Consider the following 115343-nt stretch of genomic DNA (forward strand, 5'->3'; position numbering starts at 1 on the left):
CGTCGGCGACAGGACCGCGACCGACCACTCGCGCGCCATGCTCTCGTCCGGGCGCAGCAGCACCGGGGTGACGCCGTGCGGCAGGTCCGGGCGGCCCGAGTCGACCATGCCGACCACCGTGACCGCGGCCGTCCGCGCGATCCGCGCGTACACCTCGCGCTCCCGTTCGAAGTACGGCAGCCGCTGGAAGAGCGCGAACACCACGGTGTCCGCGCCGGTGCCTTCGGCCAGCGCCGCCCGCTCCACCGCGTGGGACGCCGTCACCAGCGCACGTTTGGACAGCACGCCGGCGCGGGCCGAGGACACGTCGGGCATCGGAGATCGCTCTCGCCGGGGGAAGGGAGACAACCACCGTAGAAGAACCCGCCGTGAGCGGCTAGCTACACAATGGAGTGAACGTCGGCGTGCACATCAGCCGGCCTCGGCAGCGTACGAACGCAGGATCTCCGTGGTCGCGCCGAGAAAACCCGCGACGCTTTCGGCGTGGTCCGGCTCGAGGCCGTCGGTCAGCGCGGTGATCGCGTCGACGAGCGGCGCCAGCGCGGCCCGGACCTCGGCGCGGGCCGGGTCGGTGACGGTGAGCGTGATCCGGCGCCGGTCGCTCGGGTGCGGGCCGCGGCGGACGTGCCCGGCGGCTTCGAGACGGTCGACGAGCACGGTGGCCGACGCCGAGCGGATGTTGAGCGCGTGCGCGAGGTCGACGGTGCCCATCGGCCCGCCGCCGGCCAGGTGCTGCAGGGCCTGCACGTCGGTCGGGCCGAGCGCGAGCCGCCGGGCTAGGGCCTGCTGCACGTCGTGCGCGAGCGCCAGGAGTTCGCGCAGGGCCAGGTTCACCCGCAGCGCGACGGAACTGTCTTCCACCGGGCCATCCTAGGGGTCGCTAGACAAACTAGCGAATGTTGCTAGATTGTCTAGCGACCCCGAAGAAAGGCACGACCGTGGACATCCGTGCGATGAACGCCGAAATGGCGGCGAAGCTGGTCGACGCTCCCGCCGAGACGCCGCCCGAAGGCGGCTACGCGCTGCGTGTGGTCGAGACGCGCGGCCGCAGCACCGGCACACCGCGGCAGACTCCCCTGGCCGTGGTCGCCCGCTCGGACCGCCACTACCTCGTCTCCCCCGTCCGCGACCGCGACTGGGTCGCCAACCTCGTCGCCACGCCGGACTGCGCGCTGCTCTCGGCGGCCGGACGCCAGGAGTGCCGGGCCGACGAGATCGGCGGCGCGGAGGCGGCCGAGGTCGTCGCGACGTACCTGGCGGCGATGGCGGTGCCGTGGGCGATCAAGGCCTTCCCCGTCCCGCAGGACGCGAGCCCCGCCCAGATCCGCGAGCACCTGCCGGACATGGCGGTCTTCCGCTTGTCGGACAAGGACGAGCGATGAGTGTGGCCGTCGCCGGCGGCGGTCCCGGCGGGCTGGTGCTCGGCTACCTGCTCGCCCGGGCCGGTGTCGAAGTCACCGTCCTCGAGTCCCACGGCGACTTCGACCGCGACTTCCGCGGCGACTCGCTGCACCCGTACACCCTCGAGCTGCTCGACCGCCTGGGCCTGGCCGACGACCTCCTCGAACTCGACCACTTCAAGGCGCGCTCGTTCCGGTTCCACACCCCGGCCGGGACGTACAGCTGCGCCGACTACGACCGCCTCCCGACGCCGTTCGGCTACGTCGCGCTGATGCCTCAGGTGCGGTTCCTCGACTTCCTCGCCGAACGCGCGAGCGCGCTGCCGGCGTTCACCCTGCGGACGAGCGCCAAGGTCACCGGCCTCCTCGAAGACGCCGAGGGGACCGTCACCGGCGTCCGGTACCGGGGCGGCGAGCTGACGGCGTCCCTCGTCGTCGGCGCCGACGGCCGGTTCTCGACGATGCGCCGGCTGGCCGGGCTGCCGGCGAAGTCCCTGGGCGCCACCACCGACCTGCTCTGGTTCCGGCTGCCGCGCTCGCCCGCCGACCCGGGCGACGCCGACCTCGACCTGTACTTCGGGCGTGACGCCTACGTCGGCGTCCTCGGCGGCGTCCACGACTGGCAGGTCGGCTACAGCATCGAGAAGGGCTCCTACCCCGCGCTGCGCGACGGCGGCGTCGAACCGATCCGCGCGTTCCTGCGCGAGCGCGTGCCGTGGCTCGCCGACCGCGCGCACCTGCTCACCGACTTCAGTCAGACGACGCTGCTGTCGGTGGACATCTCCCGCGTCGAACGCTGGCACCGGCCGGGCCTGCTGCTGCTCGGCGACGCCGCGCACGTCATCTCCCCGGTCGGCGGCAACGGGATCCTGATGGCGATCCAGGACGCCGTCGCCGCGGCGAACCGGCTGGCCCCGGCGCTGCGCCGCGGCGAAACACCGGATCTCGCCGCCGTCCAGGCCGACCGGATCCGGGCGATCGAACACGTCCAGGCCGACCAGGTCCGCGTCGAACGCCGGTCCGCCGCGGCCCGGGCCCGCGGCCGGAGCGCGGCACCGCCGGGGTTCCTGCGGGCCCTGTTCGCGATCCCGGCCCTGCGGACCCGCGGCGCGCGGAACAACGCCTACGGCCCGTTCCCGCCGGAACTCGACGAGGCCGCGGTGCTCGGTCAGCGGCTCCCGTCGTAGGACGCCGGGCCGACCCGGTCACCCGCACCCGCCGGCGCGATTGACCGGGGCACCGGCGGGGAACCCGGGGCATATGACGCCCATCGAACCCGCGGCCCCGGTGCCGAAACCCGGACCGGCCCCCGTGCAGGGCATCGGCATGCTGATCGGCCTGCTGTTCCTCGTGCTCGGCGCGTGCGAGCTGATCCCGGGGGTCACCGCCGACAACCAGCTGTTCGGCGTGTTCGCCGTGTCCGGCGTGTGGACGCTCGTCCACCTGCTCACCGGCGCCGCCGCCGTGTTCTGCACCCGCTCCCCCGCCTTCGCGAGCCGGTTCCTGCTCGCCGGCGGGATCTGTTACGTCGTCCTGGGGATCGCCGGTCTGCTCCCGCTGCCCGACGCCGTCACCGACGTCCTGCCGATGAACGGCGCCGGCGTCTGCCTCGCGCTGGGGCTCGGCACGGCTATGGTCATCCTCGGAGCGGGCTGGCTCCGGAACGCACCGCCGCGCGAGCGGTGAGGAACTCCGGGGCCGGGAAGCGCACCAGCACCGCGGCGAGCAGCAGCGCGAGTCCGAAAAGGACGTAGCCGTTCCCGGTCAGCTGCTGGAAGATCGTCCAGTGGCGCTCGACCTGCTCCCCGCGGGGCCACCACCACTGCGGGCCCGCGACGAACAGGACCGCGCCCGCCCCGGCGAACACCGCGAGGCCGCGACGCCGGGTGCGGCGCGCCAGCTCCGCCCAGCCGAGCAGCACGACCACGGCCCACACCCAGTGGTGCGTCCACGAGATCGGCGAGACGAGCAGGCCGCCGACGGCGTTGACGCCGAGCGCGATCGTGCGCTCTCCCGCGGCCAGCGCGCGTCGCACTCCCAGCGCCGTCAGCACGAGCACGACCACCACCAGTGCCGGCCACCACGCCGCCCGCGCGTCGGCGGGCGCGCCGAGCCGGGCCAGCAGGCCCAGCAGCGACTGGTTGCCGGCGTAGGTCGGCTCGCCGACGCGGCCGGTGTCCCAGAGCGCGCCCGTCCAGTACCGGACCGAGTCCGCCCCGGCGAGCAGGAACCCGAGCGCCGTCGCCGCCAGGAAGGTCAGGACGCCGACCACGGCGGCGCGGCGGTCGCGGCGCAGCAGGAAGTACAGCAGGAACACCGCCGGGGTCAGCTTCACCGCGGCGGCGATGCCGATCAGCAGGCCACGCGGCCACTTCGGGGTGTCCACGAGGACGTCCAGCACGACGAGCGCGAGCAGCAGCAGGTCGATCTGGCCCGCGTACACCGTGCGCAGAACCGGTTCGAGCACCTCGGCGAGCAGCAGCACGGCGGTGATCCGGCGCCAGCCGCGCAGGCCCGGCGGCAGCACGCCGAGCGCGCCCAGCACAGTCGAGAGGACCACGGCCAGCAGGCCGAGGGTGAGCAGCGTCAGCAGGAGGCAGGCCAGCCAGTACGGCAGGAGCGTGAGCGGCGTCAGCACGATCGCCGCGAACGGCGGGTAGGTGAAGAGCAGGAACTGGCCGTCCTGGGTCCGGGGCAGCGTGCCGTAGAGCGCGTCCCCGTGCAGCAGCGCCGCCGAGCCCAGCCGGTAGACGTCCAGGTCGACGCGGTACGCGGGGAACCGCAGCCGGCCGCCGGTGACCGAGACGAGCAGCGGCACCAGCAGGAGCAGCTGCGCCCCCAGCAGCACGTACTTGTTGCCCAGCCTGCGCCGTAAGCCCCGCACCCGCTCCCCCTCCGGTGTCTCCCCGCATTCTGTCGGTTCCCCGCGGCTGCGCCATCCGGGTATCCCCCGGATGCACCCCGGGGAAAACCGGTTGCCGGGAGTGAGCGGACCGGCGAACCTGGTCCGATGGGGACACCGGGCGGCTTCGCCTACCAGGCCGACGAACGCGGCACCGTGACGATCACCCACCACGGCCGTCCCGCCGGGACGCTGCGAGGGGGTGCCGCCGCGCGCTTCCTCGCGGCCGTCGAGAAGGACGACCCGCAGCTGGTGATGGCGAAAGCGACGGGCAACTACAAACACGGCAACGAGCGCCAGGCCCGCGACCACGCGCGCAACCGGGGTCGTTGAGGGCTCACGAGGAGTTCCGCCCCGTTCGGCGTAACCCCACCGGACGGATGGGCTAACATCGGCCACCGTGCCGAAGACCTCGCCAAAGATTCACGCCGACCCGAACGTCGGCTTCGCGTGGCTGAGGATGATCGGCGCGATCACCGTGATCGTCGATCACAGCATGCCGCTGCTGCACCCGGACCGGCTGACGATCTTCCCCGCGTCCTGGCACATGTCGCCGGGCTACATCGCGCTGATGGGGTTCTTCGCGATGAGCGGCTACCAGATCCAGGACAGCTGGGCGCGCGACCCGTCGTGGTGGCGCTTCTCCGCGCGGCGGCTGCTGCGGATCATGCCGCCGCTGGTCGTGGTGCTGCTGGTGACCGTGTTCGTCATCGGCCCGCTGGTGACGACCTGGCCGGCGCACGACTACTGGACGCACATCCAGACCTGGCGCTACCTGGTCGGCACGACCGTGCTGTTCTACATGCAGCACGAACTGCCCGGGGTGTTCAGCGGCAACCCGTACCCGTTCTCCGTGAACGGCGCGCTCTGGACGCTGCCGATGGAACTGCTCGGGTACGCGCTGGTCCTCGTCGTGGGCATCATCATCCTGATCGGGATGCCGCGCTGGTTCCTGTTCCTCGTCCTCGGCGGCATGGTCTACACGGACACGGTGCTGCACGCGACGTTCGAGCAGCACGGCCTGGGCGGCTCGCTGCTGGTCGTGCCGATCGGGTCGACGGTGTCGTTCCTGGTCCCGTTCGTGATCGGCGTGATCCTGCACAGCTACCGGGAGAAGATCCCGTTCCGGCCGTTGTACGCGTGGATCCTGTTCGCCGCCTACCTGGGCCTGAGCCAGACGCCGGCGAGCCGGTACGCGCTCGCGCTCAGCGCCGCCTACGGCGCGATCACCCTGGCGAAGCACTGGCCGAAGCGCCTCGAAGCGGCCGGGCCGTGGGTCTACGGCAGCTACGGCACCTACATCTGGGGCTTCCCGATCCAGCAGCTGTTCATCCTCGCCGGGGTGCGTCAGGTGTGGCTGCTGATCCTTTTGGCCGTGCCCAGCGCCTACGTCGTCGGGCAGCTGTCCTGGAGCTACATCGAAAAACCGACGCAGCGGCTGCGGCGGCACCTGCGCGCGCCCGCGCCCAAGCGGCCCGCGGTCGCGCCCCCGGTACCCGCGCGGGCTCGCCAGCTCCATTGATACCCGGCATGCTGGCGATGTGGCCTACGACGTGCAGAAGATCCGCGAGCACTTCCCCGCGCTGACCGAAGGCGCCGCCCACTTCGACGGACCGGGCGGCTCCCAGACCCCCGACGTCGTCGGCGAGGCGGTGGCCGGGACGCTGTGTTCCGCGATCGCCAACCGCGGTTTTGTCACCCCCGCCGAACGACGCGCTTCCGAAGTCGTCGCCCAGGCCCGCCAGGCCGTGGCCGATCTGCTCGCCGCGTCCCCGGACGGCGTCGTCTTCGGCCGGAGCATGACGCAGCTGACCTACGACTTCGCCCGCACCCTGGCCAAGGACTGGGGCCCCGGCGACGAAGTCGTCGTCACCCGGCTCGACCACGACGCGAACATCCGCCCCTGGGTGCAGGCCGCCGAAGCGGTCGGCGCGACCGTGCGCTGGGCGGACTTCGACCCCGCGACCGGGGTACTCGCGACGGACGCCGTCGCCGGGCTGCTGTCGGAGCGGACCCGGCTCGTCGCCGTCACCGCCGCGTCCAACCTGCTCGGCACCCGGCCGGACGTGCCCGCGATCGCCGCGGCCGTGCACGACGCCGGCGCGCTGCTCTACCTCGACGGCGTCCACCTGACCCCGCACGCGGTCGTCGACGTCGCCGCCCTCGGCGCGGACTTCTACGCCTGCTCGCCGTACAAGTTCCTCGGCCCGCACCTGGGCGTGGTCGCCGCCGCGCCGGCGTTGCTGGAGACACTGCACCCGGACAAGCTGCTGCCCTCGAGCGACGCCGTGCCGGAGCGCTTCGAGCTGGGCACCCTGCCGTACGAGCTGCTGGCCGGGACGACGGCGGCCATCGACTTCCTCTCGAACCTCGTCGAGGGCCCCGGCCTCCGCCCCGAACGGCTCGCCCGGTCACTGAAGGCGTTGGAGGAGCACGAAAACGCGCTGCTCACGCGGCTCGAAACGGGACTGGCCGCACTCCCCGGCGTCACCCGGTACGGCGCACCGGACCGGCAGCGCACGCCGACAGTGCTGTTCACCGTCGACGGCGTGGCACCGGCGGAGGTCTACAGCTTCCTGGCCACCCAGGGGGTCAACGCGCCCGCCGGCACCTTCTACGCCATCGAGACCGCCCGCCACCTCGGGATCGCTGACGCCGGGGCGGTGCGGGCCGGGATCGCGCCGTATACCAGCGAAACCGACGTCGACCGCCTCGTGGCAGGAGTAGCCGCGGTCGCCGTCGGCTGAGTAGTCTGCCGCGGCTTGTCGTGAGTGTTCAGGGCGGTTAGAACCGCCCTGAACACTCACGACCGTTACGGCGCCGGGGCGTAACCACACGGCCGGGCCGTGAAGGTGCCGCGGCCCTGCGTCCGGCTGCGCAGCCGGTTCGCGTAGCCGAACAGCTCCGCGAGCGGCACAGTGGCCGTGACCACCGCGGTGCCGGACCGCACGGCCGACCCGGCCACCCGGCCCCGGCGCGCGGCGAGGTCGCCGAGCACCCCGCCGACGACGTCGTCCGGCACCGTCACGACAACTTCGGCGACCGGCTCCAGCAGCCGCATTGCGCTGGCGCGCAACGCTTCCCGCAGCCCGAACCGGCCCGCCGCGCGGAACGCCATCTCCGACGAGTCCTTCACGTGCGTGGCGCCGTCGACCAGCGTGACACGCACACCCGTCACCGGGTGCCCGCCCAGCGGGCCCTCGGCCAGGGCGTCACGGCAGCCGGCTTCGACCGCGCGGACGTACTCGCGCGGCACCCGCCCGCCGATGATCGCCGACGCGAACTCGAACCCCTCGTCAAGGGGCTCGACGTCCAGCACGACGTGGGCGAACTGCCCGGCACCGCCGTCCTGCTTGACGTGCCGGTAGACCAGCCCCGACACACCGCGCACGACGGTCTCGCGGTAGGCGACCTCCGGCCGCCCGACCACGACTTCGAGGCGGCGCGTCAGCCGCAGCTTCTCCACCGCGACCTCCAGGTGCAGCTCGCCCAGCCCGGACAGCAGCGTCTGCCCGGTCTCCGGGTCGGTCCGCACGACCAGCGACGGGTCCTCCTCGGCCAGCCGCGCCAACGCCGAGGCCAGCCGCTCGCCGTCGGCCGACCGGCGCGGCTCGACGGCCACCGAGACCACCGGGTCCGCCGTCACCGGCGGTTCCAGCAGCACCGGGTCGCCGGGCACGCACAGTGTGGCACCGACGCGGGCCGCCTTCGGCCCGGCCAGCGCGACGATGTCGCCGGCCACTGCCGTGTCCACTTCGGAAAACCGGTCGGCCTGGACGCGCAGGATGCGCGCGATGCGTTCCGTACGCCCGGTTCCGGCGTCCAGCACCTGGTCCCCCTTCCGCAGCGTTCCCGAGTACACCCGCGCCGACGTCAGCCGGCCGGTGGTCGTCGCGACGACCTTGAACACCAGCGCGGCCAGCGGCGCCGCCGGGTCGGCGGGCCGGTCTTCGCGCACCGGCGTGACGTCCGCCGGCGACGGCAGGTAGGCCACGACGGCGTCGAGCAGCGGCTCGATCCCGCGGTCGCGGTAGGCCGAGCCGCACAGCACCACGAGACCGTCGCCGGTGCGGGTCAGGTCGCGCAGGGCCTTCTCGAGGGTCGCCGCCGAGACGGTCCCGGCGGCGCAGAACTCGTCCAGTGCCAACGGGTGCAGCTCGGCGACGGCCTCCTCCAGCCGGCGACGTCGTCGTTGAACCTCCTCTCTCAGTGCGTCGGGTACCGAGTGCGGGCGCAGCAGATCGACGACGCCGGTGAAGCCGTCCTCCCGTCCGATCGGCAGCTGTACGACCAGCGGCGCCGGGTGCAGGCGACGCCGGATCGACTCGACGGCCGCGTCGAGGTCGGCGCCCGCGCGGTCGAGCTTGTTGACGAACGCGATGCGCGGCACGCCGTGCCGATCCGCTTGGCGCCACACGGTTTCGCTCTGCGGTTCGACGCCTGCGACGGCGTCGAACACGGCGACGGCGCCGTCGAGCACCCGCAGCGAGCGCTCGACCTCGTCGGTGAAGTCGACGTGGCCGGGCGTGTCGATGAGGGTGAGGCGGTGGCCGGCCCACTCGCAGCTCACGGCCGCGGCGAAGATGGTGATGCCGCGGTCGCGTTCCTGCGGGTCGAAGTCGGTGACGGTGGTGCCGTCGTGGACCTCGCCCGTCCGGTGGATGACACCGGTGCGGTGCAGGATCCGTTCGGTGACGGTGGTCTTGCCGGCGTCGACGTGGGCGAGGATGCCGAGGTTGCGGACGTTGTCGAGGTTCGAGGTGCGCACGGTGCGGTCCTAAGCGGTGTGATCCGGTTCAGGGCAGCGCGATTCCGCGTGACTGTCCACAAAGGTGTGTCACGGGTCCGGTGTCAGCCGCGCGGCCGACACCGCGGGCCCGAAGACACCAGGATCACCTCGAAGCGCGAACGGGAGACGGCGATGCGCGGACGCATGGCGGGCTCCTCTCGTTCGGCGCGGTGTGCGGTTCCGGGGGAGCGTAGCGACGACTCCGCCGGGCACCAACCGGTTTTCCGGCCGGGAACGCCGAACGGCCACCCCGGACGGTTGCCGGGGTGGCCTTTCGGAGGGTCAGCTCGGGATCAGCTGGGGTCCTGGTCGAGCTGCGTCGCCTTCACCGCGTTGGCGACCTGGGTGCAGTCGTCGTCGGTGATGCCCGCGGTGCCCGCCTTGGCCAGCGCGGCGCAGGAGGAGTTGAGGGCTTCGCCGACGTCCTTGAAGGTCGCGCTCGGGGTCAGCGTGTTCTCGACGCCCCACCAGACCTGGACCGACTTGTCGAGGCCGAGGCCGCGCACGGTCTGGTTGTTGAACGTGTCGCCGTCGGTGATCAGGTAGTCGGCCTTGTTGACGACGCCGTCGTTGATGTGCTCGTCCGGGTTGTTCGTCTCCCAGCCGGGGCCGTTGACCATGTCGGGCTGCGGGGACAGCGACGAGCGCGGGTCCTTCATGTTCCGGATCGCGCCGAGCGACGAGCCCGCGCCGAGCAGCCAGCGGTTGCCGCCGGTGTCGTTGGGGTCGTTCGAGGTGATGCCGATGAACTTCCCGAAGACGTCCGAGAGGCCTTCGTTGATCGAGTCGGCCTGGCCGCCGCTCAGCCCGGAGGTGTGCTGGGTGACGCCGTGGGTCAGTTCGTGGCCGGTGATGTCGTCGGTGGTGACGCCCTCGCCGAAGGCCATCTGCTCGCCGTCCCAGAAGGCGTTGGCGAACGGGCATTCGCCGTCGACGCAGATCCGGACGGTGCCGCGCAACGCGGTCCCGGTGCCGTCGCCGTAGTCGGCGCCGATCAGCTTCGTCAGGTCGACGTTGATGTACTTCGAGTAGAAGTCCGAGGCCTGGCCGAAGAAGTCGTAGACGTGGTTGACGTCCTCGACGCTCGACTCCGCGGCGCCTTCCTTGCGGGCGACGTCGAACGCGGTGCCGCAGCGGACCGAGTCGGTGGTGCCGCTGACGACCTTGCGGTCGGCGTCGCAGACGTCGCGGTTCGCCTCGCGGACCTCGGACCACGAGGTCAGGACCTGCGGTGTGCCGGCCTTGACGACCTCGGTCCACTTGTCCTGGAACTTCTGGCCGTGCACGGTGACCTGGTAGGTCGGCACGGCGACGCTGTCGCCCTTCGCCCCGCCGAGCGTGGGGTCGAACCAGTAGGCGCGCGGCGCGTCGGCCTTCAGCGCGGTCTTGGCGAGCCCGGTGCGCTTCGCGACGTCGGTGATGGCCGCGTCGGCGGCACCCGCGTCGCTCGCCGAGAACGCGCCCGACGTCTTCTTCGTGGTCCGGCCGTGCGTGGCGAGCACCGCGCCCGCCTTGTCGCGGATCTGGACGGTCTGCCCGCCGAAGACCGGCACGCCGCCGATCTCCTGCTGCGACCGCAGCACGCTGCCGAACGGCATCGCCTGGGCGTTCATCGCGCGCATCGACGGCTGCGCGATGGTCGCGGACGCCGGCGAGCCGGTCACGACCAGCGATACCGCGACGAGGGCAGCGCTCGCTGTCGCTGTCCCAACGATGACCCGTTTGCGTGACACCCGGTACACCTCCGTGGAAGGTCTTGATCACCTGACGTGAAGTCCGTGCAGGTTCACATGCCCCGAAGGGTGAGCACACCGGCTGAAAGTAGGTAACTGACCATCTTCAGACGGGTAACGGTTGCTAAATCACCGACATTTCGGACGACCCCGGCAGGCACCACGTGTGACTGGAGCGGCAACTCGCGTGATCAGGAGGTCGGCACGCGTGATTGAGGGGTCGACACGACGAAGCCCGGGCAGACGCGCCGTGTCGACTCCCCAATCACGCGAGTTGACCCCTCAATCACGTGAGTTGGCCTCTGGATCACGCGGGTCGGCCGGCGGGGCTCAGGAAGTCGGCGGCGGGGCGACCACTCGGAGCTGGAGCATCGCCGCGAAGCGGGCCTCCGGGTCCGTCATGTCGAAGCCGCCGACCTCGGCCAGCCGGCGGAGGCGGTACCGGAACGTGTTGGGGTGGACGTGGACCGCAGCCGACGCGGCGATGACGTCGCCGAAGGCGTCGAGCCAGGCCCGGAGCGTCTCGACGAGGTGGGCGTGGTGCTGCTCGTCGTAGTCGAGGAGGCGGGCGACCGGGCCGGTCGGGCGATCGCCGCGGGCGGCGACCAGGTCCTGCAGCTCCAGCAGCAACGCCTCGACGTGCACGTCCGCCAGCAGCGCGGCCCGGCGGCCCGCACCACTGCCCGTGCGCAGCACCCGCAACGCGCGGTCGGCGCTGTCACGAGCCTCCGGTAGCTCGGCCGCGCTGCGGGCCACCGGGCCGATGCCGACGACCGCGCGGACGCGGTCGCCCACCCGGTCCAGGAAGTCCCGCGCGATCCGCATCGCGCGCTGTTCGCCGTCGGCGTCGCGGCTCACCGGGACCAGGCCGTAGGCCGTGTCGCCGACGAGGGCGGCCGCGCAGCGCGGGTGGACGGCGCTCAGGTGCATGGCCAGGCCGTCGCTGAGACGTTGCCGTTCGGTGGCGAGGCCGGCGTCGGCGGCCTCGCCGCTGTCGAGCACGGCCAGGGCGAGCACGACGACCGGCTGGTCGGCCAGGCCGAGCCGGCTCAGCGCCTCGCGGGCGGCGGCCCCGCCTTCCAACGCCGTGCTGAGCAGGTCCGCGCGGAGCCGTCGTTCGACGTCGGCGCCCGCCCGGACGCGCAGCATGTGCAGCGCCACCAGGCGGGCGGCGTCGCAGAGGGCCTGGGTGCGGTCGGCCGTCAGCGGCTCGGACACCGCGGCCCAGATCGAGCCGAGGATCTCGTCGCCCGCGCGGACCGCGACGGCCACACGCGGCATCGTCAGCCCGTCGAGGCGTTCGACGGGCAGGTCGACGTACACCGGTTTGTCGGTGCGGTAGAGCTCGCGGAACACGCCGCGGTCGGCCAGCATGCGCGCGAACCGTTCGGGGACCTGACGGCCGAGGATCGTCTCGACGCGCGACGGGTCGGCTTCGTCCTGACGCCCGGAGAAGGCCAGCACGCGGGAGCGGCGGTCCTCGATGGTGACGGGCGCGTCGATGAGCGCCCCGATCGCGTTGGCCACGGCGAACAGGTCCCCCGACGGCAGCCCCGCGAGGGTCTCGGGTTCGGCGTCGCCGACGTCGCCCTCGGCCAGCAGCGACCGCAGCATCGCCGCGAGCTGGGTCCAGGACGCGCCGCGCGTCAGGGACAGCAGCGCGACGCCGGTCTCCTCGACGGCGACCCGGACCGCGTCAGTCACCGTGACCGGCGCGCGCAGGACGAGCCCCGCGGCGTCGTGGCGGGCCAGGATCCGCAGCTGCCGGACGACCTCGTCCGGGTCGCCGAGGCCGACGCCCAGTACGAGGGCGTGCTGCGGAAGCGCCGGCTCGTCGAGGGGGTCGTGGATGGCGACGCCGCCGATGCCGCCGGCCCGGTCGCCGTCCCCGAGCACCAGGTCCAGGAGGGTGCCGCCCAGGTCGTCGAGGACGCGGCCGAGGCTGGCGTGCGGGCGCAGGTTCACGGAAACGAGCACCTCCCGAAGCTAGGCGTGTCGCTGCCAGCCTAGTTCGTCGGCACGGACGAAATCAGCCCCCGAGTTCGTCGAAACCGACGAACTCGGGGGCCGGGCGTCAAATCAGCTTGGCCGCGACGTTGTACGCTTCCACCTGCAGCCGGGCCTGGGGCACCCGCCGCGTCGGGTCGACGCGGATCGTGCGGCTCTCCCCCGGCAGCAGCCAGAAGTAGTTGTCGTCGTAACGCGTCGGCAGCACCCGATCCTTCCCGTTCTTCTCCCGCAGCGACAGCCGGATCATCGCCGCGACGGTCCGGCCGGTGTTGCGCACCGTCGCGACGTAGCCGGTGCCGTCCGGCCGCAGCGACGTCGTCAGCTGCGCGCCCGGGAGCTGGTTGAGCGCCCGCATCGCGGCGTCGGTCCGGTACCGCCAGTACGTGTTCTCCGACAGCACCGCGCCGTGGGCGTCGGTCAGCGAGAGCCGCAGCAGGTGCAGGTCCGGCAGCCCCGCGTCGAAGGGCACCGTGAAGGTGTCCGTGGCCTCGATCGGGGCGACGTCGACCTTCTGCTGCCGCGTCGCGCCGAGCGGGGCGCCGTCCAGCCCGTACAGCCGCGCCGACGCCGTGACGCCGCTGAGTGCGGACGGCGTGTGGTTGACCACCCGGACCTGCCACGTCGAGAGGTCGGCCTGGACGTGGTACGCCTCGCACCCCTTGCGGGCGCCGTAGTAACTGCCGTTGACGTCGAGGTCGTAGTCGTAGGTCTGCCAGACCGTGCTGTGCCACGCCGGGTGCGACATCCACAGCAGCACGCCCGTGGCGTCGGCCCACAGCTTCGTGTTCCACGCCTCGAAGATCGCGCGCATGCTCTCGTAGTTGACGAACTGGGCCTTGCGGCAGAACTCCGCGAGGCTCGTCGACGGCGCCAGGCGCGCGTCGATGGCCGCCAGGTAGGTCTGCGGCGACTGGTTGCCGTTGGTGGACCAGTCGTGCAGGAACCACGGCGCGCCGATCGGCCAGCCCGCGTCACCCTCGCCGACGAGGTTGCGCATGCTCTCGACGACCGACACGGTCGGCAGCCCGATCTCGCTCCAGAACCCGTGCTTGCCGCCGGTCGCTTCGCCGGTGAAGTACTGCTTCGGGTCGAGCCAGCGGTACGGGCCGTCGCCGGTGATCACACCGCCCGCGGAGTTGCCCTGGTAGAGCAGATCGGTGTTGGTGGTGACGATCTCGCGCAGCGCGTTGTCGATCACCGCCGGCGGGGTGCCTTCGTTGCAGCCGAACCAGACCGTCGCGCACGCGTGGTGGCGGTAGCGCAGCACGGTGTCCTTCGCCTGCGCGAGGAAGATGTCGTGGTTGGCCGGGTCGGTCGACCAGCCGTCCCAGAACTCGTTCCACAGCAGGATGCCGTACTTGTCGCAGGCGTCGAACAGCTCCTGGCGGTAGGACGAGCCGACCCAGTTGCGGATCAGGGTGAAGTTCATGTCGCGATGCATCGCCACGACGGCGTCGGTCCGCTCCTGCGGCATCCGGCGCAGCAGCTCGTCCCAGCCCCAGCTGCCGCCGCGGGCGAACACCTTGACGCCGTTGACGAGGAAGGTCAGCGGTTTCGGGCTGTTGTCCACCGACACCGCGTCGGTCCAGGTCTGACCGTCGTCCGACACCTGGATGGTGAACGTCGCCGCGTAGGCCGTCTCCCAGGTCAGCACAACCTTGTCGAACGCCGTCGCGGCGCCGAGGTCGACCTGCAGCCACTGGTTGTCGTCGTAGGCCGACGTCCAGCGCGTGTCCGGGTCGCCGTCGACGGCGTTCTCCGGCGGGTTGCCGTCCGCGACCGACAACGACGTCGCGGTCTTGCCCTTCGCCAGGTCGGTATCCGGCGCGGCACTGTCCACAACGGACATCGTCCAGAGCGAGAAGCCCCAGCCGGTGGCGCGCTTGAGGCCCTGCATCCGGACGTACCGGGCGTTCCGCGGACCCAGGTCGACGCTCTGGGTGGCCCGGCCGTCGGCGATGACGATCGGCAGGTCGTACCGGTAGCCGATCTGGCGCAGGCCGATCTTCGTCGTCCGGCGGTCGCTGGTGGACGCGCCGATCGCCGCGGTGAGCGTCAGGTCGTAGAGGTTCGGGTCGCCGTACCCGTTGGGCCACCACAGCTTCGGGTTCTTCACCTGCTGAGCCGGGAACACGACGTCCGTGGCCTGCCCGGCCGGGACGGTGACCGTGCTCGACACCTTCACCGGGCCGAAGGCGGCGGAGACCTTGATCCGCTGCGCGGTGGCGGCGGCGTTGCGCACCGGCACGGTGAGCGTGACCTCGGCGGTGTCCGCGCCGGGCAGCTTGGTGTCGACGCGCACGTCACCGAGCACGGCGGCGCCGGTGGAGCGCAGCCGGACGTGGTCCCAGATGCCCGCCGCGCGGTCGCGCACCGCGGGCATCCAGTCCCAGCCGGAGACCGCGAGGTAGGTCGGCGAGTTGTCGAACATCGTGCTGCCGGCGTCGACGAACGACTGCCCGGCCGGCCCCTTGTCGCTCGGGCTGCCGGGCCGCGGCATCGGCGAGATCTTGACCGCCAGGGCCTGGTCGCCGGTGCGCCGCAGCGCCGCGGTGACGTCGAAGACGCCGCGGCCGAACGGGTGGCTCTGCGTGCCGATGTTCGCGCCGTTGAGCCAGATCGCGGCCTCGTGGTTGACGCCGTCGAGTTCCAGCCACACGTGCCGGCCCGGCGAGGTGTCGAGGCCGCGCGGGAGGGCGAAGCGGCGGCGGTACCACCAGGCGTGCCGGGACAGCGCTTCCGGGATGTGCATGTTGTGCATGCCGGACACCGGATCGGGCAGCTGGCCCTGCTCGACCAGCGACGCGAGCACGGTGCCGGGCACCGTCGCCGGGAGCCAGCCGCGGGTGTCGACCGACGCGCCGGACAGCGCGGCGCCGTCGCCGGTGGGCGACCAGTCGTCCATCGTGAGCACCCAGCCGGACTCGAGCGGCACGGTGCCGTCGGGTGCGAGCGCCAGGGCGGGCGGGTCGTCGTGCGGGCGCACCGGGAAGCTGGTCCAGCCGCGGACGGCGGGCCGGTGGTCGCGGCTGGTGCCGAACACCTGGAAGCCGTTGAGGCCCAGCGGGTTGGTGGTCGAGCGGCTCGCCGCGGTGAACCGCACCCAGCGGGCGGTGACCGCCACCGGGATCGTCACCACGCCGCCTGCCCCGGCGTCGGTGTGGTGGACAGTGCGCCAGGCCTTGCCGTCGCCGGAGACGTCGAGGTCGAAGGCCACCGCGTAGCTCGAGAAGACCTCGTCGCCGACGGTGTGGGTCCGGGACGCGCCGAGGTCGAGGGCCGGGTCGCCCGGCTTGGCCTCGAAAGTCAGCACGACCGACTCGATCTGGCACTGGCCCTGCAGGTCGACGACGATCCACTGGCCGTCACCGGGGGTGGCGCGCCAGCCGGAGCCGCGGACGCCGACCTGGGCGAGGCCGTCGACGGCGAACTCGGCCGGGGTGGCGGCGTAGTCGGCCGAGGAGACCTGCACCGGCCGGAACAGCGCCAGGTCGGTCCGGGCGTCCTGGCCGTCGGCCGCCGCGGGCGCGGCCGAGGCGACGCCCGGCAGCACGGCCGCCAGGCCGAACCCGGCCAGCAGCCCGGTGCCCACGGCCAGGACGTTCCGCCGGGACACCGAGGCCGTCGAGGACACCGAGGTCATCTCCACGGGCTCGTCGCCGTACTCCTCCGCCATGCGAACTCCGTTCTCGAAGCGGCAGTCACGCACGGCACGAGGGCCCGGAGGGTGTCGGCGCCGGTGACTGACAACGTTGCCAGTGAGCATCCGCCGCGCTCGCGGGGACGGTCAAGAAGACAAGGAAGACAAAAATTAGGAATAATGACATCGATGTCGGCAACCGTGCCCGGTGTCCCGTTCACCGGTGCCGCCGTCCTGCCGGACGGGGTCGCGCTCGGTACGGTTGCATCGACTTCGCACCGAAGCGCCGGCGCGGGTCCACCCGAGGAGGCAGCACGCCATGGTCCAGGTCGAACGCACCGTCACCGTCGCCACCCCGGTCGAGCAGGTCGCGGCCTACCTCGCGGACTTCGCGCACACCGAGGAGTGGGACCCGGGCACGGTCCGGTGCACCCGCACCGACGCCGGCCCGGTCGCGGTCGGCGCGCGGTGGCACAACGTCTCGGAGTTCCGCGGCAAGGAGACCGAGCTCGACTACCGGCTGACGCGGCTGGACCCGGACCACGTCACGTTCGTCGGCGAGAACAAGACGGCCACCTCGACCGACGACTTCACCTTGACCTCGGGCCCGGACGGCACGACGGTCCACTACCAGGCGACGATCGTCTTCCACGGCGTCGCGAAGCTCGCGAGCCCGCTGCTCAAGCGGGAGTTCGAGCACCTCGGCGACGACGTGGTCCCGGCCCTGACCGCCGCGCTGGAGAAGCTCACGACACGCTGACGCGGCCGGCCGCGAGATCGGCCGCCGTGCCCAGGTCGTCCACCGTCGTGAAGCCGCGCTCCCCCAGGTGCGCCCAGCCCGGCCCCGCCGCCACGACGTCGCGGCCGAGGTCGCGCAGCCGGAGCACGAGGCGGTCGTCGGCGGTCGGGGCGGCCATCGACCACAGCACGACCAGCACCGGGTCGAGGCGTTCGGCCAGGTCGGTGAGCGTCTCGGCCGGGACGAGCTGGCCGAGGTAGCGCACCGGCACCCCGGACTCGGCCAGCGTTGCCCGCAGTGCCTCCATCGGCAGCGAGTGCCGTTCGGCGGGGCAGCACGCCAGCAGCACCGGCCGGCCCGGCACCGTGTCCGGGAACTGTCGGCCGAAGCGCTCGAGGGCGAAGGAAGCTTCCGTCGTGAGGGCCCATTCCGACGCGAAGCAGACGTCACCGCGCTGCCAGCGGTCCCCCAGCTCCCGCAGGACCGGGACCAGGACGTCGGTCCACGCCGCGGCCGCACCCAGCGTGGAGAGCGTCTCGTCGATCAGCGCGGCGACCGCTTCGAACTGCAGGTCCTCGGCCGCTTCCGTGAGCTCCCGCACCCGGTCGCCGGCCGGGACGCGCGGGCGCGGCGCGGCGGTGAAGGCCGCGGCGGCCGCTTCGCGCACCGGCATGCCGCGGGTGATCAGGCGCTGCATGTGCTGCAGGCGGCGGACATCCGCGTCGGAGTACCGGCGGTGCCGGCCCTCGCTGCGGGCCGACGGCCCGATCCCGTACCGCGCGCTCCAGCTGCGCAGCGTCACGGGCGAAACGCCGAGCAGCTCGGCGACCTTGCCCGGCGCCCACGATCCCGCGGCCGGGACGGGTATCGCGCCGACGTCCATCCGGATCCACCGTCCTTTTGCCACCCACCGGCCCGATGGGCTGTCGCGGCAGCATAGCGACGCCACCGCGGCGGCCGACCGGCACGACGGCGCCGGCGCGGGGACGCGGCCGGCCGGGGCGGTGACCGGGCCGCGTCCCCTCCGGCGCCGTCCGGCGCCGGTGATCCGGCCCGCGTCAGCCGGATCCGGGCCGGTCGGGTGGGGTGGCACCCACCACGGCCGGCGGCGAATCGGGGAAGCGTTGTCCTGTCCGGCCAAGCTACACCCGGACCGCAACGGTTGGGCATCGCTGTCGCACGGATGCAGTACCCGCCTTGAGGCTCTCCCGTGCGGACGAAGGCCGTGTGATTTTCCGGTCGCGGGGGTACCACCATGCCGGGGAGCCGTTCCACCGTCGAGCACGGAAGACGACCGCATGACCGATCAGCACACCGCGCCCGTTATCGGGAGCACCGGCGACGCCGGGATCGTGACCGTCCGCTGCGCCGGCGACCTCGACCTCGGTTGCGCGCCACGGATGCGGCAGGCGCTGCTCGCCGCCGTCCGCGACTGCGCCCGCGGGGTCGTCGCGGACCTGAGCGCCGCCACCTACTGCGACTCCCTCATCTTCAGCGTTCTCCTCGAGACGCACCGGGCCGCTCGCGCGCGCGGCGTGCCCTGGGCGCTTGCCGCCGACCGGGTCACGGTGGCGCGGCCGCTCGCGATCCTCGGTCTGGACGGGCTGCTGCCGCTGTACGAAGACCTCGACGCGGCCGTCACGGCGCTCGGCGGGGAGCCGGCGACGCGCGCCTGCTGACCTCGCCTGTGGATCGGCTGAAGAAACCCGCCGCACGCTCGCGGGTCCCGGGCCGGGCGCCCCAGGATCGGGGTCATGGTGGTCCTCTCCGAACGAGCGGCGGTGCGACGGCTGCACGACCGGCTCGGCTTCGGCCCGCGGCCCGGCGACCTCGACCGCGGGTTCGCCGAGACCCGCGACCGGTTGCTGGACACCGGCCCCGATGCCGGGGCGGCCGCGACGCCGATGCCCGCCCTCGGCGCGCCGCCCGAGCGCCCGGGCAAACAGGACAAGGCCGCGAAGCAGCAGGCGACCAAGCAGCTGCAGGCGCAGGCCGCCCAGGCCACGCTCTGGTGGCTGGACCGGATGACCGCCACCGACGTCGCGTCGGTGGAACGGCTGACCTGGTTCTGGCACGGGCACTTCGCCACGAGTGAGCAGAAGGTCCGCAGCCCGGAGCTGATGCTGGCGCAGAACCAGGCCCAGCGGGACCACGCGCTCGGCAGCTTCACCGACCTGGCGCGGGTGATGGTCGTCGACCCGGCCCTGCTGCTGTGGCTCGACGGCAACAGCAACAAGGCGGGCAAGCCCAACGAGAACCTCGCCCGGGAGTTCATGGAGCTGTTCACCCTCGGCGTCGGTCACTACACCGAGGACGACGTCCGCGAAGCCGCGCGGGCGCTCACCGGGTGGACGGCCCAGCGCGACACGACCACCGCGAAGCTGGTGCCGAAGCGGCACGACAACGGCGAGAAGCACATCCTCGGCGCCACCGGCGACTTCGCCGCACAGTCCTTTGTGGACTTGGTGCTGGGCCGGCCGGAGTCGGCGCCGTTCGTCGCCGGCCGGCTCTGGTTCCGGCTGGTGTCTTCGGCGCCGCCCGCGGCCGACGTCCTGAACCGGCTGGTCGCCGCCTACGGCAGCCGCCGCGACATCCGGGCACTGCTGCGGGCGATCACCGCCGAGCCGGCGTTCCACGACAGCGCGACGTCGCTGGTCAAGCAGCCGGTCGAATGGCTGGCGGGCCTGCTGCGCGCGTTCGGCGTGCGGCCCGGTTCGCTCGACGAAAAGACCCGCGCGCAGCTGCCGGCCGGGCTGCGCGGGCTCGGTCAGGTGCCGTTCCTGCCGCCCAGCGTCGGGGGCTGGGCGGCGGGCGGCGCCTGGCTGACGACGTCCGCCGGCGTGGCCCGGCTGCACCTGGCCCAGCTGATCGCCGCGCACGCCGACCTAGGCGCCGTCGCGAAAGCGTCGGACAAAGCCGGCGCGATCGGCGAGCTCCTCGGCGTCGACGCGTGGTCGGACCGGACCCGGGCCGCGCTGGCCGGGGTCGCCGGCGACGTCCGCCAGCTGGCCACCGTGGCCGCCTGTGCCCCCGAATACGTAGTGAGTGGGTGACGATCGTGCAGGTCAACCGACGCCGGTTCCTCACCGCGACCGGGGTGACGGCCGCCGCGGCGCTCGCCGCCGGCGCGACCCAGGTCGACTGGGCGCGGCTGATGTCGGCCGCGCAGGAGAACCCCCTCGACCCGAACGCGGGTGTGCTCGTGGTCGTCACCCTCTACGGCGGCAACGACGGCCTCAACACGATCGTCCCGGCGGGTGACAGCGTGTACCAGAACGCCCGGTCCGAGCTGGCCTACAAACCCGAAGAGGTGCTCGACGTCGGCGAAGGGCTCGGGCTCAACCCGGGCCTGAAGGGGTTCAAGAGCCTCTGGGACGGCGGGCAGCTGGCGATCGTGCGCGGGGTCGGCTACCCGAAACCGGACCACAGCCACTTCCGGTCGATGGCGATCTGGCAGACGGCGTCGCCGGAGACGTCGGTGCCGACCGGCTGGCTCGGCCGCTGGCTCGACGCGACCGGCGACGACCCGCTGCGCGCGGTGTCGGTCGACCCCGTGCTGCCGCCGTTGCTGGCCGGTGCCCGGACCGCGGCCGCGTCCCTGCCGGTCGGCGGGCTCGCCCTGCCGAAGGGCGCGCTCGGGACGGCGTTCCAGGGCCTCGGCGCGGCCCAGGCCGGCGAGGGCTACTGGCAGGCCAGGGCGGCCCGATCGGTCGGTGACCTGCACCGCGCGGTGGCGACGCTCGGGGCGCACGCGTCCGCGAAGGACAAGGGGAAAGCCCAGCCGCGCAAGGGAGAGCTGGCCGCGCAGCTCGACGTCGTCGCCGGGCTGATCGAGGCGGGGGTGCCGTCGCGGGCGTATTCGGTGTCGCTGGGCGGCTTCGACACCCACGCCGACGAGCGCGGCACCCAGCAGCGGCTGCTCACGGAGCTGGACGGCGCGCTGACGCCGTTCGCGCAGCGGCTCGCGAAAACCGACCGCGGCAAGCAGGCGGTGGTGATGGTCTACTCGGAGTTCGGCCGGCGGGTGACGGCGAACGCGAGCCAGGGCACCGACCACGGCACTGCGGGCCCGATGTTCGTGCTGGGCGCCAACGTCCACGGCGGCTTCCACGGCGCCGAGCCGAGCCTGAGCGACCTCGACGACGGCGACCTCAAGCTGACCACGGACTTCCGCGACGTCTACGCGACGATGGTCGAGGACGTGCTGGGCTCGGACGCGGGTCAGGTCCTGCCGGGCCACCGCGGCCGGCTGACGGGCTTGTTCGCCTGACGCCTCACGCCGGCGGCAGCCCGGCCAGCCGGAAGCGCGCTCCCCCGCCCGGCGCGGCCTCGCACCACAGGTCGCCGCCGTGCGCCCGCGCGAAACCCCGCGCGATCGGCAGCCCCAGCCCCGAACCACCCTGGCCGCGGGCCTCGTCCAGCCGCACCAGGCGGTCGAAGATCCGCTCCCGCTCGGCACCCGGGACACCCGGGCCGGTGTCGGTCACCGTCACGCCGTCCGGCGCGACCTCGAGGGTCAGCGTGCCGTGGCCGGCCATCGCGCGGACCGCGTTGTCGGTGAGGTTGGCCAGGATCTGCGTCAGCCGGGCGCTGTCGCCGAGCACGCGGGCGTCCGGGCCGGTGACCTCGACCGTCACCTCCGGCGCCGTCAGGCCCACGCGGTCGGCCTGGGCCCGGGCCAGCGCGAGCAGCGCCACCGGGGCGCGTTCGAGGTCCGCGCCCGCGTCGAGACGGGCCAGGTCCAGGAGGTCCGCGACGAGCTTCCCGGCCCGCTGCGACTCGCGGACCACCAGCAGCTGCAACCGGGTCGGGTCGGCGCCGGGGGGCAGCTGCAGCAGGGCTTCGGCCGCCGCCTGCACGCCGGCCAACGGCGTCCGCAGCTCGTGGGCGGCGTCCGCGACGAACCGCCGGGTGCGCGCCTCGGACGCCCGCGCCGTCCGCTCGGCGCCTTCGAGGGCGTCGAGCGCCGAGTCGAACGCGGCCGCCGCGCGACCCAGCTCCGTCGTCGTCCGCTCCGGCGCGAGCCGGCCACCGCGACCGCCGGAGACGATCGAGCGGGCCAGCCGGGTCATCGCGTCCAGCGGGGCGAGCGCGAACCGGACCGCCAGCAGCAACGCGACCGCGGCGACGAGCAGCGCGGCCAGCCCGGTGGCCAGCAGCACCCACCGCAAGCTCTGCTCGGCGGCCGCCACGAGGGTCTCGTCCGCGGTCAGCGTCAGCTTCGCGCCGTTGATCCGGGGCGGGCCGGTCAGTGTCGCGCGGACCTGGCGGATCCGGTCGGCGGGCGGCAGGTCGGCCGCACCCAGGAACGTGCCGTCCGGCAGCGCCAGCGACGCCTGGACCCCGCGGGTTTCCATCCGCCGCAGCAGGTTCTGCGGCGGCACGTTCTGCTTCGCCAGCTGCTGGGCCAGCTGCACGCGGGCGGTGAGCAGGCCGTTGACGTCCTTCTCGGCCTGGGCGCGGAACACCGTGTCCACGACGAACCCGACGGCGACCAGCACCACCGCGAGCACCACCAGCACGGTGACGGTGACCCGGCGGCGCAGCGACACCGTCCGCAGCCCGGTCACGGCTCGCCGCGCAGGACGTACCCCTGGCCGCGCACGGTGTGCAGCACGCGCGGGCCGTGCGCCTCCAGCTTGCGGCGCAACGTGCTCACGTTCACCTCGACGAGGTTCGCCGCGTAGTCGCCGTAGCCCCACACCGCGGTCAGGATCTGCGTCTTGCCGACCACCCGGTCGCGGTGCTGGGCGAAGTACACCAGCAGCTTCCACTCGGTCGACGTCAGCTCGACCTCGGCGGCGCCGTACCGGACGCGGCCGCCCTCGACGTCGACCACCAGGTCGCCGATCTCCACGGCCGCCTGCGTGCGCCCCGTCCGGCGCAGCACGGCCGTCACCCGCGCGACCAGTTCCGCCAGCACGAACGGCTTCACGACGTAGTCGTCGGCGCCGTCGCCGAGGCCGCGCAGCCGGTCCTCGACGCCGTCGCGCGCGGTCAGCATCACGACGCCGGCGGCCGACACACGGCGGATCAGGCGCAGCAGCTCGAACCCGTCGCGGCCCGGCAGCATCACGTCCAGCACCACGAGATCCGGGCGGGCGCGCGACAGTTCGGCCTCCAGCCCGGCGCCGTCGGGCAGGGACCGGACGGCGAACCCGGCCGTCGCCAGCGCCGTCTCGACCGCGACGCGGATCGCTTCGGCGTCCTCGACGACCAGGATCCGCGGGGCGTTCACCGCCCCAGGGTAACGCCGTCCACAGTGGCCGGTCGCCGAACGCGCGAAAGCCGGCCCCGGACGTCCGGGGCCGGCTCTTCGTGGCGGTCAGGCGGTGATCTTCTCCTTCGCCGCACCGGAACCGACGGTGATGTGGCGGGACTGGGCCCGCTGCGCCACCGGGATCCGGACGGTCAGCACGCCGGCGTCGTAGTCCGCTTCGATGCGGTCGGCGTCGAGGGTGTCACCGAGGAGCAGGCGGCGGGTGAACACCCCGCGCGGACGCTCGCTGACCTGGTACTGAGCGCCTTCGGCCGGATTGGCGGGCCGCTCGGCGCGCACGGTCAGGACATTGCGCTCGACGTCGAGGTCGATCGAGCCGGGCGTGACACCGGGCAGGTCGAACTGGACGACGAAGTCGTCGCCGTCGCGGTAGGCGTCCATCGGCACGCTCGCCGGGCGGCTCGCCGTGCCGGTGGCGCCGAAGCACTGCCGGCTCAGCCGGTCGAAGTCGCGGAACGGATCGGTACGCAACACCATTTCGGGTCTCCTTCCCACCAGGGGTTCGTGGCCGGGGCGGTGGTGGCTCGCCTTCGCAAAGTTGACAACTACGGACTCAACTTAGTTGTTCCGGTGCTACTCAACCCGAGGCTGTGACGCCGGGCACAGCCAGTGCCGCCCGGGTGACCCCCATCGGGTGGATAACCGCTCGATGGGCGGATCGTCGCGGGTCAGGCGGTTATCGTCCGGTCGAAGCGTCCACAGTGGACCGATGCTGGACAGGGAGGGGATCCCGTGCGCGTGACCCATGCCGCTCTGGCCGCGCTGGCGGCCTGCGGGCTCGTGCTGCTCGCCCTCCCCGCGCCGTGGTCCGCGCACGCCGACCCGCTGCCCGGCGGCCTGGGCCCGTGCGTGCCGGGCAGCTGCCCCGCCACCTTCCCGCCGGTCGGGAACGGGTCGTTCGCCGGGCGCGACAACGGCGTCAACGTCTTCGTCGGCGGCACCATGCGCGTCACCGGCAGCGCGGCCGAGGCCGAGGGCCGGGTGGTCGTCGGCGGCGACTTCACGCTGCGCAAGACGTCCGGCTCGTCGATCTACAACGTCGGCGTGGCCGGGGTCGGCTCGCGCGTGCCGCCGCCCGACGGCGCCGACTTCCTGACCGTGGGCGGCGACCTCACCGTCGCCGACACCCAGCGGCTAGACGCGGTCGGCGACTCGGGCGGCGGCGTGGTCCGCCACGCCGGGTCGGTGACGGGCACGGTGCTCGGCACCGTCGTCCACGACCCCGCGGCGATGAAGCCATACGCGGGCCTGCGCGAGGACCTGACGGCCGCGAGCCGGTGTTACGCCCGCGTCGACGGCGCGCCGCGGCCCGCCACCGGAACGGTGGTCAACCAGGGCTACCAGACGCTCTTCACCGGCGACGGCAAGTCCGCGCTGCAGGTCTTCAACCTCACCGCCGACATCGCCGGGCCGGGCGGCAGCACGCAGGGCATCACGTTCGACGGCATCCCGGCCGGCGCCACGGTGCTGGTCAACCTCACCGGCGGCCCCCGCACGATCAACACCTACAGCGGCACCCTCGACGACAACGACCCGCTGAACAAGCTCCGCTCCCGGCTGCTGTGGAACATCCCGGACGCCACGACGCTCACCCTCACCGGCAGCGGCCAGTTCCAGGGCAGCGTGCTGGCCGGCAACCCGGAGGGCACCACGACGATGACGCTCCCGGGCAGCAACGGCCGGTTCTTCACCACGGGCAACCTCGTGCACGGCTCGAGCGCCGGCCCCGGCAGCGGCCAGGAGTTCCACGCGTACCCGTTCACCGGCGACCTGCCGTCGTGCACGAAGCCCGAGCCGCCGACCACCACACCGGGCACCAGCACGACGACCACCACATCGACGACCACCACATCGACGACTTCGACAACCCCCACCACGTCGACCACCGGCCCGGCCACGACCGAGCCCACCACGACAACGGCTCCCACCACGACGGAACCGACCACGAGCACATCCGAGCCGACGACCACCAGCACGGCACCGACGACGGACACGACCACCACGGCAACGACCACCACGGCCACGAGCACGTCCACCGCGCCGACCAGCACCACCGGCGACACGACGACGAGTCCCGTGGACACCACGTCGTCCAGCAGCACCCCGCAGCCGGTGCCGGTGCCGGCCACCGGCGGCGGCTCCGGCCGCCTGCCGGACACCGGAATCGACGTCGGCCCGCTGCTCGGTCTCGGTGCGCTGCTGGTCACCGGGGGTGCCGCGCTCGTGCTCGTGACCGTCCGCCGCCGCACCCGCTGACCAGACACGTATATCCACAATGGACCGATATTTCACACTGCGGCCTCACGGGCAGCGTGTCACCATCGGGTGAAGTACCTCGCGGGCCCGTGGACCTAACAAGGGCGTAGCACTCCTGTAATGAAGTGTCATTACGGTCCCCGGGGCATGTCGATCGGGCAGATGGCGGACTCCGCACAGGTGGCGGATCCGCGAGGTGAACGGGTGCTTGCGGTAGAAAACGGGAAAACGAGAGTGTCGCGGGGCTGGTTGCTGCCCGTTTTCGGGGCGATGCTGGGCGCGCTGGTCTTCCTCGTGGTGCGAGGCAGCCTGACCGACGACAGCTACATCACCCTCGCGTATGCGAAAAACCTCGCGGAACACGGTGAATGGGGCATGATTCCCGGTTCCCCGGCGAACTCCGCGACGTCGCCGCTGAACATCCTGCTGCTCGGCGCGTTGACGCTGGTGACGCGGATCTTCGGCGGCGCGCACCCGGTGATCGCGCTGGGCGTGCTGACGGTGGTGTGCGGCGGCGCGCTCGGCTGGGCGTGGCAGCGGATCGGGCGGGTGCTGTCGCTGCCGACGGCGGCGGGTGTGCTCGGCGTCACCTTGGTGCTGCTGAACCCGTTCGTGTTGTCCGCCATCGGGCTGGAAGTCCTGCTCATCCCCGCCGTCCTGCTGGTGCTGACGGCGCTCGCGCTCGAAGGCCGGCCGGTCTGGTTCGGTGTCGCCGCCGGGCTGGCCATCCTGACCCGGCTCGACCTCGTCGTGTTCGTCGTGGTGATCGCGCTCGGCACGCCCGCGATCCGGCGGCGGTTGCTGCCCGCGGTGGGCTTCGCGGTCCTGACGACCGCGCCGTGGTTCCTGGTCAGCTGGATCGCGTTCGGCTCGTTCGTGCCCGACACGCTGGTGATCAAGCAGTCGCAGGCCGGGCTGTTCGCGCCGTGGAGCTACAGCACCGGGCCGATGATGTACTACCTGGGCTGGCCGGTCACCGTGCTCGTGTCGTTCCTGCCGGCCGTTGTCGGCGTGGTCGCGCTCGCCGGGTGGGCCGCGGCGCGGTTCGCCGTCCGCTGGCCCGACTTCCCGCCACTGGGCCCGGTCGCGGCGCTGGCCGCGGGCGGGATCGTTTACTACATCGCCTATTCCTACCTCGGCGTGGGCCCGTTCCACTGGTACTACGTGGCGCCGGTGACGGCGACGAGCGCGTTCGCCGTCGCCGCGTTCGGCAGCTGGTACGCCCAGGCGCACGAGAAGCCGGCGCTGCGGACCGGTCCCCCGCTGCTCGCGCTGGGCCTGACCGGGGTGCTGGTGCTGGGCGGCGCCGCGGTCGACGCCTCGCAGGGCCTGCCCTGGAAGTCGCCGGTCGTGTTCGGGAACTGGGCCAGCGCGCAGGACTACGCCCGGGTCGGCACCGAGCTCGGCAAGCGGCTCGACGGCGCGAGCGTCGCCAGTCCCGGCGAGATCGGCACGCTGGCCTACTACTGCCAGTGCGCCATCCTCGACGTCTTTTCCGATCGCGGCGAGGCCGTTTCGCTGGTCCAGCAACGGATCGCGACGGCGAGCCCCGTGATGAGCCTGGCGCTGCGGGTGAACTACCACTGGCTGGACCGCTCGGCCACGCCCCGCAAGCGGGACTACCGGCTGCAGTACGCGTCGGGCCCGGCCACCGGGCCGGACAGCTGGCAGGTGTACTCGGCGGCCAAGGGCGTCGGGCACTTCGTCCTCACCCGCGAGCCGTGAGCGTCGCCCATCGGGAGCCCGCTGTGGACGCGGCTCCCGAACGGCGGCCCCGCACCCCACGGCGCTGGGTGCTGCCCGTAGCCGTCGCCGCGGGTTCGGCGCTGGTGTTCGCCGCGGTGCGCCCGCACCTGATCGACGACACGTTCATCACGCTGTCCTACGCGCGCAACGTCGCCTTCCACGGGCACTGGGGCCTGATCACGGCCGAGACGTCGAACACCGCGACGTCACCGTTGAACGTCCTGCTGCTCGCCGTGCTGACGTTCGTGCTGCGGGATGCCGTGCTCGCCTGCGGTGTGCTGTTCGTGCTCGGCCAGGTGGCGCTGGTCCTCGCGCTGCGCCGGACCGGGACGCGGGCTGGCCTGCCGGCCTGGTTCGCGCCGGCCGCCGTCGCGCTGCTCACGGTGAACCCGCTGCTGCTGTCGTCGATCGGGCTGGAGGTCGAGCTCGGCGCGGCCGGGATCGCCTGGCTGCTGGTCTGCGCCGGCGAACGGCGGCCGATCGCGTTCGGCGTGCTGACCGGCCTGGTCGCGCTGGTCCGGCTCGACCTGGTCGTGGTCGCCCTGGTGCTCTTCCTGCTGCGCCGCCGGTTCTGGGAGAAGGCCTGGCAGACGGTGCTCGCCGCGGCGGCCGTCGCCCTCCCCTGGTTCGCCTTCAGCTGGGTGGTGCTCGGGTCGGCGGTGCCGGACACGGTGATCATCAAGACACTGCAGAAATCCTGGGGTACCTGGGACTTCGGCAACGGCGCGGGACTGTATGCCCGGGTCTTCCCGTGGGCGACGGCGCTGTCGTTCCTGCCCGCCGCCCTCGCGCTGGGCGCCTTCCTGCTCTGGCTGGCCGGCTCCGGCCGCCGTGGTCCACAGTGGACGAAGGTGCTGCCGTTCGCCCCGCTGGTGCCGGCCGGGCTCGCGCACTACCTGGCCTACACGCGGCTGCACGTGCCGCCCTACCACTGGTACTACGGGCCGAGCCTGGTCACGGTGACGCTCTTCCTGGTCGCCGCCGCGGCCGCCTGCGTGCGCCTGCCCGCCCGGGTGGCCGGCGCGGTCGCCGTCACCGGGGTGCTGGTCCTGAGCGTCGGCTTCTACGTCTCGGACGGCCTGCCGCGGCGGTTCGCGCCGCTGATGTCCAACCACGACTCGACGGCGGACTACGAGCGGATCGGCCCGGAACTGGGCCGGCTGCTCGGCGGCGGCACGGTCCGCAGCGGCGGGGAGATCGGCGTGCTCGCCTACAGCTGCGGCTGCGCGATCGTCGACCTCTTCGACGACCGTGGCGCCGTCGGCCCGGCCATCACCGCACGGAAGGCCGACCTCGGCGCGCTCGGCCGCGCGCTCGTGGACGTCAACTTCCGGTACTTCGACCACGGCGACCGGCCGATCGTCACCGACTACGCCCTGGTGCGCGGTGATCCGCCGCCGGGTGCGCTGGCCCACTGGACACTGTCGTCGCCGTGGGCCGGCACCCAGCAGCTGTATCTCGTCCGGGGCAACGGAAGCGGAGCTTGAAACAGATGACCGACCTCACCGCGCAGCGCGGCCTGTACGCGGGCCCGGCGCCGATCGTCAGCAAAGACCTCTACGCCGAGGTTCGCACCGGTTCGGCGATCCGGGACCGCGGCTCGATCCGGCTGGACCCGGGCACGCAGGTGTCCGGTAACACGTACTTCGGGCGGTTCCCGGCCTCCTACTGGCAGCGCTGGACCACCGTCACCGAAGTCTCGGTCGAGGCCGTCGTGACCGGCACCGGGCTGCTGTCCATGGGTGCCTCCGACGTCGAAGGGGAACCGCGGGTCATCGAAGCCGAGCAGGTCACCGACGTCACCCAGCACAAGGTCGCCCTCACCGGCAAGCTCGACAAGTTCTACGACGGCGGCGCCCTCTGGCTCGACCTCGAAACCGAAGGCGGCCAGACCCTGCGCGTCGAACAGGTCCGCTGGACCGTCGAAGCCCCGGAGACGATCCGCCCGACCGCGGTCACCATCTGCACCATGAACCGCGCCGACGACTGCCTCAAAAACCTGCAGGCGTTGGCCGCGGACGTGTCGTCGCTGGACACGCTGGACGCGATCTACGTCGCCGACCAGGGCACCGACCTCGTCGAGTCCCGTGACGGGTTCGACCAGGTCGTCAAGGACCTCGGGGAGAAGCTGCACTACATCAAGCAGCCGAACCTCGGTGGCGCCGGCGGGTTCACCCGCGGGCTCTACGAGGTCGCCGGGCACACCGCCACCGCCCACGCCAACGTCCTGTTCATGGACGACGACGTGCTGCTCGAGCCGGACCTGGTGATCCGGATGACGGCGTTCTCCAACCGCGCCGCCAACCCGATCATCGTCGGCGGGCAGATGCTGAACCTGTTCCACCCCAACCAGCTCCACGTCGGCGCCGAATACGCCCGGTTGAACACCCTCGAGCCCGGTCAGCCGGTCGAGCACTCCCTGACCACCGCGGACCTGCTCGGCGTGGACGAGGAGACGTTGAAGCCGAACCGGCAGGAACGCCGCCTCGACGCCGGGTACAACGGCTGGTGGTCGTGCCTGATCCCGTACGAGGTGGTGCAGGCCACCGGGTATCCGATGCCGTTCTTCTTCCAGTGGGACGACGCCGAGTACTCCTACCGGGCCCGCGCGCACGGCTTCCCCACCGTCACCCTCCCCGGCGCGGGTGTGTGGCACGCGGACTTCCACATGAAGGACTGGGACGAGTGGCACCGCTACTTCAACCTGCGCAACTCCATCATCACCGCCGCGCTGCACTCGCCGTTCAACCTCAACCTGCTCTCCCGCGTCCTGCTCGCGCAGCTGGTGCGGTATCTGCTGGGGATGCAGTACGGGCTGTCGGCGACGCTGATCAAGGCCGTGGAGGACTTCCTCGAAGGCCCGGAGGTCCTGCGTGACGGCGGTGTCGAGGCGATGAAGGAGATCCGCCGGATCCGCGACCAGTACCCGGAGACCAAGCGCCACAAGGCCACCGACGTCCCGGGCATCGCGTCCAACGACATCGGCATCATCAACAGCGCCCCGCCGCCGAGCCGGACCGTGGTGATCTTGCTCAAGCGGCTGCTCGACCAGACCCGGGGCCGCCACCGCTTCGGGCTCGGCGCCGTCCCGGCCGACGAGGCCCACTGGTGGCACACGTCGCTGTTCTCGACGGTGGTCGTCACCGACGCCAACCAGGACGGCGTCCGCGTCCGCTCCTACGACCGCGCCAAGACCTTCGACCTGGCCAAACGCGGCGTCCGGGTGATCCAGCGGCTGCGCAAGGAGGGCGCCGGGGCCCAGGCGCGGTACCAGGGCGCCGTGCCGGAGCTGACCTCGCGGGAGAACTGGACCCGGCTCTACGGCCTCTGACGGCCCCTACCGCATCGGTCACCGGAAACTCCTGGAGATTCGCCGGGACGCCAGACTGCGCCGCAGGGTGGTGAGGCCATAGGGTTCTCCTCATGAAGGTCGGCCTGCTCACCCGGGAGTACCCGCCGGAGGTCTATGGCGGAGCCGGGGTCCACGTGGAGTTCCTCGCCCGGGAGTTGCGGTCGCTCGTCGACCTCGACGTGCACTGCTGGGGCCCGGACCGGCCGGACGCGACCGGGCACACCGACCCGCACGGCTACCGCCAGCCGGCGTTCACGACCATGGACATCGCCGTCTCGATGGCGAACGCCCTCGACGGCCACGACCTCGCGCACAGCCACACCTGGTACGCGAACCTGGCCGGCCACCTGGCCAAGATGACCTACGGCATCCCCCACGTGGTCACCGCGCACTCGCTGGAGCCGCTGCGGCCCTGGAAGGCCGAGCAGCTCGGCGGCGGCTACCGCGTCTCGTCCTGGATCGAACGCGAGGCCTACGAGTCGGCCGACGCGATCGTCGCGGTCAGCGCCGGCATGCGCCAGGACGTGCTCACCGCGTACCCGGCCGTGCCGCCCGAGCGCGTCCACGTGATCCACAACGGCATCGACACCGCCCTCTACCGGCCCGACCCGGGCACCGACGTCCTCGCGAAGCACGGCGTCGACCCGGACCGGCCCTACGTGCTGTTCGTCGGCCGGATCACCCGGCAGAAGGGCGTCCCGCACCTGGTCCGGGCCGCTGCCGCACTCGACCCGGACACGCAGCTGGTGCTGTGCGCGGGCGGCGCGGACACCCCCGAGCTGGACGCCGAGTTCCGCGGCCTGGTCGCCGACCTGGAGAAGACCCGCACCGGCGTCCGCTGGATCCCGGACATGCTGCCGCGGCCCGAGGTCGTGCAGCTGCTCACCCACGCCGCGGTGTTCGCCTGCCCGTCGGTCTACGAGCCGCTCGGCATCGTGAACCTGGAGGCGGCGGCGTGCGGCACGGCCGTGGTCGCCAGCGACGTCGGCGGGATCCCGGAGGTCGTCGACGACGGCCGGACCGGCCTGCTGGTGCACTACGACGAGGCGGACACCGCCGGGTACGAGGCGCGGCTGGGCGCGGCCCTCAACGAGCTGGTGGGCGACCCGGACCGGGCCGCCGCGATGGGTACCGCCGGCCGCGAGCGCGCGGTCGGCGAGTTCGGCTGGAAGGCGATCGCCGAGCAGACGGTCGCCCTCTACGAAGCGTGCGGGAGGTCCTCGTGAACAGTGGAGCCGACGTTCTGGGCATCGTGCTCGCGGGCGGCGAGGGCAAACGCCTGATGCCGCTCACCGCCGACCGCGCCAAACCCGCCGTGCCCTTCGGGGGTGTGCACCGGCTGGTCGACTTCGTGCTGTCGAACCTGGTGCACGGCGGGATCCGGCGGCTGTGCGTGCTGACGCAGTACAAGTCGCACTCGCTCGACCGGCACATCTCGACGACGTGGCGGCTCTCGGCGCTCACCGGCGAGTACGTCACGCCGGTGCCGGCGCAGCAGCGGCTGGGCCCGCGCTGGTACCAGGGCAGCGCCGACGCCATCCACCAGAGCCTCAACCTGGTCTACGACGAGGACCCCGAGTACATCGCGGTGTTCGGCGCGGACAACATCTACCGGATGGACCCCCGGCAGATGCTGGAGACCCACATCTCCTCCGGCGCCGGCGTCACGGTAGCCGGGATCCGGGTGCCGCGCGCCGAGGCGAGCTCGTTCGGCGTCATCCGCACCACCGACGGCCTGATGATCGACGCGTTCCTGGAGAAGCCCGCCGACCCGCCGGGCCTGCCGGACTCCCCCGACGAGTCATACGTGTCGATGGGCAACTACATCTTCACGACGAAGGTGATGCTGGAGGCGCTGCACGCCGACGCCGAGAACGCCGCGTCGCACCACGACATGGGCCGCGACATCATCCCGGCGCTGGTGAAGTCCGGTGAGGCGGCGGTCTACGACTTCAGCGGCAACGTCGTGCCCGGCGAGACCGAACGCGACCACGGCTACTGGCGCGACGTCGGGACGATCGACAGCTACTACGACGCGCACACCGACCTGATCTCCACGCACCCGATCTTCAACCTCTACAACCGCAAGTGGCCGATCCTGGCCCACCCCGGCCAGCGCGCGGCGGCGAAGTTCGTCGAGGGCGGCTCGGCGAACCAATCGATCGTGAGCCCCGGCTGCATCATCTCGGGCGCGCAGGTCGTCGATTCGGTGCTCTCGCCCGACGTCCTCGTCGAGCACGGCGCGGTCGTCCAGGGCTCGGTGCTGCTGGACGGCGCCCGGGTCGGCCGCGGCGCGGTGGTGCGCCGGGCCATCCTGGACAAGAACGTGGTGGTCCCGCCAGGCGCGCACATCGGCGTGGACCTGGCTCGCGACCGCGGGCACTACCACGTGAGCGAAGGCGGCATCGTGGTGCTGGGCAAGGGGGAACGCGCCATCTGACCCGCGCCGGCGTCAGGCCCCGTCGGCCGCGGAGATCCGTTCGACGACCTGGCGCGGGTCGATGCCCCAGCGCTCGGCCAGCTCCGAGATCGACGCTCCCGCCGCGTACTCGGCAGCGATCATGCTGTTCACGACGCCCGCCAACGTCCTGCTCCTCACCCGCAGATGCACGTGCAGCCAAGATGCTACAGCTTCCGCGCGGACGTCGAACAATCTGCCTCAAGTTCCGCGGTGCCCGCCGCGCGGCCGCCACGCCGCGAGGCCGCACGCCACCGCTACCAGCAGGAAGACGGCGGCGAGTGCCACCGCCCAACTGACCCCCGTCGTCACGGCGAGGTAGACCTGTATCACCGCGACCACCGCATACGTCACGGCCAGGCCCCGCCAGGCACGCATCGGCACCTCCCTCGCCACCGGCACGCCCGAAAACCGATCGGCGACCGGGCCATTCCCGCCGGTCACCGCCCCGATTCGGCCCCGCCCGCCGGATTCCCCTTATTCGCGTTCTCCGCCGAACCCGCGCGGGCCGCGCTGGCCACGGCGTCGAAGATGGGCGTCGGCTCACCTTCGTCACGCTTCGACCGCTCTTCGCGCGATGTGCGCAATTCCTCTCCCACGCGCCCAGTTTCCGGGGCGCGGGCCGATTTCGCTCGGGCAACACCGAAAATCGCCCGGCCGGGGGATCACCCCTACCGCGCGCGTTTACCCGCCATTTTCCGGCCGGGACCGGAAACGCCCGGCATTTCCGCACGTCATCCAATTCCGGCGGGCCGGGAATAACCCGGGGGCCCGGCGGGATTGCACGGGTCATGAAAGCTGTCGTCTACCGCCGCCACGGCGGACCCGAAGAGCTGTCGCTGTCGGAGCGGGACGCCGGGGAGCCCGGGCCCGGCGAGGTCCGCGTCCGGCTCGTGGTGTCCGCCGTCAACCCCACCGACTGGAAGGCCCGGCAGGGCCGGGGCGCCGAGGCCGGGACCGAAGTACCGGACACCGTCCCCAACCAGGACGGCGCCGGGGTCGTGGACGCGGTCGGCCCGGACGTGACCGGCTTCGCCCCCGGCGATCGGGTGTGGACGCTCCTCGCCGGCACGCACGCGCCGGAGTCGGGCACCGCCCAGGAGTACACGGTCCTGCCCGCCGGGAAGCTCGCCGCGCTGCCCGACGGCGTCGGCTTCGACGAAGGCGCCGGGTTCGGCATCCCGGCCCTGACCGCCCACCGCGCGCTCACCGTCGCCGAGGACGGGCCGTCGCGCCTCTCCCCCGGCGCCCTGGCCGGCCGGACGGTGCTGGTCAGCGGCGGGGCCGGCGCGGTCGGCAACGCCGCGATCCAGCTCGGCCGCTGGGCCGGCGCGACGGTGATCGCGACGGTCAGCAGCGACGCGAAGGCCGCCCTCGCCCGCGCAGCCGGCGCCCAGCACGTGCTGCACTACCCGGACCCGGAGCTCGCCACCCGGATCCGCGAGATCGCGCCGGACGGCGTCGACGTGGTCGTCGAGGTCGCACTGGGCGTCAACGCTCCCCTGCACGCGCAGGTGCTGCGCGCCCGCGGCACCGTCGCGGCCTACGGCGACGACCGGGGCACCGGCACGATCAGCCTGGAGTTCGGCGCCAACCTGTGGCTGAACACGCGGTACCAGTTCCTGGTGCTCTACACGGTCGGGGCGGACAAGCTGCGGGCCGGCGCCGAGGACATCAACGCGGCCTTCGCCGACGGCGCGCTGCGGCTCGGCGACGACCGGGGCGTGCCGGTCCACCGCTTCGCGCTGGCCGACACCGCGAAGGCGCACATCGCGTCGGAAGAGGGCGCGACCGGGAAGGTGCTGATCGACGTCAGCCCGGCTGGGTGACGCTTGAGGTGACGTCCCGGGTGACGGTCAGCGCGGCGAGCAGCTCGCCGGCCGTCACCCCTTCGTCGTCGCGGTGGTCGCGCCAGCGGCCGAACAGTTCCCGCGCGGCGGTGAGCAGCGCCGGGGACAGCCCCGCTTCGGTGCAGGCGGCGGCGATCTCGGTCATTTCGCCCTCCCACCGCCAGGCGCGCTGTCCCGCCGATTCGAGAGCGCCCGGCGCGCCGAGCGGGGTGTCCCGCCGGACCGCCCCGGCGAGCTCGCGGAAGACGTCGTCCACGCCGTGATGGGCCGCGAGGGCGTGGGCCTGCGCGGCGAGCGCGTAGGTGAGCTTGTTGTACGAGGCGAACGCGAGCTTGAGCGCCGAGGCCCGCCCGACCGGCCCGTCGAGCACGATCGGCTTGAGGAAAGTCCCGGCGAAGAGGCTTCCAACGCGGCCCGCGTCCTTGCCGGACAGGTAGAGGCGCGTGGACCCGTCGTGCCGCGGCGGCGCCCCGACGATCCCGCCGTCGACCACACTCGCCCGACCGTCGAACAGCTCCTCGATCTCCCGCGCGTGCCCGGGGCTGATGGCGTTCGCGTCGAGGTAGACGCCCGCGAACCCGCTCGCGGCGACCTCCCGGGCGACGTCGACCGCGGCGGCGGGCGGGCAGATGCCGAGGACGACGTCGCAGCCCCTCAGGTCGGCGGCCTCGATGAGCCCGGCTTCCGCCGCCCGCCGTCGCGTGGCGGGACCGCGCCCGGCGGGCAGCCAGCGGGTGGGAAAACCCCGGTCCACGAGAAGCGCGCCGACCGCGGCGCCCATCGCCCCGGGGTGGAGCAGTCCGACGGAAGTCTGCACGGGTGGTCCTTTCGCGCTTGACCTCGAGTGTCGTCGAGGTTCGAGACTCGGGGGATGGAAGCGACCACGGCCACCCGGTTCGGCGGGCCTGAGGTCCTGGCCCCCGTCACGCTACCCACGCCCGAGCCCGGAGAGGGCGGCTGCGCGTCCGGCGGCGGGCCGCCTCCGCTGCTCGGCCGGACGTACCCCTAGCCGAGGCGGCTGCAGCGCACGCGGAACGCCGCGCGGTGGGGAGATCCTCCTGCGCCCCTGACCTCGCCTGCCGGCGAGGTCTTCGTGAGGGTGCCCCTCACGGCTTCCCGGTCCGTGAGGGGCACCCTCACGACACTCAAGTCCCTGAGGGTGCCCCTCACGGCCTCGGGGCCGGCGGACTCGCTGGTGCGGCGCCCGGAACGCCGACCGTGCTCCGGCGGCCGGTCTCCCGCGACCGCGCTCTGGCGGCCGGTTTCCCGCAGCCGGCCACCCGCGACCAGTCCTCCGCAGCCGGTCCTCCGCAGCCAGCCTCCCGCAGCCGGTCCTCCGCAGCCGGCCACCCGCGACCAGTCCTCCGCAGCCGGTCCTCCGCAGCCAGCCACCCGCGACCAGTCCTCCGCAGCCGGTCCTCCGCAGCCAGCCTCCCGCAGCCGGTCCTCCGCAGCCAGCCTCCCGCAGCCGGTCCTCCGCAGCCAGCCTCCCGCAGCCGGTCGTGAGTGTTTGGACGGGTTAGAACCCGTCCAAACACTCACGACCTCAGCCGGCGGCCCCCCGGTCCCGAGCCGAGCCTGGGTCGGGTCTGCGCCCTGGGCCGCCGGCTCCCAAGCCGTGAGGGTGCCCTTTAGGGCGCTCAAGTCCCTGAGGGTGCCCCTCACGACCTCCGGCGCCGCCGGGTGATCGGCGCCACCGATGTGGACATTCGCGGCCGCCGCGTCACTCGTTCGCTCTACGATCGCCCGCGGAGGTGGGTGTGGAGCCGTTGGGTGCGGGTGAGCCGGCGCAGGTCGGGCGGTACCGGCTGCTCGCCGCGATCGGTGAGGGCGCGATGGGGCGCGTACTGCTCGGCGTCTCGCCCGACGGCCGGCTCGCCGCTGTCAAGCGGGTGCACCGGGGGTTCGCGCACGATGCCGGGTTCCGGGAACGGTTCCGGCGGGAGGTCGACGTCTCGCGGCTCGTCTCCGGGGCCTACACCGCCGCCGTCATGGACGCCGATCCGGACGCCGAGACGCCGTGGCTGGCCTCCGTGTTCGTCGCCGGGCCGTCGTTGCAGGAGGCGCTCGACTCGATCGGGCCGCTGCCGCCCGCGCACGTGCGGCACCTCGCCGCCGGGCTGGCGTCGGCACTCGACGGGATCCACCGGGCCGGGCTGGTGCACCGGGACCTCAAGCCCAGCAACGTCCTGCTCGCCGAAGACGGCCCGCGTGTCATCGACTTCGGCATCGCCCGCGCCGCCGAGGGCGGCACCGACCTCACCCACACCGGCGCGATCCTCGGCTCGCCCGCGTTCATGTCGCCGGAGCAGGCCGAAGGACGGCCGCTGACGTCGGCGAGCGACGTCTTCTCCCTCGGCGCGCTCCTCGTCCTCGCCGCAACCGGGCGCAGTCCGTTCGCCGGGGCGTCGGCGCCGCAGTCGCTCTACAACGTCGTCCACACGCACCCCGACCTGCGGGCCCTCCCGCCGGACGTCCGCGCCCTCGCCGAGCCGTGCCTCGCCAAGGATCCGGGGCGACGGCCGTCGCCCGCGCGGATCCTCGAGTTCCTCGGCCCGTTGCCGCCGGTCCCCCGCCCGTGGCCGCCCGCCGTGCACGCCCTGATCGCGCGCCGCCGAGCCGAAGTCCAGGACGTCCTCACGAAACCGCCGAAGCCACGACGGCGCGGCCTCCGGATCGCGCTCGCCGCGGCGGCCGCGGTAGCCGTGATCGGCGGCACGATCACCACCGTCGCGCTGACCGGCGACGACCCGGGCACGACCGCGGCGAGCCCGCCCGCCACCACACCGGTGACCACGACGTCCGCGCCGAACCCGGACCCCCTGGGCCCGGACCGCCTCCGGGGCGTCGACCCCTGCAAGGTGCTGCCCTCGGCACCCGGGGCGGGCACGCTCACCCCGAAGATCGACGTCCACCTGTTCAGCTGCACCTACGAGACCGCCCGGCGCCAGTGGCTGGACCTGACGATCGGCGGCCCGGTCGCCGCGAAGGGCACTCCGGCCGGGGATCTGGACGGCCTGCCGCTGAACGTCGAGGAGAAGGCCGGTGGCTGCACCGCCGCCGTACCGGTGGTGGACCGCGCGGACACCACGATCGGCGTCGAAGCCGAAGGGTCGGCCGAGAAGTTCGACAACCCTTGCGACGTCGCGAAAGCCGCCCTCGGCGAGGCGCTGAAGCGCCTGCGCGGCAGCACTTCGGCGACGCCGGCCGGCAGCCTCGCTCCGATCGACCCCTGTCCGCTCGTCCCGATCGCGACCGCCCAGCGGATCGTCGGGCCGGTCACCAAGGTCGAGCCGCGCGGGCTGCACGAATGCCACTGGGCCGTCGCGGGTGACGTCACCGTGACGCTCGAACGGGGCATCCCGCCGTTCCGCACCACCGATTCGTACTACGACTCCAGCACCACCACCGACCTCGACGGCGTCACCGCCTACGTCACCACGAAGCGGTACAACCCCGCGAAGGTGAACTGCACCCTCACCTGGCGGCACCGGCCCTACGACGACAGGACCTCGGAGAACGTGATCGTCGGCTACACCACCTCCGCCAGTTCGCTCACCGTCGAAGAGACCTGCCGCCAGGCGCAGGACTTCGCCAAGACGGTCAAGTCCGGGCTGCCGAAACCGTGAGGCCGCTGGAGCCGGGTGACCCCCGGACCGCCGGCCGGTACCGCCTGGTCGCCGCACTCGGCGAGGGCGGCATGGGCCGCGTCCTGCTCGGCGTGGCGCCGGACGGCCGGCTCGTCGCGCTCAAGCAGGTGCACCCGGAGTTCGCGCACAATGCCCGCTTCCGCACCCGGTTCCGGCAGGAAGTGCAGGCCTCGCAACGGGTTTCGGGCGCGTTCACCGCGGCCGTGATGGACGCCGATCCGGACGTCGAGACGCCGTGGCTGGCTTCGGTGTTCGTCACCGGGCCGTCCCTCAAGGAGGCCGTCGACGCCACCGGCCCGCTGCCGGTGGACGCCGTGCGACGGCTCGCCGTCGGCCTCGCGTCCGCGTTGACCGAGATCCACCGGGTGGGGCTGATCCACCGGGACCTCAAGCCGGGCAACGTACTCCTGACCGGCGACGGCCCGCGGGTGATCGACTTCGGCATCGCCCGCGCCACCGAGGGCGGCGCCGACCTCACCGGCACCGGCGGCATCATCGGCTCCCCCGCGTTCATGTCGCCCGAGCAGGCGGAAAGCCGGCCGCTGACGCCGGCGAGCGACGTCTTCTCCCTCGGCGGCCTGCTGGTGATGGCGGCGACCGGCCGCGGCCCGTTCACCGGCGCGACGACCGCGCAGATGCTCTACAACGTCGTGCACGCCGAGCCCGACCTCACCGGGCTGGCGCCGGAGATCCGCGCGCTCGTGGAACCGTGCCTGGCCAAGGATCCGGCCCGGCGTCCGGCGCCGCACCGGATCCTGGACCACCTGGGCCCGGTGGCGCCGGGCACGCGGCCGTGGCCGCCCGCGGTGGACCGGCTGATCGAGGGCCAGGAGGCCGCGGTCCGCACCGCGCTGTCCTGGCCGGTCCCCGCCCCCGTGGCCCCGCCGGTCCCACGGCCGCCGAAGCGACGCTGGGTGCCGGTCACCGTCGTGCTGGCGTCCGTGGCCGCCCTCGCCGCGGGCAGCCTGTTCGCAGTGAACATCTTCGGCGCGGACCCGCCGCCACCGTCGGCGAACCTGGACCCGACGAGCCTGGACACCTTGCGCCGCACCGATCCCTGCAAGGTGCTGAACGGCGTCCCCCTCACCGGCGTCGGCACCCTGCAGGCCCAGGACACGCTGTACTTCGACCGCTGCGACTACCGGCCGCGCTCCGGTGGGAAGGTCACGCTCAAGCTGGGCGACCGGTTCACCTTGGACGGCGGGAGCCCGGCCGGGGACCTCGACGGCAGGCCGGTGCTGCTCAGCAAGGTCGGGGGCAGTACGTGCGACGCGACCGTCCAGCTCCCGGCGCAGGCCGAACTGGGCGTGACGGCCATCGCCGACACCTGTGACCTGGCCAAGACCGCGCTCGGCGAGGCGCTGAGGCGAATCGGCGCCGGCAACGACCGGTACGACCTGGCGCCCGGGACCTTCCTGGCGCTGGACCCGTGCGCCGTGCTCGACGAACCCGCGGTGGCGCAGGCGGTGGGCCCGGTCCGCCAGGTCGCCCTCACCGGGCTACGCACGTGCGAGTGGACCGCGACGACGTCGCTGAAGCTGTCGTTCGAGAAGCTGACCGCCGGTGTGCCCGACGCCGGGTCGCCGGTCGGCCTCGGCGGCCGGACGGCCACCCAGCGGGCGCTCGGCGACAGCTGTTTCCTGACCTGGGACCACCGGCCCTACGACACGGACCAGGTGGAGCACGTCCGGATCTTCACGTCGAAACCCGGCGGCTCCTGCGACGCGGCCGTCGCGTTCGGCAAGGCCTTGGTCGCGAAACTGCCGGAAACCTGACCGTGGTAACTTGGCGACAGGCGAAGTGAAGCGTCGGAACGCTTCGCCCGTCACGACCGTGACTCCCTTGGCGCGCCAGGTAACAACTGCCTGCCGCGTGAGGTGAGCCGTCGTGCGAGACCTCCCGCGGTAGCCGAGCAGGAGGACCATCATGACCACTTTGGTGATCGGCGCCCGCGGAAGTGTCGGGCGGCACGTCGTCGACCAGCTCCTCGCCGCCGGGGAACCCGTGCGCGCGTCGGTGCGCAACCCCGCGACCGCGGACCTGCCCGCCGGCGTCCCGGTTGTCGCGGCCGACCTGACCCGGCCCGCCACGCTGACCGGGGCACTGCGCGGCGTGCGGCAGGTCTTCGTCTACGCGCCGACCGACGGCGCGGACGATTTTGCCGCCGCGGCAAGGGAAGCCGGCGTGGAGCACGTCGTGGTGCTGTCGTCGGGCAGCGTGCTGCTCCCCGCCGCGGCCGGCAACCTGATCGCGGAAGAACACCGCGCGGTCGAGGCGACGATGACGGCGTCCGGCCTGCGCTGGACGCCGATCCGCCCGCTGGTGCTGGCGACCAACGCGCTGAACTGGGCGGACTCGCTCCGCGACGAGGGCGTGGTGCGGCTGGTGCACCCGGAGGGGAAGACCGCGCCGATCCACGAACGCGACGTCGCGGCGGTCGCCGTCGCGGCGCTGCTGGGCCACGACGCCGCCGACGGGATGCTCACCGGGCCCCGGCTGCTCTCCCAGCGCGAGCAGGTCGAGCTGATCGCGGCCGCCGCCGGCGTCCCGGTCCGGATCGAGGAACTGACAGAAACCGAAGCACGGCACCGGTTCGGGCAGTTCGAGAAGCCGGAGGTCGTCGACGCGATCCTCGCCTTCATCGCCGACGCGGCGCGGGGCGGCTCGCCGGTGACCGGCACCGTCGAGAAGGTGCTCGGCCGCCCGGGGATCGGGTTCGGGCAGTGGGCCGCCGAGCACTTCCCGCGGCGCTAGGCGCAAGCCTGCTCGCGGTGTTCGCACCCGGGGCGCGAACACCGCGGGTTCGGCTCGCCGGCGCCTAGACTCGGCGGCGTGACCGAACTCGCCACCACCAGGCGCTCCCTCCACGGCGTCGCCGAACTGCTGCTGGCCGGCCCGCAGCACCGGGCGGCCGGCCGGATCGAACTGCGCGTGGCCGACGGCGGGTTCGCCACCGTCGTCGCGCCGGCGTTGCGGCTCGACGGCGACCACCTCGTGACGAACTCGGTCCGCGTCCCGCTGGCCGGCCGCACGTACCTCGACGTCGCCGCGGCGGCCGGGCTGACCGCGGGTGAGCCCGAGGGCGTCTACTCGGGCGGGCCCGGCGTCCGGCCGGACGAGACGATCACCCTCGACGCCGCGGCGCTGACGACGTTGCTGCGGGGTTTCGCCGACGGCGACCGGGCGCTGCGCGAGTTCGCGCCCGACGCGACGCCGGTGCTGTGGCCCGAGCACTTCGACGTCGCGATCACGCTGGACGAGGTCAACTACGGCGTCTCCCCCGGCGACGGCTACCTGGGTGAGCCGTACGCGTACGTCGGCCCGTTCGAGCCGAGGGAGGGCGGGTTCTGGAACGCCCCCTTCGGCGCGGCCCGGCCGCTGACCGATCTCGACGGCGCGATCACGGAGTTCTTCCGGGCCGGCCGCGATCTCGTGTGATCAGAGGGCCGACACGCGTGATCAGGAGGTCGACACGCGCGGTGCCCTTCGACGCGACGACCTGGTGCGGCGCACCAGGTCGTCGGCGGCCGCGGGCCACGCCGGGAACTCGAACTCGAAGCCCGCGTCCAGCAGCCGTCCCGGGACCACCCGGCGGCTCTTCAGCAGCAGTTCCGGGTCGCTGCGCAGGACGAACGCGCCGAGTCCGGCCATCCAGCGGGTGGCGGGCAGGCCGAACGGGACGCCCGCTGCCGCGCGCAGGGCACGCAGGAAGTCGCGGTACGGCAGCGGTTCCGGCGCCGCGAGGTTGACCGGGCCGCTCAGGTCGTCCCGCGCGATGAGGAGGTCGATCGCGCGCAGCAGGTCGTCCTCGTGGATCCACGACAGGTACTGCGCGCCGCCCGCGACCGGGCCGCCCAGACCCAGCCGGGTCAGGCGCAGCAGCGCCTCGAACGCGCCGCCGGGCTCGGGGCTCATCACCATCGACGTCCGGAGCGCGACCTTGCGGGTCCGCGGCGTCTCCGCCCGTTCCTGCTCCCGTTCCCAGGCCCGCGCGATGTCGACGCTGTAGCCCCAGTAGGCGGGCGCGTCCGGTTCGGCGCCGCCGAGCACGCCGGTGGTTTCGTCGTTGGACGCGTCGAACCGGTGGGCGTAGATCGTCGCCGTGCTCATCTGCAGCCAGACCCGCGGCGGCGCCTCGGCGCGTTCGATCGCGCCGCCGACGACGCGGGCCGAGTCGGTCCGGGACGACATCATCTCCCGCAGGTTCGCCGCCGTGTAGCGGCAGTTCACCGACCGGCCGGCGAGGTTGACGACGACGTCGCTGCCGTCGATCTCGGTGGTCCAGGCGCCGGGGGTGCGCCCGTCCCACCGCACGCACCGCGTCCACGGCCCGGGTCCGGCGTCGCGCCGGCTCAGCACCACGACTTCGTGCCCCTGCCCGGTCAGGGCCCGGCTCAGCACCCGGCCCAGATGGCCGGAGCCTCCCGGCAGCACCACCTTCATGACGTTCCCCCTTCACGGTCGTCCCCCGCACCCGACCGTACCGGAAGAGTTGAACACGTTCAAATATGGTCTTGGGCCGTGACGAGATCGAGCAGGGTGCGCAGCGCCCGGCTCGGCGGCTTCGCGCTCGCGGAGACCAGGTTCAGCGGCCAGTCCAGGCCCGCACCCGCCAGCGGCAGCGTGACGACGTCCGGCTCGTCGGCCTCGGGCAGCTCCGGGATGACGGCGATCCCCAGGCCGGCCCGGACGTACCCGGGCACGGTCCGCAGGTCGGCGACCTCGACGGTGACCCGCCGGGGCGAGCCCAGCACGTCGTAGGCGCGGTCGACGAGAACCCGGTTGCCGAAACCGCGCGGCATGTCGACGAAGGACTCCCCGGCGAGGCTCTCGAGCCGGATCTCCCGCTCGCGCGCCAGCGGATGGCCGTGCGGCAGCAGCGCGACGAACGGCCGGGATTCGAGCGCTCGGACGTCCAGCCCGGGCAGGTCCGCGCCGGGCAGCCCGACCAGCGCGGCGTCGAGCCGGCCCTGGCGGACGTCCTCGGCGAGGCCGGTCGACCCGGTGATCGACACCGTGACCTGGATGTCGACCAGCGGGTAGCGGCGGTGGAACGCGCCGAGCAGCCCGGGCAGGTCGACGCTGCCGATCGCCGTCAGTGTGCCGATCCGGAGGCTGCCGCGCAGCCCCGCCGACGCCTCCTGGACCGTCGCGCGGGCACGCTCCAGCGCTTCGATCGCGACCTTCGCCTCGGGCAGGAAGGCGACGCCGGCCGCGGACAGCGCGACCTTGCGGGTGGACCGGTCGAACAGCCGCGCGCCGAGCTCGGTCTCCAGGGCCCGGACCGCGGCCGACACGGTGGACTGCACCGCGTACAGCCGCTGGGCGGCCCGGGTGAAACTGAGCTCCTCGGCGACGGCGACGAAGTACTCCAGCTGACGCGTCTCCATACGAGCCAATTTATCGCCCGAATCGATAACTGGCACCACGACTCTTCGTTGGACTTGGTGAGTCGGCGGGTTCATGGTGGAAGGCGGAAGATCCGAAGACCAGGAGGTCAGCATGTCCGCCACCATCACCCCGGCCCGGCCCGGCGCGCGCCTGCGGGTGAGCCACGGCCTGGGGTTCGGCATCATCGCCGTCGCCTTCGCGACCGCGCTCGCGTTCTCGACCGTCCCGACCCCGCTGTACGCGCTCTACCAGCAGCGGGACGGCTTCCCCACCTTCGTCGTCACCGTCGTCTTCGCCGCCTACGCGGTCGGCGTGATGCTGAGTCTCTACCTGGCCGGGCACGTCAGCGACTGGCTGGGCCGCCGCCGCGTCATCCTCGCCGGGCTGCTGGCCGAAGCCGTCGCCGCCGCCCTGTTCCTGCTCTGGCCGGACGTGCCGGGCCTGATCGTCGCCAGGCTGATCAGCGGCGCCGGGATCGGCGCGCTCACCGCGACCGCCACCGCGCACCTGTCCGAGCTGCGCGCCCAGGCGAACCCGGACGCCGACCCCGGCCGTTCCGGCCTGATCACGACCGTGGTGAACGCCGGCGGCCTCGCCATCGGCCCGCTCGTCGGCGGCTTCTTCGCCCGGTTCGCCGACCAGCCGCTGCGCACGCCGTTCACCGTCTTCCTGGTGGTGCTGCTCGTCGAGGCACTCGCGGTGAGCCTGGTGCCGGAAACCGTGGAACGCCGGGAAGAGCGGCCCGCCTACCGGCCGCAGCGGCTTTCCCTGCCGCCGGCCGCCCGGTCCGAGTTCACCGGCGCCGCGATCGGCGTGTTCGGCGCGTTCGCCATCAGCGGCCTGTTCATGGCGCTCGCCCCCGCGCTGCTGGCGCAGGAACTGCACCAGCCGTCGCGGCTGCTCGCCGGGATCGCGCCCTTCGTGATGCTCGGCAGCGCCGCGCTCGTCCAGATCGTGTTCGCCCGCGCCGGCACGCGGCCGCAGCTGCGGTCCGGGTACGTGCTGATGGGTGTCGGTCTGGTGCTGCTGGCGGTGTCGGCGTTCACCGCGTCGCTCCCGCTGTTCTTCGTCGCGGCCGTGCTCGGCGGGTCCGGGTTCGGCCTGGGCTTCCGGGCAGGCGTCGGCACCGTCGCCGCGCTCGCCGACCCGCTCACCCGCGGCGAAGTCCTGGCCGCGCTGTTCCTCGCCGCCTACGCGGGCCTGGTCCTGCCGGTGCTGACGACCGGCCTGGCGATGCTCTGGCTGCCCGGTCCGGTCGTGCTGGCCGGGTTCGCCGTGCTGGAACTGGGGTTGATCGGCTGGTCCGCGCGGCGCACGCTCGCCTGACCGCGGGCTTGCCGCCGGCGGACGCCAGCCCGCGTCAGGAGCCGCCGATGACCACCCCGCCGATCGTCACGGGAGCCGACGGCTCGGCCGAGTCGCTCGACGCCGTCCGCTGGGCGGCGCGAGCGGCCCGGCTGCACGGCAGGCCCCTCGAAATCCGGCACGCGCTCGACTTCCCGGCGCTGTTCGCCGGCGGCGAGGTGCCGCCGCCCGAAGAGATGCTGGACGCGTTGCGGGCCCGCGGCCGGCGCGCGCTGCGGACCGCGCGGGAGCTCGCCGCCGCGCAGGGCGTGCCGGACGCCGTCATCCGGCTCGATCCCGACCGCGCCGCCCAAACCCTGATCGAAGTGTCGCGGACCGCCGCGTTGCTGGTGGTCGGCGCGTCCGGACGCGGCCGGTGCGCCGGGCGGCTCGCCGGCGCGGTCGCCGCGGCGGTCGGCACCCACGCGCACTGCGACACGGTGGTGGTCCGCGGCGACCACTGGGACGAGCGCGACACCGGCGGCCCAGTCCTCACGGGCGTCGACGGCGGCGACGCCGGGACGCGGGTCCTCGCGACGGCACTCGCCGAAGCCCGAGTCCGGAAGGTGCCGCTGGTGGTGCTGCACGCGTGGGCCGACGAGCCACCCGCGGAGCTGGATCGCCAGGCCGTCTCCGACGCCGGCCGCCGGCTGCTGGAGGAGCAGGTCCGGACCGAGGACGTCGAGGTGGAACGGGTGGTGGTCCCGGCGCACCCGCGGCGCGCACTGGTCGAGCGCAGCGTGACGGCCCAGTTGATCGTGCTGGGCGACCGCGGCCGCGGCGGCTTCCCGGGACTGTTGCTGGGCTCCACGGCCCAGGCGCTGCTGCACCACGCCGCCTGCCCGGTCCGGCTGGTCCGCACGGCGCGACCGCCGGTCCGGCCGTAGCGTGGACCGGTGATCGCTCCTCTCGCCGGCCTGGCCGACCTCGTCCTCGATCGGACGGCGGCCGGTTACACCCGGTTCGGCTACCTGCTCCGGCGGCCCCACTGGCGGCCCGACGACCCCGCACCCGGTGCGCTGCAAGGAAAAGTGGCCCTGGTGACCGGCGCGGGTTCGGGACTGGGCCAGGCCTGCGCGACCGAGCTGGCGCGGCTCGGCGCGTCCGTGGTCATGCTCGTGCGCGACCTCGGCCGCGGCGCCCCCGCCCGCGACGACGTCCTCGCCCGGGTGCCCGGCGCGGACGTCCGGCTCGCGCACTGCGACCTGTCGAGCCTCGCCTCGGTCCGCGCCTGCGCCGCCGAGCACCCGCGGGTGGACGTCCTGATCCACAACGCGGGCACCCTCCCGCGCGAGCGCTCGGAAACCGAAGACGGGCACGAAGTCACGCTCGCCACCCACGTCCTCGGCCCGCTGCTGCTCACCGGGCTGCTCCGGCCGGCACTGCGGGAGGGCCGGGTGATCTTCATGTCCTCAGGCGGCATGTACACCCAGGCGCTCGCCGCGGACGACCCCGAATACCGCTCGGGCACCTACCGCGGCGCGGTCGCCTACGCCCGCACGAAACGGATGCAGGTCGAGCTGACGCCGGTGCTGGCGCGGCGCTGGGGGCTGGCGGTGCACAGCTGCCACCCGGGCTGGGCCGACACCCCGGGCCTGACCGGGTCGCTCCCGCTGTTCCGGCGCGTGACGCGCCCCTTCCTGCGCACGGCCGCGCAGGGCGCCGACACCGCCGTCTGGCTCGCCGCGACCGAGCCGGCTCCGGACGCGGGCCGCTTCTGGCACGACCGCCGCCCGCGTCCGGAGCACCTGTTCCCCCACACCCGCCCCGACGACGCACGGGTGCGGAAGCTGCTGGACTACTGCCTCGAAGCCACCGGCCTCGACGGGTAGCCGCCGGGACCGGTGGTCCCCGCTCAGCAGCTCGAGTGCTGGATCGACTTGAAGATGTCGACGGCGCCGAACAGCGCCGCGTCGTACTTGAAGTGCGCGCTCCAGGTGTAGCGCGGCGGCGGGTTGCCGTCGTTCATCCGCGGGCTGTCGAACGTGCCCGCGGAGAACAGCTTCGTCCCGGCCGTCGTCTTGAAGTCGAAGCTGGAGTGCCAGACGTCCCCGCTGTGGGTCTGGTACGTCAGCGTGGTCGCACTCCAGTCGCCGGTGCCGTCCGAGCGCAGGACGATGGTGCCGTTGTCCTGCTCGCAGTCGCCCGCGTGCAGCTGGCCCCAGGTCGCGCTCTTCACGTCGAGCACGGCGGCGGTGTTCGCCGGCGCGGCCTGCGCCGCCGGCGCGGCGGCCAGCAGCGCCGCCCCCGCGGCGGCCGTCGCCAGAACCGTGCCCAGACCCCGGATCGTGTGCCTCATCGAGTTCCCTCCCGTGTGGTGAGTCCCGCGGAACGGTGCTGTCCGGCGGGACGTGGCCGAGCTTCACAGCGCCCATCGACAGCCCATCGACAGTCCATCGACACTCCATCGACAGCGCATCGACACGCCATCGACAGTTCGTCGATCACGACCTCGCGTACGACGTATCTCGCACGGCACGTCCTGCTCCTGTAGACCGAAACGCGGACTCGTCCGCGGTGGAGGGGCGGGGATGAGCGGGATGACCGCGCGTGGCGTGGATCGTGGTGTGGATCTGGGCGTCCTGGGGCCGTTCGAGGTCGGGATCGGCGGGGAACCGGTGGACGTCGGCGGGCCGCGGCTGCGCACGCTGCTGGCCGTGCTGGCCGCGGACGCCGGCCGGGTCGTCAGTGTGGGCGCGCTCGGGCGGGCGCTGTGGGGTGACCAACCGCCCGACCAGGTCGACCGGACCGTGCGCACGTACCTTTCGCGGCTGCGCCGGACCTTCGCGCCACCGCTGCTGTTGACGCGGCCACCGGGATACGTGCTGCACGTGGCCCCGCAGGCCATCGACGCCGTACGGTTCGAGCAGCTCGCCGGCGAGGGACGCCGGGCACTCGCCGCGGGCGACCACGGCACCGCCCGCACGCACCTGACCACCGCGCTGGACCTGTGGCGCGGCGCCGCGTACGGGGAGTTCGACGAGGTCGAAGTGCTGGCCGCCGAAGGGATGCGGCTCGAGCGGGTGCGGCACAACACCGTGCAGGACCGGATCGACGCCGACCTGGCCGCGGGCGAGGACACCGGCCTGATCGCCGAGCTCGAAGTGCTGACCGCCGCGTTCCCCGGCCACGAACGGCTCTGGGCGCAGCTGATGACCGCCCTCTACCGGGCCGGGCGCCAAGGCGACGCGCTCGAGGTCTTCCGCCGCGCCCGCCGCGACCTCGTCGGCGCGTCCGGCCTGGAGCCGTCACCCATCCTCACCGAGGTGCACCGGCGCGTCCTCGCCCACGACCCGAGCCTGCTCGCCGTGCGGCCCCGGCAGACGATCGCCGTCCCGGACGTCGACTCCCTCGGCGCCGGAGAACACGCGCTGCTCGAAGAAGGCGACCTCCGGACGAGCCGGACGCACTTCGAGGACGCCTACCGCAAGGCCGAGCTCGCCGGCGACGTCGACACGCTCGGACGCGCCGTGCTCGGGCTGGGCGGGGTGTGGGTGCACGAACACCGGACGTCGGCCGCGTCGACGACACTCCTGACCCGGCTGCGGCAGGTGCTGGACCGCGTCGACCCGGCGTCCCGGCTGGGCCGCCGCCTGCGGATCCGGCTGGCCGGCGAGCTGGACTACGAGAACAGCGCGCACGACCGGATCCTGGCGCTGACCGGGGAAACCCGGGCGGCCGGCGATCCCGTCGCGCACGCCGAGGCGCTGAGCCTGGCCCACCACTGCCTGCTCGGCCCGGACCACGCGGCGCTGCGGCAGTCGCTCGCCACCGAGCTGGTCGGCGTGAGCGGGCCGTCGGGACGGCGTACCGACCTGGTCATGGGCGTGCTGTGGGACACCGTCGACCGGTTCCTGGCCGCCGATCCGCACGCCGAACGGCGGCTCGGCGAGCTCGAAGACCTGCTGGCCACCCGGAAACACCTGGCGGCCGGCTTCGTGGCCGCGTCGCTGGAGGTCATGCTGGCGATCCGGGCGGGCCGGTTCGCCGAGGCCGAGGCGGGCGCGCAGGCCTGCGCCGAGCTCGGGCAGGTGGCCGGCGACCCCGACGCGCTCGGCTGGTACGGCGCGCAGCTGGTGGCGATCCGCTGGTTCCAGGGCCGGCTCGGGGAGCTGGTGCCGGTGCTGGACCGGCTGATGCACTCCCCCACGCTCAGCCCCATCGACAACTCGTACTACGCCGCGCTGTCCGTGGCGGCCGCGTACGCGGGCGATCACCGGACGGCGGTGGGCGCGCTGGCGCGGCTGTCCGGCGACGACCTGGGCGCGTTGCCCCGCTCCAGCACGTGGCTGCTTTCGCTGTGCGGGGTGGCGGAAACGGCGTACCTGGTGGACGACACCGAAACGGCGGCGCGGGTCTACGACCTGCTCCGCCCGTTCGGCCACCTGCCGGTGATGGCGAGCCTCGCCATCGCCTGCTTCGGCTCGGCCCACTACCCGCTGGGCACGGCGGCGCTGACCACGGGAGACGCGGACCTGGCCGTGACGCACCTGCGCGCCGCGGTCCGGCACAACCTCGCGCTCGCCCACTGGCCCGCGGTGGTGTTCTCCCGTCGCCGGCACGCGGAGGCCTTGACCCGCCGCGGCCGACCGGGCGACGCCGCGGCCGCCGACCGCGAGCTGGCGGCGGCCGACGAGGAGGCCCGCGCGCTGGACGGCCAGCTCACGTCACCGGGCCGGTGACCAGGCACGCGACCGCCAGGACCAGGTACGCCCCCGGCGCGGCGAGGGTGCGGAACGCCCGCGCCCGCACGTGCGCCCCGACCGCGCCCACGAAGAACAGCACCAGGCCGATCGCCGCGGCCGTGCCCCACACCGTGAACCCGGCCAGGCCCGCGGCGAGCCCGGCCGCGCCCGCGAGCTTCAGGACGCCCAGAGCCGGCACCCAGCCCGGCGGCACGTCCACCGCCGCGGAGTTGGCCAGCACAAAACGCGCGCGGGCCAGGTCGGCGACGCCCATCACGGCGTTCGCGGCGATGGTCACGAAGGTGACGACGAGGTGAGCGGTGGTCATCGGCGAAGTCCTTGCCCCGGAAGCGGTTACGCCTCCTCGACGGCCGGGCCGCACCGAAGGTGACTCACCGCTCGGCGGCTTGCGCGATCTCCACCACGCCGCTCGCCCAGGGGCCCTCCAGCCGGAACATCGACCTCAGCGCCGCGAGGTCGAGCGCCCGCCGCACCACGCTCGAGGGTCGCACGACCAGCTCGATCCCCGCGTCGGCACACCGGGACCGCAGCCGGGCGAACGTCGCCATCCCCGTCACCCCGCAGAACCCGACACCCGTCAGGTCGACGACCAGCCGCTGCGGCTCGTCGGCCACGGCCCGCCCGAACTCGACTTCGAGCATCGGCCGAGTGGACATGTCGACCTCACCCGTCACGGTGACGCGCAGGGTCCCGGGCGTCGGCCGGGACGTCACCGCGGTCAGCATCAGTCCCGTCGGATCGGGGGCGGGCGTCTCGGTCAAGGTGGAACTCCCTTTCGGCTGCGGATGATCACCGCCTACCCGGTCGCCGGGAGCCCGAAACCTCGTTGTCCGGTCAAGCGCCCTCGGCCGCCGCCCGCAGACCTGCCCGCCCAAGACACCAACCGACTCGAGCGGCGGATCACCAAGGTCCGGGTGATCCGCCGCTGTCGGAGAAGCGGGCCTAAGCCCGATCCGGACCCGCGCCCGCCGTCACGCGGGCCGGGACCTCGCGCGCCGGATCGAGGCGCGGTACCAGGGCCGGGGTCCAGCCGACGTCCGGGCCCAGGTCCGGGTCGTTCGCCGCGTTGTACTCGGCCAGCAGGTCGACCGGGCGCGGACGGGCGTGGCCGGCGGCGACCAGCGTTCCCGTGGCGTGCAGCACCGTGCCCTTCCAGTACTTCACCAGCGCGCCCAGCGGCAGCGCGGCCGGGATGCGGAAGAAGTTCTCCTCCGCGTAGATGCGGGATTCGACGCCCACGCCCAGCGAGTACGTGTACGACGCGACCTCCGGCACGCGGTATAGGTTGTTATACACATGTACCCGGCCGTACCGGACGCGGGGGGCGCGCTGGCCGGTGGCGGTGAACTCGTTGTGGTGCACGGTGACGCGCAGTTTGCCGGCGTCGGCGTCGGGGTGGTCGGTGCTGCCGATCAGCATGGTCTTGTCGTGGTCGTGCAGCCGGTTCCAGGAGACGGTGACCAGGTCCGAGCCGGTGACGATGTCGAGCAGGCCGTCGTGGACCTCGTACTTGCGCCCGAAGTACTCGACGGATCCGGTGTCGGCACCGTCGCCGAAGTCGTTGTGGTCCACCCAGACGTGGGTGGCGCCGACGAGGTCGAGGTTGTCGTACTCGGAGTTCCAGTTGCCGTCGGCGCCGTCGAGGGGGTCCCACTGCGGGAAGCAGTCGTGCGCGTCCTCGAAGCGCAGGTTCCGCAGGATGACGTTGTCGCCGGTGACGCGCAGGGTCAGCCCGTGCAGTTTCGCCCCGCCGAGGCCGACGACGGTCGTGTTCGGGCCGACGTCGAGCACCACCTGGGCGGCCTGGTTGGCCTGCGACCGCGCCCGCGCGTCCTCCAGCGGCCCGGACACCGGGGTCCTGTCCCAGGTCGCCGGGTCGTACCGCGCCAGGTACGCGGGCAGGTTGTACGCCGGGTCGGCGAAGTCGTCGCAGCTCATCGGCCGGTCGCGGGCGTCGACGTTGCCCTCGATCGTGCCGCGGACGTAGACGATCTTGGGGACGCCGGGGCGGGCCGCGAGCGCGGCGGCCAGCTCGGAGCGCTTCGACACCGTGCGGACGTCCCGGGGTGCCGCGGCCGCGCCGCCGGTCGTCCCGGTGGTCGCCGCGGCCCAGCCGTCACGCGCGCCGAGCACCACCCGGCCGGGCTCGGCGCCGTGCGCCGACGCCGGCGCGGCCGTGGTGATCAGTCCTATTAGGACAAGGCAGGCCGTGAACCGCATCATCACTCCCTCGATCGGTGTCCGGACGCGCCGATTTCGTCGAGCAGGCCGTCGATCCCGACCGGCTCGCCGGTGCGCAGGGACCGGTTCGCGGCGAGCCCGGTGAGCAGGGCCCGCAGCCCGTCCTCGTGGTCGGCCGCGCAGCCGAGCGGGTCGGGCGCCGCGTCACCGAGCAGTTCGGCGAGCATCCGTTCGTCCCCGCCGCCGTGGCCCTCCCCCAGCTCCTGGTCGAGCACGACCTCGGGCGGTTCCCAGTGCCGCTGCCGGATCAGCAGGGCGCGGGACGGTGTGGCCGCGGCGCCCGCGTGCTCGTTCTCCCGGACGTCGAGTTCGAGCCGGCCCTCGCTGCCGGAGAACACGACGCGGTAGCCCTCGCAGGGTGAATAGGCGTGCAGGTGGTAGTTCAGCACCACGCCGCCGCGGTGGCGGACGAGGACCGACAGGTCGTCCTCGATCGTGATGCCCGGGGAGAACACGTTGCGGTCGCGGAGATAACCGTCCTCGGCCTCGGCGTCCCGGTACAGCGCCCGCAGCCGCGGCGAGCTCTCGAGGTCGAGGGCGAAGGGGTCGTCGCGCGCCGCCGGGTCCGTCCCGCGGGTGTACCCGGTGGCGTGGCCGTGCCGCCGGCCGTTCTCCTCGCCGTAGAAGACGAGCCCGCCCAGCGCGTACACCGTCTCCGGGCCGCGGCCGAGCCACCAGTTGACCAGGTCGAAGTGGTGCCCGGACTTGTGCACGAGCAGCCCGCCGGAGTGCTCCTTGTCGCGGTGCCAGCGGCGGAAGTAGTCGGCGCCGTGCGCGGTGTCGAGCAGCCAGCTGAACTCCACCGAGCCGATTTCGCCGACGGCGCCTTCGGCGAGCAGCTCGCGCACCCGCCGGTGCACCGGGTTGTAGCGGTAGTTGAAGGCGACCCGCACCGACCGCCCGGTCTCCCGCTGCGCCGCCAGGATCAGCCGGGCGCCCTCGAGGTCGGTCGTCATGGGCTTCTCGGTGACGACGTCGCAGCCGGCGGTGAGGGCGTCCGCGACGTAGCGGGCGTGCGTGTGGTCCGGCGTGCACACCACGACGACGTCGATCCGCTCCTTTGCGAGCATCGCGCCGAAGCCGTCCGGCCCGTAACACGGCACGGCCGTGCCGAGCCAGCTGTTGTGGACCCGCATGCGCGTCTCGTTGTGGTCGCAGAACGCGGCCGGCTCGGCTCGCGGTGAGGCTGCCAGGGCCCGGGCGAACAGCTCGGCACGCGAACCGAGTCCGACGATCGCGTACCGCTTCATGCCGGGTACCCCCAGGACAGGTCGAGTTCGGAGAACAGGGCGAGCCGTCCGGCCGCGTCGTCGACGGCGGCGTCGACACCCGGCACGACGAACCGGTCCTCGTCCCGCACGGCCGGTAGCGGACGGGGTTCGGGGGCGCCACGCACGGCCTCGACCAACGCGGTGAAGGCGCGTGTCCGCGTCAGTGGCGCGAGCAACGGGACCTGATCGCGGACGTGCCGGACGAGGTTGCTGAGCAGGTCTTCCGGCGGCCCGACGCGAACCGTCTCGTCGCCGATGACGAGGTCGTCGGTCTTGTAGTGCCAGCGGATCCGGCCCGCGGTGCCGTGGACGAGCACGTACGGGTCGTGGTCGGCCTCGGCGGTGAGCGTGGCCGCGACGACGACGTCCGGCGCGTTCTCGAAGGTGAGCCGGGTGCACGCGGTGTCGTCGCACTCGATGTCGCGCGCCCGGTACAGCTCGACGGTGACCCGCTCCGGGTCGGTGTCGGCGGTGCCGTTGAGCAGCAGCGCGGACGCGACGGCGTGGGCGAAGGGGTTCGTCAGCGACCCGTCGCCGAGGTCGCGGCGGCCCGCCCACGCGGCGCGCTGGTAGTAGTCGTCCCGCCGGATCCACGCCCCGGCCGCGCCGACGCCGGTGACGTCGCCGATCTCGCCACGGTCGATCGCGGCGCGGATCACCGGGATCGCGGCGGACCCGAAGCTCTGGAACCCGGTCTGGACGGCCCGGCCCCGCCGCGCGAGTTCGTCGAAAGCGGCCAGGTCGAGCACGGGTGGTTTCTCGACGAGCAGGTGACACCCGGCGTCGAGCGCGAGTCGCGCGAGCAGTAGATGGGTGCGGGGCGGGGTCGCCACCACCGCGATCCCGGCGCCGGTGCGGGACAGCAGCTCGGCGGGATCGTAGGTGACGATCGCGCCGTCCGGCAGCAGTTCGAGGGATTCCGGCGGCGGGTCACGGACGTCGCACGCGCCGGCGAGCACGATCTCGCCGCGGTCGTGCAGCTCCCGGGCCCGGCGCAGGTGGGTGGCCGCGTAACCGGCGGTGCCGAAGACGACGAGGAGAGGCGCGCTCATGAGCGCGCGCCGATCGCCGGTACGGGATTCGGCAGCGGCTCGCCCGCCGCGCCACGGCCACCCACAAGCCCGCCGATCAACGGTGCCGGATTCGGCAGCGGCTCGCCCGCCCCGCCCCGATCACTCATGAGCGCGCGCCGGTCGCCACGGCGGCCAGGCACAGGGGTCCGGCCACCACCAGAGCCAGCACCGGCAGCATCCAGACCAGCACCGCCGACAAGGCCACCGCTATCGCCACGAGCAACGCCTTCCCCGGCGCCCCGGCTGTGCTCCGCGCGGCAGCGGGCACCGCCCGGCGCCAGGGCAGCTCGGACGACGCGACCGCTTCGCACGTCCGCACCGCGACCACCACGCCCACCGCGGCGAGCACCCACAACACCGGCCGGAGCACACCCGCGCCCGGCATCGAGGCCGCCACTTCGAGGTCAAGCGCGGCCAGCACGACCCCGACGGCACAAAAAGCCCCGAAGGCCACCCCGCCCCGAGCGGCCCGGCGGAAGTCCGCCCAGAACGTCGTCCACAGTGGACGCACGATCCCGTGCCGGGCCCGGTCCAGCGCCCGGCAGCCCGCGGCGAACGCCGGTGGCGCGGTCACCACCGGCACCGACGCGAGCGCGACCAGCAATCCCACCAGCAGGCAGTCGGAGAAGTCACCCAGCCCGGCGCGCCAGTCCACCCGCCGCACCGCCGTGTCGCGCATCGACGTCATCCTTTCAGGCCACTGGTGCTGACGCCTTCGACCAGCAGGCGCTGGAAGGCGAGGAAGAACAGCACGATCGGCACCAGCGCGAGCGCGGACATCGCGAACATCGCGCCGAAGTCGGACTGGCTGCTGGTGTCCACGAACAGCCGCAGGCCGAGCGGCACGGTGAACTTCTCCGTGTCGTTCAGGTACACCATCTGCGTGAAGAAGTCGTTCCACGTCCAGATGAACGTGAAGATCGACGTCGTGACCAGCGCCGGTTTGGACAGCGGGAGCACGACGTGCCAGAACGTCCGGTAGACGCTGCAGCCGTCGATGGTCGCGGCCTCGTCGAGCTCGCGCGGGATCCCGCGCATGAACTGGACGATGAGGAACACGAAGAACGCTTCGGTGGCCAGGAGTTTCGGCAGGATCAGCGGGACGAACGTGTTGACCAGCCCGGCCTGCTGGAAGATCACGTACTGCGGGATGAGGGTCACGTGGTAGGGCAGCATCAACGTCGTGATCATGAACGCGAACAGCGCGCCGCGGAACCGGAACCGCAACCGCGCGAAGGCATACGCGGCCAGCGAGCACGAGACGACGTTGGCCACCACGGAAAGCCCGGCGACGAGGAACGAGTTGAGGAAGAACCGGCCGAAGCCCACGCCCGCGGCGCCTTCCCAGCCCTTCGAGTAGCCGTCGAAGACGAACCGGCTGGGCAGCAGCGCCAGCCGCGAGAGGATCTCGTCCGGCGGCTTGACCGACGCGAAAGCCAGCCACGCCAGGGGGTACAGCACCACGGCCACCCCGCACAGGCACAGCACGTGCCAGCCGATCGACCGCGCGGTGCGGGGCATCCGGAGGGCGGTCACGGGCGGTCCTCGTAGAACACCCAGAGCTTCGCGGTGCGGAACACGATCGCCGTCACGATCGCGATCACCACCAGCAGCACCCAGGCCATCGCGGACGCGTACCCCATGCGGAAGTCCTGGAAGCCGACCTCGAACAGGTAGAGCGTGTAGAACAGGTCCGCGTCGGCGGGCCCGCCGCGGCCGCCGCCGATGACGAACGCCGGGGTGAACGCCTGGAACGCGTGGATGGCCTCCATCACCAGGTTGAAGAAGATCACCGGCGACAGCATCGGCAGCGTGATGTGGCGGAACCGGCGCAGCGCGCCCGCGCCGTCGATGGCGGCGGCTTCGTGCAGCTCGGCCGGGACCTGCTTGAGGCCGGCCAGGAAGATCACCATCGGCGCGCCGAACTGCCACACCCCGAGCAGCACGATCGTGGCCAGGCTGAAGTTCGGGTCGTCGACCCAGCTCGGCGTGTGCCAGCCGAACCCCGCGAGGACCTCGTTCACCGGCCCGCCGCCGGTGAACAGCGCCCGCCAGACGAGCGCGGCCGCGACACTCGCTCCAAGCAGCGACGGCGCGTAGAACGCGGCGCGGTAGAAGCCGTTCGTGCCGCGGCGGGTGTTGAGCAGCAGCGCCACCCCCAGCGACACGGCGAGCTTCACCGGCACCGACACGAGGACGTAGATCAGCGTGACCTCGACCGACCGCAGGTACCGGTCGTCGTCGGTGAACATGTGCGTGAAGTTGCCGAAGCCGACCCAGTGCGGCGTGGTGAACAGGTCGTAGTCGGTGAACGACAGGTAGAGCGAGACGACCATCGGGCCGACGGTCAGCGCCACCGCCCCCAGCAGCCACGGCGTGAGGAACGCGAACGCTTCCGGCTGGCTCTTGCGGCGGTACCCGCGGCCCGGCGCCCGCGGCTGCACCGGCCGGGGTGGTGCCGGGGTGCGCAGCGTCGTCATCGGCTACCCCAGGCTCTTGTCGGCTTCGGACATGAACCGGGTGACGGCGTCGTCGATGCCCAGCCGCCCGAACGCGATCTCCTCGTACGTGCGCTGGAGGAGTTTCTGGATCGCGCCCGCGCCCTTCGGCGGGACCGGCGGCGCGGCGCCGAGCTTCGGTTCGAGCGCGGCTTCGTAGGCGTAGAGCGTCTTGTCGTCGCCGGTCGCGCCGGCCGAGAGCTGCCCGCGGATCTTGAGGTTCGGCGCGAGCCCGCGGTCCGTGCCGAGGATCTTGCCCGCGTCGGCGTCGTTGACGAAGAAGTCGACCAGCTTCGCGGCGGCCTCCTGCTGCTGGCTGCGGGCGGACACGGACAGGAACATCGACGGGCGCCGGTACTGCCCGAGGTCGCCGTTCGCGCCCGTCGGGTACGGCGCGACGGTCAGGTTCTTGCCGTTCGCCTTGCGGTAGGCGGGCAGCAGGTTGTCGTAGGCGAACTCCGAGCTGGTCAGCTTCTTGCCGAGCGGCGACTGCTCGGGCGAGGTGTTGTAGGAGGCCGTGACGTCGGCGGGCGACGCGCCCTTGGTGTCGCGGAACCGGCTCGCGAGCTGCCAGTACCGGCGGAGGTCGTCGGCGGTGAAACCGAGCTTGCCGTCCGGGGTGTAGAACTGCTTTCCCTGCTGGCGCAGCCAGATCTCCAGCGGTGTGTCGAGGATGCCGAAGTCGGTCGCGCCGCGCGCGGCGAACCCGCCGGCGGCACTGACCCTCGCGGTCGCGTCGGCGTACTGGTCCCAGGTCAGGCCCTTCGCCGGGTCCGCGCCGGCCGCGGTGAAGGCGGCGGGGTCGTAGAGCATCGCCGGCGTGTTCTGCGCCCACGGCACGGCGTACCGCTTGCCCTGGTAGACGCCGGTGGCGGCCAGCTCGGGGTTGACGTCGGCGAGCGAGATCGCCTTGCCCGCGCCCTGGTTCAGGTCGGCCAGCACGTTCCGCCCGCCGTACTCGGCGAGGTAGCGGGTGTCGACGTTCAGCACGTCCGGCGGCTTGCCCCCGGCCGTCTGCGTCGCCAGTTTCTCCCAGTAGGCCGCGTACGCCGCGAACGACGTCTGCACCTTGATGGCGGGATTCTTCTTCTGGAACAGCTCGACGGCCTGCTTGGTCAGGTTCGCCCGGCCGTCACTGCCCCACCAGGCGAAGGTGATCGTCACGTCACCGCCGCCCCCCGAGTCCGAGCCGCACGCGGCCGTTCCGGACAGCAGCAGGGCGATCGCGGCGACCGCCCCGAACCCGCGCACACGCGTCCGACGCATCGACATCTCCGTCCGGTCGGAATGACCTGTGAGCGCTCCCACGAAGTCGGCGAGAAAGCGCTTACAGGAACTCGGCGGTCCACCGTAGGACGCACGCGACAAACGTGTCAATACACGGATTTCACGGTCGAAATCGTCGAAGAACGGTTACTCCGAACGCATTCACACGCCGCTTTCACCGAAGACGTGCCGGCGGACGAACGGGGTGCGGAACACGCCACCGGGATCCAGACTTCCCGCCAGGGAACGGAAATCGGCCAGCCGCGGGTACACCGCGGCCAGGTCGCCGCCGCGGAAGAGCTTGCCCCAGTGCGGCCGCGCGCCGAACGGTGCCAGCCGCTCTTCGAGCAGCGGCAGCACCGATTCGACCTCGGGCTGACGCGGTTGCCACGTGAAGTGCAGCGCGACGCGGTCGCCGCCGTGGGCCGGGCTCAGCCAGAGGTCGTCACCCGCGACCGTGCGGATCTCGGACACCAGCAGCACCGGCGCCAGCACGTCACCGATCTCGCGCACGACCGCCATCGCGGCCGCCGCGTCCCGGTAGGGCACGAAGTACTCCGTCTGCAGTTCGTCCCCGACGCTCGGGGTGAACTCGAGGGCGAAGTGCGGGAGCCGCTGGTGCCACGGCCCCGGCACGCCCAGCTGCGGTGTGACGTTGCCGGCCGGGACGCCGGCCGCGTGCGCCGGGTGCCGCGGGACGTCGGCCGCGACGGCGCCGAACAGCCCGGCCCGCTCGGTGAAGGCGTCCGCCCGGCTCTTGACCCAGACCTGGTCCACGACGTCGCTCGTCCAGTTCGTGAACAGGCTCACGCTGTACCCGGCGTCTTCGACCTCGTCGAAGTGCTCGTACGCGGCCTCCCACGCCAAGCCGTCGAAGACGACCTGGCGGACGTCGAACGCGGGCACCACGTCGAGGGTCAGCCGGGTGACGACGCCGAGCGCGCCGAGGCTCACGACCAGCCCGGGGAACACGTCCGGGTCCGCGGCCCGCGAGAACGTGCGGACCTCGCCGCCCGCGGTGACCAGTTCCAGCGCCGAGACGGCCGCCGCGAGTCCCTGCCGGCGGCGTCCGGAGCCGTGGGTGCCGGTCGCGACACTGCCCGCGACCGTGATGTGCGGCAGCGAGGCGAGGTTGGCGAGGGCGAACCCGGCGGCGTGCAGCTGCTGCGCGAAGTCGCCGTACCGCGCCGAACCGCCGACGGTCACCGTGCCGGCGTCCGCGTCGATCTCCACCGCGCTCTCGAGCTCGCTCAGGTCGAGGAGCACGCCGCCGGGGGCGTCGGCGATGTCGTTGAAGCAGTGCCGGCTGCCGAGCGCCTTGACGCTCGACGCGGCCTCGACCGCTTTGCGCACTTCGTCGCGCGTGCGCGGCGTCACCACGGTTTCGGCGGCGTACTGATGGTTTCCGGCCCAGTTCGACTCGCCCATCTGCCCGACCCTACTCACTCCGCCGCCGCGTACCGCCAGAAGTCCCGCATCCACGCCGGCGCGACCGGGTTGTCTTCGCCGACCTGGGTGAGCAGCACGCTGACCGTGCCGGTGGCGGGCACGACGTACGCGGTGGTGCCGGTGCCGCCGACCCAGCCGTAGCGGCCGGGGACGGTCCAGGGGTCGGTTTCGGCGACGTCGACCGACCCGCCCATCCCCCAGCCCTGGCCGTCCAGGAAGAGCGCGCCGATCTCGCGGTGCGCCGCGGTGGTGTGGTCGGTCGTCATCAGCCGGACCGACTCGGGGGTCAGCACGGGCTTGCCGTCCGCCGCGGCGCCCTCGGCGAGGAGCATCCGGCCGAACGCCAGCCAGTCCCCCGCCGTCCCGGCCAGCCCGCCGGAGCCGAGCGGCAGCGCGGGCATCGTGCTCCACTGGCCCTCCGGCGGGTCGGCGAGGACCAGGCCGTCCGGGCCGGCCTTGTAGAAGCTGGTGAACCGGTCGCGCCGGTCCGCGCCGACGACGAACCCGGTGTCGGTCATCCCGAGCGGGCCGAGGATCCGCTCGTCGAGGAACTCCGGCAGCGGCGCACCGGCCACCCGGGCGGCGAGCACGCCCTGGATCGCCGAGCACGTGTCGTAGAGCCAGGACTCGCCGGGCTGGTAGAGCAGCGGCACCTCGGCCAGCCGCGCGAGCCAGACGTCGGCCTCGGGGAAGCGCTGGACTTCCCGGCCGTCGATCTGGACGGGGAAGAGCGCCTGCACCGCCGGGAGCGAGAAGTCGGACGCGAACCCCCAGCCGGCCTGGCTGGTCAGCAGGTCGGCGACGGTGATCGGCCGGTTCACCGGGACGAGGTCGTCGACCGGGCCCGCCGGGGTGCGCACGACCTTCGGGTCGGCCAGCTCGGGCAGCCACCGGCCGATCGGGTCGTCGAGGGCGAGCCGGCCGTCGTCCACCAGCGCCAGGACCGCGGCGGCGGTGACGGGCTTGGTGAGGGACGCGAACCGGAACAGGGTGTCCTCGGCCATCGGCCCGCTGCCTTCGACGTCGACCGAGCCGACGGCCGCGATCTCGGTGTGGCCGGGCCGGGCCACGACGCCGACCGCGCCGGGCAGCGCGCCGTCGTCGACGTGCCGCTGCAGGATCTCGCGCAGGCTCATGGTGCTCCCCGGGTCGGCGGTCCGCCCGAGGCTAGCCCAGGGCGCCGGGGTCCCCTCCCGGGCGGTGAGAGCGCGGGTGTAGCCGCGGTGTAGCGATCACCAGCAGGGTCTCCCCCGGTTCGTCACGATCCGAGGGAGACCCATGCTCATCAGGAACTTCGCCCCGGTGGCCGCCCTGTCGGCCGCCCTGCTGTTCGGCGGCGCGACCATCGCGTCGGCCGCCACCGCCCCGCCGTCCGAGGTCTACGCGGAGGTCACCGCCGCCGACATCGCCGACCCCGGCGCCGTCATCACCGACTCGGCCGCCGAGCTGGCCGCCGCCCGGACCGCGTCCCAGGCGATCGCCTGGTATTCGAGCCGCAAGGGCAGCACGGCCTACCAGGGTTACTGCGAGAAGGCCGCGCGCCTGTCGTGGGCCCGGACCACCCACCACGCGAGCGCGATCGAGCACTGGCGCTCCTCGGACGGTGCCCGGCACACCACGGGCACCCCGCCGAAGGGCGCGTTCGTGTTCTGGAACATCTCGGCCTACGGCCACGTGGGCATCGCCGACGGCAGCGGCGGCGTCTGGGCGACGAGCGTCGACGGCGCGATCGGCCACGCCAAGCAGAGCTACTTCGGCAGCTACCTGGGCTGGAAGCCGGGCAACGCCAACTGATACCGGCGCGGGTCGTGAGTGGCGGCGCTGGGGCTAACCCGCGTTGCCGCTCACGACCGGGGCCGGGCTGCGCCGGCGCTGGGCCTGGTCCAGCAGGGCCAGGCCGGTCGTCTCGCCTTGGCGGTTGCCGGTCTCGCGGAAGACGCGCAGCGCGCGGTCGCACACCCCGCGCGCCTGGACCGGCTCGCCCACCGCGAGGAGCGTCTGGGCGATGCCGAGGAGCGCGTAGGCGACGCAGCGTTCGTCGTCGAGGTCCTCGAAGATGCTCAGCGCGAGCCGCAGGCAGGCCAGTGACTCCGGCAGCCGTCCGGTGTCGCGGTGCAGGGCACCGAACTCGGTGAGGACCCGCGCCTCGCGGTGCGCGTCGCCCATCTCGCGGGCCAGCTCGCGGGCGCGGCCCAGCCAGTCCGCCGCCTCGGCGTACTCGGCCAGCCGCACGTGGGCCGCGCCGATCGAGTTGCGCATCTGGGCCACGCCGCTGCGGTCGGCCGCCCGCTCGAGCCCGTCGAGGGCACGCAGGTAGCAGTTCAGCGCTTCCCGCGGCCGGTCGCAGACCCGGGCCAGCGTGCCGAGCCCGGCCACCGCCAGCGCCTCCCCGCGGACGTCGCCGAGCTCGGCGAACAGGGCCGCGGACCGTTCCAGGTCCGCGACGGCGGTGGGGTATTCGTCGTTATACACCCCGATCTGGCCGAGGCCGCGGGCCAGCACCGCCTCGCCCGCCCGGTTGCCGGCGGCCCGCACCGCGGCCCACGCGGTCAGGTGGCTGCGCCGCCAGTCGTCGTAGGCGCCGCGCAGGTCGTAGAACGGGACGGCGGTCGCGGTCAGCTGCCACGCGAGCTCGTCCAGCCCGGCGTCGGCGGCGAGCTGGACCGCGGCGGCGAGCAGCTTGCGTTCGGCGGTGAACCAGGCCAGCGGGTCGCCCACCAGCCGGGCCGCGTCCTCGGGCAGCCCGCCGAGCGGCGGCCCGGTCATCGCGCCGAACGCCGGTGGCAGCCCCGCCGCCGCGGTCTTCGCCAGCGCCAGCAGTCCACAAAGGACCCGTCGGAGCGCCTCCCGCCGCACCGGGACGGGCTCGGCGTCCAGGAGTTCCGCCGCGTAGCAGCGAAGCAGGTCGTGCAGCCGGTAGCGCGGGTGCCCGCTCGCGTCCAGGCCCACCAGCGAGACGAGGTTGGCGTCGACGAGCACGTCGAGCACCTCGTGCGTGCCGCGGCGGTCCAGGAGCGCGTCGAACACCCAGCTCGGGAAGTCCTGCGCGCCCAGCAACGCGGTGCGGCAGAAGGCGGTCCGGGCGGAGGGCTCGAGCTGGCGCAGGCTCAGCTCGAAGCTGGACCGGACGCCGAGGTCGCCGACGCGCAGCTCGCTCAGCCGGCCCGTCTCGCCGGCCAGCCGGTCGTGCAGCGTCCGCAGGCTCCACGCCTGCCGCCCGGCCAGCCGTGCCCCGGCGATCCGGATGGCCAGCGGCAGGTACCCGCAGCAGGCCACGATCGCCGCGGCCTCGGCCGGTTCGCCGTCGATGCGGTCGACGCCGGCGACCCCGGCCAGCAGCCGCTGCGCCTCCCGCTCGCCGAACACGCTCAGCTCGACGTGCTTCGCGCCGGCCAGCTCCGGCAGCCGGCCGCGGGTCGTCACCAGCACGGCGCACCCGGCGTCGGCCGGCAGCAGCGGGCGGACCTGCCCGGCGGTCGCGGTGTCGTCGAGCACCAGCAGCACCCGGCGCCCGGCCAGCCGGGAGCGGAACAACGCGGCCCGCTGGCCGAGCCCGGCCGGGACGGCGTTGCCGGTGACGCCGAGGGCGTGCAGGAAGTCGGCGAGCACCTCGGCCGGGTCGCGCGGCGCGCCGGTGCCGGCGAGGTCGACGTACAGCTGGCCGTCGGGGAACCGGTCCACGAGGCGGTGGGCGACGTGCATGGCCAGCGCCGTCTTGCCGGTGCCGGGCGCGCCGGTCAGCACCACCGGCGCCGGACCGGCGCCCAGCGCCGCTTCCAGGTCGCGGACGTAGTCGTCGCGGCCGGTGAAGTCGGGCAGGTCCGCCGGGAGCTGGCGCAGCGGGGACGGCGCTTCGACACCGGCCGTCTTCAGCGGCTCCCCGGCCAGGATCGCGGCCTGCAGCGCCCGCAGTTCCGGTCCCGGTTCGACGCCGAGCTCGGTGACGAGCCGCTCCCGCGCGGTCGTGTACGCGCGCAACGCGTCGGCGCGGCGGCCCGCGCCGGTCAGGGCGAGCAAGTACTGCTGCCACAGGCGTTCCCGGTACGGGTGCTCGGCCAGCAGCACGGTGAGCTCGGCGATCGCCTGGTCGTAGCGGCCCAGCAGCACCTGCAGCGAAAGCCGTTCCTCGACGGCGGCGAGGCGGTTCTCGACGAGCCGGCCGAGCTCGGCGTCCCAGGCGGGCGCGGTCGGCAGGTCCTCCAGCGGGTCGCCGCGCCACAACGCCTCCGCCTCGGCCAGGAGTGTCAACGCCGTCTCGGGTGCGCCGTCCTCGGCCGCGCGGGCGGCGTCGGCGACGAGCCGGGTGAAGTCGTGCGCGTCGACGTCGCCGGGCTCGACGGTGAGGGAGTACCCCGGGCCGTGGGTGCGCAGCGCGGTCCCCGGCAGGAGCCGGCGCAGCCGCCACACGTAGGTCTGCAGGTTGGCCGTGGCCGACGTCGGCGGGTCGCTGGGCCAGATCGTGTCGATGAGCTGGCCGGGCGGGATCAGCCGGTTCGCGTTGAGCAGCAGGTGGGCCAGCAGGGCCCGTTGCTTCGCCCCGCCGAGCGGCAGCGCGTGGCCGCCGACCGTCACGGTGAGCGGCCCGAGCAGGTGGAACCGCACTTCAGCGCCCATGTCGCAACTCCATGACGACGACCGCCCCCACGACGGCGGACTTTAACGAGGCGGCGTCGGGCCGGTGGGCGAATCGCCGACATCGATCGCGCGCCGCGCCGATGTCACTCGATTGCCGATCTTGGGCTGGGCCGTCCGGCGCACGACGAAAGTCGCGCGTTTCCTTTACCGACCATCGTCGGGTTCCGGGATTCACTCACAGCCGTGACGGTAGGTGGGTCCTTGACCACCCGTCACCGCGAGGCCTCCGCCCGCGGATGGAGGTTGATCCTAAAGTGCGTAGTGCGCGAACCGGCGTTCTCGTCTCCGGCATCCTGCTGTCGGCCCTGGCGACCGCCGCCCCGTCCCTGGCCGCCCAGCCGGCCATCATCGACGGCGGCAACGCCGACTCGCTCCACGCGGCGGCCCGGATGTTCGCGGGCGGCCAGGAGATCTGCTCGGCGACGATCATCGCGCCGGACTGGATCCTGACCGCGCGCCACTGCACCCAGGGCGCGGACGGCCAGCAGATCAGCTTCCACGTCGGCGACCTGGACCAGACCAAGGGCACCACCGTCAACGCGACGTCGGTGCACGAGGCGCCGGACTCGGACATCGCGCTGGTGCAGATCGACCAGCAGGTGCAGACCGACTACGCGCCGCTGGGCTCCGAAGGCGACGTCAAGGTCGGCGACCAGGCCGAGGTCTACGGCTGGGGCGCGACCTGCACCGACAAGCCCGAGATCGAGTGCCAGTCGCAGCTGCTGAAGGTGGCGAAGGTCAGCGTCACCTCGATCGACTGCCCGGACGGCGCGGCGGGCACGTCGGTCTGCGCGAACCGCGGCGACGGCATCACCGCGGGCGGCGACTCGGGCGGCCCGATGTACGCGGGAGGCAAGCAGGTCGGTGTCGCCTCGACCAGTGACCGCCAGTCGTACACCGCCTACATCAACATCACGAAGTACCGCGACTGGATCTCCACCACCGCGGGCGTCTGAGCCCCTCCGCGCCGAAAGCGGCACTCTCCCCCGGGGAGTGCCGCTTTTGCGTGGTTCGGCGAGCGAACACACCGGTACACGAGGAAGTTCGGGCAAACCTGCTACACAACTCGTGTTCACCCGATGGTGTGGTGTTAACTATCCGGACAGGCAGACAGCGTTTTCCGGCCACGGATGCAGCGGCGCACGCGCGGGCCCGGTGCGCACCGTCCCGTCCGGAAAGGCCGCACCTACATGCAGGTTCCCGCCCCGCTGTCGTCCGCGCAGCAGCGGATCTGGACGTTGTCCCAGCTCGACGGCGCCGGCCCGGCCTACAACGAGGCCATGGCGTTCGCCCTCCGGGGGCCGCTCGACCGGGACGTGCTGGCCCAGGCCCTCGACGCGCTCGCCGCCCGGCACGAGTCGCTGCGGACCCGGATCGTCGTCGAAGAGGGCCGCCCCGGCCAGGTGGTCGAGCCGCTGGACGCCGGGCTCCCCCTCACCGTGACCGACGTCACCGGCCGGCCGGAGGAACTCGACGAGCTGCGGCGCACCGACCCGCTCACGCCGTTCGACCTGGGCCGCGCCCCGCTGGCCCGGGCCCGGCTGCTCATCGTGGGACCCGAGCACCACGTCCTGCTGATGACCGTCCACCACGTCGTCTTCGACGGGGCGTCGCGCACGATCCTGTTGCGGGAGCTGGGTGTCCTCTACGGCGCGCTGCTGCGCGGCGAACCCACGGGGCTGCCCGAGCCGCGCCAGTACCGCGACTACGCCCGGGAGCAGCAGGACTGGCTCGCCGGGCCGGGCCCGGCGCCGCACGAGACGTACTGGCGCGACCGGCTCGACGGCGTGCCGCCCCTGCTGGAGCTGCCCACCGACCGGCCGCGCCCGGCGATGCAGGACCACCGCGGCGCCCGGGTGCCGATCAGCCTCGGCGAGGACCTGACGACGGCGTTGAAAGCCGTGGCCCGCGCCCACGGCGTCACCCTGTTCTCCACCATCCTGACCGGCTGGTCGCTGCTGCTGTCCCGGCTTTCCGCACAGGCTGACATCGTTGTCGGCGTGCCGGCCCTGAACCGCGGCAAGGGCGGTGGCAACGCCGGTGTGCTCGGGTTCTTCGTCAACACCCTCCCGGTGCGGACCGACTTCGCCGGCTCCCCCACCGGCGCCGGCCTGCTCAAGCAGGTCCGCGCGACGCTGCGCGGCGCGATCGACCACGCCGAGCTGCCACTGGAACGGGTGGTCGAGCTGGTGAACCCGCCGCGCAGCCCGGCGCACACGCCGTTGTTCCAGACCGGCTTCGCCTGGGTGCCGACGCAGCACGGCGTCCTGGCGCTGCCGGGCGTCGACGTCGAGCCCATCGACGACCGGTACGCGCCGGCGAAGTTCGACCTGACCCTGGCCCTGGGCGACGAGGCGGGCGGCGTCGCCGGGCAGCTCGACTACGCCGTCGCCCTGTTCGACCACGAAACGGCCGAGCGGTACGCCCGCTACCTCGTCCGGCTGCTGACGCAGCTCGCCGAACGACCGGAAGACGAGGTCGCGAGCTACGAGCTGCTGGACAAGACCGAGCGCCACGAGATCCTGACGCGCTGGAGCACCGGCCCGGCTCCGCGGCGGCTGCCCGGCGGGCTCGTCGAGCGGTTCGAGCGCGAGGCCGACGCCCACCCGGACGCGCCCGCGCTGGTCTGCGACGGGAAGACGGTCACCTACGCCGAGCTGGACCGGCGGGCCACCCGGCTGGCGAACGCCCTGCACACGCGCGGAGTACGGCCCGGCCAGGTCGTCGGCGTCCACAGTGGACGCTCGGCCGAGCTGGTGGTGGCCGTGCTGGGGATCCTCGAAGCCGGCGCGGCCTACCTGCCCCTCGACCCCGCCCAGCCACCCGCGCGGCTGGCGGCGATGGTCGAGGACGCGCGCCCGGCGCTCGTCCTGAGCGACGCGCTCGACCGGCCCGACGGCTGGCTTTCCGTCACGGCCGTCGAGGCCGAAGGCCACGCCACCACCCGGCCCGTCGTCCGGACCGGGCGCGCGGACCTGGCCTACGTGATCTACACGTCCGGCTCGACCGGGCGGCCGAAGGGCGTCGCCGTCACCCACGGCAGCGTGCTGGCCCTGTTCGACCAGTGGCTCGGCCGGTTCGGCGCGACGCCGGGCGAGCCGACGTCGGCGTGGTCCAGCATCGGCTTCGACGCGTCGGTGCACGAACTGCTGCTCCCGCTGACGACCGGCGCGGTGCTGCACGTGGTGCCCGAAGACGTCCGGCCCGACCCGGCGGCATTGCTGGAGTGGTTGCGTGAACACCGCGTCGTCCAGGCGTTCCTGCCGCCCGCCTACGTCCGCTGGATCGACGAGGACCTGTCGCGCCTTGCCGGGCTCGCGCTGCGGCAGCTGCTGACCGGCGTCGAGTCGCTGTCGGAGGCGGCGTTGGCCCGCTTCGAGGAAACCCTGCCCGGCCTGCGGATCTGCTTCGGGTACGGGCCGACCGAAGCGACGCTGTACGCGACCGCCCACTTCGACCCGCGGCCTCTCGACCGCCCGGCCCCGATCGGCCGGCCGTTGCCCGGCTCGCGGCTGTACCTGCTGGACGAGCGGCTGCGGCCGGTCCCGCCGGGCGTCGCGGGTGAGGTCTTCCTCGCCGGCGACTGCCTCGCGCGGGGTTACCTGAACCGGCCCGGCCTGACCGCGGCGCAGTTCGTGCCCGACCCGTTCGTGCCCGGCGAGCGGATGTACCGCACCGGCGACCTGGCCCGCTGGCTCGCCGACGGCGAAGCCGAGTACGCCGGCCGCCGCGACGACCAGATCAAGCTGCGCGGGTTCCGGATCGAACCGGGCGAGGTGACGGCCGCGCTGCTGGCCGTCCCCGGCGTCCGCGAGGCCGCGGTCCTGGTCGACCGCACCGGCGAACCCCGCCTCGTCGCCGGGATCGCGGGCGGCGGCGGCCGGACCCCGCACGAGTGGCGGGCCGCGCTGGCCGAGCGGCTGCCGGACTACATGATCCCGTCGGTGTTCGCCGAGTTCGACCGGCTTCCCCTGGGCCGCAGCGGAAAGCTGGACCGCGGCGCGCTGCTCGCGCACGCCCGCGACACCGCGCCGGCCGTCGTCAACACCGCCGCGCCGCGCGACCACGTCGAACTGGCGCTGCTGCGGATCTGGCGGTCCCTGCTGCTGCACCCGGCGATCGGGATCTCGGACGACTTCTTCGACGTCGGCGGCACGTCGATCTCGGCCATCAAGCTGGCCCACGCGGTCGGCGAGGAGTTCGGCCGCGAGCTGCCGATCCGCGACGTCATCGTGCACCCGACCATCGAGGCCCAGGCCGCCCTGCTGCGCGCGGACAGCCCGGCAGGCGGCGGCAGCCTGATCGAGTTCCGCCGCGGTGCCGGGCGGCAACGCGTCGTCTGCGTGCACCCCGCGGGCGGGACGGCGTTCTGCTACCTGCCGCTGAGCGGGTTGCTGCCGGACGACGCCGGCGTCGTCGGCATCCAGTCCCCCGGGCTCAACCCCGGGGAAGAGGTCCTGCCGAGCGTCGAAGCGATGGCCACGGAGTACCTTCGGCTCCTCGATCCCCGGCCGGACGAGTCACTGGTCCTCTGTGGACTGTCCTACGGCGGCCTGATCGCCCACGAGATGGGCCGGCAGCTGGCCGGCCACCCGCGCGTCAGCGTGGTCCTGCTCGACACCAACGCCACCGACGACCCGGCCGCGCGCGCCGCGATCGAGCCGGTGCCCGCGTCCGAGTTCCGGGAGAAGCTGGTGCGGTTCAACGGGATGTACCCGGGCATCGACGACGCCCAGATCGACCGCTACCACCGCACGTACAACCACAACCGGCTGACCGCCCGCGACCACGAGCCCGGCGAGTCGCCCGCGCGGCTGGTGTTCGTGCAGGCCGTCGGCGAGGACACGATCCCCGGCTCGGACGAGTTCTGGCGGCGCCGCGCGACCGGCGAGTTCCGGATCGAGCCGGCCGACTGCGGGCACTGGGACATGCTGGAGAGCGACGCCCTCCCGCAGGTCGCCGGGCTGATCACCGCCGAGCTGACCGAACTGGCGGCCCGATGATCGCCCGCCGCGTCCACGAGCGGGCCCTGCGGACGCCGGACGCCGTCGCGGTGTCCGACGGCGGCCGCGAACTGACCTACGCCGAGCTGGACGCCGGCGCCGCGGCCGTCGCGGAGTCGTTGTCCCGCCGTGGTGTCCAGCCCGGCGACGCCGTCGCCGTGGGCCTGCCGCGCTCGGCGGAGCTGGTGCTCGTCATGCTCGGCGTGCTGCGCCTCGGCGGCCGGGTCGTGCCGCTGGACCGGCAGAGCCCGCCGGAGCGCCGGGACCACATGATCGCCGACTCGGGCGCGGTCGCCGTCGTCCACGACGGCCTGCCCGGCCTGCCGCCGCTCACCCCGGCCGAGCTGCTGGCCGCGCCCGCCGTCGCAGGTGAACCGGCCGCGGCCGCCGCGACGTCGTTCCTCTTCTACACCTCCGGCACGACCGGGCGCCCCAAGGGCGTCGAGGTCCGTGACGCCGGAATCCTGCGGCTGGCCGACCCGGCCTGGCTCGAGCCCGGTGCGCGGTACGCGTGCCTGGCCAACCCGGCCTTCGACGCGATCAGCTTCGAGGTCTGGCCGCCGCTGCTGACCGGCGGCACCTGCGTGGTGCTCGACGACGAGACCGTGCGGGACCCGCGCGCGTTCGCCGCCGCGCTGGTCCGCGAGCGCGTCGACACGATGTTCGTCACGGCCTCGCTGTTCAACGCCGTCGCCGAGACGGTGCCGGACTGCTTCGCCACCGTGGCCCGGGTCCTGATCGGCGGCGAGCAGCTCAACGCGCCGCTGATCCGCCGCTGGTACGCCGCCAACCCGGACTCGACCACCCGGCTGCACAACGGTTACGGGCCGACCGAGACGACGACGTTCGCCTTGAGCCACCCCATTCCACGCGACTTCGACGGCGACATCGTGCCGATCGGCCGGCCACTGCCGGACACCGGCGCGATCGTGGTCGGCGAGGAGCTGTACCTCTCGGGCGCCGGGGTCGCCGCGGGCTACCGCAACCTGCCGGGCGAAACCGCGCAGCGGTTCGTCGAGCGCGACGGCGAGCGGTACTACCGGACCGGCGACCTGGTCCGCGAGCTGCCGGACGGTTCCTTCGCCTACGTCGGGCGCACGGACCGGCAGGTGAAGGTGCGCGGCTTCCGGATCGAGCCGGGCGAGCTGGAACGGCGGATCCTCGGCCATCCGGCGGTCGGTCAGGCCTGTGTGGTCGCGCACCGCGGCGCCGGGCCGGTCGAGCTGCTCGCGTTCGTCGTCGCCGGGGAGCTGTCGTTCGAGGACTTCGACGCGCACCTGACCGCGTCGGTGCCGGCCTACATGCGCCCGCACCACGTCTTCCGCGTCGACGCCTTGCCCCACACCGCGAACGGCAAGGTCGACGAGGCGGCGCTCCTGGCGCTCGGCCTGGCGCCGTGGCGGCCCACGCGGGCCGGCGAGCCCGCGACCCCGTGGCAGCAAGAGGTCCTGGACGTGGTGGCGGACGTGCTCGGGACCCGCGACCCGCGGCCCGGCGACACGTGGCTCACCTCCGGCGGCGACTCGCTCAAGGCGTTGCGGCTGCGGTTCGCCGTGCAGGAGCGGTGGGGCGCCGAACTCCCGCACTCCGCGGTGCGGCAAGGGACTTTCGCCGATCTCGCGGCCGTGATCGCCGCGGCCGGAACGGCCCAGTACCCGGTGCCCGCTCCGGCCGCGGGGTCGACGTCGGCGCCCGCGACGAGCGAGCAGCAACGGCTGTGGCTTCTGCAGCACCGGAATCCGGCGTCCACGGCGTACCACGTGCCGCTGGCTTTCCGGATCACCGGGCCGGTGGACGTCGAGGCGCTCCGGCACGGCTTGCGCGGCCTGGTCGAGCGGCACGTCGCGTTGCGGACGGCGTTCGAGGCGACCGCCGAGGGCCTGCGCCAGGTGGCCGGCCCGGCGTACGACCCGTGGACCGAGGCCGGTGCCGACTTCTTCACGGCACCGTTCGACCTGGCCGTTCCCCGGCTGTTCCGGGCCGCCTGGGACGGCGGGCGGTTGCTGCTGTCCGTGCACCACATCGCGGTCGACGGCTGGTCGTTGAACGTATTGTTCCGCGAGCTGTCCGGTGCCGCTCCGGCGGCTTCCCGGACGCCCTTCGACTTCGCCGGGTGGCAGGCCGAGTGGTTCTCCTCCCCCGCCTACCTCGCCCAGCGCGACGAGCTCCTGAAGCTCCACAGTGGACTCGATGACACTCCGGCGCTCACGGCGTCACTCGCCGGCCGGCTGCGGCAGACCACCGTGGACGTCGACCGCGTCGACCGGTGGTGCGCCGAGCTGGGCTTGACGCGGTTCCAGCTGCTGCTGGGCGTCTTCGCCTGGAGCCTCTACGGCGTCACCGGGCGGACCGGCCCGCGGATCGCCGCGCCGGTGGCGAACCGGCCGGTGCGGGAGTTCGAGGACAGCGTCGGGATGTTCGCCAACACCGTGCTGCTCCCGCTTTCGGTCGAACCGGACGAAGACCTGCGGAGCCAGCTCCGGCGGCTCGGGGCCGCGTCGGGCGCGGTGCTCGACCGGCAGGACGTCGCGTTCGCCGACGTCGCCGCGTCGTTCGACTACCTGTTCGTGCTGGAGAACACCGACTTCGGGGCCCTCAGCCTGCCCGGCTGCGTCGTCAGTCCACAGTGGATCGAAGCGGCCGAGGCGAAGTGCGCGCTGACGATGTCGGTGGTCGAGCGCCCGGACGGCTTCGACTGCCTCTGGGAGTACGCCGAAGGCCACTTCACCGAGGCGGAGGCCGAAGCGCTCGGCGACCTGTTCTCGCGGGCGTTCGACCTGCTCGACGAGGGCCCGGCGACCCTCGCCGACCTGGCCGGACCGTACCGGCGGAGCCTGCCCGACCACGGTCGCGGCGCACCGGCCCGGCTGGACTGGGAAACCGTGGCGGAAGGCTTCGCGCGGCAGGTCGCGCGGACCCCGGACGCCCCGGCGCTGGGCACCATCACCTACGCCGAACTGGACGCGCACGCCGCCCGGCTCGCCGCGGCGCTGCCCGAGGACGCCACCGACGTCGCGCTGTACTTCGAGCCGTCCGCCGAGCACGTCGTCGCGCTGCTCGCGCTGGCGCGGCTCAACATCACCGCCGTGCCCCTGGATCCGGCCTACCCGCCGGCGCTGCTGCGCCAGGTGCTCGACCAGGTCGGGCCGTCGTGCGTGCTGCTCGCCCCGGGCACCGCGTTCGACGAGATCGACACCGAGCTCGAACGGCGGTTCGTCACGCTGACCGGCGGCCCGGCACCGGACGTCCCGGCCCGGCACGTCGGCCGGCCGCTCTACACGCTGTTCACCTCCGGCTCGACCGGCGTGCCCAAGGGCGTCCGCGTCCCGGACCGCACCCTGGCGAACCTCGTGCGGTGGCAGGCGGCGCCGGCCGCGGCGACCCAGCAGTTCTCGATGCTGTCGTTCGACGTGTCGTTCCAGGAGATCTTCACGACGCTGTGCGGCGGCGGGTGCCTGCACCTGGTCCGCCCGTCGTGGCGCCACGACGTCCCGGCGCTGCTCGCGCAGCTGGAGTCCGCCGGCATCGAGCGGCTCTTCCTGCCGTACGTCGCGCTGCAGCTGCTCGCCGAACACGGCGTCCGCCTGGGGATCCACCCGTCGCGGCTGCGCGACGTGATCACCGCGGGCGAGCAGCTCGTCTGCACCGGCGCGATCCGCCGCTGGTTCGCCGGCCTGCCCGGCGCGCGGCTGCACAACCACTACGGCCCGACCGAGACGCACGTCGTCAGCGCGCTGACGCTCGACGGCGACCCGCTGACCTGGCCGGAGCGCCCGGCGATCGGCCGGCCGGTGGCGGGCGCGGCGCTGCGCGTCGCCGACGCCTCGGGTGCGCCGCTGCCACCCGGGCAGATCGGTGAGCTGCTGATCGGCGGGCTGATGACGACCCGCTGCTACGTCGGCGACGTCCCGGGGAAGTTCCTCGAGCTTCCGGAGCTGTACTACCGCAGCGGTGACCTCGCGCATTTCGATCGCGACGGGCTCCTGCACTTCGACGGCCGGGCCGACCACCAGGTCAAGGTGAGCGGCTACCGGCTGGAGCTGGGGCAGGTCGAGGCCGCGCTGCTGCGGCACCCCGACGTCGTCAACGCCGTGGTGGCACGCGACGGCGAAAGTTTGCTGGCCTGCCTCGAATGCCGCCGGACGCCGTCGGCCGCCGAGCTCTCGGCGCACCTCGAGCCGCTGCTGCCGCCGCACGCGCGGGTCGACCGCTTCCGCGTCGTCCCGGCCCTGCCGCGGACGCCGAGCGGCAAGCTCGACCGGGAAGCCGCGCTGCGGACACCCGGCGAGGAACTGCACCGGGGTTCCCGATCCGGGCTGACGGGCGTCTCACGGCAGCTCGCGGAGCTGTTCGAAGAGGTGACGGGGGCGCCGATCGGGCCGGACGAGACGTTCTTCGCGGCGGGCGCCACGAGCCTCGGGCTGATGCGGTTCCACCTGCGCTGCGCCGAGGAGGGCCTGCGGTTCACCGCGGCGGACCTGTTCGAGCACGTCACGGTCCGCGATCTGGCGCGGCTCCTGTCCGGTGCGGCGGATTCGGCTTCCGCCGCTTCCGGCGAGGTGGCCGCCGACGAGCCGATCGCCGTGATCGGCATGGCCCTGCGGGTCCCCGGCGCGGCCGATCTGGCCGCGTTCTGGGACCTGGTGCGGTCCGGTGGCCGCGGGATCGAGCACTTCGAGGCGGAAGACGGCCTGGTCGGGGCGCGCAGCATCCTGGACGGCCCGCTGGCGTTCGACCCGGAGCACTTCGGGATCAGCCGCCGCGACGCCGCGCTGATGGACCCGCAGCAACGGCACCTGCTGATGAGCTGCGTCGAGGCGCTGGCCCACGCCGGGATCACGTCGGGCGAGCGCGTCGGGCTGATCGCCGGGTGCGGCGAGGACACGTACTTCCAGTCGCTGCTGCGCGAAGGCGACCCGGCCGCGCTGCCGGACGGGTTCCAGCTGGCCCTGCACCACGAGAAGGACTTCCTCGCGACGAAGGCGGCGTACCACCTGAACCTCACCGGGCCGGCGCTGACCACGCAGACGGCATGCTCGAGCTCGCTGGTCGCGGTGCACCAGGCAGCCGGGCTGCTGCGCACGGGCGAGGCGGACGTGATGCTGGCGGGCGGCGTGCTCATCGACGTCACCCTGGCCGAGGGCTATCGCTACCGGCCGCAGCACATCTTCTCGGCGGACGGCCACTGCCGCCCGTTCAGCGACGACGCGGGCGGCACGGTCGGCGCGAGCGGCGCCGGCGTCGTGGTGCTGAAGCCGCTGAGCCACGCGCGTCGCGACGGCGACACGGTGTACGCGGTGATCACGGGCTCGGCGATCAACAACGACGGCGCGGTCAAACAGGGCTACACGGCTCCGTCGCCGGCCGGGCAGCGCGAGGTGATCCGGGCGGCCCTGCGCCGCGCCGGACGGACGTCGGTCGGGTACGTGGAAACCCACGGCACGGGCACCCGCCTCGGCGACCCGATCGAGGTCGCGGCGCTGCGGCAGGCGCTGGATCCGGCGGCGGAGTGCGCGCTGTCGTCGGTGAAGAGCCAGATCGGCCACCTGGGCGCGGCGGCCGGCGTCGTCGGCCTGATCCGCGCGACGCTGTCCGTCCACCATGGACTGATCCCGCCGACGGTGGACTTCCACGCGCCCAACCCGGCGCTGGACCTGGGCGCGTTCCGGGTGCCGACGGCCGCGGAACCGTGGCCGGCCGGCCCGAGGGTGGCCGGGGTGAGCAGCTTCGGCATCGGTGGAACGAACGCCCACGTGATCCTGGAGTCGGACTCGGCTGCCGTGTCGCGCCCGGTCCCCGCGCCGGTGGTCGTGCTGTCCGCCGGCAGCGAACCGGCGTTGCGCGAGGACGCCCGGCGGATCGCGGAGTACCTGGAGACGCACCCGGAGTCCTTTGTGGACGTGGTGCGTCACCTGCAGACGGGCCGCCCGGAGTACCGCTGGAGACTGGCAGCGCCGTGCGACGACGCGGCCGCCGCGGCGGGGTGGCTGCGCACGGCCGAACCGCGGGAGGTCACACCGGCGGCCGCGCCGCTTGCCACCGCAGGCGCACCGGCCGCAACCGCCACCGAGCAGCGAGAAGGAGTGCCGGCAACCGCGGGTGCGCCGGCCGACACCGCCGCCCAGCAGGGAAAGCCGCCGCGAACGACCACGCCCGGCTCGGCCGGCACCCCCGCCGAGCCGCGTGAGCCGACCTCCGCGAACGGGCCGGCCTCAAGCGCCCCCGCCGAACCCCACGAACCGACCTCCGCGAACCAGGCAACCACAGACACTCCCACCGAGCCGCACGAACCGACCTCCACAAACCGAACGACCACAGGCACCCCCGCCGAACCGACCCCCACGAACCGAACGACCGCAAGCGCCCCCGCCGAACCGCACGAACCGACCTCCGCGAACCAGGCAACCGCCGCCGGTGAGTCCGGCGCCGTCGCACCGGCCTCGGGCGCGTCGGGTCGGGTCTCCCCGCCGAGCGATGAACCCGCCGATCTCGCGGCCGCGTGGTTGCGTGGCGAAGCCGTCGGCTGGGGTGTGCCCGCCTCTCCCGCGCCGTGGGACTTTCCGCCGCCCGCCTTCGCTCGCGAGGACTTCGACTTCCCGCGCAAGCCCGCCGTCCAGCGGCTGCCCGAAGCCGCATGGCTTCACCAGCCCACCTGGGTTCGGCTGCGGCGCGCCGCTCCCGCGCAGGCCCGCTCGAACCGCGTACTCGTCATCTCCAGCGACAGCCCCCTGGAAACCCCCGCCCTCGACGCCGCCTACACCCGGGTCGTCCGGGTGCGCTCCGCGAAGTCCTTCGCCCGGAGATCCCCGGATCTCTTCGAAGCCGACCTCGCGAACTCCGGCGACCTGAACAAGGTCCTCGCCGACCTCGGCACGGGCACCGGGATCGACTGGCTGCACACCCTCCCCCTCGGCATCACCGGCCCGGTCGGCGACACCTCCCTCGCCCACGCGCGCTGGGCGTGCCTCGACACCCCCGCCGCGCTCCTGCGCGCCGCGGGGACCCGCCACCTCAGGACCTGGTGGCTCTCGGCCGGCGCCGCGCCGGCGAACACGGACGTCACCCGGCCCGAAGCCGGGTTGCTCGCCGGGGTCACCGCCGTCGGGCCGCAGGAAACCGGTGTACCCGGGCACTGGGTCGACGTCGCCGGCGCCTGGGACGCCGCGCTCGCGGGGCTCCTCACCGGCCCCACCCCGCCCGCCCGGGTCGCCCTTCACCACGGTTTCTGGTGGGAGCAAAGCACTTCCCCGGTGGCCCCCGCCGACCAGCACCTGAGCGACGGCACGTACCTCGTGCTCGGTGGCACCGGCGGCATCGGCACCGCCGTCGCCGAGGTCCTGCTCACCAGGACCACCGGCCGGGTCGTGCTGGCCGCCCGCACCCCGCGCCTGCCCGCGGCGCTCGAGCCGTGGGCCGGCCGAGTCGACCTCCTCGAAGCCGACCTCACCACCGGCGACCTCCGGATCGACACACCGCTGGCCGGGATCGTCCACGCCGCCGGGGTCGCGGCGGGTGGCCTGATCGCCACCCGGGAAACCGGGGTGCGGAGCGAAGAAGCCAAGCTCGCCGGCGCGCTCCTCATGGAACGGCTCATCGAGCGCCACCGGCCCGCCATCGCCGTCTACTGCTCGTCGCTCTCCGCGCAGTTCGGCGGCACCGGCCAGCTCGACTACGCCGCCGCCAACGGTTTCCTCGACGCCCTCGCCCACCACGCCCCGGACGCGCCCACCGTCCGGATGGTCATCGGCTGGGACGTCTGGCGCGACACCGGCATGGCCGTCGGCGCCCTGCGGACCGACGCCCGCCACCAGGCCCACCTCGCGGTCGGGATGACCGCCGAAGAAGGCAAACGCGTCTTCGCCCGGGCCCTCGACGCCGGGCTCCCGCAGCTGCTGGTTTCGACGACCGATCTCGCCGACGCCCGCGGCTTCCACGAGCGCGAACAGGTCGCCACCACCACCGCCCCGCAGGACGACCCCGCCGGAGAGCTGGCGGAGGAGGTGCGCGCGCTGCTCGGCGTCGCCGAGCTGGACCCGGACGTCCCGCTCTACGACCTCGGCGCCGACTCGCTGATGCTGCTGGACGTCGTCGACTCGGTGAAACGGCTCTTCGGCGTCGACCTCGAGCTGGCCTGGCTCGGCCCCGAGGTGACGCTCACCGGCCTCCTGGCCCGGCTGTCGGAGGCCGCCGGCCCCGAGGACGTCGCCGTCCAGGTGTGGCGGGAAGGCACCGGCCGCGACGTCGTGTGCCTGGTGCACCCGGTCGGCGGGGACGTCCACGCGTACCGCCCGCTGGTCGCGGCGCTCAGCCCGGAGCTCACCGTCTGCGTCATCGCCGATCCGGCGCTGAACCGGCCGGAACCGCCGGGCTGGCCGGTCGCCGAGCGCGCCCGCCGCTACCACGCCGCACTGCGGGCCCGGTTCCCCGGCAGCGGGTGGCGCACGCAGCTCGCGGGCTGGTCGTTCGGCGCGTGGGTCGCGACCGGCATGGCCGCCGAGGCCGAGCTGAGCGGACGTCCGGTGCGGGCGCTGCACCTGATCGACCCGCCCGCCCCGGGTGCGTCCTTCGAGGACTACGACGAATCCCGCCTGGAAGCCGTGTTCGAGCGTGAGCTCGGCGCGTCCGGGGGCACCGCCGGCGAGCACGCGCGCCGGCTCGCCCGCGCCTGCCGGGCGAACCTGCGCAGCATGACCGGCCACGAACTGCCGAAGCTCGCGACGACCCCCAGCCACGTCTGGATCGCCGCCGAGACCGAACCCGGCCTGCCGCCCGCCGCCGACCCGGACGGCTGGCACACGATCCTGCCCGACCCCAGCCACTGGCGGCAGCTGCCCGCCACGCACTACGGCATCGTGCGCGCGCCGCACGCCGCCGCCGTGGCCGACGCGATCACGCAGGGCGCCGGGTAGCAGGACCTCGGAGACCCCGGAGGAAGGAAACCATGGAGCAGTACGAACTCGACGCCGTCAAGGCGATCACGACGCGCCCGGCGCGGGACTACCGGACGTTGTCGGTGCGGGGGCTGACCCCGGTGATCGGAGCCGAGGTCAGCGGCCTCGACCTCGGGACGGAGCTGACCGAAGAGCAGCTCGCCGAGCTGAAGACCGCGTTCCTGGACCACCAGGTGCTGGTGTTCCGGGACCAGGTCATCACGGCCGAGGACCACAAGCGGCTGGCCGTGAGCTTCGGCGAGCTGCGTCCGGTGAACCCGCCGCCGGAGAACGGCGACCCGTACATCCTGGAGGTCGCGACCAGCGCCGAGGCGGCGAACGTGTTCGGCAACGGCTGGCACGCCGACGGCACCGCCGACGCCGAGCCGTCGCTGGGGTCGATGCTCCACATCACGGAGATCCCGGAGGCCGGCAGCGGCGGCGACACGTTGTTCGCCAACATGTACCTGGCCTACGACATGCTCTCGCCGGCGATGAAGTCGCTGCTCGACGGGCTCACCGCGGTCCACGACGGCGCGCTCGCCTTCCGCGGCCACCCGATCCCGCCGAACTACACGCCGCCGTGCAGCGAGCACCCGCTGGTCGTGCGGCACCCGGAGACCGACCGGAAGCTGCTCTACGTCAACCCGGCCTACACCTCGCACATCCCTCAGCTCTCGGCCGACGAGAGCCGCGCGGTGCTCGACCTGCTGTTCTCGTTCGTGCCGAACCGGCCGATGCTGGCCTGCCGGGTGCGCTGGGAGCCGAACACGCTGGTGTTCTGGGACAACCGCTGCGTCCAGCACCACGCGACCTACGACTACTACCCGCACTCCCGGTACGGGCAGCGGATCGCGATCAACGGCGGCCCGCTCAAGGGGTGACGCTCTCCCGGAACCCGCCGGCCGGGCGCCGCCGGGTTCCGGGACCGCCGATGTCCACAGTGGACGTCGGAGCCACCTTGCGGGTCGTCACCAGCCCGGGCCCGGCGGAGCACGGCGAGGTGCTGGGACGTGTTCGCCGGCCCGACCCCGATCCGCGGCAGCAGTCCGGAGACGGCGTGTTCCCGCTCGCCGAGCACCGTTCCCTACCGTCGCGATCCCACCCGTGATCCTCATGGCCCTGCCGTGCCCGCGGACCCGGCGCGCGACGCACTCGGTGTTCCCGGGCACCGGGCTTGCCCGCCCGAAAGAGTGAGTGTACAGTCACTCACATGACGAAGCGCGGTGCCACTCTCTCCACCTCGGACGCCCGGCGGGATGCCGTGGTCGACGCGGCCATCGCCGAGTTCGCGCGGAGCGGGTTCCACAGCACGCCGATCAGCACGGTGGCGACCCGGGCGGCCATCTCCCCCGCCTACGTGTTCAAGTTGTTCCCCGGCAAGGTTTCCCTCTTCGTGGCGGCACTCGACCGGTGTTACGAGCAGGTCGTGCACGCGCTCTCGAACGGCGCGGCCCGCGCCGGGGACGCCGGACCGGAAGCCGTCCTGTACGAGATGGGCGGCGCCTACGCCGAACTGATCGCCGACCGGAACCTGCTGATGCTGCAGGTGCACGCCCAGTCGGCCACGGACACCCCCGAGATCGCCGACGCCGTGCGCCGTGGGCTCGCGAAGGTGACCGAGTTCGCGCGCTCCCGCTCGGGCGCGCCGGACGAGCAGGTCCAGCGGTTCATCGCCTACGGCCAGCTCTGCCACCTGATCACCACCCTCGACCTGGACGCGCACAGCGGTGACTGGGCGGCGGTCCTGTCCGCCGGCATCCGCCACTACTGAGCCCCGCCCCCCACCTGGACTTTTTCGCACGACCCAAGAGTGATTGACCAGTCACGCACCACTCTCGAAAGGACAGCTCCCATGTTCAAGGCCACCGAAATCGTCCTCCCCGGCCTCGTCGAGCCGGACGGCCTGCGCGTCACCACCCGCGAACTGCCGGCACCGGGCCCGGGCCAGGCGCTCCTGCGTGTCGAGGCCAGCGGGATCTCGTTCGCCGAGCAGCAGATGCGGCGCGGCAAGTACTACGACCAGCCGCCGTTCCCGTTCGTGCCCGGCTACGACGTCGTCGGCACGGTGCTCGAGGCGGCCGACCCGGCGCTCGTCGGCCGCCGGGTCGCCGCGATGACCAAGATCGGCGGCTGGAGCAGCCACCTCGTCGTGGACGCGGCCGACCTGGTGCCGGTGCCGGACGGACTGGACCCCGCCGACGCCGAAACGTTCGTGGTCAACGGGATCACCGCCTGGCAGATGCTGCACCGCAAGGCCCGGGTGCGTGCCGGCGGCACGATCCTGGTGCACGGCGCCAGCGGCGGTGTCGGCACCACCCTGGTCCAGCTCGCCCGGGCGGCCGGGATCCGGGTCATCGGCACGGCGTCCGCGCGCAACGCCGACGTCGTCACCGCCCTCGGCGCCACCGCGATCGACTACCGCAGCGACGTCCCGGCCCAGGTCCGCGCATTGGCCCCCGGTGGTGTCGACGCCGTCTTCGACCACGTCGGCGGCCCCGGCATCGTCGACTCGTTCCGGCTGCTGGCGCCGGGCGGCACGCTGGTCGCCTACGGCAGCGCGTCGACCAAGGACACCGGCGGCAACCCGCGCCCGGCGGTGCTGAAGCTGGTCGGCCGCCTGCTGTGGTGGCAGGCGCTCCCGAACCGCCGCCGCACCCACTTCTACAACGTCTGGGGCGGCAAGCGGAACCTCGCGAAGTTCCGCGCCCGTCTGGCGGAGGACCTCACGGCGGTGTTCGACCTGGCGGCGACGGGCACGCTGAAGGCCCAGGTCGCGGCGCGATTCCCGCTGGAGGACGTCGCGAAGGCGTTGACACTGGCGGAATCGGGCACGATCACGGGCAAGGTCGTTCTTGTGCCGTCGAGTGAGTGACCAGTCACGCATTCCGCGCGCGAAAAGAGACCCGACCATGCGGCCGGGCCTCTTCTCTCGCTAGCGGGTCAGTCGGTGCCGGACTCCATCGCGGCCTGGTCGAGCAGCTCGTCGCCACCCGAAGCCTTGCCGCGTGAAGCGATCACCTGCGCGCCACCTTCGGACATCGCGCCGATCAGGCCCGTCGAGGCCGCCTGGGCGGCGCCGATCAGCTTCGGGTGCGTGTGCGCGGTACCGCCGACCATGCCGAGACTGGCGTACTGCTCCAGCTTCGCGCGCGAGTCGGCGATGTCGAGGTTGCGCATGGTCAGCTGGCCGATGCGGTCCACCGGGCCGAACGCCGAGTCCGCGGTCCGCTCCATCGACAGCTTGTCCGGGTGGTAGCTGAACGCCGGGCCCGACGTGTCGACGATCGAGTAGTCCTCGCCGCGACGCAGGCGCAGCGTCACCTCGCCGGTGATCGCCGTGCCGACCCAGCGCTGCAGCGACTCGCGCAGCATCATCGCCTGCGGGTCGAGCCAGCGGCCTTCGTACATCAGCCGGCCGAGGCGACGGCCTTCGTTGTGGTAGCTGGCGACGGTGTCCTCGTTGTGGACCGCGTTGACCAGCCGCTCGTAGGCGGCGTGCAGCAGCGCCATGCCCGGCGCCTCGTAGATGCCGCGGCTCTTGGCTTCGATGATCCGATTCTCGATCTGGTCGGACATGCCCAGGCCGTGCCGGCCGCCGACGGCGTTGGCCTCCAGCACCAGGTCGACGGCGGTGGCGAACTCCTTGCCGTTGATCGACACCGGCCGGCCCTGCTCGAAGCCGATCGTGACGTCTTCGGCGGCGATCTCGACCTCGGGGTCCCAGAACTTCACGCCCATGATCGGCTGGACGATCTCGAGACCGGTGTCGAGGTGCTCCAGCGACTTCGCCTCGTGGGTCGCGCCCCAGATGTTCGCGTCGGTCGAGTACGCCTTCTCCGTGCTGTCGCGGTAGGGCAGGTCGTGCGCCAGCAGCCACTCCGACATCTCCTTGCGGCCACCGAGCTCGGTGACGAAGGCGGCATCGAGCCACGGCTTGTAGATCCGCAGGGAGGGGTTGGCGAGCAGGCCGTAGCGGTAGAACCGCTCGATGTCGTTGCCCTTGAAGGTGGAGCCGTCGCCCCAGATCTGGACGTCGTCCTCGAGCATGGCCCGCACCAGCAGGGTGCCGGTGACCGCGCGCCCCAGCGGGGTGGTGTTGAAGTAGCTGCGGCCGCCGGAGCGAATGTGGAACGCGCCGCACGTCAGCGCCGCGAGCCCCTCTTCGACGAGGGCTTCCCGGCAGTCGACCAGCCGCGCGACCTCCGCGCCGTAGGCGTGCGCACGCCCGGGCACCGACGCGATGTCGGGCTCGTCGTACTGGCCGATGTCGGCGGTGTAGGTGCAGGGGACAGCGCCTTTGTCGCGCATCCACGCGACGGCCACGGAAGTGTCGAGGCCACCGGAGAAGGCGATACCGACACGTTCGCCGACGGGCAGGGAAGTGAGCACCTTGGACATGCGAATGATTATGCACGTCGATGCATCATCGTGCAATTCGGGGTCTCGGAAGTCTGTTGACCTCGGCCTGACCTGCTGATTCGGTAACGGCATGCATCCCGACGAGCCCACCATCAGCACCGCCCTCGTCCGGCGGCTGGTGCGCGCGCAGTTCCCCCCGTGGGCCGCACTCCCGGTCACGCCGCTCGCTTCGGGCGGCACGGTCAACGCCGTCCACCGCCTCGGCGACGACTTCACCGTCCGGCTCCCCCGGACCGCCGGGGGCGCCGCGGACGTCGCGAAGGAGGAGCGGCTGCTGGCGACGCTCGATGGCTTGCCGGTGGCGGTCCCGGTCGTCGCCGGGATCGGCGAACCCGGCGAGGGCTACCCGTGGCCGTGGGCGGTGCATCGGTGGCTCGACGGCGAGCCCGCCCTCGAAGGCCACCCGTTCGTCCCGGAGGCGCTGGCGGAGTTCGTCCTCGCGGTGCGGCGCACGAAGACCGACGGTCCGCCGGCCTACCGCGGCGGCCCCTTGGCGCTCCTCGACCACGCGACCCGCAACGCCGTCGAGGCCTTGCGCCACACCGACGAGCCGTTCGACGCCTCAGCCGCCCTCGCCGTCTGGACCGAGGCCCTGGAAGCCCCGGTCCCAGCGAACGGCTGGGTCCACGGAGACCTGATGCCGAGCAACCTTCTGGTCCACAATGGACACCTCACGGCCGTCCTCGACTGGGCCACCGCGGGCATCGGCGACCCGGCCTGCGACCTGATCCCGGCGTGGAACCTGCTCACCGAGGCCACACGCCCGGCCTTCCGCGACGCCGTCGGCGCCGACGACGCGGCCTGGGCACGCGGCCGCGGCCGCGCGCTGTCGATGGCCGTGATCCAGCTCCCCTACTACCGCCACACGAACGCCGTCATCTCCGCCAACGCCCGCTACGTCCTGGCCGAACTCGGCTGCGGTCCAAAGCCGTGAAGGCCTCCTTACCGGCCATAAGAGCCGGTAAGGAGGCCTTCACGGCTTTCCGGGGCTTGCGGGGGTGCAGGGGTGCAGGTCAGCTCGGGAGGAGGGCCGGCGCGGTGAGGCGGCTGGCGTTCGCCGCCTCGTCGTCCGGGGCCTCCTGCGCCGTGCGCTCCGCCTCGACGCGGGCGACGTAGTTCGCCACCTCGCGCTCCTGCTTGGGCGCGTCCCAGCCCAGCAGCGGGGCCATCAGCTCCGCGACCCACGGCGCCGCCGTGACACCGCGGTCGCGTTCCTCGATGGAGATGCGCGTCCGCCGGGTGAGGACGTCCTCCAGGTGCAACGCGCCCTCGTGCGAGACCGCGTACACCACCTCCGCCTTCAGGTACTCCGCCGCGCCCGGCAGCGGCGCACCCAGCTCCGGGCGCTCGGCGACCGACGCCAGGATGTCCTCGATCGCCGAGCCGTAGCGGCCCAGCAGGTGCTCGATCCGCGCCACCGGCAGGCCCGCCCGGGACGCCAGCTCGAACCGGCCGTCCCACAGCTCGTGGTAGCCGGCCGCACCGACGATCGGCAGCCGGTCGGTCCACGACGGCGGGGTCGGGCGGCCGACCTCCTCGACCGCGACGTCGACCGCGTCCGCGGCCATCACCCGGTACGTCGTGTACTTGCCGCCGGCCACGATGACCAGGCCCGGCACCGGGTGGGCCACCGCGTGCTCCCGCGACAGCTTCGTCGTCGCGGCCGCCTTCGCCGCCAGCAGCGGGCGAAGACCGGCGTAGACGCCTTCGATGTCGTCGTGCGTGACCGGCGTGCGCAGCACCGCGTTGAGGTGCTCCAGCACGTAGTCGACGTCCGCGCGGCTCGCCGCCGGGTGCTCGCGGTCGAGGTCCCACTCGGTGTCGGTGGTGCCGACGAGCCAGTGCTTGCCCCACGGGATCACGAACAGCACGCTCTTCTCGGTGCGCAGGATCAGCCCGGTGTCGAGGTCGATCTTCTCCCGCGGCACCACCAGGTGGATGCCCTTGGACGCGCGCACCGTGAACGGCGCGGGGATCCCCGCCGCCTCGGACATGTCGTCGCTCCACACGCCCGTCGCCGCGATCACCGTGCGAGCCCGGACTTCGAACTCGACGCCGCTCTCGCGGTCCACGACCTTCGCGCCGACGACACGCTCGCCGTCACGCAGCAAGGACGTCACCCGGGCCCGGGTCAGCACCGAAGCGCCCTGCTCGGCCGCCGTCCGCGCGATGGTCATCGTGTGGCGGGCGTCGTCGACCTGGGCGTCGTAGTACTGGATCGCGCCGACCAGCGCGTCGTCGGCCAGGGCCGGCGCCGCCTTGAACGCGCCGCGCTTGGACAGGTGCCGGTGCCGCGGCAGGGCGCGGGCGCCGCCGAGCGTGTCGTACAGCGTGACGCCGGCGCCGATGTACCCGCGCTCCCACACCCGGTGCGTCAGCGGCACCAGGAACTTCACCGGCCGCACCAGGTGCGGGGCGAGGGTCTGCAGCAGCAGGCCGCGTTCCTTGAGCGCCTCGCGCACCAGCTTGAAGTCCAGCTGCTCCAGGTAGCGCAGGCCGCCGTGGATCAGCTTGGACGACCGGCTGGACGTCCCGGCGGCGAAGTCCCGCGCCTCGACCAGCGCGACGGACAGCCCGCGCGACGCCGCGTCGAGCGCGGCACCCGCGCCGGTCACTCCCCCGCCGACGACCAGCACGTCGACCTCTTCGCGGGCCAGCTTGCGCAGCGTTTCCGCGCGGTACAGCGGGGAAAGCGGTGTCACGGTGTTCCTCTTGGTCATTTCTTCACTCCACGTCTACCCAGTCGAGCGTGCGGCCGACGGCCTTCTGCCAGCCCGCGTAGCCCTCCGCACGCTGGTCGTCCGTCCACGACGGCTCCCAGCGCTTGTCCTCGTTCCAGTTCTGTTCCAGCTCGTCGGCCGACCGCCAGAAGCCGACGGCCAGCCCGGCCGCGTAGGCGGCGCCGAGCGCGGTGGTCTCGGCGACGACCGGCTTCGACACCGGCACGCCGAGGATGTCCGCCTGCAGCTGCATGCACAGCTCGTTCGCGGTGACGCCGCCGTCCACTCGCAACACGTCGAGCGTGACGCCGGAGTCGTTCTGCATCGCCTCGACGACGTCGCGGGTCTGGTAGCAGATCGCTTCCAGCGTCGCCCGGGCGATGTGCGCGTTGGTCGTCGCGCGGGTCAGGCCGACGATCGCGCCGCGCGCGTCGGAGCGCCAGTACGGCGCGAACAGGCCGGAGAACGCCGGGACGAAGTAGACGCCGCCGTTGTCCTCGACCTGGCGGGCCAGGCTCTCACTCTGCGCCGCGCCGCTGATGATGCCCAGCTGGTCGCGCAGCCACTGCACGGCCGAGCCGGTGACGGCGATCGAGCCTTCCAGCGCGTACACCGGCTTCTCGTCGCCGAACTGGTAGCACAGCGTCGTGAGCAGGCCGTGCTTCGAGCGGACCAGCTCGTGGCCGGTGTTGAGCAGCAGGAAGTTGCCGGTGCCGTAGGTGTTCTTGGCCTCGCCGGGCCGGAAGCAGACCTGCCCGACGGTGGCCGCCTGCTGGTCGCCGAGCACGCCGGCGATCGGGACCTCGCCGCCGAACGGGCCGCCGGTGCGGGTCGTGCCGAAGAAGCCCGGGTTCGACGACGGCCGGATCTTCGGCAGCATCCGGCGCGGCACGTCGAAGAACGACAGCAGCTCGTCGTCCCAGTCGAGGGTTTCGAGGTCCATCAGCATGGTGCGCGACGCGTTGGTCGGGTCGGTGACGTGGACGCCGCCGTCCGGGCCGCCGGTGAGGTTCCAGATGAGCCACGAGTCGGTGGTGCCGAACAGCGCGTCGCCCGCCTCGGCGGCTTCGCGGACGCCGTCGACGTTTTCGAGGATCCACTGCAGCTTGCCGCCGGAGAAGTACGTCGCGGGCGGCAGGCCGGCCTTGCGTCGGATGACCTCGCCCTTTCCGGAGCGCTCCAGCGCGGAGGCGATCCGGTCGGTGCGGGTGTCCTGCCAGACGATGGCGTGACCGTACGGGCGGCCGGTGCGGCGGTTCCACACGACGGTGGTCTCACGCTGGTTGGTGATGCCGAGCGAAGCCAGGTCGCCGGCGGTCAGGTTGGCCTTGTTGAGCGCGGTCGCGATGACCGAGCGGGTGCGTTCCCAGATCTCGGTGGCGTCGTGCTCGACCCACCCCGGCTTGGGCAGGATCTGCTCGTGCTCCAGCTGGTGGCGGGCGATCTCGTTGCCGCCGCGGTCGAAGATCATGAAGCGGGTGCTGGTGGTGCCCTGGTCTACGGCGCCGACGAAGTCAGGCATGGTGTTCCCCTTCTCAGGCAGCGGGCTCGAGGTCCTTGGTGGACACGGTGTCGAACTGGTCGGTCGGGAGGAACCGCTCGATCAGGTACTTGTAGATCGCACCGCCGATGACGGCGCCGAGGACCGGTGCCACGATCGGGATCCACCAATAGGGGTAGCCGTACTGGTCGGTGAACGCCGTGTCGTAGCCGGTGAGCCAGGACGCGAGCCGCGGGCCGAAGTCGCGGGCGGGGTTGATCGCGTACCCGGCGTTGGTGCCCCAGGCCATGCCGATGGCGACGACCAGGAAGCCGATGACGACCGGGGCGAGGTTGGCGCCGGGGGCGGTGTTGCGCAGGTCGGTGATGGCGAAGATCACCAGGGCGAGGATCGCGGTGCCGATGATCTGGTCGCGGAAGGCGCCCCAGTCACCCACCGGGAGCGTGCCGTTGCCCGGCAGCGTCGAGAAGACGCCCTGGGTCTTGATCGTCAGGCCGGGGTCCTTGGCGTTGAGGATCTCGGTGTAGTTCCAGCGCACGAGCATCGCGGCGAGGAACGCGCCGGCGGTCTGGGCCAGGGCGTAGGGAGCGACCTTGCGCCAGGAGAACCCCTTGAACACGGCGAGGGCCACGGTGATGGCCGGGTTGAGGTGCGCGCCACTCACCCGTGAAGCGACGTAGACACCGAGCGTGACGCCGATGCCCCACGCCCAGGCGATGCTGTCGTGGTCCCCGATGCCCGCGGCGGCGACCTGCGCCACCACCCCGCACCCGAACAGGATGAGGATCATCGTCCCCACGAACTCGGCGGCCATCTCGCCGGCGAGCCCGTGGGCCTTGAGGTTTCGCGCCATTGCTTCCTCCACAAAGGACCAGTTCCCCCTGGTTCCTCCAGCCAAGCCCGCCCGTCACAGCGGGTCAACGGAGGCCGGTCGGCATTGTCGAACGGGCGAAGACGATGTTCGACATTGTCGAATCGAGGCCGGTCGGGCTAGGGTCGCGAACGTGCCGGGTCCGATCCAGTCCATCGAGCGCGCCGCCGCGATCCTGCGGTTGCTGGCGCGCGGCTCGGGGCGTCTCGGCGTCGGCGAGATCGCCGAATCCCTCGAACTGGCCAAAGGCACGGCGCACGGCATCCTGCGGACGCTGCAGGGGGTCGGGTTCGTCGAGCAGGACCGCGACACGGGCAAGTACCAGCTCGGCGCCACGCTGCTGCACCTGGGCACGAGCTACCTGGACGTCAACGAGCTGCGCTCCCGCGCGATCAACTGGGCCGACGCGCTGGCGTCGCGCAGCGGCGAGGCCGTCCGGATCGGCGCGCCCCTGGAGGGCCGCGTGCTGGTCGTGCACCACGTGTTCCGCCCGGACGACAGCCTGCAGACCCTCGACGTCGGCACGCTGCTGCCCCTGCACGCGACGTCGCTGGGCAAAGTCCTGCTGGCCTACGACACGACGCTCGTGGCGTCCCACGACGCCTACACCCGCCGCACCCTGACCACCCCGACGGCGATCAAGCGCGCTTGTGCGAAGGTGCGCGAAGCGGGTTGGGCGGTGGAGAACGGCGAGATGATCTCGGGTGAAGCGGGCATCGCGGCCCCGATCCGCGGCCACGGCGGCATCGTCGTCGGCGCGATCGGCGTGTCGGGAGCGGCGGACCGCATCTGCGAGCCCGACGGCAGCCCCAACCCGAAGCTGCTCGGCCACGTCCGCGACGCGGCCCGCGCGGTGTCCCGCGACCTGGGCGCGTCCCGATGGTGACCCGGCCACCGCGCGGTGGCGGGGCCCAAGGCCCCGCCCGGAGTGGCCGACACGGCGCCTGCGGCAGCCGACACGGCGCGCCCCTCGACGTGTTGGCCACTCCGGGCAGCGAGTTGGCCGTTCCGGGCAGCGGGTTGGCCACTCCGGGCGGTGTGTTGGCCGCTGCCGGCGGTGTGTCGGCCGTTCCGGGACGCCGCGGTCGCCGGCCTCGTGCCCTGGCGGCCGCATCCTTGAGCGCGAGCAGCGCGCAGCGCCTGGCCACATCGCCGAGCCGGCGCGGTCACTCGAGTGTGCAGGAGGTGCGTCCGTGGTCCAGCGGTACGTGATGTCCATCGACCAGGGCACCACCTCGACCCGGTGCATCCTGTTCGACGCCCGCGGCCGGCTCGTGTCCGTCGTGCAGCGGGAGCACCAGCAGCACTTCCCGCGGCCCGGCTGGGTCGAGCACGACGCCACCGAGATCTGGCGCAACGTCGGCAGGATCGTCCCGCAGGCCCTCGCCGACGCCGGGGCGACCGCGGACCAGGTCGTCGGGCTCGGGATCGCCAACCAGCGCGAGACCACCGTCGTGTGGGACCGGCGCACCGGCAACCCCGTCGGGCGGGCGATCGTCTGGCAGGACACCCGCACCGACGCCATGCTCGAAGGGCTCGCCCGCGAGCCCGGCGCGGACCGCGTCCGGCAGCTGTGCGGCCTCCCCCTGGCCACCTACTTCTCCGCGCCGCGCATCCGCTGGCTCCTGGACCGCACGCCCGGCCTGCGCGAGCGCGCCGAGCGCGGCGACGTCCTCTTCGGCACCATCGAGAGCTGGCTGATCTGGAACCTCACCGGCGGCGCCGAGGGCGGCGTGCACGTCACCGACGTCACCAACGCCTCGCGCACCATGCTGATGAACCTGCGCACCCTGAACTGGGACGACGAGCTGCTCGACTTCTTCGACGTCCCGCGCGCGATGCTGCCGGAGATCCGCTCGTCGACCGAGGTGTACGGCACCACTTCGCGCGTGGTCCCCGGCATCCGGATCGCCGCCGCGCTCGGTGACCAGCAGGCGGCGCTGTTCGGCCAGACCTGCTTCGCGCCCGGCGAGGCGAAGTGCACCTACGGCACCGGCAGCTTCCTGCTGCTCAACACCGGCCCGACGCCGGTGCTGTCCACCCACGGCATGCTCACCACCGTCGGCTTCAAGATCGGCGACGAGCCCGCGGTGTACGCCCTGGAAGGCTCGATCGCCGTCACCGGGTCGCTGGTCCAGTGGTTCCGCGACGGCCTCGAACTGATCGGCAGCGCGCCCGAGATCGAGACCCTCGCCCGGACCGTCGACGACAACGGCGGCTGCTACATCGTCCCCGCGTTCTCCGGGCTGTTCGCGCCGCACTGGCACAGCGAAGCGCGCGGCGTGATCGCCGGGCTGACGTCCTACATCACCAAGGGCCACCTGGCGCGGGCGGTGCTGGAGGCGACCGGCTGGCAGACCCGCGAGGTCGTCGACGCGATGAACGCCGACTCGGGCCTGGCCCTCAAGACGCTCAAGGTCGACGGCGGGATGACCGCGGACAACCTGCTCATGCAGTTCGTCGCCGACGTCCTCGACGTGCCCGTCGTCCGGCCGATGGTGGCGGAGACGGTGTCGCTCGGCGCGGCCTACGCGGCCGGGCTGTCCGTCGGGTACTGGCCGGACCTGGAAGGCCTGCGGCGCAACTGGCACCGCGCCGGGCAGTGGCTGCCCGCGATGGACCCCACCCGCCGCACCACCGAATACGCGCACTGGCGCCAGGCCGTGGAGCTGACGTTCGGCTGGATGCGTCCCGGTCCGGCCGCCGTCGCCCCCGGCTCGGACCTGGTCGAGGTGCTGCTGGCCGACCACCGCCGGTTCGAGCAGCTCTTCCGCGACCTGCGCAACACCGAGGCCGACCACCCGGCCTTGGTCGCCGAACTGGCGTCGCTGCTGGTCGCGCACGCGACGGCGACCGAGCGGATCGTCCGCCCGGAGGATCCCGGCGGCTTGTTCGCCGACGACCTGCTGGCCGTCCTCGAACCCGGCGACTTCGAGAAGGCGTTGCAGCGCCTGGAGAACCTCGTCGACGCGCACGTCCGCGGCGAGGAACGCGGGCTGCTGAACGAGCTGCGCGCCACGATGTCCACATCGGACCGAACGGGTCTGGGACGCGCGTTCGCCGCGGAACGCCGCCGCCAGCTGGACCTCGGCAGCGGCGACGCCGCGCACATCCGGGAACTCGGCGACCGGCTGCGCCTCTAGGCGGCTTCCAGGACGAAGAACAGGAAGGTCGGGAAGGTGTCGAGGATCGGGAAGTCCTCGGGGTACACCTCGCGGGCCTCCGGCACGGGATGCGGTTCATCGATGACGGCGATCCGGAAGCCGGCCGCGGTGAAGGCGTCGGTCATCGCGTGCAGCGGCTTGTTCCAGAACGTCATGCTGCAGGTCCGCCCCTGCAGGACGAACTCGTCGGTCCAGGTGTAGCGCTCGAAGTAGTCCGGCCGGAGACCTTCCGCGCGGTGCGTGAGGTTGACCATCATCGGGTGGTTGACCGACGCGATGAGCCGCCCGCCGGTCCGGAGCACCCGGTGCAGCTCGGCCAGCGTCAGCGTCCAGTCCTCCAGGTAGTGCAGCACCAGGGACGCCATGACGTCGTCGAAGGCGTCGTCGGGGAAGGGCAGCGGGTCGGCCAGGTCGGCGACCCGCAGGTCCGCGTCGTCACCGAGCCGCTGCCGCGCCTGGGCCACCATCCCGGCGCTCCGGTCGGAGCCGGTCACCAGCGCACCTCGGTCGCGCAGCGCCGCGAACAGCGGACCCGAGCCGCAGCCGGCGTCGAGGATCCGCCGTTCGGCCACGTCTCCCGCGAGGGCCAGGGCAGCGGGCCGTTCGTAGTAGGCGTTCATCAGGCTGGTCTCGTTCTCGACCGAATAAGTCTCGGCGAAACCGTCGTAGTCACTCGCTTCCTGAGCCATCCGGCCCATCCTGGCACGAACCGTTCAGAGGTAGCCGGGGAACGGATCGGCGCCGAAGAACACCGCGCCCGCGCCCTCGTACACGCCTTCGGTGAGGAACGCGTGCTGCGGCACGACAGCAGCGTCGCGCAGGTACCTCTGCAGCGGATGGTCGGTGTCGATCGCGGCGGTGCCGCCGAGGGTGAACGCGGCCCGGACGACGTCGTGGCCGACCCGCGCCGCGTGCGCCGCCGCGAGCCGGAGCAGGCTCACCTGCTCCGGACCGGGTGTGCCGGACAACGCCGTCTCGTAGACCTCTTCGGTGGCTTCGTAGAAGAACGCGCGCACCGAGCGGAGGTCCGCTTCGGCCTTCGCGAGAGCGATCCTCGCGTACGCGCGGTCGGCGAGCTTCGGGCCGCCGGTGAGCCCGGCACGGCCCGCCCCGAACCCGGTCACGTGGTTCAGCGCGGCGCGGGCGATGCCGAGGTTCACCACCGCGAGCACCTGGGCGGCGTAGGCGAGCACGGGGTAGCGGTAGAGGGGCTCGTCGACGGTCGCGCCGCCACCGCGGACGAACGTCCACTCGGCCGGGACGACGACGCCGTCCACCCGCAGGTCGTGGCTGCCGGTGCCCCGCAGCCCGACGGCGTCCCACGTGTCGACGACCTCGACCTGCGACGCCGGCAGGACGGCGGTGCGCGGCCGCCCGGACGAGCCGTCCCCGATTCCGACACCCAGGTAGTCCGCCGCGAGGCTGCCGCTGGCCAGGCGCCACCGGCCGCGGACCCGGAAGCCGCCCGGGACCTCTTCGGCGGGCTGCACCGGGAAGAGCGCGCCGGCGAACACGAGGTCCGGGCTGTCGGCGTAGAGCCGCGCCTGGGTTTCCGGCGGCAACGCGGCCAAGTAGACGCCCGACGAGCCGAAACCGGCGACCCAGCCGGCCGAGCCGTCCACTTCGGACATCCGCTCGACCATGCGGAGGAACTCCGCGGGCGGCAAGGCGTCACCGCCGAAGCGGCGCGGCGTGGCCGCCCGGTAGAACCCGGCGAGCTTGAACTTGTCGACGACGTCGCGGGGGATGTGCCGCAACCGCGTGAACTCCCCGGCGCGCCGGGCCACTTCCGTCAACGCCGCCTCGAAGGCCGGCGTGCTCCCCCAGTCCGACGCCATCGGGTCATCGTAGAGGCACCGGGCCCCGGCCGGATCAGGAACCGGGGTCCGGAGCCGGGATTCCCTCCGGCACCGAGCTGCCCAGGCAGGCGCGTACGCGCGACGCGAAGAGGTCGTACCGCGTGGCCATCCGCGCGGTGGGACGGCGGATCGGCTCGCGCGCGGACACCGGGCCGAGCTGCTCGCCGTCGCGGAACTGTTCCCGGGTGATGTCGAGTTCCAGGCCGCTGGGCAGGCGATTCCAGTAGTGCAGGCCGGCGCGCTCACCGTCGCGCCGGAACACCTCCGAGCAGAGCAGGACGCCGCCGAGGAGTTCCGCCACGGCCATCGCGGTGACGCTGCAGTGCCCGGCGGCGGGATTCGCCGCGTCCCACGTGTCGGACGGATCGCACGTCCGCTCGTCCCAGGAAAGCCGGAACGCGACCTCCAGCTCCGTCAACGACCACACAGCTGTCATCCGTCCTCCGGCTCGAGTCACCGCAACACTACCGCCGGACCCGAGGTAACGAAACGATAACGGCCGAATCGCGGTTTGAACCGGCCCCGGCTCACGGCCGTTTCAGCCAATGCCGGAACCAGTGGCGCCGGGCGCGGTCCCCGACAACCGCGTGCGATGCCACTCCCCCGGGTTCCGCGCGTTCTCCCAGCCGGGCACGCAGCTTTCTCCGCCGTGCCCGGAAAACCTAACGAGGTGAACAACTCCATGTCCCGATCCCCCGCCACGGGCCGGCACCGCGTCTCCCGCAGAACGAAGATCGCCACCGGCGGTCTCGCTCTCGCGATCGCCGTCGGCGGCATCGTCGTCGCGACCACCGCCGGCAAGACCGGTGAAGCCAGCGCCGACCCCGCCGACCCGTCGTTCTTCCTGGACATCGCGAAGGTCCCCGCCGGCAACTTCGTGAACAAGGCGCTGCAGCAGAAGGGCGCGCGCGGCACGTTCACGGTGAACTGCGGCCGCAACGAGAACGGCCACTTCAACCCCGACAACTTCATCGCGCAGCCGGGTATCCGCAACGGCGCCCAGCACCTGCACGACTACGTCGGCAACCTCTCCACCAACGCCGACTCGAACAACAAGAGCCTGTCGAAGGCCGGCACCACCTGCCGCAACGGCGACAAGTCCGCCTACTTCTGGCCCGTCGTGCGCATCGACACCGGCGAGGAAGAGGAAGCCGAGGCGAACCCGCCCGCCAGCGTGCCGGCGAGCGATCGCGCGGGCGCCGCCAAGGACAACGCGTCCACGCAGGTCGACTGCCCGGACGTCGCGAGCCAGCTGCCCGAAGACGTCCCCGACCAGGCGATGGACGAGGTGAACCGCAACCTCACGCTGATCGACCAGCAGATCGACGAGGCGAACAAGCGGATCGCCAAGGGTGACCTGAAGACGCCGCAGGACGTCCAGAACGCCGTCGTCGGCCCGCTCAAGGACAAGCGGACCGCGGTGCTCGACCGGATCGCCATCGCGATCGGGCGCACGGCGGCCAAGCCGACGAACCTCGGCGGGCTCGCCGCGTGCGCGCTCAAGCAGGGCGGCCAGGGCGGCCTCGACAACGGCGGCCAGGCCAGCAACGGCGACAAGAACGCCTCGGCCGGCCAGAAGCAGCAGAAGCAGACCGACGGCGCGGCCGCGGAACTGCCCGGTGTGAACGACAAGAACGAGGTCGCCGGCAACGACGGCGAGATCCAGCGCGTCCAGTCCGCCACCATCACGTTCACCAGCGGTGGCGCGCGGAAGGTCGTGGCGATGCCGCAGTTCCTGCGCATCCTCTACGGCGACGCCAAGCAGAGCACCAACGGCCCGGCCAACGCCCGGGCGAGCTGGACCTGCACCGGCTTCGAAGACCGGCTGACCGACCACTACCCGATCTGCCCGGCCAACAGCAAGGTCGAGCGGATCCACGCCTTCCCGAACTGCTGGGACGGCAAGAACATCGACAGCACGAACCACCGCACGCACATCGTGTTCGCCGACCAGCAGGGCAAGTGCCCGCAGGGCTTCAAGAACGTGCCGCAGCTGGTGATCAAGCTCGTCTACAACATCCCGCACGACATCCAGGTCAAGGGCCAGTACAAAGTGGACGCTTTCCCGCAGGAGAGCCACAACCCCCGCTCGGACCACGACGACTTCGCCAACGTCATGGGCCAGTGCCTGATGAACCAGGTCGTCAAGTGCATCAACAGCGGCCGCAAGTGCTCGCAGTGACCCACTGAAAAGCCGTGAATGGCCCCTTGAGGGACTCAGCGTCCCTCAAGGGGCCATTCACGGCTTTCGGACTACGACGCCGCGCGGCGCTTGGTCCAGATGTCGTAGGCCACCGCGGCCAGCAGGACGACGCCCTTCACCAGCATCACCCGCTCGCTCGGGGCACCGATCAGGGACATGCCGTTGTTGATGACCGCCATGATCAGGCCGCCGGTGATCGCGCCGACCACCTTGCCGACGCCGCCCTGCACCGCCGCGCCGCCGATGAACGCCGCCGCGATCGCGTCCAGCTCGTAGTTGATGCCCGCCGTCGGGCCCGCCTGGTTGAGCCGGCCCGCGAAGATGATCCCCGCCAGGGCCGCCAGCACGCCCATGTTGACGAAGATCCAGAACGTCACCGACTTGACCTTGACGCCCGAGAGCGTCGCGGCCTGCAGGTTGCCGCCGACGGCGTAGATGTGCCGGCCGAACACCGACTTCCCGGCCACCAGCGAGTACCCGAGCACCAGCGCCGCCAGCAGGATCAGCACCCACGGCAGGTTCTTGAACCGGGCCAGCTGCACCACCAGCGCGAGCACGATCACCGCGACACCGGCGATCTTCAGCACGAAGATCGCGAACGGGTCGACGTCCTGGCCGTAACCCAGCCGCGCCGAGCGCTTGCGCCACTGGGTGAACACGATCCCGGCCACGGCGGCGACGCCGGCGAGCAGCGAGACCAGGTCGGCGCCGCCCAGCGGGCCGAGCGCGATGTTGCCCAGGTAGCCGTCGGTGAAGCCGTTCGACAGCGTGCGGATCGTGTCCGGGAACGGGCCGATGCCCTGGTTGCCCAGCACCGTCAGGGTCAGCGCGCGGAACACGAGCATCCCCGCCAGCGTCACGATGAACGCCGGGATCCCGAAGTAGGCGACCCAGTAGCCCTGCCAGGCGCCGATCACCGCGCCGACGACGAGCGTGATCAGCACCGCCCAGAACCACGGCAGGTGCCAGTTCACCATCAGCACGGCCGACACCGCGCCGGTCACCGCGACGACCGACCCGGCGGACAGGTCGATGTGCCCGGAGATGATCACCAGGATCATCCCGATCGCGAGGATCAGCACGTAGGAGTTCTGCACGATGATGTTGGAGATGTTCTGCGGTTCCAGCAGCGCGCCACCGGTGAGCACCTCGAACAGCACCACGATCAGCGCGAACGCGACGTAGATGCCGCTCTGGCGCGGGTTGATCGAGATCCGCCGGGCGGAGTGCTCGACCGGGGGCGCGTCGGGCCGCGCTTCGGTCGTGGTCATTCCCGTTCCTTCGTCATGTACTGCATGAGCAGTTCCTGGGTGGCTTCCGCACGGGTCGCCTGGCCGGTGATGCGCCCGGCCGAGAGCGCGTAGATCCGGTCGCAGAGCCCGAGCAGCTCCGGCAGCTCGGAGGAGATGACCAGCACGGCCTTCCCCTGCGCGGCCAGTTCGTTGATGATCGAGTAGATCTCGAACTTCGCGCCGACGTCGATGCCGCGGGTCGGCTCGTCGAGGATCAGCACGTCCGGGTCCGTGAAGATCCACTTGGCCAGCACGACCTTCTGCTGGTTGCCGCCGGAGAGCTTCCCGGTCACGCTCTGCACGGTCGGCGCCTTGATCCGCAGGTCCCGGCGGAACCCGTTGGCCGTGTCGTGCTCGGCGTGCTCGTTGACCCAGCCCCGCCTGGCGAGCTTGCCCAGCCCCGCCGCGGACACGTTGCGCTGGATGTCCTCGATGAGGTTGAGCCCGTAGCGCTTGCGGTCCTCGGTGGCGTAGGCGATGCCGTGCCGGACGGCGTCACGCACCGACCGGACGTCGATCTCCTCGCCGTGCTTGAACACCCGCCCCGTGATGTCCTTGCCGTAGGAGCGGCCGAACACGCTCATCGCGAGCTCGGTGCGGCCGGCGCCCATCAGCCCGGCCAGCCCGACGACCTCACCGCGGCGCAGGCTGAGGTTCGCGTGGTCGACGACCACCCGGCCCGCCTGCGTCGGGCTGTGCACCGTCCAGTCCTCGATCCGCAGCACCTCGTCCCCGATGTCCGGTTCCCGGGGCGGGAACCGGTGTTCGAGGTCGCGCCCGACCATCCCGGTGATGATGCGTTCCTCGGTCAGGCCGGCCGCGTCGAGGGTGTCGATCGTGCGGCCGTCGCGCAGGATCGTGACGGTGTCGGCGATCGCCGTCACCTCACCGAGCTTGTGCGAGATGATCACGCACGTGACGCCGTCGGACCGCAGCTCGCGCAGCAGGTCGAGCAGGTGCGCCGAGTCCTCGTCGTTGAGCGCCGCGGTCGGCTCGTCGAGGATGAGCAACCGGACCTCTTTGGACAGTGCCTTGGCGATCTCGACGAGCTGCTGCTTGCCGACACCGAGGTCCCGCACCGGCGTCACCGGGGCCTCCGCGAGGCCGACGCGCCGCAGGAGCGCGCCGGCCTCGTGGTTGGTGCGGTTCCAGTCGATCCAGCCCCGCTTGTCGCGTTCGTTGCCGAGGAAGATGTTCTCCGCTATCGAGAGCTGCCCGCACAGCGCGAGCTCCTGGTGGATGATCACGATTCCGCGCCGCTCACTGTCGCGCACCGAACCGAACTCGCACCGCTGCCCGTCGAAGTGGATCTCGCCGTCGTACGTCCCGTGCGGGTAGACGCCGGAAAGCACCTTCATCAAGGTGGACTTCCCGGCGCCGTTCTCCCCGCAGATCGCGTGGATCTCGCCGCTGTTCACGGAAAGGGTGACGTCCGACAGCGCCTTGACCCCGGGGAAGGTCTTGGTGATCCCGCGCATGCCGAGCAGTTCGGTCATTTCAGCTGACCTGCCGTGTAGTAGCCGGAGTCGACGAGCTCCTTCTGGTAGTTGGCCTTGTCCACGGTCACCGGCTGCAGCAGGAACGACGGGACGACCTTCTTGCCGTTGTCGTAGTCGGTGGTGTTGTTGACCTCGGGCTTGCCGCCCTTGAGCACGGCGTCGGCCATCTTCACCGTGGTGTCGGCGAGGATGCGGGTGTCCTTGAAGACCGTCGAGTACTGCTCGCCGGCGATGATCGACTTGACCGACGCGACCTCGGCGTCCTGCCCGGTGACCACCGGGTACGGCTGGCCGGCGGTGCCGTAGCCGTTGCTCTTCAGCGCCGAGAGGATGCCGATCGACAGGCCGTCATACGGCGAAAGCACGCCCGCGACCTTCGCGCCACCGGTGTAGGTCTTGGTGAGCAGGTCTTCCATCCGCCGCTGGGCGGTGGCCGGGTCCCAGCGCAGGATCGCCGCGCGGGCGAAGTCCGTCTGGGTGCTCTTGACGACCAGCTTGCCGCTGTCCATCAGGGGCTTGAGCACGGACATCGCGCCGTTGAAGAAGAACGTCGCGTTGTTGTCGTCGGGCGAACCGGCGAACAGCTCGACGTTGAACGGACCGGCGCCGGTGCCGAGGCCCTTGACCAGCGAGTTCGCCTGCTCGACGCCGACCTTGAAGTTGTCGAAGGTGGCGTAGTAGTCGACGTTCGGCGAGTTGCGGATCAGCCGGTCGTAGGCGATGACCGGGATCTTGCGGTCGGCCGCCTCCTGCAGCTGCGTGGTGATCGCGGTGCCGTCGATCGAGGCGATGACCAGTAGCTTCGCACCCTTGGTGATCTGGTTCTCGATCTGGTTGACCTGCGTCGGGATGTCGTTCTCGGCGTACTGCAGGTCGACCTTGTAGCCGAGCTTCTCCAGCGCGGACTTGATGTTGTCACCGTCGTGGATCCAGCGCTCCGACGACTTGGTCGGCATGGTGACGCCGACCAGGCTGCCCGCCGCGCCACCGGCGCCGGCGGCCGGCGCCTGGTCGGCGGTCTTCTGGCTCGAGCCGCACGCCGAGAGCGTGAGCACGAGCCCCGCGGCGGCGATCCCCGCCATTGTCCTGGTGAACTTCATTGTTCCTTTTCCTTTCTCAGAAGCCTCTTCAGAAGCCTTGTGCGAGCCGGTAATACGCTTGGTTCCAGCGAATGCGGTCGGCGAAGCCGTGCGGCGTGGTGTCCTTGTCGATCACCAGCAGCTCGACGCCGAGCAGGTTCGCGAAGTCGCGCAGCGTCTCGGTGCCCACGGCCTGGGTGAGCACCGTGTGGTGCGGGCCGCCCGCGGTGATCCACGACTCCGCGGACGTCGCCAGGGTCGGCGCGGGCTGCCACACCGCCCGCGCGACCGGCAGGTTCGGCAGCGGCTCGTCGGGCGGGACGACGTCGATCTCGTTGGCCACGAGCCGGAACCGGTCGCCGATGTCGACCAGGCCGAGGGTGACGCCGGGCCCGGGGGCGGCGTCGAACACCAGCCGCACCGGGTCCTCGCGGCCACCGATGCCCAGCGGGTGGATCTCGCACGACGGCGTCGCGGCGGCGATGCTCGGGCAGACCTCCAGCATGTGCGCGCCGAGGATCTTCGGCGTGCCCGGCCCGAAGTGGTAGGTGTAGTCCTCCATGAACGACGTCCCGCGCCCGGTGCCGGTGCCCATCGCCTTGACCGCGGCGAGCAGCGCGGACGTCTTCCAGTCGCCCTCGCCGCCGAAGCCGTAGCCGTCGGCCATCAGCCGCTGGACCGCCAGGCCGGGCAGCTGCCGGAGGCCGCCGAGGTCCTCGAAGTTCGTCGTGAAGGCGCCGAACCCGCCGTCGTCGAGGAACTTCCGCAGGCCGGCCTCGATCTTCGCCGCGTAGCGCAGCGACTCGTGCCGCGCTCCCCCGGCGGCCAGCTCACCGGCGACGGTGTAGTCCTCGGCGTACCGCTCCAGCAGGTCATCCACGGTGTCCTTTTCGGACACGGCGTCCACGATTTCGACCAGGTCGTTGACGCCGTAGGTGTTGACCGAGACGCCGAAGCGCAGCTCGGCCTCGACCTTGTCCCCCTCGGTGACCGCGACGTCGCGCATGTTGTCGCCGAACCGGGCCAGGCGCAGGTTCCGCAGGTGGCCGGCGCCGATCGCGGCGCGCGCCCACGCGTCGATCCGGGCGACGACGGCGGGATCGGTGACGTGCCCGGCCACGGTCTTGCGCGGGACGCCGAGGCGGGTCTGGATGAACCCGAACTCGCGGTCGCCGTGCGCGGCCTGGTTGAGGTTCATGAAGTCCATGTCGATCGTGGACCACGGCAGTGCTTCGTTGAGCTGGGTGTGCAGGTGCAGCAACGGCTTGCGCAGCGCGTCCAGCCCGGTGATCCACATCTTCGCCGGTGAGAAGGTGTGCATCCAGGCGATCACGCCGACACACGCGGCGTCGGCGTTGGCCTCCTGCAGCACCCGCCGGATCGAGGAGGCCTCGGTCAGCACCGGCTTGCCGACGATCTCGGCCGGCAGCCCGCCGGCGCCCGCCAGGAGCTGCTGGATGCGCAGGGACTGGCCGGCGACCTGCTCGAGGGTCTCCTCGCCGTAGAGCGCCTGGCTCCCGGTCAGGAACCAGAGCTGGGGTTTGGCCGCGGAAGTCATCGTTCTCCTCATCGAGATCAGTGCTGGCCGTAGACGTTCTGGTACCGGGCGTAGAGCCGGTCGACGTCCTCGGGCGGCAGGGGTTCGGGCGTGCCGAGCTCGAAGGCCTTGTGCACGGTGCGGGCGACGTCCTCGACCATCACGGCCGCCTTGACGGCGTCGCGGGCGGTGCGGCCGACGGTGAACGGGCCGTGGCTGCGCATCAGCACCGCTTTCGAGCGGCTGGCGCGCAGGGTCTCGACGATGCCGCGGCCGATCGAGTCGTCGCCGATCAGCGCGAACGGGCCGACCGGGACGTCGCCACCGAACTCGTCGGCGATCATCGTGAGCACGCACGGGATCGGCTCGCCGCGCGCGGCCCACGCGGTGGCGTAGGTCGAGTGCGTGTGGACGACGCCGCCGATCTCCGGCATGTGCCGGTAGACGTAGGCGTGCGCGGCGGTGTCGGACGACGGCGCGAACTCGCCGTGCACCAGTTCGCCGTGCAGGTCGGTGACGACCATGGTGTCCGCGGACAGGTCGTCGTAGGACACCCCGGACGGCTTGATGACCATCAGGTCCCGGCCGGGCACCCGCGCCGAGACGTTGCCCGCGGTCCAGATGACCAGCGCGTTGCGGGTCAACTCGCCGTGCAGGCTCGCCACGGTCTCCCGCAGTTCCGCGACGGTGTCGAGGACTTCACCGGTCAGGGACATCAGGACCGTCCTTTCGCGACGGCTCGGCGGCGGGCGGCGAGGCGGTGCATGACGTCGTTGGCACCACGGCCGAAGTAGTCGTGCAGGGTGGTGTACTCGGCGTAGAGCTCGTCGTAGGCCGTGACGTGCGCGGGCACCGGCCGGTAGACGGCGGAGCGGGCCGAGCCCATCGCCCCGGCGGCCGCGCGGATGTCCGGGTACGCCCCGGCCGCGACGGCGGCGTGGATCGCGGAGCCGAGCGCGGGTGCCTGCGCCGAGCCGACGACCGACAGGGGGAGGTCGGTGACGTCGGCGTAGATCTGCATCAGCAGGGCGTTTTTCGTCAGCCCGCCCGCGACGATCAGCTCGGTGATCGGGATGCCGGCTTCGGTGAACGTCTCGACGATCTTGCGGGTGCCGAACGCGGTGGCCTCCAGCAGCGCGCGGTAGACGTCCTCGGCGCGGGTGGCCAGGGTCTGCCCGACGACCACGCCGGAGAGGTCGTGGTCGACCAGCACCGAGCGGTTGCCGCTGTGCCAGTCCAGCGCGAGCAGGCCGTGTTCGCCGATCTCCTGCTGAGCGGCGAGTCGGGTGAGCTGGTCGTGGCTCTCGTGGGCGAAGTGCTCGGCGAACCAGCCGAAGATGTCGCCGACGCCGCTCTGGCCGGCTTCGTACCCCCACAGCCCGGGCACGATCCCGCCGTCGACGACCCCGCACATGCCGGGCACCTCGCGCAGTTCGGCGCCGTTCACGACGTGGCACGTCGAGGTGCCCATGATCGCGACGAGCTGCCCGGGGTCGACGGCTCGCGCGGCGGGTGCGGTGACGTGCGCGTCGACGTTCCCGACGGCGACCGCGATGCCCTCGGGCAGTCCGGTCCACGCGGCCGCTTCGGCGGTGAGGCCGCCCGCCCGGACGCCGAGCTGCCCGAGCGGGTGGTCCAGCTTGTCGGCCACGAAGGACTCGAACCCGGGCGCGAGTTCGCGGAGGAAGTCGCGCCCGGGGTACTGGCCGTCCTGCAGGATGCCCTTGTAGCCGGCCGTGCACGCGTTGCGGACGTACGTCCCGGTCAGCTGCCAGACGATCCAGTCGGCCGCCTCGACCCAGTGCCGCATCGCCGCGTAGACGTCCGGCGCCTCTTCGAACACTTCGAGGCCCTTGGCGAACTCCCACTCCGAGGAGATCAGCCCGCCGTAGCGCGGCAGCCACTTCTCGCCGCGCGCCCGGGCCAGCTCGTTGATCCGGTCGGCCTGCGGCTGGGCGGCGTGGTGGCGCCAGAGTTTGACGTAGGCGTGCGGGTTTTCCTCGAACCCGGGCAGCTCGCACAGCGGCGTTCCGTCCACTGTGGCCGGAACCATCGTGCAGGCGGTGAAGTCGGTGGCGACGCCGAGCACGTCGGCGGGGTCGGCGCCGGCCGCGGCCAAGGCGGCGGGGACGGCGGTGCGCAGCACGTCGACGTAGTCCGAGGGCACCTGCAGCGCCCACTCCGGTGGCAGCGCCCGCCCGGTCGCCGGGAGCTCGCGGTCGACGACGCCGTGGCGGTACTCCGACACCGCGCTGCCCAGCTCGGCGCCGTCCCGCACACGGACGACGACCGCGCGCCCGGAGAGCGTGCCGAAGTCGATGCCGACGACGAGGGGATCTGCTGACACTGCCGGTTCACTTCCTTCTGTTAGCGTTAACAACCACGGCTGAAGCCATCGCGTCCGGTGACGCCGGCGCTATCGCGGCCCGGTGCTCTCGCGCACGATCAGCTCGGGCGCGACCAGGGCGCGGTCGTGCCGGTCGCCACCGCTCATCCGGGCGGCCAGCAGGCCGAACGTGCGCCGCCCCAGCTCGATGAAGTCCTGCCGGACCGTGGTCAGCGGGGGCGTGAAGTACGCCGCTTCGGGGACGTCGTCGAAGCCCGCGACGCGGACGTCGCGCGGCACCGAGATCCCGGCCTCGGCGAACGCGCGCAGCAGGCCGAGGGCCATCTGGTCGTTGCCGGCGAACACCGCGTCCAGGTCTTTCTCCCCGGCGAGCACCCGGCCCGCGTCGTAGCCGGAGCGCGAACTCCAGTCGCCGCGGACGACCTCGGGGACCGGGGCGCCGTGCCGTTCGAGGGTTTCGCGCCAGCCGACCTCGCGGTCGCGGGACTCCAGCCAGTCCTCCGGCCCGGCGACGTGCCAGACCGTGCGGTGCCCCAGGGCGAGGAGGTGTTCGGTGGCGCGACGGGCGCCGTCGCGCTGGTCGACGGCGATCACCGGGACCGGCGCGTCGTCCCCGCCGCCCACGGCGACGAGCGGGATGTCGGCGGGCGCGGCGTCCAGCGCCCGCCCGGCCGTGACGTGCGGGGCGATGACGATGATGCCTTCGACCGCCTGGCCGCGCAGGTTCTCGACGGCGTCCGCGATCGACGACCGGCCGGGGCGGCTGACGCTGGAGATCGTGATGGCGAACCCGGCTTCGCGGGCGGCGTTCTCGATGCCGTAGAGCGTGCTGGCCGGACCGTACAGATTGGACTCGAGGGCGAGCACGCCGAGGGTGCCGGTGCGTCCGGTGACCAGCGCGCGGGCGGCGGAATTGGGGCGGTAGCCCAGTTCCTCGATCGCGGCGAGCACCCGGGCGCGGGTCGCGGGCCGCACCGGGCCGGTCCCGTTGATCACCCGGGACACGGTCATGTGCGACACCCCGGCCCGCCCCGCGACGTCGGTCAGGCTCGGTTGCCGCGCCGCGTTCAGGGGCCCGCCGGGGCGGGATCGTTCGGCCACCGACTGCCCCTTTCGTCCACATCGGCGTGGTGCCCATCACTCGTTCAGGTGACGGCGAGGAGTCAGTGTTAGCGATAACACTCGTCCGGTCAAGTCCGGCCCACGTAACGGTCTCGTCACGCGGGCCGGGCGTCCACCGGGGATTTCGACGCGTTCGACCAGCGGTTTCGGTGAACGACTCACCGACGGTCAACCCGCGACGCCGGTGTTCAGAGCCGCGACGCCGGTGTTCAAAGCGGCGACCGACGTGTTCAGACCGGTAACCCGCGTGACTCGGGCCCGGCCATGCGAGCCACGGCTCTGGTCACCCGAATCCCGGGCCCCGACCGCGCGGATCGCGGGGGCGGGCCATGCGAGTCACGGCTACAGCGTCAGGGTGGCGGCGACCGGGAGGTGGTCGGAGCCGGTCGCGGGGAGCGTCCAGGACGCCACCGGCCGGACGCCGGTCACGAAGATCTGGTCGATCCGGGCCAGCGGCAGCGAGGCCGGCCAGCTGAAGCCGAAGCCGTCGCCGACCTCGGCCTGGGCCGACTGCATCCGGCTCGTGACCGGGGTGAGCGCGCGGTCGTCGGTGGTCCCGTTGAAGTCGCCGACGAGCACCTTGCGGGGCGCGGTTTCGGCCACCAGAGCGTCGGAGAGCAGGCCGAGCGCCGCGTCCCGGCTGTTCGCCGTGAAGCCCGAGTCGACCCGGACCCGCACCGACGGCAGGTGCGCCACGTACACCGCGACCGGCCCTTGTGGACTGTCCACTGTGGTCCGCAGGGCTCGCGTCCACGGCATGATCGCCACCGGCTCGGTGTCGTGGATCGGGTAGGTGCTCCAGATCCCGACGGTCCCCTGCACCGAGTGGTGCGGGTACGCGGCGGCGAGCGCGTCCTCGTACTTCGGCACCTCGGACCGCTTCAGCTCCTCCAAGGCGATCACCTGTGCGCCCGACGCGGCCAGCGAACGCGCGGTGCCCGCCGGGTCCGGGTTCTCGTCGTTCACGTTGTGCGAGACGATCGTGAAGTCACCGCCACTCCCTCGCTTGTCGAACAACCGCCCGCCGAACGACACCCCCCAGACGAGCGCGGGCAGCAGCAACGCCACCAACGCGAGCGCCGAACGCCGGATCAGGGCCGCCACGAGCAGCGGGACCACGAGCAACCCGGTCCACGGCAGGACCGTCTCCAGCAGCGAGCCGGCGTTGCCCGCCCAGTTCGGCACCAGCGGGTGCGCGAGCAGCAGCACCGCCGTCAGCGCGGCGAGCACCGCGATCACCCGGCCGCATCGCCAGGGCCCGGGACGACGCCCCGGCGCGGGCGGCACGGTGATCGGCTCGGTCACCGCGGTCATCGGGTCGCCGCCGGGAGTTCCCGCTGGATCGCGGCGATGAGCGTCTCGCTGGTGGCCAGCGCGGCCTGCAGCCCGGCCGACGGGGTTCCGCCGGGGCTCTGGTGCAGCACGACCCCGAGGATCAGCGCGCCGCTCGAGGACCGGGCCGCCCACATCAGGGCCCCGCCGGCCGCGGTCGACGAGCCCGTCTTCAGCCCGATCACGCCGGAGCGGCCGAGCAGGGTGTTCGTGTTGAGGACCGTGCCGGGCACGCCGTCGACCTTGAGACTCGGGGTCGCGACGATCGCCCGGACGGTGTCGTCCTTCATCACCTCGCGGGCGAGCCGCAGCTGGTCCTCGGCGGTGCTCGTCGTCGAATCCTCGACGCCGCTGGCCCCGGTGTAGGTGGTGCCGGTCATGCCGAGCGCCTTCGCCTCGCGGTTCATCTTCGCGACGAACGCGTCCTGGCTGCCGGCGTCCCACCGGGCCAGCAGGCGGGCGACGTTGTTGCCGGACGGGATGAGCATCAGGGCCAGCAGGTCGCGTTCGCTGACGGTGCGGCCCGCGCGCACCGGCGCGGTCGACTCTTCGGCGGACGTCGACTCGGCTTCGGCCTGCTCGTCGACGGTGATCCGCGGCCCGGCGTCACCCGGGGCGAGCGGGTGGTCCTTGAGCACCACGTAGGCAGTCATCACCTTCGTGACGCTGGCGATCGGCACCGGCGTCCGCTCTCCGCGGCTGCCGAGGGTGCCCAGGCCCTGGACTTCGGCGCTCGCCTGGCCCTGCGCGGGCCACGGCAACGGCAGCTCGACGGCCGGCCGGGCGGGACTCGCCCGCCCCGCCACCGACGGCGGGAAGACCACCCAGCAGGTCGCGGCGAGCGCCACCGCCCCCGCGGCGGCGAAGCCACCCGCTACGGGCGGGATGCGAAAGCGGGCCATGGATCTCCTCCGGGTGCCGGGGTGCGCTGGTCGAGCGCACACCGATCACTCTGTCCGGAGAAGATCGCCGTCCCGTCGGGGTTGTTCGACAGGTCTGAACCAGAAGTGTCTTGGTTCTGTACCAAAGTTGGCGCGGGAGGCCCTCCGCCGCGCGCACGGCGGAGGGCCCGCCCCGCACCGCGCGCTCAGCTCACGTGGACGTAGTCCACGACGAGCTGCTGCGGGAACTGGGTGCTGCCGTCGGGGTCGCCGGGCCAGTAGCCGCCGACCGCCAGGTTGAGGATGAGGAAGAACTCGTGGTTGAACGCCCACTGGTTGCCGCCGACGTCGGCGGGCGTGCGGGTCTGGTAGGCGTTCCCGTCGACGGACCAGACGATCTTGTCCGTGGACCAGTCGATCGCGTAGGTGTGGAAGTCGTCGGAGAAGTTCGGCCCGCTGTAGGGGGCGCCGCTCCCGGCCGAGCCGGAGTAGCCGGGGCCGTGGATCGTGCCGTGCACCGTGTTCGGCTCGAACCCGACGTTCTCCATGATGTCGATCTCGCCGCAGTTGGGCCAGCCGGCGCTGCCGATGTCGGTGCCGAGCATCCAGAACGCGGGCCACATGCCCTGCCCGCGCGGCAGCTTCATCCGGGCTTCGATGTGCCCGGAGGACGCGGCGAACTTGCCGGAGCTGTTGAGCCGCGCCGAGGTGTACTCGCAGGGGCCGTACCAGCAGTTGTTCCCGCTGCTTTCCTTCTTCGCGGTGATCACGAGGTGGCCTTGGCCGTCGAGCGCCGCGTTGGCGGTGCCGTCGGTGTACCACTGCCGTTCGTGGTTGTTGACGTTGTCCCCGGTCTCGTGGCCCCACTTCGAGCCGTCGACGCCGGCGCCGGCCGGGCCGTCGAAGTCGTCGCTGAAGCTCGCGAGCAGGTTGGCGGGAACGGCCGAAGCGGCCTGGCTCTGCGGTGCGGCCAGCAGTGCGCCGGCCACGAGCAGCGCCGCGGGCGCCACCAGCAGGCGGGCGGTCCGCCGCCATCGGGCGGAGTTCTCGGTCGACATCGTTGTCGCCCCTCTCGTTCCGCGGGCGACGGCTGGCGGCTCACCGGCACCCTATTTGTTGTGGATGGCAACAAAGTATCCACGGGTACCTGGCGAAGAACAAGGCTAACCGGTCGGACATTTTCCGACGAGTACCCGATGGTCCGGACCATCGGGTACTTTCGGGCAATCGCGGCGGCTCAGCGCAGGATGCAGTCCAGCCCGAGGCCGACGCCGGTGGCCACGTACTCGCAGACGTGCGACGCGTGGGCGGCGTCGGTCTCCGTGCAGCCCAGCGGGACGCCGAGCAGGTCGACCGAGCAATAGGCGTAGAACTGGTTCGAGCTGCCCGGAACGGGGTCGGCCGAAGCCGGGGCGGCCAGGCCGACGGCCGCGGAAACGGTGAGCGCGGCCGCGGCCGCGACGGCGGCGATTCGGGTCCTCATGGTGCTCTCCTCCCGGAATTCCCCTGTGTGCCAGAGGTTTGTGCTGGAGGAGATTCCCCGTGGCGGGCCGGTTCACCTCCGGGTCACCGGAAAGTGTCACAAAACGGGACGGCCAACCGAACAGAACATGAACATTCTATGCGTGATTACGTCCGAACGTAGGTATTTCCGAACAGGTTCGATCACTTAGGCTGACCACGCCCCTGCCGAGGTCCCCCTGGAGGCTCCTGTGATGGCCGACCCGCGTCGTTCCGGACTCACCCGCCGCAGTTTCCTCGGCGGTGTCGCCGCCGCCGGCGCGCTCGGGGCCCTGCCACCCGGGATGGCCGAAGCGCTCGCCGAACCGCGGGTGCGCGGCAGCCTGTCCGATGTCGAGCACGTCGTGGTCCTGATGCAGGAGAACCGCTCGTTCGACCACTACTACGGCACCATGAAGGGCGTCCGCGGCTTCGGCGACCGGTCCGCGATCGTGCAGCCGAACGGCCAGGACGTCTTCCACCAGCCGGACTCCGGCCGCACCGACGGCAAGTACCTGCTGCCGTTCCGGGTGGACACGTCCAAGGTGGACGGTCAGGACCTCGGCGACCTCGGCCACGGCTGGGACGACCAGCACCGGGCCATCGCGAGCGGCGCGAACAACGCGTGGGTGCCCGCCAAGGGCGAGATGACCATGGGCTACTTCGACCAGGGTGACATCCCGTTCCACCGCGCGCTGGCCGACGCGTTCACCCTGTGCGACCACTACCACTGCTCGGTGCAGGGCCCGACCACGCCCAACCGGCTCTACCTGTTCACCGGCACCATCGACGCCGACGGCCACGGCGGCGGCCCGGCGAACTACAACCCGGCCGACTACAAGCCCGTGTTCAGCTGGACCACCTACCCGGAACGCCTGCAGCAGCAGGGCGTTTCGTGGAAGGTGTACGCGAACAAGGAGGTCGGCGACGCGGGTGGCTCGTTCGTCGGCGACTACGGCGACAACCCGCTCTGGCTGTTCAAGGCCTACCACCAGGACTACGCGAGCGAACTGTCCAAACGGGGCAGTGTGTTCAAGACCTGGGGTCCGGATTCGGGCCAGGGCAAGGACGTCGACCACGTCCTGTCGGAGTTCACGGCCGACTGCGCGAGCGGCTCCCTCCCCCGCGTCTCCTGGATCGTGGCGCCGTACGGCTACTGCGAGCACCCCGAAGCGCGTCCGGTCGACGGCGCCGCGTACACCCAGACCGTGCTGAACGCCTTGTGGGCCAACCCGAAGCTCTGGGAGTCCACAGTGGTCCTCATCAACTACGACGAGAACGACGGCTTCTTCGACCACGTCGCGCCGCCGATCGCGCCGCCGGGCACCGCGGGCGAGTACATCGGCGGCAAGCCGATCGGGCTCGGCGCGCGGGTGCCGATGACGGTGATCTCGCCGTGGAGCCGCGGTGGCTGGGTCAGCTCGGAGGTCGCCGACCACACGTCGGTGATCCGGTTCCTCGAACGCTGGACCGGTGTCGCCGAGCCGAACATCAGCGCGTGGCGCCGCGCGCTGTGCGGCGACTTGACGAGCTGCTTCGACTTCGGCGCGGCCGACGTCCGGATCCCGCTCCTGCCGGACACCGCGGCCCTGCGCAAGCAGGCCGACGACACCCAGCGCAAGCTGCCGAAACCCGCGCCGCCGGCGACCGGGAAGCAACAGGTGCCGGTGCAGGAAGCGGGCACGCGACCGGCCCGCGCGCTGCCCTACCAGCCGCTCGTGACGACGTCGCTGAGCGCCGACCACCAGATCCTGACCACGACGTTCGCCAACCAGGGCACGGCGGCCGTCCAGCTCACCGCGTACCGCAACGACGGGCAGACCGACGGCCCGTGGGGCTACGACGTCGCCGCCGGCAAGCAGGTCGGCGACACCTGGCGGATCCAGGCCTACGGCGGCGGCAAGTACGGCGTCGCGGTCCACGGCCCGAACCGGTTCCGCTGGGTCTTCGCCGGGGACGCGAACAGCGCGGGCGCCGGGGTCGACGTCACCGCCGGCTACACCGCCGAGCACAAGCTGCGGCTGACCCTGCGCAACGGCGGCACGACGGCCGTCAAGGTCACGGTGACCGCGAACCACTACCGCACCGACGGGCCGTGGACGTACGCGCTGGCCGCGGGCCAGACGGTGACCGACGACTGGAACGCCGTCAGCTACGGGTCCGGCTGGTACGACCTGTCGGCCACGCTCGACGCCGACCCGAAGTTCCTGCGGCGGTTCAGCGGGCACATCGAGACGGGCTCACCGAGCATCACGGGGTAGTCGTTCACATCCGTGATGGGCGTTCAGTTTGTTGACGCATGTCACATCCGTGACCTATAAAAGGGACAGTCCGGGTGTACGCCGCAACACCTCCGCTGTAACCCCTCTCCCGGAGGTCACGGGTGTCCCGACGAAGTCCGCTCCGCCGTGCCGCTTTCCTCGGCGCCGCAACCGTTGCCGCCACCGTCGCCGCCGTCGCGCTCACCGGCGGCGGCCCGGCGCAGGCCGCGGCGGCGAACCTGTCCGCCTCGTTCGCGCAGACCTCGGTCTGGACCGGCGGCTACGGCGGCGAGTACACGATCGCCAACCGCGGTGACGCCGCGTCGACCGGCTGGACCGTCGAGTTCGACCTGCCCGCCGGGTCGTCGGTGAGCAGCTCGTGGAGCTCGGTGAAGACCCAGAGCGGGCAGCACTACAGGTTCACCAATGCCGGGTTCAACGGCGCGGTCAAACCCGGCGCCACCGCGAGCTTCGGCTTCAACGTCGCCGGCGCCGGTGTCCCCGCCGCGTGCACGATCAACGGCGCGTCGTGCGCCGGCGGCGGCCCGGTCACGACCACGCCGACCACCCCGACGACCACCACCACGCCACCGCCGACCACGACGACCACTCCCCCGCCGAGCGGTGAGACCGTGAACGTGTCGACGGCCGCCCAGCTGCAGGCCGCACTGGCGAACGCCGCGCCGGGCCAGGCGATCAAGCTCGCGGCCGGCACGTACCGCGGCTCGTTCGTCACGACGAAGGCGGGCACGGCGGCGAAGCCGATCACGCTGTCCGGCCCGGCCGGCGCGATCCTGATCAACGACGGCCCGAGCGGGGACGCGCCGGACTGCCCGGTGCCGACCGCGGGCTGGGACTCCGGGTACGGCCTGTGGCTCTCCGGCTCGCCGTACTGGAACCTGACCGGCTTCACCGTGCAGGAATCCAAGAAGGGCATCGTCGTCGACAACTCGCCGCACACGACGATCGACGGCGTGAACGTCAACCACGTCGACGAGGAGGCGGTGCACTTCCGGCGTTCGTCGGCCGACAGCGTGCTGAAGAACTCGACCATCACCTACACGGGCCTGGTGCAGCCGGGGTACGGCGAGGGCGTCTACCTCGGCTCGGCCAACTCGAACTGGGCCTGCCACGGCAACGCCGGCGGCGTCGACCGCGGCGACCGGATCCAGGTGCTGGACAACCACATCGGCCCGTTCATCGCGGCCGAGCCGATCGACGTCAAGGAAGGCACGACGGGCGGGGTGATCCGCGGCAACACCTTCGACGGCCGCGGCATCTCCGGCGAGAACTCGGCGGACTCCTGGATCGACGTCAAGGGCATCGGCTACACGATCGAGGACAACACGGGCACGTTCGCCCCGCCGGGGGTGTTCGCGAACGGCTACGAGAACCACAACACCAGCACGTCCCCGTCGTTCGACAACGGCTGCGGCAACGTCTGGCGCAACAACAAGTCCGACCTCGGCGGGGCCGGGGCCTACGCGATCAAGATCAGCTCGGTGTCCAAGTGCGCGGCCGACCCGAACGTGGTGTACGCGTCGAACACGGTCACGAACGCGACGTCCGGGCTGACGAACATCACCGTCACCCCGTAGCGGCCTCGTGGGTGTTCAGGCGGGTTCCGACCCGGCTGGACACCCACGACCGGCTGCCTGGTCAGAGGTGCATCGCCAGCCAGAGCGCCACCCAGGCGGCGGCCGCGAAGGCCGCGCCCATCACCGCTCCGAAGAGCACCCGCCGTACGGCCACCGGTGTCCTGGTCTGCTCCATGCTGATGATCATGAACCACGCGGCCGGATCCCGACAGGCGGCGCGCTCGACCGGGCGACCCCCGCGCGGGGTACCCCGGCGACGCACGTCACTCCGCGGCGCGGAACACCCGCAGGCCCACAGCGTTGTAACGGGTGTCGGTACGGCGGTGCCCCCGGGCCTCACCCCTTGCCTTCACGGAATACCGGTCACGCTGGAGCCGTGTTGTGCCTTCCGCCGCGAGGCGGCCCACCGTACCGGCCTCACACTCCCGCTCCCACCCGAGGTGCCCCCGTGCTTCAGGGCGGGGGCGGGACCTCACGGCACGATGGAGTCGACGTACCCGCCGTCGACGCGGACGGCCGCGCCGGTGGTCGCCGACGCGAACGTCGAACCCAGGTACACCACCAGGTTCGCGATCTCCTCGGGCTCGATCAGCCGCTGCAGCAACGACTGCGGCCGGTGCTTCTTCATGAATTCGCGCTGGGCTTCGTCCCACGGCAGGTCCTTGTCGACCAGTTCGTAGACGAAGTCCTCGACGCCGCCGGTGTGCGTCGGGCCCGCGATGACGGCGTTGACCGTCACGCCGGTGCCGGCCGCGTGCTTGGCGAACCCGCGCGAGACGCCCAGCAGCGCCGTCTTCGACACTCCATAGTGGATCATCTCGGCCGGGATGACGATCGCGGAGTCGCTGGCGATGTACTGGATCCGGCCCCAGCCGCGCTCGATCATGCCGGGCAGGTAGGCGCGCGTGAGCCGCACAGCGGCGAGGACGTTGACCTCGAAGTAGCGCCGCCAGTCCGCGTCGGTGATGTCGAGGGGCTCCTGGGCGCCGAAGATGCCGAGGTTGTTGACCAGGATGTCGGCGTCCGGCACGGCCTCGACGACCTGCGCCGCGCCGGCCTCCTCCGAGACGTCCCCCGGGGCGGCGACGAAGTCCGCGTCCGGCAGGTCCTGCTTCTGCCGCGCGATGGCGGCCTGCACACTGTCGGAGCTGCGGCCGTTCACGGCGACCCGCGCCCCCGCGGCGGCGAGTCCCTTCACGATCGCCGCCCCGATGCCCTGGGTGGACCCGGTGACCAGCGCCGTCTTCCCACTGAGGTCGACCCGCATCGGTGAAAGCCCTTTCTCGCGCCGCCGTGGTTCCGGCCGATTCAAGCACAGCCCACGGGCGGCCACCGGCTGAAGCCGAACCGGCCCCCCGAGCGGCCAACACACTGCCCGGCCGGCGAACACCGCGACCGGAACGGCCAACACGCGCACGCCCCGACGCACCGGCCGTGGTGGCCGTTCCCGCTCGCGTGTTGGCCAGGTCCGGGCAGCACGTTGGCCGGACCGGGCAGCGTGGTGGCCGTTGTGGGGGCGTTCGGGGGCAGTCGCGAAAAGGGGTTGCCGGTGTCCGCGGTGGTCGGCACCATCTGCGCCATGACCACGCACCGCATGCCGCTCCTGCCGACCGTCGCCGCGATCTCCGCGCCGGTCCAGCAGCAGCCGTGCCGTCCGCGGAGGTCCGGCCCCTTCGCGTCGTGACGGGCGCGCTGGTCGCCGGCCTGCTGGCCGGCTACGGCATCGCGATCCCCGTCGGGGCCGTGGCGACCTACCTCGTCGCGCTCACCGCCCGGACCTCACTCAAGACCGGCCTCGCCGCCGCACTCGGCGTCGCGACCGCCGACGGCGTGTACGCGCTGGTGGCGGTCCTCGGCGGCGCCGCGATCGCCGGGGTGATCACACCCGTCGCACAGGCTCTCAAACTGGTGTCCGCGGCGATCCTGATCGTGCTGGCCGTGCGCGGCGCGGTCCACGCCCTGCGTCGCGGGCCGGCGGCCGACCGGCCGGTGACCGTGCTCGGCGCCGGGCACGCGTACGTCAGCCTGCTCGGGATCACCCTGGTCAACCCGACCACGGTCGTCTACTTCACCGCGCTGGTCGTCGGCGACCGGGCCGGAACCGCCGTCACCGCCCTCGACCAGGCGGTGTTCGTGCTGGCCGCGTTCGCCGCGTCGGCGAGCTGGCAAGCGCTCCTCGCCGGCGGCGGCGCTCTGCTCGGCCGGGTCCTGACCGGGCCGCGCGGCCGGCTCGTGACGGCGCTCGTGTCGAGTGCGGTGATCACCGCACTGGCCGTCCGGCTTGTCCTGTCGTGACCCGGAAAGCGTTGTCCTGTAACGGTTTGCCCGATTCCGCGGACGCACGGTGGAAGACGTTCGCACGCCGCCGCGCGGCTAGTCTCTGACCAGACCGGGGGAATTGGAGGCCGTTATGACCATGCCCATGTCATCGATGTCGGGGTGGGACACCGCGGGCGCGATACTGATCGTGCTGTGGGCGCTCGCCATGTGGGCGGCCGTCGGGGTCCTGGCCTACGCCAACCGCGGGCCGGTGCGCCCGTGGGTCTACCGCGGTTCGGTGGCGCTGATCGGCGTCGGGGTGATCGGGCAGCTCGGGCACCTGCAGGAGCACGTCGCCCAGGTCGGCTACTGGCTCGGCCACCCGAACTCGCCGTCCTGGATGACGCCGTGGGGCACCGGCCTGGCCAACGGGCTGCAGATGGTCCTGCCGAACCGGCCGACGTTCGGTATGGAACTGCTCCACCTGACCGGGAACTTCATCTTCCTCGCCGGCCTGGCCGGCGTCATGGTGATCACCCGCCGCGCCACGAAGACCCGGACCCGCCGCTGGGGGAAGATGGGCGTCTGGATGCAGGGCCTGCACGGGCTCGAGCACCTCGTGCTGACCCTGTCGGTGGCGTTCGGCTCGCGCGCGATCGGCCTGTCGACGTTCTTCGGCCTCATCGACCCGGGCCCGGGCCTGACCACCTACCGCGTCTGGTGGCACTTCATCGCGAACGTCATCGGCACGGTCATCTTCGGGCTGGCGCTCTACAACCTGTGGAAGGAGCGCCGGGCGATCCGCGCGACCTACGTCGTCCGCCCGGCGCCCGTCCTCAGCGAGCAGGCGGCGTGACGCACGCCTGCATGGCCAGAACCGCTCGGCCAGGCTGCGCCACACCTGCGTGAGTGCCGGGCGATCGGCGTGATCTACCGCCACCGCCCGGCACCGGCGCTCACCGACCAGACGACGTAACGCAAGTCAGCGTGCTCGGCCAGGCCGCACCACACCCGCGCGAGCGCCGGGCGATCCGCGCGACCTACGTCGTCCGCCCGGCGCCCGTCCTCAGCGAGCAGGCGGCGTGACGCAGGTCAGCGTCGGCTGGGCCCAGTCCGCGTGGTCGTTGCCGTTGCCGTCGCCGCCGTCGTTCACCAGCAGGTCCAGGACCTGGGCGCCGGTGACGTCGACGTCGATCGTCGCGGCCGCCTGCCCGCCCCGCAGCACCGGCGTCGTCACCCGGGTCGTGCCGTCCACCGAGACGCTGAAGCTGACGCTGCCCGCCG

90 protein-coding genes and 1 pseudogene (2 of these 91 cut by a window edge) are annotated in these 115343 nt (G+C 72.6%); 42 read left to right on the forward strand and 49 right to left on the reverse strand.

The window, feature by feature from the left end:
• Both OG494_RS14735 and OG494_RS14740 read right to left on the reverse strand, forming a co-directional pair.
• A protein-coding gene (locus OG494_RS14735) for a DICT sensory domain-containing protein (protein WP_328455957.1) crosses the window boundary here: on the reverse strand, nt 1-315 show its beginning. Its footprint begins 804 nt before the window's first position; the window shows 315 of its 1119 coding nt (coding positions 1-315); it begins with the start codon at nt 313-315; its stop codon lies off the left edge, out of view.
• Between the two features lie 96 nt (nt 316-411).
• The gene (locus tag OG494_RS14740) at nt 412-861 is read right to left on the reverse strand and encodes a MarR family winged helix-turn-helix transcriptional regulator (protein WP_328455959.1); all 450 of its coding nucleotides are present in this window, start codon (nt 859-861) and stop codon (nt 412-414) included.
• 77 nt (nt 862-938) lie between these two features.
• On the opposite strand from OG494_RS14740, the gene OG494_RS14745 reads away from it, so the two are divergent.
• The 3 genes from OG494_RS14745 to OG494_RS14755 all read left to right on the forward strand — a co-directional run bounded on the left by OG494_RS14745 (nt 939) and on the right by OG494_RS14755 (nt 3086).
• A complete protein-coding gene (locus OG494_RS14745; protein ID WP_328455961.1) occupies nt 939-1382 on the forward strand; it encodes a nitroreductase/quinone reductase family protein in 444 nt (147 codons plus the stop codon).
• Complete coding sequence (locus OG494_RS14750) at nt 1379-2587, forward strand: FAD-dependent oxidoreductase (RefSeq protein WP_328455963.1); 1209 nt, start codon at nt 1379-1381, stop codon at nt 2585-2587. The genes OG494_RS14745 and OG494_RS14750 overlap by 4 nt, the downstream gene beginning before the upstream one ends.
• A 73-nt stretch (nt 2588-2660) precedes the next feature.
• The gene (locus tag OG494_RS14755) at nt 2661-3086 is read left to right on the forward strand and encodes a DUF4383 domain-containing protein (RefSeq protein WP_328455965.1); all 426 of its coding nucleotides are present in this window, start codon (nt 2661-2663) and stop codon (nt 3084-3086) included.
• Here the strand turns inward: OG494_RS14755 and OG494_RS14760 are convergent.
• Complete coding sequence (locus tag OG494_RS14760; RefSeq protein WP_328455967.1) at nt 3037-4284, reverse strand: glycosyltransferase 87 family protein; 1248 nt, start codon at nt 4282-4284, stop codon at nt 3037-3039. The genes OG494_RS14755 and OG494_RS14760 overlap by 50 nt on opposite strands.
• Nucleotides 4285-4410: 126 nt before the next feature.
• Here OG494_RS14760 and OG494_RS14765 point away from each other — a divergent pair, with 126 nt between their 5' ends.
• The 3 genes from OG494_RS14765 (at nt 4411) to OG494_RS14775 (ending at nt 7049) form a co-directional block, all read left to right on the forward strand.
• Nucleotides 4411-4635: a hypothetical protein gene (locus OG494_RS14765; RefSeq protein WP_328455969.1), complete on the forward strand. Its 225-nt coding sequence runs from the start codon at nt 4411-4413 to the stop codon at nt 4633-4635.
• 67 nt (nt 4636-4702) lie between these two features.
• Nucleotides 4703-5824: an acyltransferase family protein gene (locus OG494_RS14770; protein ID WP_328455971.1), complete on the forward strand. Its 1122-nt coding sequence runs from the start codon at nt 4703-4705 to the stop codon at nt 5822-5824.
• 19 nt (nt 5825-5843) lie between these two features.
• Nucleotides 5844-7049, forward strand: a complete 1206-nt coding sequence (locus OG494_RS14775; protein ID WP_328455973.1) for a cysteine desulfurase-like protein — start codon at nt 5844-5846, stop codon at nt 7047-7049.
• Between the two features lie 65 nt (nt 7050-7114).
• On the opposite strand, the gene fusA is transcribed toward OG494_RS14775, so the two are convergent.
• From fusA to OG494_RS14795, 4 genes are all read right to left on the reverse strand, one after another.
• Complete coding sequence (fusA, locus tag OG494_RS14780) at nt 7115-9070, reverse strand: elongation factor G (RefSeq protein WP_328455975.1); 1956 nt, start codon at nt 9068-9070, stop codon at nt 7115-7117.
• A 314-nt stretch (nt 9071-9384) separates the two neighbouring features.
• The gene (locus OG494_RS14785; RefSeq protein WP_328455977.1) at nt 9385-10824 is read right to left on the reverse strand and encodes a M4 family metallopeptidase; all 1440 of its coding nucleotides are present in this window, start codon (nt 10822-10824) and stop codon (nt 9385-9387) included.
• Between the two features lie 330 nt (nt 10825-11154).
• Nucleotides 11155-12801 (reverse strand): PucR family transcriptional regulator, encoded by a 1647-nt coding sequence (locus OG494_RS14790; RefSeq protein ID WP_328455979.1) that lies wholly within the window; start codon nt 12799-12801, stop codon nt 11155-11157.
• 97 nt (nt 12802-12898) lie between these two features.
• Nucleotides 12899-16510, reverse strand: coding sequence for a discoidin domain-containing protein (locus tag OG494_RS14795; RefSeq protein ID WP_328455981.1), 3612 nt, complete (start codon nt 16508-16510; stop codon nt 12899-12901).
• 283 nt (nt 16511-16793) lie between these two features.
• On the opposite strand from OG494_RS14795, the gene OG494_RS14800 reads away from it, so the two are divergent.
• On the forward strand, nt 16794-17234 hold the full coding sequence (locus tag OG494_RS14800) for an SRPBCC family protein (protein WP_328455983.1): 441 nt from the start codon (nt 16794-16796) through the stop codon (nt 17232-17234).
• Here OG494_RS14800 and OG494_RS14805 read toward each other — a convergent pair.
• Nucleotides 17221-18096 (reverse strand): MerR family transcriptional regulator, encoded by an 876-nt coding sequence (locus OG494_RS14805; protein WP_328455985.1) that lies wholly within the window; start codon nt 18094-18096, stop codon nt 17221-17223. The two genes, OG494_RS14800 and OG494_RS14805, sit on opposite strands and share 14 nt — an antisense overlap.
• A gap of 415 nt (nt 18097-18511) precedes the next feature.
• Here OG494_RS14805 and OG494_RS14810 point away from each other — a divergent pair, with 415 nt between their 5' ends.
• From OG494_RS14810 to OG494_RS14820, 3 genes are all read left to right on the forward strand, one after another.
• Nucleotides 18512-18892, forward strand: a complete 381-nt coding sequence (locus OG494_RS14810; RefSeq protein WP_328455987.1) for an STAS domain-containing protein — start codon at nt 18512-18514, stop codon at nt 18890-18892.
• Nucleotides 18893-18967: 75 nt separating this feature from the next.
• Nucleotides 18968-20266 (forward strand): DUF1800 domain-containing protein, encoded by a 1299-nt coding sequence (locus tag OG494_RS14815; protein ID WP_328455989.1) that lies wholly within the window; start codon nt 18968-18970, stop codon nt 20264-20266.
• Nucleotides 20263-21483 carry a DUF1501 domain-containing protein gene (locus OG494_RS14820; RefSeq protein WP_328455991.1) on the forward strand — a complete coding sequence of 407 codons (1221 nt, stop codon included), beginning with the start codon at nt 20263-20265 and terminating at the stop codon, nt 21481-21483. Before OG494_RS14815 ends, OG494_RS14820 begins: the two co-directional genes overlap by 4 nt.
• A gap of 4 nt (nt 21484-21487) precedes the next feature.
• On the opposite strand, the gene OG494_RS14825 is transcribed toward OG494_RS14820, so the two are convergent.
• From OG494_RS14825 to OG494_RS14835, 3 genes are all read right to left on the reverse strand, one after another.
• Complete coding sequence (locus OG494_RS14825; RefSeq protein WP_328455992.1) at nt 21488-22783, reverse strand: sensor histidine kinase; 1296 nt, start codon at nt 22781-22783, stop codon at nt 21488-21490.
• Nucleotides 22780-23451 (reverse strand): response regulator transcription factor, encoded by a 672-nt coding sequence (locus OG494_RS14830; RefSeq protein ID WP_328455993.1) that lies wholly within the window; start codon nt 23449-23451, stop codon nt 22780-22782. Before OG494_RS14830 ends, OG494_RS14825 begins: the two co-directional genes overlap by 4 nt.
• Nucleotides 23452-23538: 87 nt before the next feature.
• The gene (locus tag OG494_RS14835) at nt 23539-23970 is read right to left on the reverse strand and encodes an Hsp20/alpha crystallin family protein (protein WP_328455994.1); all 432 of its coding nucleotides are present in this window, start codon (nt 23968-23970) and stop codon (nt 23539-23541) included.
• A 255-nt stretch (nt 23971-24225) separates the two neighbouring features.
• Between OG494_RS14835 and OG494_RS14840 the strand changes: the two genes are divergently transcribed.
• The 6 genes from OG494_RS14840 to glgC all read left to right on the forward strand — a co-directional run bounded on the left by OG494_RS14840 (nt 24226) and on the right by glgC (nt 33287).
• Nucleotides 24226-25749 carry a choice-of-anchor A family protein gene (locus tag OG494_RS14840; RefSeq protein ID WP_328455996.1) on the forward strand — a complete coding sequence of 508 codons (1524 nt, stop codon included), beginning with the start codon at nt 24226-24228 and terminating at the stop codon, nt 25747-25749.
• A gap of 234 nt (nt 25750-25983) precedes the next feature.
• Nucleotides 25984-27474: a hypothetical protein gene (locus tag OG494_RS14845; RefSeq protein WP_328455998.1), complete on the forward strand. Its 1491-nt coding sequence runs from the start codon at nt 25984-25986 to the stop codon at nt 27472-27474.
• Nucleotides 27471-28982, forward strand: coding sequence for a hypothetical protein (locus tag OG494_RS14850; protein ID WP_328456000.1), 1512 nt, complete (start codon nt 27471-27473; stop codon nt 28980-28982). The genes OG494_RS14845 and OG494_RS14850 overlap by 4 nt, the downstream gene beginning before the upstream one ends.
• A gap of 5 nt (nt 28983-28987) precedes the next feature.
• Nucleotides 28988-30826, forward strand: coding sequence for a glycosyltransferase (locus tag OG494_RS14855; RefSeq protein ID WP_328456002.1), 1839 nt, complete (start codon nt 28988-28990; stop codon nt 30824-30826).
• Nucleotides 30827-30918: 92 nt separating this feature from the next.
• The gene (gene glgA / locus OG494_RS14860; RefSeq protein WP_328456004.1) at nt 30919-32073 is read left to right on the forward strand and encodes a glycogen synthase; all 1155 of its coding nucleotides are present in this window, start codon (nt 30919-30921) and stop codon (nt 32071-32073) included.
• On the forward strand, nt 32070-33287 hold the full coding sequence (gene glgC, locus OG494_RS14865) for a glucose-1-phosphate adenylyltransferase (RefSeq protein WP_328456006.1): 1218 nt from the start codon (nt 32070-32072) through the stop codon (nt 33285-33287). Before glgA ends, glgC begins: the two co-directional genes overlap by 4 nt.
• A gap of 12 nt (nt 33288-33299) precedes the next feature.
• Here the strand turns inward: glgC and OG494_RS14870 are convergent, their stop codons facing one another.
• Entirely contained in the window at nt 33300-33431 is a 132-nt protein-coding gene (locus OG494_RS14870; protein ID WP_328456008.1) for a hypothetical protein, read from the reverse strand.
• A 75-nt stretch (nt 33432-33506) separates the two neighbouring features.
• Nucleotides 33507-33683, reverse strand: a complete 177-nt coding sequence (locus OG494_RS14875) for a hypothetical protein (RefSeq protein ID WP_328456009.1) — start codon at nt 33681-33683, stop codon at nt 33507-33509.
• Nucleotides 33684-34096: 413 nt separating this feature from the next.
• On the opposite strand from OG494_RS14875, the gene OG494_RS14880 reads away from it, so the two are divergent.
• Entirely contained in the window at nt 34097-35134 is a 1038-nt protein-coding gene (locus tag OG494_RS14880) for an NADPH:quinone reductase (RefSeq protein ID WP_328456011.1), read from the forward strand.
• Here the strand turns inward: OG494_RS14880 and OG494_RS14885 are convergent.
• The gene (locus OG494_RS14885) at nt 35118-35972 is read right to left on the reverse strand and encodes an NAD(P)-dependent oxidoreductase (RefSeq protein WP_328456012.1); all 855 of its coding nucleotides are present in this window, start codon (nt 35970-35972) and stop codon (nt 35118-35120) included. The two genes, OG494_RS14880 and OG494_RS14885, sit on opposite strands and share 17 nt — an antisense overlap.
• Nucleotides 35973-36026: 54 nt before the next feature.
• Here OG494_RS14885 and OG494_RS14890 point away from each other — a divergent pair, with 54 nt between their 5' ends.
• From OG494_RS14890 to OG494_RS14910, 5 genes are all read left to right on the forward strand, one after another.
• Nucleotides 36027-36164 carry a hypothetical protein gene (locus tag OG494_RS14890; protein ID WP_328456014.1) on the forward strand — a complete coding sequence of 46 codons (138 nt, stop codon included), beginning with the start codon at nt 36027-36029 and terminating at the stop codon, nt 36162-36164.
• Nucleotides 36165-36915: 751 nt separating this feature from the next.
• The gene (locus tag OG494_RS14895; RefSeq protein WP_328456016.1) at nt 36916-38784 is read left to right on the forward strand and encodes a serine/threonine-protein kinase; all 1869 of its coding nucleotides are present in this window, start codon (nt 36916-36918) and stop codon (nt 38782-38784) included.
• A complete protein-coding gene (locus OG494_RS14900; RefSeq protein ID WP_328456018.1) occupies nt 38781-40580 on the forward strand; it encodes a serine/threonine-protein kinase in 1800 nt (599 codons plus the stop codon). The genes OG494_RS14895 and OG494_RS14900 overlap by 4 nt, the downstream gene beginning before the upstream one ends.
• A 151-nt stretch (nt 40581-40731) precedes the next feature.
• Nucleotides 40732-41559: an NAD(P)H-binding protein gene (locus OG494_RS14905; protein WP_328456020.1), complete on the forward strand. Its 828-nt coding sequence runs from the start codon at nt 40732-40734 to the stop codon at nt 41557-41559.
• Nucleotides 41560-41637: 78 nt separating this feature from the next.
• Nucleotides 41638-42243 carry a hypothetical protein gene (locus OG494_RS14910; protein WP_328456022.1) on the forward strand — a complete coding sequence of 202 codons (606 nt, stop codon included), beginning with the start codon at nt 41638-41640 and terminating at the stop codon, nt 42241-42243.
• A 21-nt stretch (nt 42244-42264) separates the two neighbouring features.
• On the opposite strand, the gene OG494_RS14915 is transcribed toward OG494_RS14910, so the two are convergent.
• Both OG494_RS14915 and OG494_RS14920 read right to left on the reverse strand, forming a co-directional pair.
• Nucleotides 42265-43248 carry a TIGR01777 family oxidoreductase gene (locus tag OG494_RS14915; RefSeq protein WP_328456024.1) on the reverse strand — a complete coding sequence of 328 codons (984 nt, stop codon included), beginning with the start codon at nt 43246-43248 and terminating at the stop codon, nt 42265-42267.
• Between the two features lie 59 nt (nt 43249-43307).
• Nucleotides 43308-44195, reverse strand: a complete 888-nt coding sequence (locus OG494_RS14920) for a LysR family transcriptional regulator (protein WP_328456026.1) — start codon at nt 44193-44195, stop codon at nt 43308-43310.
• A 112-nt stretch (nt 44196-44307) separates the two neighbouring features.
• Here OG494_RS14920 and OG494_RS14925 point away from each other — a divergent pair, with 112 nt between their 5' ends.
• From OG494_RS14925 to OG494_RS14935, 3 genes are read left to right on the forward strand one after another with little or no spacing between them, the layout of a single operon-like run.
• Complete coding sequence (locus tag OG494_RS14925) at nt 44308-45522, forward strand: MFS transporter (RefSeq protein WP_328456028.1); 1215 nt, start codon at nt 44308-44310, stop codon at nt 45520-45522.
• A gap of 47 nt (nt 45523-45569) precedes the next feature.
• Nucleotides 45570-46427: a universal stress protein gene (locus OG494_RS14930; protein ID WP_328456030.1), complete on the forward strand. Its 858-nt coding sequence runs from the start codon at nt 45570-45572 to the stop codon at nt 46425-46427.
• A 9-nt stretch (nt 46428-46436) separates the two neighbouring features.
• The gene (locus OG494_RS14935) at nt 46437-47372 is read left to right on the forward strand and encodes an SDR family NAD(P)-dependent oxidoreductase (protein WP_328456032.1); all 936 of its coding nucleotides are present in this window, start codon (nt 46437-46439) and stop codon (nt 47370-47372) included.
• 23 nt (nt 47373-47395) lie between these two features.
• Here the strand turns inward: OG494_RS14935 and OG494_RS14940 are convergent, their stop codons facing one another.
• Entirely contained in the window at nt 47396-47839 is a 444-nt protein-coding gene (locus tag OG494_RS14940) for a DUF6294 family protein (protein ID WP_328456034.1), read from the reverse strand.
• A 241-nt stretch (nt 47840-48080) separates the two neighbouring features.
• Between OG494_RS14940 and OG494_RS14945 the strand changes: the two genes are divergently transcribed.
• Nucleotides 48081-50222: an AfsR/SARP family transcriptional regulator gene (locus OG494_RS14945; RefSeq protein WP_328456036.1), complete on the forward strand. Its 2142-nt coding sequence runs from the start codon at nt 48081-48083 to the stop codon at nt 50220-50222.
• Here OG494_RS14945 and OG494_RS14950 read toward each other — a convergent pair.
• The 11 genes from OG494_RS14950 to OG494_RS15000 all read right to left on the reverse strand — a co-directional run bounded on the left by OG494_RS14950 (nt 50203) and on the right by OG494_RS15000 (nt 61180).
• Nucleotides 50203-50553, reverse strand: a complete 351-nt coding sequence (locus tag OG494_RS14950) for a DoxX family protein (protein WP_328456038.1) — start codon at nt 50551-50553, stop codon at nt 50203-50205. The two genes, OG494_RS14945 and OG494_RS14950, sit on opposite strands and share 20 nt — an antisense overlap.
• A 64-nt stretch (nt 50554-50617) precedes the next feature.
• On the reverse strand, nt 50618-51007 hold the full coding sequence (locus tag OG494_RS14955; protein ID WP_328456040.1) for an STAS domain-containing protein: 390 nt from the start codon (nt 51005-51007) through the stop codon (nt 50618-50620).
• 181 nt (nt 51008-51188) lie between these two features.
• Nucleotides 51189-52469 carry a pectate lyase family protein gene (locus OG494_RS14960; protein ID WP_328456042.1) on the reverse strand — a complete coding sequence of 427 codons (1281 nt, stop codon included), beginning with the start codon at nt 52467-52469 and terminating at the stop codon, nt 51189-51191.
• The gene (locus OG494_RS14965) at nt 52469-53737 is read right to left on the reverse strand and encodes a Gfo/Idh/MocA family protein (protein ID WP_328456044.1); all 1269 of its coding nucleotides are present in this window, start codon (nt 53735-53737) and stop codon (nt 52469-52471) included. The genes OG494_RS14960 and OG494_RS14965 overlap by 1 nt, the downstream gene beginning before the upstream one ends.
• On the reverse strand, nt 53734-54810 hold the full coding sequence (locus tag OG494_RS14970) for a Gfo/Idh/MocA family protein (RefSeq protein WP_328456046.1): 1077 nt from the start codon (nt 54808-54810) through the stop codon (nt 53734-53736). The genes OG494_RS14965 and OG494_RS14970 overlap by 4 nt, the downstream gene beginning before the upstream one ends.
• A gap of 124 nt (nt 54811-54934) precedes the next feature.
• Nucleotides 54935-55510: a hypothetical protein gene (locus OG494_RS14975; protein ID WP_328456048.1), complete on the reverse strand. Its 576-nt coding sequence runs from the start codon at nt 55508-55510 to the stop codon at nt 54935-54937.
• Nucleotides 55511-55515: 5 nt separating this feature from the next.
• Nucleotides 55516-56352 (reverse strand): carbohydrate ABC transporter permease, encoded by an 837-nt coding sequence (locus OG494_RS14980; protein WP_442874480.1) that lies wholly within the window; start codon nt 56350-56352, stop codon nt 55516-55518.
• Between the two features lie 11 nt (nt 56353-56363).
• Nucleotides 56364-57311, reverse strand: coding sequence for a carbohydrate ABC transporter permease (locus tag OG494_RS14985; RefSeq protein WP_328456052.1), 948 nt, complete (start codon nt 57309-57311; stop codon nt 56364-56366).
• Between the two features lie 3 nt (nt 57312-57314).
• Nucleotides 57315-58595 carry an ABC transporter substrate-binding protein gene (locus OG494_RS14990; RefSeq protein WP_328456054.1) on the reverse strand — a complete coding sequence of 427 codons (1281 nt, stop codon included), beginning with the start codon at nt 58593-58595 and terminating at the stop codon, nt 57315-57317.
• Between the two features lie 162 nt (nt 58596-58757).
• Entirely contained in the window at nt 58758-60023 is a 1266-nt protein-coding gene (locus tag OG494_RS14995) for an FAD-binding protein (RefSeq protein WP_328456056.1), read from the reverse strand.
• A gap of 14 nt (nt 60024-60037) precedes the next feature.
• Nucleotides 60038-61180: a serine hydrolase domain-containing protein gene (locus OG494_RS15000; RefSeq protein ID WP_328456058.1), complete on the reverse strand. Its 1143-nt coding sequence runs from the start codon at nt 61178-61180 to the stop codon at nt 60038-60040.
• Between the two features lie 142 nt (nt 61181-61322).
• Here OG494_RS15000 and OG494_RS15005 point away from each other — a divergent pair, with 142 nt between their 5' ends.
• A complete protein-coding gene (locus OG494_RS15005; RefSeq protein WP_328456060.1) occupies nt 61323-61838 on the forward strand; it encodes a hypothetical protein in 516 nt (171 codons plus the stop codon).
• Between the two features lie 33 nt (nt 61839-61871).
• Here the strand turns inward: OG494_RS15005 and OG494_RS15010 are convergent, their stop codons facing one another.
• The gene (locus tag OG494_RS15010) at nt 61872-64658 is read right to left on the reverse strand and encodes an AfsR/SARP family transcriptional regulator (protein WP_328456062.1); all 2787 of its coding nucleotides are present in this window, start codon (nt 64656-64658) and stop codon (nt 61872-61874) included.
• A 275-nt stretch (nt 64659-64933) separates the two neighbouring features.
• On the opposite strand from OG494_RS15010, the gene OG494_RS15015 reads away from it, so the two are divergent.
• The 7 genes from OG494_RS15015 (at nt 64934) to OG494_RS15045 (ending at nt 81487) form a co-directional block, all read left to right on the forward strand.
• Nucleotides 64934-65635, forward strand: coding sequence for a S1 family peptidase (locus OG494_RS15015; RefSeq protein ID WP_328456064.1), 702 nt, complete (start codon nt 64934-64936; stop codon nt 65633-65635).
• A gap of 234 nt (nt 65636-65869) precedes the next feature.
• On the forward strand, nt 65870-69682 hold the full coding sequence (locus OG494_RS15020) for a non-ribosomal peptide synthetase (protein WP_328456066.1): 3813 nt from the start codon (nt 65870-65872) through the stop codon (nt 69680-69682).
• Complete coding sequence (locus OG494_RS15025) at nt 69679-78591, forward strand: AMP-binding protein (RefSeq protein ID WP_328456068.1); 8913 nt, start codon at nt 69679-69681, stop codon at nt 78589-78591. Before OG494_RS15020 ends, OG494_RS15025 begins: the two co-directional genes overlap by 4 nt.
• 32 nt (nt 78592-78623) lie before the next feature.
• Complete coding sequence (locus OG494_RS15030) at nt 78624-79496, forward strand: TauD/TfdA dioxygenase family protein (protein ID WP_328456070.1); 873 nt, start codon at nt 78624-78626, stop codon at nt 79494-79496.
• Between the two features lie 50 nt (nt 79497-79546).
• Nucleotides 79547-79723: a hypothetical protein gene (locus OG494_RS15035; RefSeq protein WP_328456072.1), complete on the forward strand. Its 177-nt coding sequence runs from the start codon at nt 79547-79549 to the stop codon at nt 79721-79723.
• Between the two features lie 102 nt (nt 79724-79825).
• On the forward strand, nt 79826-80386 hold the full coding sequence (locus tag OG494_RS15040) for a TetR/AcrR family transcriptional regulator (RefSeq protein WP_328456074.1): 561 nt from the start codon (nt 79826-79828) through the stop codon (nt 80384-80386).
• A gap of 81 nt (nt 80387-80467) precedes the next feature.
• The gene (locus OG494_RS15045; protein WP_328456076.1) at nt 80468-81487 is read left to right on the forward strand and encodes a medium chain dehydrogenase/reductase family protein; all 1020 of its coding nucleotides are present in this window, start codon (nt 80468-80470) and stop codon (nt 81485-81487) included.
• Nucleotides 81488-81555: 68 nt separating this feature from the next.
• Here the strand turns inward: OG494_RS15045 and argG are convergent, their stop codons facing one another.
• Nucleotides 81556-83013: an argininosuccinate synthase gene (argG, locus tag OG494_RS15050; RefSeq protein WP_328456078.1), complete on the reverse strand. Its 1458-nt coding sequence runs from the start codon at nt 83011-83013 to the stop codon at nt 81556-81558.
• A gap of 91 nt (nt 83014-83104) precedes the next feature.
• Here argG and OG494_RS15055 point away from each other — a divergent pair, with 91 nt between their 5' ends.
• A complete protein-coding gene (locus tag OG494_RS15055) occupies nt 83105-83968 on the forward strand; it encodes an aminoglycoside phosphotransferase family protein (RefSeq protein ID WP_328456080.1) in 864 nt (287 codons plus the stop codon).
• Between the two features lie 79 nt (nt 83969-84047).
• On the opposite strand, the gene glpD is transcribed toward OG494_RS15055, so the two are convergent.
• Genes glpD through OG494_RS15070 form a run of 3 tightly spaced genes read right to left on the reverse strand, consistent with a single transcriptional unit; the run spans nt 84048 to nt 88108 of the window.
• A complete protein-coding gene (gene glpD / locus OG494_RS15060) occupies nt 84048-85754 on the reverse strand; it encodes a glycerol-3-phosphate dehydrogenase (protein WP_328456081.1) in 1707 nt (568 codons plus the stop codon).
• 4 nt (nt 85755-85758) lie between these two features.
• Nucleotides 85759-87276: a glycerol kinase GlpK gene (glpK, locus tag OG494_RS15065; protein ID WP_328456082.1), complete on the reverse strand. Its 1518-nt coding sequence runs from the start codon at nt 87274-87276 to the stop codon at nt 85759-85761.
• Between the two features lie 13 nt (nt 87277-87289).
• Complete coding sequence (locus tag OG494_RS15070) at nt 87290-88108, reverse strand: MIP/aquaporin family protein (RefSeq protein ID WP_328456084.1); 819 nt, start codon at nt 88106-88108, stop codon at nt 87290-87292.
• Nucleotides 88109-88259: 151 nt separating this feature from the next.
• Here OG494_RS15070 and OG494_RS15075 point away from each other — a divergent pair, with 151 nt between their 5' ends.
• Both OG494_RS15075 and glpK (OG494_RS15080) read left to right on the forward strand, forming a co-directional pair.
• A complete protein-coding gene (locus tag OG494_RS15075; protein WP_328456086.1) occupies nt 88260-89012 on the forward strand; it encodes an IclR family transcriptional regulator in 753 nt (250 codons plus the stop codon).
• Nucleotides 89013-89319: 307 nt separating this feature from the next.
• A complete protein-coding gene (gene glpK, locus OG494_RS15080) occupies nt 89320-91269 on the forward strand; it encodes a glycerol kinase GlpK (protein WP_328456088.1) in 1950 nt (649 codons plus the stop codon).
• Here the strand turns inward: glpK (OG494_RS15080) and OG494_RS15085 are convergent.
• Genes OG494_RS15085 through OG494_RS15095 form a run of 3 tightly spaced genes read right to left on the reverse strand, consistent with a single transcriptional unit; the run spans nt 91266 to nt 93585 of the window.
• Nucleotides 91266-91979, reverse strand: coding sequence for a class I SAM-dependent methyltransferase (locus tag OG494_RS15085; RefSeq protein ID WP_442874409.1), 714 nt, complete (start codon nt 91977-91979; stop codon nt 91266-91268). The genes glpK (OG494_RS15080) and OG494_RS15085 overlap by 4 nt on opposite strands.
• Nucleotides 91980-92003: 24 nt before the next feature.
• A complete protein-coding gene (locus tag OG494_RS15090) occupies nt 92004-93128 on the reverse strand; it encodes an acyl-CoA dehydrogenase family protein (protein WP_328456091.1) in 1125 nt (374 codons plus the stop codon).
• 34 nt (nt 93129-93162) lie between these two features.
• On the reverse strand, nt 93163-93585 hold the full coding sequence (locus OG494_RS15095) for a YunG family protein (protein WP_328456093.1): 423 nt from the start codon (nt 93583-93585) through the stop codon (nt 93163-93165).
• Between the two features lie 246 nt (nt 93586-93831).
• On the opposite strand from OG494_RS15095, the gene OG494_RS15100 reads away from it, so the two are divergent.
• Nucleotides 93832-95331 carry a DUF1996 domain-containing protein gene (locus tag OG494_RS15100; protein ID WP_328456094.1) on the forward strand — a complete coding sequence of 500 codons (1500 nt, stop codon included), beginning with the start codon at nt 93832-93834 and terminating at the stop codon, nt 95329-95331.
• Between the two features lie 71 nt (nt 95332-95402).
• Here the strand turns inward: OG494_RS15100 and mmsB are convergent, their stop codons facing one another.
• The 11 genes and pseudogenes from mmsB to OG494_RS15155 all read right to left on the reverse strand — a co-directional run bounded on the left by mmsB (nt 95403) and on the right by OG494_RS15155 (nt 107924).
• Nucleotides 95403-96623, reverse strand: a complete 1221-nt coding sequence (gene mmsB / locus OG494_RS15105) for a multiple monosaccharide ABC transporter permease (protein ID WP_328456095.1) — start codon at nt 96621-96623, stop codon at nt 95403-95405.
• A complete protein-coding gene (gene mmsA / locus OG494_RS15110; RefSeq protein ID WP_328456097.1) occupies nt 96620-98140 on the reverse strand; it encodes a multiple monosaccharide ABC transporter ATP-binding protein in 1521 nt (506 codons plus the stop codon). Before mmsA ends, mmsB begins: the two co-directional genes overlap by 4 nt.
• Nucleotides 98137-99243, reverse strand: a complete 1107-nt coding sequence (gene chvE / locus OG494_RS15115) for a multiple monosaccharide ABC transporter substrate-binding protein (protein WP_328456100.1) — start codon at nt 99241-99243, stop codon at nt 98137-98139. Before chvE ends, mmsA begins: the two co-directional genes overlap by 4 nt.
• Before the next feature lie 28 nt (nt 99244-99271).
• Nucleotides 99272-100780, reverse strand: a complete 1509-nt coding sequence (gene araA, locus OG494_RS15120; RefSeq protein ID WP_328456102.1) for an L-arabinose isomerase — start codon at nt 100778-100780, stop codon at nt 99272-99274.
• A 17-nt stretch (nt 100781-100797) separates the two neighbouring features.
• Nucleotides 100798-101475, reverse strand: a complete 678-nt coding sequence (locus OG494_RS15125) for an L-ribulose-5-phosphate 4-epimerase (RefSeq protein WP_328456104.1) — start codon at nt 101473-101475, stop codon at nt 100798-100800.
• On the reverse strand, nt 101475-103106 hold the full coding sequence (araB, locus tag OG494_RS15130) for a ribulokinase (RefSeq protein ID WP_328456106.1): 1632 nt from the start codon (nt 103104-103106) through the stop codon (nt 101475-101477). Before araB ends, OG494_RS15125 begins: the two co-directional genes overlap by 1 nt.
• Nucleotides 103107-103175: 69 nt before the next feature.
• Nucleotides 103176-104207: a LacI family DNA-binding transcriptional regulator gene (locus OG494_RS15135; RefSeq protein WP_328456108.1), complete on the reverse strand. Its 1032-nt coding sequence runs from the start codon at nt 104205-104207 to the stop codon at nt 103176-103178.
• Nucleotides 104208-104570: 363 nt separating this feature from the next.
• A complete protein-coding gene (locus OG494_RS15140) occupies nt 104571-105542 on the reverse strand; it encodes an endonuclease/exonuclease/phosphatase family protein (protein ID WP_328456110.1) in 972 nt (323 codons plus the stop codon).
• Nucleotides 105539-106462, reverse strand: coding sequence for a D-alanyl-D-alanine carboxypeptidase family protein (locus OG494_RS15145; RefSeq protein WP_328456112.1), 924 nt, complete (start codon nt 106460-106462; stop codon nt 105539-105541). Before OG494_RS15145 ends, OG494_RS15140 begins: the two co-directional genes overlap by 4 nt.
• A gap of 188 nt (nt 106463-106650) precedes the next feature.
• Nucleotides 106651-107499: pseudogene (locus tag OG494_RS15150) on the reverse strand (glycoside hydrolase family 16 protein); the annotation flags it as partial.
• Between the two features lie 179 nt (nt 107500-107678).
• Entirely contained in the window at nt 107679-107924 is a 246-nt protein-coding gene (locus OG494_RS15155) for a hypothetical protein (protein ID WP_328456114.1), read from the reverse strand.
• A 232-nt stretch (nt 107925-108156) separates the two neighbouring features.
• Between OG494_RS15155 and OG494_RS15160 the strand changes: the two genes are divergently transcribed.
• Entirely contained in the window at nt 108157-110202 is a 2046-nt protein-coding gene (locus tag OG494_RS15160; protein WP_328456116.1) for a phosphocholine-specific phospholipase C, read from the forward strand.
• 122 nt (nt 110203-110324) lie between these two features.
• Nucleotides 110325-111800, forward strand: coding sequence for a cellulose binding domain-containing protein (locus tag OG494_RS15165; protein WP_328456118.1), 1476 nt, complete (start codon nt 110325-110327; stop codon nt 111798-111800).
• A gap of 472 nt (nt 111801-112272) precedes the next feature.
• Here OG494_RS15165 and OG494_RS15170 read toward each other — a convergent pair whose 3' ends face one another.
• Complete coding sequence (locus OG494_RS15170; RefSeq protein ID WP_328456120.1) at nt 112273-113067, reverse strand: SDR family NAD(P)-dependent oxidoreductase; 795 nt, start codon at nt 113065-113067, stop codon at nt 112273-112275.
• Between the two features lie 413 nt (nt 113068-113480).
• Here OG494_RS15170 and OG494_RS15175 point away from each other — a divergent pair, with 413 nt between their 5' ends.
• Nucleotides 113481-114095, forward strand: a complete 615-nt coding sequence (locus tag OG494_RS15175; protein WP_328456121.1) for a LysE family transporter — start codon at nt 113481-113483, stop codon at nt 114093-114095.
• 127 nt (nt 114096-114222) lie between these two features.
• Nucleotides 114223-114915 carry a DUF6008 family protein gene (locus OG494_RS15180; RefSeq protein WP_328456123.1) on the forward strand — a complete coding sequence of 231 codons (693 nt, stop codon included), beginning with the start codon at nt 114223-114225 and terminating at the stop codon, nt 114913-114915.
• A gap of 210 nt (nt 114916-115125) precedes the next feature.
• On the opposite strand, the gene OG494_RS15185 is transcribed toward OG494_RS15180, so the two are convergent.
• Nucleotides 115126-115343 carry the 3' portion of a beta-galactosidase gene (locus tag OG494_RS15185; protein ID WP_328456125.1) on the reverse strand. 3874 nt of this gene lie beyond the right edge of the window, so only the last 218 of its 4092 coding nucleotides appear in the window; its start codon lies off the right edge, out of view; it ends in the stop codon at nt 115126-115128.

Source organism: Amycolatopsis sp. NBC_00438 (assembly GCF_036026695.1).
Taxonomy (GTDB): Bacteria; Actinomycetota; Actinomycetes; order Mycobacteriales; family Pseudonocardiaceae; genus Amycolatopsis.

Coding starts and splice junctions, on each gene's coding strand:
- OG494_RS14750 (WP_328455963.1), top strand. CDS start 1,379: ATGAGTGTGGCCGTCGCCGGCGGCGGTCCCGGCGGGCTGGTGCTCGGC.
- OG494_RS14755 (WP_328455965.1), top strand. CDS start 2,661: ATGACGCCCATCGAACCCGCGGCCCCGGTGCCGAAACCCGGACCGGCC.
- OG494_RS14765 (WP_328455969.1), top strand. CDS start 4,411: ATGGGGACACCGGGCGGCTTCGCCTACCAGGCCGACGAACGCGGCACC.
- OG494_RS14795 (WP_328455981.1), bottom strand. CDS start 16,510: ATGGCGGAGGAGTACGGCGACGAGCCCGTGGAGATGACCTCGGTGTCC.
- OG494_RS14800 (WP_328455983.1), top strand. CDS start 16,794: ATGGTCCAGGTCGAACGCACCGTCACCGTCGCCACCCCGGTCGAGCAG.
- OG494_RS14805 (WP_328455985.1), bottom strand. CDS start 18,096: ATGGACGTCGGCGCGATACCCGTCCCGGCCGCGGGATCGTGGGCGCCG.
- OG494_RS14810 (WP_328455987.1), top strand. CDS start 18,512: ATGACCGATCAGCACACCGCGCCCGTTATCGGGAGCACCGGCGACGCC.
- OG494_RS14815 (WP_328455989.1), top strand. CDS start 18,968: ATGGTGGTCCTCTCCGAACGAGCGGCGGTGCGACGGCTGCACGACCGG.
- OG494_RS14835 (WP_328455994.1), bottom strand. CDS start 23,970: ATGGTGTTGCGTACCGATCCGTTCCGCGACTTCGACCGGCTGAGCCGG.
- OG494_RS14855 (WP_328456002.1), top strand. CDS start 28,988: ATGACCGACCTCACCGCGCAGCGCGGCCTGTACGCGGGCCCGGCGCCG.
- glgA (WP_328456004.1), top strand. CDS start 30,919: ATGAAGGTCGGCCTGCTCACCCGGGAGTACCCGCCGGAGGTCTATGGC.
- OG494_RS14875 (WP_328456009.1), bottom strand. CDS start 33,683: ATGCGTGCCTGGCGGGGCCTGGCCGTGACGTATGCGGTGGTCGCGGTG.
- OG494_RS14880 (WP_328456011.1), top strand. CDS start 34,097: ATGAAAGCTGTCGTCTACCGCCGCCACGGCGGACCCGAAGAGCTGTCG.
- OG494_RS14890 (WP_328456014.1), top strand. CDS start 36,027: ATGGAAGCGACCACGGCCACCCGGTTCGGCGGGCCTGAGGTCCTGGCC.
- OG494_RS14905 (WP_328456020.1), top strand. CDS start 40,732: ATGACCACTTTGGTGATCGGCGCCCGCGGAAGTGTCGGGCGGCACGTC.
- OG494_RS14915 (WP_328456024.1), bottom strand. CDS start 43,248: ATGAAGGTGGTGCTGCCGGGAGGCTCCGGCCATCTGGGCCGGGTGCTG.
- OG494_RS14920 (WP_328456026.1), bottom strand. CDS start 44,195: ATGGAGACGCGTCAGCTGGAGTACTTCGTCGCCGTCGCCGAGGAGCTC.
- OG494_RS14925 (WP_328456028.1), top strand. CDS start 44,308: ATGTCCGCCACCATCACCCCGGCCCGGCCCGGCGCGCGCCTGCGGGTG.
- OG494_RS14930 (WP_328456030.1), top strand. CDS start 45,570: ATGACCACCCCGCCGATCGTCACGGGAGCCGACGGCTCGGCCGAGTCG.
- OG494_RS14940 (WP_328456034.1), bottom strand. CDS start 47,839: ATGAGGCACACGATCCGGGGTCTGGGCACGGTTCTGGCGACGGCCGCC.
- OG494_RS14945 (WP_328456036.1), top strand. CDS start 48,081: ATGACCGCGCGTGGCGTGGATCGTGGTGTGGATCTGGGCGTCCTGGGG.
- OG494_RS14950 (WP_328456038.1), bottom strand. CDS start 50,553: ATGACCACCGCTCACCTCGTCGTCACCTTCGTGACCATCGCCGCGAAC.
- OG494_RS14960 (WP_328456042.1), bottom strand. CDS start 52,469: ATGATGCGGTTCACGGCCTGCCTTGTCCTAATAGGACTGATCACCACG.
- OG494_RS14965 (WP_328456044.1), bottom strand. CDS start 53,737: ATGAAGCGGTACGCGATCGTCGGACTCGGTTCGCGTGCCGAGCTGTTC.
- OG494_RS14970 (WP_328456046.1), bottom strand. CDS start 54,810: ATGAGCGCGCCTCTCCTCGTCGTCTTCGGCACCGCCGGTTACGCGGCC.
- OG494_RS14975 (WP_328456048.1), bottom strand. CDS start 55,510: ATGCGCGACACGGCGGTGCGGCGGGTGGACTGGCGCGCCGGGCTGGGT.
- OG494_RS14980 (WP_442874480.1), bottom strand. CDS start 56,352: ATGCCCCGCACCGCGCGGTCGATCGGCTGGCACGTGCTGTGCCTGTGC.
- OG494_RS14985 (WP_328456052.1), bottom strand. CDS start 57,311: ATGACGACGCTGCGCACCCCGGCACCACCCCGGCCGGTGCAGCCGCGG.
- OG494_RS14990 (WP_328456054.1), bottom strand. CDS start 58,595: ATGCGTCGGACGCGTGTGCGCGGGTTCGGGGCGGTCGCCGCGATCGCC.
- OG494_RS14995 (WP_328456056.1), bottom strand. CDS start 60,023: ATGGGCGAGTCGAACTGGGCCGGAAACCATCAGTACGCCGCCGAAACC.
- OG494_RS15000 (WP_328456058.1), bottom strand. CDS start 61,180: ATGAGCCTGCGCGAGATCCTGCAGCGGCACGTCGACGACGGCGCGCTG.
- OG494_RS15005 (WP_328456060.1), top strand. CDS start 61,323: ATGCTCATCAGGAACTTCGCCCCGGTGGCCGCCCTGTCGGCCGCCCTG.
- OG494_RS15010 (WP_328456062.1), bottom strand. CDS start 64,658: ATGGGCGCTGAAGTGCGGTTCCACCTGCTCGGGCCGCTCACCGTGACG.
- OG494_RS15020 (WP_328456066.1), top strand. CDS start 65,870: ATGCAGGTTCCCGCCCCGCTGTCGTCCGCGCAGCAGCGGATCTGGACG.
- OG494_RS15025 (WP_328456068.1), top strand. CDS start 69,679: ATGATCGCCCGCCGCGTCCACGAGCGGGCCCTGCGGACGCCGGACGCC.
- OG494_RS15030 (WP_328456070.1), top strand. CDS start 78,624: ATGGAGCAGTACGAACTCGACGCCGTCAAGGCGATCACGACGCGCCCG.
- OG494_RS15035 (WP_328456072.1), top strand. CDS start 79,547: ATGTCCACAGTGGACGTCGGAGCCACCTTGCGGGTCGTCACCAGCCCG.
- OG494_RS15040 (WP_328456074.1), top strand. CDS start 79,826: ATGACGAAGCGCGGTGCCACTCTCTCCACCTCGGACGCCCGGCGGGAT.
- OG494_RS15045 (WP_328456076.1), top strand. CDS start 80,468: ATGTTCAAGGCCACCGAAATCGTCCTCCCCGGCCTCGTCGAGCCGGAC.
- argG (WP_328456078.1), bottom strand. CDS start 83,013: ATGTCCAAGGTGCTCACTTCCCTGCCCGTCGGCGAACGTGTCGGTATC.
- OG494_RS15055 (WP_328456080.1), top strand. CDS start 83,105: ATGCATCCCGACGAGCCCACCATCAGCACCGCCCTCGTCCGGCGGCTG.
- glpD (WP_328456081.1), bottom strand. CDS start 85,754: ATGACCAAGAGGAACACCGTGACACCGCTTTCCCCGCTGTACCGCGCG.
- glpK (WP_328456082.1), bottom strand. CDS start 87,276: ATGCCTGACTTCGTCGGCGCCGTAGACCAGGGCACCACCAGCACCCGC.
- OG494_RS15070 (WP_328456084.1), bottom strand. CDS start 88,108: ATGGCGCGAAACCTCAAGGCCCACGGGCTCGCCGGCGAGATGGCCGCC.
- OG494_RS15085 (WP_442874409.1), bottom strand. CDS start 91,979: ATGGCTCAGGAAGCGAGTGACTACGACGGTTTCGCCGAGACTTATTCG.
- OG494_RS15090 (WP_328456091.1), bottom strand. CDS start 93,128: ATGGCGTCGGACTGGGGGAGCACGCCGGCCTTCGAGGCGGCGTTGACG.
- OG494_RS15095 (WP_328456093.1), bottom strand. CDS start 93,585: ATGACAGCTGTGTGGTCGTTGACGGAGCTGGAGGTCGCGTTCCGGCTT.
- OG494_RS15100 (WP_328456094.1), top strand. CDS start 93,832: ATGTCCCGATCCCCCGCCACGGGCCGGCACCGCGTCTCCCGCAGAACG.
- mmsB (WP_328456095.1), bottom strand. CDS start 96,623: ATGACCACGACCGAAGCGCGGCCCGACGCGCCCCCGGTCGAGCACTCC.
- mmsA (WP_328456097.1), bottom strand. CDS start 98,140: ATGACCGAACTGCTCGGCATGCGCGGGATCACCAAGACCTTCCCCGGG.
- chvE (WP_328456100.1), bottom strand. CDS start 99,243: ATGAAGTTCACCAGGACAATGGCGGGGATCGCCGCCGCGGGGCTCGTG.
- araA (WP_328456102.1), bottom strand. CDS start 100,780: ATGACTTCCGCGGCCAAACCCCAGCTCTGGTTCCTGACCGGGAGCCAG.
- OG494_RS15125 (WP_328456104.1), bottom strand. CDS start 101,475: ATGTCCCTGACCGGTGAAGTCCTCGACACCGTCGCGGAACTGCGGGAG.
- OG494_RS15140 (WP_328456110.1), bottom strand. CDS start 105,542: ATGACCGCGGTGACCGAGCCGATCACCGTGCCGCCCGCGCCGGGGCGT.
- OG494_RS15145 (WP_328456112.1), bottom strand. CDS start 106,462: ATGGCCCGCTTTCGCATCCCGCCCGTAGCGGGTGGCTTCGCCGCCGCG.
- OG494_RS15155 (WP_328456114.1), bottom strand. CDS start 107,924: ATGAGGACCCGAATCGCCGCCGTCGCGGCCGCGGCCGCGCTCACCGTT.
- OG494_RS15160 (WP_328456116.1), top strand. CDS start 108,157: ATGGCCGACCCGCGTCGTTCCGGACTCACCCGCCGCAGTTTCCTCGGC.
- OG494_RS15170 (WP_328456120.1), bottom strand. CDS start 113,067: ATGCGGGTCGACCTCAGTGGGAAGACGGCGCTGGTCACCGGGTCCACC.
- OG494_RS15180 (WP_328456123.1), top strand. CDS start 114,223: ATGTCATCGATGTCGGGGTGGGACACCGCGGGCGCGATACTGATCGTG.